At 70.9% G+C, this 113067-nt stretch carries 105 protein-coding genes, 1 tRNA gene and 1 riboswitch (1 of these 107 only partly in view); of the genes, 62 read left to right on the top strand and 44 right to left on the bottom strand.

The genetic code is table 11. From position 1 onward, the window contains the following. The 11 genes from ACIOGX_RS18590 to ACIOGX_RS18540 form a co-directional block, all read left to right on the top strand. Positions 1 to 36, top strand: the final stretch of a protein-coding gene (locus ACIOGX_RS18590; RefSeq protein ID WP_401914405.1) for a helix-turn-helix domain-containing protein. Its footprint begins 807 nt before the window's first position; 36 of the gene's 843 nt are visible here — the last part of the coding sequence; its start codon lies off the left edge, out of view; its stop codon occupies positions 34 to 36. A 119-nt stretch (positions 37 to 155) separates the two neighbouring features. Further along, a complete protein-coding gene (locus tag ACIOGX_RS18585; RefSeq protein WP_401914402.1) occupies positions 156 to 302 on the top strand; it encodes a hypothetical protein in 147 nt (48 codons plus the stop codon). 98 nt (positions 303 to 400) lie between these two features. After that, positions 401 to 1474: a protein-L-isoaspartate(D-aspartate) O-methyltransferase gene (locus tag ACIOGX_RS18580; RefSeq protein WP_401914400.1), complete on the top strand. Its 1074-nt coding sequence runs from the start codon at positions 401 to 403 to the stop codon at positions 1472 to 1474. Between the two features lie 127 nt (positions 1475 to 1601). Further along, positions 1602 to 2867 carry a cytochrome P450 gene (locus ACIOGX_RS18575; protein WP_356512687.1) on the top strand — a complete coding sequence of 422 codons (1266 nt, stop codon included), beginning with the start codon at positions 1602 to 1604 and terminating at the stop codon, positions 2865 to 2867. A gap of 213 nt (positions 2868 to 3080) precedes the next feature. Next, on the top strand, positions 3081 to 4019 hold the full coding sequence (locus ACIOGX_RS18570; RefSeq protein WP_401914397.1) for a transglycosylase family protein: 939 nt from the start codon (positions 3081 to 3083) through the stop codon (positions 4017 to 4019). Positions 4020 to 4283: 264 nt separating this feature from the next. Continuing rightward, positions 4284 to 4460, top strand: a riboswitch (cyclic di-AMP (ydaO/yuaA leader). Positions 4461 to 4469: 9 nt separating this feature from the next. After that, positions 4470 to 5177 carry a transglycosylase family protein gene (locus ACIOGX_RS18565; RefSeq protein WP_401915085.1) on the top strand — a complete coding sequence of 236 codons (708 nt, stop codon included), beginning with the start codon at positions 4470 to 4472 and terminating at the stop codon, positions 5175 to 5177. Positions 5178 to 5601: 424 nt separating this feature from the next. Next, positions 5602 to 6891, top strand: coding sequence for a phosphopyruvate hydratase (gene eno, locus ACIOGX_RS18560; protein ID WP_356512691.1), 1290 nt, complete (start codon positions 5602 to 5604; stop codon positions 6889 to 6891). A gap of 124 nt (positions 6892 to 7015) precedes the next feature. Then, complete coding sequence (locus ACIOGX_RS18555; RefSeq protein ID WP_129769345.1) at positions 7016 to 7489, top strand: septum formation initiator family protein; 474 nt, start codon at positions 7016 to 7018, stop codon at positions 7487 to 7489. 134 nt (positions 7490 to 7623) lie between these two features. Next, positions 7624 to 8187: a DUF501 domain-containing protein gene (locus ACIOGX_RS18550; RefSeq protein WP_401914393.1), complete on the top strand. Its 564-nt coding sequence runs from the start codon at positions 7624 to 7626 to the stop codon at positions 8185 to 8187. Beyond that, the gene (locus tag ACIOGX_RS18545; protein WP_401914390.1) at positions 8184 to 9128 is read left to right on the top strand and encodes an exopolyphosphatase; all 945 of its coding nucleotides are present in this window, start codon (positions 8184 to 8186) and stop codon (positions 9126 to 9128) included. Before ACIOGX_RS18550 ends, ACIOGX_RS18545 begins: the two co-directional genes overlap by 4 nt. A gap of 5 nt (positions 9129 to 9133) precedes the next feature. Beyond that, a complete protein-coding gene (locus ACIOGX_RS18540; RefSeq protein ID WP_401914387.1) occupies positions 9134 to 9481 on the top strand; it encodes a cupin domain-containing protein in 348 nt (115 codons plus the stop codon). On the opposite strand, the gene ACIOGX_RS18535 is transcribed toward ACIOGX_RS18540, so the two are convergent. Then, positions 9454 to 9678, bottom strand: coding sequence for a DUF397 domain-containing protein (locus ACIOGX_RS18535; protein ID WP_401914385.1), 225 nt, complete (start codon positions 9676 to 9678; stop codon positions 9454 to 9456). The genes ACIOGX_RS18540 and ACIOGX_RS18535 overlap by 28 nt on opposite strands. Beyond that, entirely contained in the window at positions 9675 to 10508 is an 834-nt protein-coding gene (locus ACIOGX_RS18530; protein WP_401914382.1) for a Scr1 family TA system antitoxin-like transcriptional regulator, read from the bottom strand. Before ACIOGX_RS18530 ends, ACIOGX_RS18535 begins: the two co-directional genes overlap by 4 nt. Before the next feature lie 185 nt (positions 10509 to 10693). Here ACIOGX_RS18530 and ACIOGX_RS18525 point away from each other — a divergent pair, with 185 nt between their 5' ends. From ACIOGX_RS18525 to ACIOGX_RS18515, 3 genes are read left to right on the top strand one after another with little or no spacing between them, the layout of a single operon-like run. After that, positions 10694 to 10837 carry a hypothetical protein gene (locus ACIOGX_RS18525; protein WP_165371912.1) on the top strand — a complete coding sequence of 48 codons (144 nt, stop codon included), beginning with the start codon at positions 10694 to 10696 and terminating at the stop codon, positions 10835 to 10837. Continuing rightward, the gene (locus ACIOGX_RS18520) at positions 10827 to 11033 is read left to right on the top strand and encodes a hypothetical protein (protein ID WP_356512703.1); all 207 of its coding nucleotides are present in this window, start codon (positions 10827 to 10829) and stop codon (positions 11031 to 11033) included. Before ACIOGX_RS18525 ends, ACIOGX_RS18520 begins: the two co-directional genes overlap by 11 nt. Further along, positions 11030 to 11221: a hypothetical protein gene (locus ACIOGX_RS18515; protein WP_356512705.1), complete on the top strand. Its 192-nt coding sequence runs from the start codon at positions 11030 to 11032 to the stop codon at positions 11219 to 11221. The genes ACIOGX_RS18520 and ACIOGX_RS18515 overlap by 4 nt, the downstream gene beginning before the upstream one ends. Positions 11222 to 11464: 243 nt before the next feature. Here the strand turns inward: ACIOGX_RS18515 and ACIOGX_RS18510 are convergent, their stop codons facing one another. From ACIOGX_RS18510 to ACIOGX_RS18500, 3 genes are all read right to left on the bottom strand, one after another. Next, the gene (locus tag ACIOGX_RS18510; RefSeq protein WP_401914379.1) at positions 11465 to 12589 is read right to left on the bottom strand and encodes an FAD-dependent oxidoreductase; all 1125 of its coding nucleotides are present in this window, start codon (positions 12587 to 12589) and stop codon (positions 11465 to 11467) included. 147 nt (positions 12590 to 12736) lie between these two features. Beyond that, positions 12737 to 13249, bottom strand: coding sequence for an N-acetyltransferase (locus tag ACIOGX_RS18505; RefSeq protein ID WP_356512709.1), 513 nt, complete (start codon positions 13247 to 13249; stop codon positions 12737 to 12739). A gap of 75 nt (positions 13250 to 13324) precedes the next feature. Next, entirely contained in the window at positions 13325 to 13735 is a 411-nt protein-coding gene (locus ACIOGX_RS18500; protein WP_356512711.1) for an SRPBCC family protein, read from the bottom strand. A gap of 519 nt (positions 13736 to 14254) precedes the next feature. On the opposite strand from ACIOGX_RS18500, the gene ACIOGX_RS18495 reads away from it, so the two are divergent. The 3 genes from ACIOGX_RS18495 to ACIOGX_RS18485 all read left to right on the top strand — a co-directional run bounded on the left by ACIOGX_RS18495 (position 14255) and on the right by ACIOGX_RS18485 (position 18925). Next, a complete protein-coding gene (locus ACIOGX_RS18495; RefSeq protein WP_401914375.1) occupies positions 14255 to 15640 on the top strand; it encodes an NAD(P)/FAD-dependent oxidoreductase in 1386 nt (461 codons plus the stop codon). A 380-nt stretch (positions 15641 to 16020) separates the two neighbouring features. Beyond that, entirely contained in the window at positions 16021 to 17346 is a 1326-nt protein-coding gene (locus tag ACIOGX_RS18490) for a class I SAM-dependent methyltransferase (protein WP_401914372.1), read from the top strand. A gap of 205 nt (positions 17347 to 17551) precedes the next feature. Continuing rightward, on the top strand, positions 17552 to 18925 hold the full coding sequence (locus ACIOGX_RS18485) for a phospholipase D-like domain-containing protein (RefSeq protein ID WP_356512715.1): 1374 nt from the start codon (positions 17552 to 17554) through the stop codon (positions 18923 to 18925). A gap of 117 nt (positions 18926 to 19042) precedes the next feature. Here ACIOGX_RS18485 and ACIOGX_RS18480 read toward each other — a convergent pair whose 3' ends face one another. Then, on the bottom strand, positions 19043 to 21586 hold the full coding sequence (locus ACIOGX_RS18480; RefSeq protein WP_401914369.1) for an ABC transporter permease: 2544 nt from the start codon (positions 21584 to 21586) through the stop codon (positions 19043 to 19045). 255 nt (positions 21587 to 21841) lie between these two features. Then, positions 21842 to 22612: an ABC transporter ATP-binding protein gene (locus ACIOGX_RS18475; protein ID WP_356512718.1), complete on the bottom strand. Its 771-nt coding sequence runs from the start codon at positions 22610 to 22612 to the stop codon at positions 21842 to 21844. A gap of 411 nt (positions 22613 to 23023) precedes the next feature. On the opposite strand from ACIOGX_RS18475, the gene ACIOGX_RS18470 reads away from it, so the two are divergent. Continuing rightward, positions 23024 to 23106: transfer RNA gene (locus ACIOGX_RS18470), tRNA-Leu, on the top strand. 255 nt (positions 23107 to 23361) lie between these two features. Further along, the gene (locus ACIOGX_RS18465; RefSeq protein WP_356512720.1) at positions 23362 to 24240 is read left to right on the top strand and encodes a Bax inhibitor-1/YccA family protein; all 879 of its coding nucleotides are present in this window, start codon (positions 23362 to 23364) and stop codon (positions 24238 to 24240) included. A 154-nt stretch (positions 24241 to 24394) separates the two neighbouring features. Here the strand turns inward: ACIOGX_RS18465 and ACIOGX_RS18460 are convergent, their stop codons facing one another. Further along, on the bottom strand, positions 24395 to 24625 hold the full coding sequence (locus ACIOGX_RS18460) for a DUF4287 domain-containing protein (RefSeq protein ID WP_356512722.1): 231 nt from the start codon (positions 24623 to 24625) through the stop codon (positions 24395 to 24397). Between the two features lie 112 nt (positions 24626 to 24737). Here ACIOGX_RS18460 and ACIOGX_RS18455 point away from each other — a divergent pair, with 112 nt between their 5' ends. Then, positions 24738 to 25058 carry a hypothetical protein gene (locus ACIOGX_RS18455; protein ID WP_129769993.1) on the top strand — a complete coding sequence of 107 codons (321 nt, stop codon included), beginning with the start codon at positions 24738 to 24740 and terminating at the stop codon, positions 25056 to 25058. A gap of 39 nt (positions 25059 to 25097) precedes the next feature. On the opposite strand, the gene ACIOGX_RS18450 is transcribed toward ACIOGX_RS18455, so the two are convergent. From ACIOGX_RS18450 to ACIOGX_RS18440, 3 genes are all read right to left on the bottom strand, one after another. Beyond that, positions 25098 to 25955 carry a hypothetical protein gene (locus ACIOGX_RS18450; protein ID WP_356512724.1) on the bottom strand — a complete coding sequence of 286 codons (858 nt, stop codon included), beginning with the start codon at positions 25953 to 25955 and terminating at the stop codon, positions 25098 to 25100. A gap of 280 nt (positions 25956 to 26235) precedes the next feature. After that, a complete protein-coding gene (locus ACIOGX_RS18445; RefSeq protein ID WP_356512726.1) occupies positions 26236 to 27456 on the bottom strand; it encodes an acetyl-CoA C-acetyltransferase in 1221 nt (406 codons plus the stop codon). Between the two features lie 204 nt (positions 27457 to 27660). Continuing rightward, positions 27661 to 28767, bottom strand: a complete 1107-nt coding sequence (locus tag ACIOGX_RS18440) for an SGNH/GDSL hydrolase family protein (protein WP_401915083.1) — start codon at positions 28765 to 28767, stop codon at positions 27661 to 27663. A 156-nt stretch (positions 28768 to 28923) separates the two neighbouring features. Here ACIOGX_RS18440 and ACIOGX_RS18435 point away from each other — a divergent pair, with 156 nt between their 5' ends. After that, positions 28924 to 30318 carry a cystathionine beta-synthase gene (locus ACIOGX_RS18435; RefSeq protein ID WP_356512728.1) on the top strand — a complete coding sequence of 465 codons (1395 nt, stop codon included), beginning with the start codon at positions 28924 to 28926 and terminating at the stop codon, positions 30316 to 30318. A 348-nt stretch (positions 30319 to 30666) separates the two neighbouring features. Here the strand turns inward: ACIOGX_RS18435 and ACIOGX_RS18430 are convergent, their stop codons facing one another. The 5 genes from ACIOGX_RS18430 to ACIOGX_RS18410 all read right to left on the bottom strand — a co-directional run bounded on the left by ACIOGX_RS18430 (position 30667) and on the right by ACIOGX_RS18410 (position 34661). Beyond that, a complete protein-coding gene (locus ACIOGX_RS18430; RefSeq protein ID WP_401914363.1) occupies positions 30667 to 31089 on the bottom strand; it encodes a hypothetical protein in 423 nt (140 codons plus the stop codon). A gap of 42 nt (positions 31090 to 31131) precedes the next feature. Then, positions 31132 to 32085, bottom strand: a complete 954-nt coding sequence (locus ACIOGX_RS18425; protein ID WP_401915080.1) for an ABC transporter substrate-binding protein — start codon at positions 32083 to 32085, stop codon at positions 31132 to 31134. Between the two features lie 84 nt (positions 32086 to 32169). Beyond that, complete coding sequence (locus ACIOGX_RS18420) at positions 32170 to 32835, bottom strand: ABC transporter permease (protein ID WP_356512732.1); 666 nt, start codon at positions 32833 to 32835, stop codon at positions 32170 to 32172. A gap of 6 nt (positions 32836 to 32841) precedes the next feature. Then, positions 32842 to 33522, bottom strand: a complete 681-nt coding sequence (locus ACIOGX_RS18415) for an ABC transporter permease (protein ID WP_384770176.1) — start codon at positions 33520 to 33522, stop codon at positions 32842 to 32844. Beyond that, on the bottom strand, positions 33519 to 34661 hold the full coding sequence (locus tag ACIOGX_RS18410) for an ABC transporter ATP-binding protein (protein ID WP_383961126.1): 1143 nt from the start codon (positions 34659 to 34661) through the stop codon (positions 33519 to 33521). Before ACIOGX_RS18410 ends, ACIOGX_RS18415 begins: the two co-directional genes overlap by 4 nt. A 154-nt stretch (positions 34662 to 34815) precedes the next feature. On the opposite strand from ACIOGX_RS18410, the gene ACIOGX_RS18405 reads away from it, so the two are divergent. Then, positions 34816 to 36420, top strand: a complete 1605-nt coding sequence (locus tag ACIOGX_RS18405) for an aromatic amino acid ammonia-lyase (protein ID WP_356512885.1) — start codon at positions 34816 to 34818, stop codon at positions 36418 to 36420. Then, positions 36417 to 37253, top strand: coding sequence for a MurR/RpiR family transcriptional regulator (locus ACIOGX_RS18400; RefSeq protein ID WP_356512738.1), 837 nt, complete (start codon positions 36417 to 36419; stop codon positions 37251 to 37253). Before ACIOGX_RS18405 ends, ACIOGX_RS18400 begins: the two co-directional genes overlap by 4 nt. 52 nt (positions 37254 to 37305) lie before the next feature. Here the strand turns inward: ACIOGX_RS18400 and ACIOGX_RS18395 are convergent, their stop codons facing one another. After that, on the bottom strand, positions 37306 to 38085 hold the full coding sequence (locus tag ACIOGX_RS18395) for a class I SAM-dependent methyltransferase (protein WP_356512740.1): 780 nt from the start codon (positions 38083 to 38085) through the stop codon (positions 37306 to 37308). A 373-nt stretch (positions 38086 to 38458) separates the two neighbouring features. Here ACIOGX_RS18395 and ACIOGX_RS18390 point away from each other — a divergent pair, with 373 nt between their 5' ends. The 3 genes from ACIOGX_RS18390 to ACIOGX_RS18380 all read left to right on the top strand — a co-directional run bounded on the left by ACIOGX_RS18390 (position 38459) and on the right by ACIOGX_RS18380 (position 41101). Next, the gene (locus tag ACIOGX_RS18390) at positions 38459 to 39751 is read left to right on the top strand and encodes a sensor histidine kinase (RefSeq protein WP_401915077.1); all 1293 of its coding nucleotides are present in this window, start codon (positions 38459 to 38461) and stop codon (positions 39749 to 39751) included. Beyond that, positions 39748 to 40437 (top strand): response regulator, encoded by a 690-nt coding sequence (locus ACIOGX_RS18385; protein WP_401914357.1) that lies wholly within the window; start codon positions 39748 to 39750, stop codon positions 40435 to 40437. Before ACIOGX_RS18390 ends, ACIOGX_RS18385 begins: the two co-directional genes overlap by 4 nt. A 97-nt stretch (positions 40438 to 40534) precedes the next feature. Further along, on the top strand, positions 40535 to 41101 hold the full coding sequence (locus ACIOGX_RS18380) for a hypothetical protein (protein ID WP_401914354.1): 567 nt from the start codon (positions 40535 to 40537) through the stop codon (positions 41099 to 41101). 15 nt (positions 41102 to 41116) lie between these two features. Here the strand turns inward: ACIOGX_RS18380 and ACIOGX_RS18375 are convergent, their stop codons facing one another. The 5 genes from ACIOGX_RS18375 to ACIOGX_RS18355 form a co-directional block, all read right to left on the bottom strand. After that, entirely contained in the window at positions 41117 to 41491 is a 375-nt protein-coding gene (locus ACIOGX_RS18375; protein ID WP_356512746.1) for a hypothetical protein, read from the bottom strand. Between the two features lie 129 nt (positions 41492 to 41620). Then, a complete protein-coding gene (locus tag ACIOGX_RS18370) occupies positions 41621 to 42055 on the bottom strand; it encodes a roadblock/LC7 domain-containing protein (RefSeq protein WP_129769980.1) in 435 nt (144 codons plus the stop codon). Positions 42056 to 42128: 73 nt separating this feature from the next. Continuing rightward, on the bottom strand, positions 42129 to 42872 hold the full coding sequence (locus tag ACIOGX_RS18365; protein ID WP_356512889.1) for a transcriptional regulator: 744 nt from the start codon (positions 42870 to 42872) through the stop codon (positions 42129 to 42131). A gap of 134 nt (positions 42873 to 43006) precedes the next feature. Further along, complete coding sequence (locus tag ACIOGX_RS18360; protein ID WP_356512748.1) at positions 43007 to 43399, bottom strand: hypothetical protein; 393 nt, start codon at positions 43397 to 43399, stop codon at positions 43007 to 43009. A 232-nt stretch (positions 43400 to 43631) separates the two neighbouring features. Next, positions 43632 to 45155, bottom strand: coding sequence for a diaminopimelate decarboxylase (locus ACIOGX_RS18355; protein ID WP_401914350.1), 1524 nt, complete (start codon positions 45153 to 45155; stop codon positions 43632 to 43634). A gap of 136 nt (positions 45156 to 45291) precedes the next feature. Here ACIOGX_RS18355 and hutU point away from each other — a divergent pair, with 136 nt between their 5' ends. From hutU to hutI, 4 genes are all read left to right on the top strand, one after another. Next, positions 45292 to 46950, top strand: a complete 1659-nt coding sequence (gene hutU / locus ACIOGX_RS18350; protein WP_129769978.1) for a urocanate hydratase — start codon at positions 45292 to 45294, stop codon at positions 46948 to 46950. A gap of 77 nt (positions 46951 to 47027) precedes the next feature. Next, positions 47028 to 48236 (top strand): allantoate amidohydrolase, encoded by a 1209-nt coding sequence (locus ACIOGX_RS18345; RefSeq protein ID WP_401915074.1) that lies wholly within the window; start codon positions 47028 to 47030, stop codon positions 48234 to 48236. Further along, the gene (locus ACIOGX_RS18340) at positions 48233 to 49756 is read left to right on the top strand and encodes a formimidoylglutamate deiminase (protein WP_401914347.1); all 1524 of its coding nucleotides are present in this window, start codon (positions 48233 to 48235) and stop codon (positions 49754 to 49756) included. The genes ACIOGX_RS18345 and ACIOGX_RS18340 overlap by 4 nt, the downstream gene beginning before the upstream one ends. A gap of 35 nt (positions 49757 to 49791) precedes the next feature. Further along, a complete protein-coding gene (hutI, locus tag ACIOGX_RS18335; protein WP_356512755.1) occupies positions 49792 to 50982 on the top strand; it encodes an imidazolonepropionase in 1191 nt (396 codons plus the stop codon). Between the two features lie 162 nt (positions 50983 to 51144). Here hutI and ACIOGX_RS18330 read toward each other — a convergent pair whose 3' ends face one another. Further along, on the bottom strand, positions 51145 to 52539 hold the full coding sequence (locus tag ACIOGX_RS18330) for a hypothetical protein (RefSeq protein WP_356512757.1): 1395 nt from the start codon (positions 52537 to 52539) through the stop codon (positions 51145 to 51147). A gap of 188 nt (positions 52540 to 52727) precedes the next feature. Here ACIOGX_RS18330 and ACIOGX_RS18325 point away from each other — a divergent pair, with 188 nt between their 5' ends. After that, positions 52728 to 53060, top strand: a complete 333-nt coding sequence (locus ACIOGX_RS18325) for a DUF6415 family natural product biosynthesis protein (RefSeq protein WP_356512759.1) — start codon at positions 52728 to 52730, stop codon at positions 53058 to 53060. A 126-nt stretch (positions 53061 to 53186) separates the two neighbouring features. Here ACIOGX_RS18325 and ACIOGX_RS18320 read toward each other — a convergent pair whose 3' ends face one another. Continuing rightward, entirely contained in the window at positions 53187 to 54398 is a 1212-nt protein-coding gene (locus tag ACIOGX_RS18320) for a cytochrome P450 (protein ID WP_401915071.1), read from the bottom strand. A 192-nt stretch (positions 54399 to 54590) separates the two neighbouring features. Beyond that, positions 54591 to 55508, bottom strand: a complete 918-nt coding sequence (locus ACIOGX_RS18315; RefSeq protein ID WP_401766815.1) for an RNA polymerase sigma factor SigF — start codon at positions 55506 to 55508, stop codon at positions 54591 to 54593. 286 nt (positions 55509 to 55794) lie between these two features. On the opposite strand from ACIOGX_RS18315, the gene ACIOGX_RS18310 reads away from it, so the two are divergent. Further along, a complete protein-coding gene (locus tag ACIOGX_RS18310) occupies positions 55795 to 56163 on the top strand; it encodes an STAS domain-containing protein (protein WP_356512763.1) in 369 nt (122 codons plus the stop codon). A 204-nt stretch (positions 56164 to 56367) separates the two neighbouring features. After that, positions 56368 to 56856, top strand: coding sequence for an ATP-binding protein (locus ACIOGX_RS18305; protein ID WP_356512765.1), 489 nt, complete (start codon positions 56368 to 56370; stop codon positions 56854 to 56856). Positions 56857 to 56967: 111 nt separating this feature from the next. Here ACIOGX_RS18305 and ACIOGX_RS18300 read toward each other — a convergent pair whose 3' ends face one another. Beyond that, the gene (locus tag ACIOGX_RS18300) at positions 56968 to 58491 is read right to left on the bottom strand and encodes an oligopeptide:H+ symporter (RefSeq protein ID WP_356512767.1); all 1524 of its coding nucleotides are present in this window, start codon (positions 58489 to 58491) and stop codon (positions 56968 to 56970) included. Positions 58492 to 58826: 335 nt separating this feature from the next. Here ACIOGX_RS18300 and ACIOGX_RS18295 point away from each other — a divergent pair, with 335 nt between their 5' ends. Next, the gene (locus ACIOGX_RS18295) at positions 58827 to 59504 is read left to right on the top strand and encodes a response regulator transcription factor (protein WP_129771731.1); all 678 of its coding nucleotides are present in this window, start codon (positions 58827 to 58829) and stop codon (positions 59502 to 59504) included. A 5-nt stretch (positions 59505 to 59509) separates the two neighbouring features. Further along, complete coding sequence (locus ACIOGX_RS18290) at positions 59510 to 60784, top strand: ATP-binding protein (protein ID WP_356512769.1); 1275 nt, start codon at positions 59510 to 59512, stop codon at positions 60782 to 60784. 9 nt (positions 60785 to 60793) lie between these two features. On the opposite strand, the gene ACIOGX_RS18285 is transcribed toward ACIOGX_RS18290, so the two are convergent. After that, a complete protein-coding gene (locus ACIOGX_RS18285) occupies positions 60794 to 61306 on the bottom strand; it encodes a GtrA family protein (protein WP_401914339.1) in 513 nt (170 codons plus the stop codon). Between the two features lie 190 nt (positions 61307 to 61496). Here ACIOGX_RS18285 and ACIOGX_RS18280 point away from each other — a divergent pair, with 190 nt between their 5' ends. The 3 genes from ACIOGX_RS18280 to ACIOGX_RS18270 are packed head-to-tail and all read left to right on the top strand — an operon-like array spanning position 61497 to position 64413. After that, complete coding sequence (locus tag ACIOGX_RS18280; protein WP_356512773.1) at positions 61497 to 62636, top strand: 5-(carboxyamino)imidazole ribonucleotide synthase; 1140 nt, start codon at positions 61497 to 61499, stop codon at positions 62634 to 62636. Beyond that, a complete protein-coding gene (gene purE, locus ACIOGX_RS18275; RefSeq protein WP_356512775.1) occupies positions 62633 to 63208 on the top strand; it encodes a 5-(carboxyamino)imidazole ribonucleotide mutase in 576 nt (191 codons plus the stop codon). Before ACIOGX_RS18280 ends, purE begins: the two co-directional genes overlap by 4 nt. 11 nt (positions 63209 to 63219) lie before the next feature. Beyond that, complete coding sequence (locus ACIOGX_RS18270) at positions 63220 to 64413, top strand: dipeptidase (protein WP_401914335.1); 1194 nt, start codon at positions 63220 to 63222, stop codon at positions 64411 to 64413. 86 nt (positions 64414 to 64499) lie between these two features. Here the strand turns inward: ACIOGX_RS18270 and ACIOGX_RS18265 are convergent, their stop codons facing one another. Then, positions 64500 to 65846, bottom strand: coding sequence for a UDP-glucose dehydrogenase family protein (locus ACIOGX_RS18265; protein WP_401914332.1), 1347 nt, complete (start codon positions 65844 to 65846; stop codon positions 64500 to 64502). Positions 65847 to 66029: 183 nt separating this feature from the next. Here ACIOGX_RS18265 and ACIOGX_RS18260 point away from each other — a divergent pair, with 183 nt between their 5' ends. Beyond that, positions 66030 to 67202 (top strand): acyl-CoA dehydrogenase, encoded by a 1173-nt coding sequence (locus tag ACIOGX_RS18260; RefSeq protein WP_401914329.1) that lies wholly within the window; start codon positions 66030 to 66032, stop codon positions 67200 to 67202. A 179-nt stretch (positions 67203 to 67381) separates the two neighbouring features. On the opposite strand, the gene ACIOGX_RS18255 is transcribed toward ACIOGX_RS18260, so the two are convergent. From ACIOGX_RS18255 to ACIOGX_RS18245, 3 genes are all read right to left on the bottom strand, one after another. Further along, entirely contained in the window at positions 67382 to 67624 is a 243-nt protein-coding gene (locus ACIOGX_RS18255) for a hypothetical protein (RefSeq protein WP_401766798.1), read from the bottom strand. 15 nt (positions 67625 to 67639) lie between these two features. Then, on the bottom strand, positions 67640 to 68143 hold the full coding sequence (locus ACIOGX_RS18250; protein ID WP_356512784.1) for a hypothetical protein: 504 nt from the start codon (positions 68141 to 68143) through the stop codon (positions 67640 to 67642). Positions 68144 to 68223: 80 nt separating this feature from the next. After that, a complete protein-coding gene (locus tag ACIOGX_RS18245; protein WP_356512786.1) occupies positions 68224 to 68463 on the bottom strand; it encodes a hypothetical protein in 240 nt (79 codons plus the stop codon). Between the two features lie 184 nt (positions 68464 to 68647). On the opposite strand from ACIOGX_RS18245, the gene ACIOGX_RS18240 reads away from it, so the two are divergent. From ACIOGX_RS18240 to ACIOGX_RS18225, 4 genes are all read left to right on the top strand, one after another. After that, complete coding sequence (locus ACIOGX_RS18240; RefSeq protein WP_401914325.1) at positions 68648 to 68902, top strand: hypothetical protein; 255 nt, start codon at positions 68648 to 68650, stop codon at positions 68900 to 68902. Further along, a complete protein-coding gene (locus ACIOGX_RS18235; RefSeq protein WP_356512790.1) occupies positions 68874 to 69389 on the top strand; it encodes a DUF6879 family protein in 516 nt (171 codons plus the stop codon). The genes ACIOGX_RS18240 and ACIOGX_RS18235 overlap by 29 nt, the downstream gene beginning before the upstream one ends. A gap of 14 nt (positions 69390 to 69403) precedes the next feature. Continuing rightward, positions 69404 to 70252: a helix-turn-helix transcriptional regulator gene (locus ACIOGX_RS18230; protein WP_356512792.1), complete on the top strand. Its 849-nt coding sequence runs from the start codon at positions 69404 to 69406 to the stop codon at positions 70250 to 70252. 164 nt (positions 70253 to 70416) lie between these two features. Then, on the top strand, positions 70417 to 71061 hold the full coding sequence (locus ACIOGX_RS18225; RefSeq protein ID WP_401914321.1) for a hypothetical protein: 645 nt from the start codon (positions 70417 to 70419) through the stop codon (positions 71059 to 71061). 42 nt (positions 71062 to 71103) lie between these two features. Here the strand turns inward: ACIOGX_RS18225 and ACIOGX_RS18220 are convergent, their stop codons facing one another. Continuing rightward, positions 71104 to 71787 (bottom strand): class I SAM-dependent methyltransferase, encoded by a 684-nt coding sequence (locus ACIOGX_RS18220; protein ID WP_383974913.1) that lies wholly within the window; start codon positions 71785 to 71787, stop codon positions 71104 to 71106. Positions 71788 to 71931: 144 nt separating this feature from the next. Here ACIOGX_RS18220 and ACIOGX_RS18215 point away from each other — a divergent pair, with 144 nt between their 5' ends. Beyond that, positions 71932 to 72594: a DinB family protein gene (locus tag ACIOGX_RS18215; protein ID WP_401914318.1), complete on the top strand. Its 663-nt coding sequence runs from the start codon at positions 71932 to 71934 to the stop codon at positions 72592 to 72594. On the opposite strand, the gene ACIOGX_RS18210 is transcribed toward ACIOGX_RS18215, so the two are convergent. Together ACIOGX_RS18210 and ACIOGX_RS18205 are read right to left on the bottom strand one after the other, a co-directional pair. Beyond that, positions 72591 to 74168 carry a hypothetical protein gene (locus ACIOGX_RS18210; RefSeq protein WP_401914315.1) on the bottom strand — a complete coding sequence of 526 codons (1578 nt, stop codon included), beginning with the start codon at positions 74166 to 74168 and terminating at the stop codon, positions 72591 to 72593. The two genes, ACIOGX_RS18215 and ACIOGX_RS18210, sit on opposite strands and share 4 nt — an antisense overlap. Positions 74169 to 74451: 283 nt before the next feature. After that, positions 74452 to 75726 carry an LCP family protein gene (locus tag ACIOGX_RS18205; protein WP_401914312.1) on the bottom strand — a complete coding sequence of 425 codons (1275 nt, stop codon included), beginning with the start codon at positions 75724 to 75726 and terminating at the stop codon, positions 74452 to 74454. Positions 75727 to 75939: 213 nt separating this feature from the next. On the opposite strand from ACIOGX_RS18205, the gene ACIOGX_RS18200 reads away from it, so the two are divergent. Beyond that, positions 75940 to 76494 carry an acyl-CoA thioesterase gene (locus ACIOGX_RS18200; protein ID WP_356512804.1) on the top strand — a complete coding sequence of 185 codons (555 nt, stop codon included), beginning with the start codon at positions 75940 to 75942 and terminating at the stop codon, positions 76492 to 76494. A gap of 87 nt (positions 76495 to 76581) precedes the next feature. On the opposite strand, the gene ACIOGX_RS18195 is transcribed toward ACIOGX_RS18200, so the two are convergent. Further along, entirely contained in the window at positions 76582 to 78054 is a 1473-nt protein-coding gene (locus ACIOGX_RS18195) for an LCP family protein (RefSeq protein ID WP_401915069.1), read from the bottom strand. A 255-nt stretch (positions 78055 to 78309) separates the two neighbouring features. Between ACIOGX_RS18195 and ACIOGX_RS18190 the strand changes: the two genes are divergently transcribed. After that, positions 78310 to 79344, top strand: coding sequence for a glycosyltransferase family 2 protein (locus ACIOGX_RS18190; protein WP_356512806.1), 1035 nt, complete (start codon positions 78310 to 78312; stop codon positions 79342 to 79344). 148 nt (positions 79345 to 79492) lie between these two features. Here ACIOGX_RS18190 and ACIOGX_RS18185 read toward each other — a convergent pair whose 3' ends face one another. The 4 genes from ACIOGX_RS18185 to ACIOGX_RS18170 all read right to left on the bottom strand — a co-directional run bounded on the left by ACIOGX_RS18185 (position 79493) and on the right by ACIOGX_RS18170 (position 85625). Next, positions 79493 to 81214, bottom strand: coding sequence for an LCP family protein (locus ACIOGX_RS18185; protein ID WP_383974244.1), 1722 nt, complete (start codon positions 81212 to 81214; stop codon positions 79493 to 79495). Between the two features lie 45 nt (positions 81215 to 81259). Further along, the gene (locus ACIOGX_RS18180) at positions 81260 to 83080 is read right to left on the bottom strand and encodes an LCP family protein (protein WP_401914307.1); all 1821 of its coding nucleotides are present in this window, start codon (positions 83078 to 83080) and stop codon (positions 81260 to 81262) included. Positions 83081 to 83301: 221 nt separating this feature from the next. Further along, a complete protein-coding gene (locus tag ACIOGX_RS18175; RefSeq protein ID WP_401914304.1) occupies positions 83302 to 84594 on the bottom strand; it encodes an LCP family protein in 1293 nt (430 codons plus the stop codon). Between the two features lie 278 nt (positions 84595 to 84872). Next, entirely contained in the window at positions 84873 to 85625 is a 753-nt protein-coding gene (locus ACIOGX_RS18170; RefSeq protein ID WP_356512814.1) for a TIGR03089 family protein, read from the bottom strand. 126 nt (positions 85626 to 85751) lie between these two features. Here ACIOGX_RS18170 and ACIOGX_RS18165 point away from each other — a divergent pair, with 126 nt between their 5' ends. The 3 genes from ACIOGX_RS18165 (at position 85752) to ACIOGX_RS18155 (ending at position 89336) form a co-directional block, all read left to right on the top strand. Further along, positions 85752 to 87074, top strand: a complete 1323-nt coding sequence (locus ACIOGX_RS18165) for an N-acetylmuramoyl-L-alanine amidase (RefSeq protein WP_401914301.1) — start codon at positions 85752 to 85754, stop codon at positions 87072 to 87074. A 97-nt stretch (positions 87075 to 87171) separates the two neighbouring features. Then, positions 87172 to 88254 carry a sugar phosphate nucleotidyltransferase gene (locus tag ACIOGX_RS18160; RefSeq protein WP_401914299.1) on the top strand — a complete coding sequence of 361 codons (1083 nt, stop codon included), beginning with the start codon at positions 87172 to 87174 and terminating at the stop codon, positions 88252 to 88254. Positions 88255 to 88349: 95 nt separating this feature from the next. Then, positions 88350 to 89336 carry a DNA-3-methyladenine glycosylase family protein gene (locus ACIOGX_RS18155; RefSeq protein ID WP_383974226.1) on the top strand — a complete coding sequence of 329 codons (987 nt, stop codon included), beginning with the start codon at positions 88350 to 88352 and terminating at the stop codon, positions 89334 to 89336. A 44-nt stretch (positions 89337 to 89380) separates the two neighbouring features. Here ACIOGX_RS18155 and ACIOGX_RS18150 read toward each other — a convergent pair whose 3' ends face one another. The 3 genes from ACIOGX_RS18150 to ACIOGX_RS18140 form a co-directional block, all read right to left on the bottom strand. Beyond that, positions 89381 to 90673: a coenzyme F420-0:L-glutamate ligase gene (locus ACIOGX_RS18150; RefSeq protein ID WP_401914296.1), complete on the bottom strand. Its 1293-nt coding sequence runs from the start codon at positions 90671 to 90673 to the stop codon at positions 89381 to 89383. Then, entirely contained in the window at positions 90670 to 91626 is a 957-nt protein-coding gene (gene cofD, locus ACIOGX_RS18145) for a 2-phospho-L-lactate transferase (RefSeq protein WP_356512822.1), read from the bottom strand. Before cofD ends, ACIOGX_RS18150 begins: the two co-directional genes overlap by 4 nt. A 66-nt stretch (positions 91627 to 91692) precedes the next feature. Continuing rightward, positions 91693 to 92193: a cysteine dioxygenase family protein gene (locus tag ACIOGX_RS18140; RefSeq protein ID WP_356512824.1), complete on the bottom strand. Its 501-nt coding sequence runs from the start codon at positions 92191 to 92193 to the stop codon at positions 91693 to 91695. 710 nt (positions 92194 to 92903) lie between these two features. Here ACIOGX_RS18140 and ACIOGX_RS18135 point away from each other — a divergent pair. The 3 genes from ACIOGX_RS18135 (at position 92904) to ACIOGX_RS18125 (ending at position 98914) form a co-directional block, all read left to right on the top strand. Next, on the top strand, positions 92904 to 93167 hold the full coding sequence (locus tag ACIOGX_RS18135; RefSeq protein ID WP_014046372.1) for a WhiB family transcriptional regulator: 264 nt from the start codon (positions 92904 to 92906) through the stop codon (positions 93165 to 93167). A gap of 240 nt (positions 93168 to 93407) precedes the next feature. Then, positions 93408 to 97367: a glycosyltransferase gene (locus ACIOGX_RS18130; RefSeq protein WP_401914292.1), complete on the top strand. Its 3960-nt coding sequence runs from the start codon at positions 93408 to 93410 to the stop codon at positions 97365 to 97367. After that, positions 97364 to 98914 (top strand): DUF5719 family protein, encoded by a 1551-nt coding sequence (locus ACIOGX_RS18125; RefSeq protein ID WP_401914289.1) that lies wholly within the window; start codon positions 97364 to 97366, stop codon positions 98912 to 98914. Before ACIOGX_RS18130 ends, ACIOGX_RS18125 begins: the two co-directional genes overlap by 4 nt. Before the next feature lie 31 nt (positions 98915 to 98945). On the opposite strand, the gene ACIOGX_RS18120 is transcribed toward ACIOGX_RS18125, so the two are convergent. After that, positions 98946 to 99374: a metallopeptidase family protein gene (locus tag ACIOGX_RS18120; protein ID WP_356512899.1), complete on the bottom strand. Its 429-nt coding sequence runs from the start codon at positions 99372 to 99374 to the stop codon at positions 98946 to 98948. A gap of 274 nt (positions 99375 to 99648) precedes the next feature. Here ACIOGX_RS18120 and ACIOGX_RS18115 point away from each other — a divergent pair, with 274 nt between their 5' ends. From ACIOGX_RS18115 to ACIOGX_RS18075, 9 genes are all read left to right on the top strand, one after another. After that, positions 99649 to 100074 (top strand): DUF3499 domain-containing protein, encoded by a 426-nt coding sequence (locus ACIOGX_RS18115; protein ID WP_356512830.1) that lies wholly within the window; start codon positions 99649 to 99651, stop codon positions 100072 to 100074. A 234-nt stretch (positions 100075 to 100308) separates the two neighbouring features. After that, positions 100309 to 101925 carry an L-lactate permease gene (locus tag ACIOGX_RS18110; protein ID WP_401914287.1) on the top strand — a complete coding sequence of 539 codons (1617 nt, stop codon included), beginning with the start codon at positions 100309 to 100311 and terminating at the stop codon, positions 101923 to 101925. A gap of 180 nt (positions 101926 to 102105) precedes the next feature. After that, the gene (locus ACIOGX_RS18105; protein ID WP_401914284.1) at positions 102106 to 103470 is read left to right on the top strand and encodes a phosphomannomutase/phosphoglucomutase; all 1365 of its coding nucleotides are present in this window, start codon (positions 102106 to 102108) and stop codon (positions 103468 to 103470) included. A gap of 282 nt (positions 103471 to 103752) precedes the next feature. Then, positions 103753 to 103935 (top strand): Trm112 family protein, encoded by a 183-nt coding sequence (locus ACIOGX_RS18100; RefSeq protein ID WP_046508144.1) that lies wholly within the window; start codon positions 103753 to 103755, stop codon positions 103933 to 103935. Between the two features lie 82 nt (positions 103936 to 104017). Beyond that, a complete protein-coding gene (locus tag ACIOGX_RS18095; protein ID WP_401914281.1) occupies positions 104018 to 105235 on the top strand; it encodes an SIS domain-containing protein in 1218 nt (405 codons plus the stop codon). 402 nt (positions 105236 to 105637) lie between these two features. Continuing rightward, positions 105638 to 106807 carry a mannose-6-phosphate isomerase, class I gene (manA, locus tag ACIOGX_RS18090; RefSeq protein ID WP_356512839.1) on the top strand — a complete coding sequence of 390 codons (1170 nt, stop codon included), beginning with the start codon at positions 105638 to 105640 and terminating at the stop codon, positions 106805 to 106807. 88 nt (positions 106808 to 106895) lie between these two features. After that, complete coding sequence (locus tag ACIOGX_RS18085) at positions 106896 to 107879, top strand: cation diffusion facilitator family transporter (RefSeq protein WP_356512841.1); 984 nt, start codon at positions 106896 to 106898, stop codon at positions 107877 to 107879. 316 nt (positions 107880 to 108195) lie between these two features. Then, positions 108196 to 109653 (top strand): adenosylhomocysteinase, encoded by a 1458-nt coding sequence (ahcY, locus tag ACIOGX_RS18080; RefSeq protein WP_356512843.1) that lies wholly within the window; start codon positions 108196 to 108198, stop codon positions 109651 to 109653. Between the two features lie 230 nt (positions 109654 to 109883). Then, a complete protein-coding gene (locus ACIOGX_RS18075) occupies positions 109884 to 110498 on the top strand; it encodes a hypothetical protein (RefSeq protein WP_384770302.1) in 615 nt (204 codons plus the stop codon). 41 nt (positions 110499 to 110539) lie between these two features. On the opposite strand, the gene ACIOGX_RS18070 is transcribed toward ACIOGX_RS18075, so the two are convergent. Next, positions 110540 to 111466: an RDD family protein gene (locus ACIOGX_RS18070; RefSeq protein ID WP_401914278.1), complete on the bottom strand. Its 927-nt coding sequence runs from the start codon at positions 111464 to 111466 to the stop codon at positions 110540 to 110542. Between the two features lie 197 nt (positions 111467 to 111663). On the opposite strand from ACIOGX_RS18070, the gene ACIOGX_RS18065 reads away from it, so the two are divergent. Then, the gene (locus ACIOGX_RS18065; protein WP_401914276.1) at positions 111664 to 112671 is read left to right on the top strand and encodes a stage II sporulation protein M; all 1008 of its coding nucleotides are present in this window, start codon (positions 111664 to 111666) and stop codon (positions 112669 to 112671) included. Positions 112672 to 113067 lie beyond the last annotated feature (396 nt).

Here is a 113067-nt window from a genome sequence, read left to right as displayed (position 1 = left end):
ATCGCTCGCGCCAGGCGGGCGCTCGACACCGCCTGAGAATCCTTCGGAAGATCACCGACTGGCCCGCGAAATCCGGCGAATCAGCCCCGACAGGACCGGACTTCCGGTCCTAGCGTCTCCTCATGGACAGTTCGCACCAACTGAGGAGCGCACTCATGGGTGATCCCAAGCACGGCGGCGGCACCGGATCGGGGCAGGGCGGCAGCCAGCAGGACGACAGCAGCTCCGGCGCCAAGCATGGAGGCGGCGGCTCCGGTGACGGCGATGTGAACCGCGACGACAGCCGGCCCACCGAGCGGTGAGCGAGCGACACGTGACGGAGGCCGGCCCGGAGGGGCTGGCCTCCCGGCTCATGGACATGAAGGTTCTTACGCCTGACTGGCTCCCGGCCTATCGGGCCGTGCCCAGAGAAGCGTTCGTTCCTGACCTGATCTGGCCGGGTGTGACCGACGGCACCGGAGGCGCGGAGGCCATCGACCGCCGCACGGACCCCGCAGCCTGGTTCCGGGCGGTGTACTCGGATGTATCCCTCACCACCCAGTGGGACGACGGGGCGCACACCGGGAGCCGCCGGGGGAAGAACCCGAGCTGTTCCAACTCCCAGCCCTCCATGGTGTTCTCCATGCTGGGGGCGCTGGAAGTGCGCCCGGAGTCCGCCGTCCTGGAGGTGGGAACCGGTACCGGCTGGAACGCGGGTCTGCTGTCCGAGCGGGTCGGTTCCCACAACGTGGTGACGGTGGAGTGCGACCCGCGAAGCGCGCTCACCGCCCACGCTCGGCTGGATGCCGCCGGATACAGCCCGGCGGCCATCGTCGGGGACGGCTCCCTGGGCTGGCCGCCACGTGCTCCGTATGACCGGGTGCTCATCACTGCCTCGCTCCGCGAGATCCCGGCGGAGATCATCGGACAGACCGAGCCCGGCGGGCTCATCGTCTGCCCGTACGCCACGGAGTACGGAGGGGAGGCCGTCGTCCGGCTCACCGTCCGGGAGGACGGCGGCGCCGGCGGTCCGTTCATCGGGCCGTCCGCGTTCATGCGCCTCCGTCGGCAGCGCACGTTCCGGACTGACACGCGGGAGTACCTGCGCGGGCCCTGGCCGGCCGGTGGACGCCGTACGGAGACGGGGCTCTCCCCGGAGGCCGTGGGCGACTGGCTCCCGATGTTCGCCATCGGACTCCAGACACGGGGGATGTTTCCCTGGGCTCAGCATTACGCGGACGGTTCCTACACCCTGTGGCTCCGCGACACGGCCGTGACGTCGTGGGCCACAGTCGACTATGAACCGGGCAGGGACACGTTCGAGGTCTACGAGGGCGGACCGCGTGATCTGTGGAGTGAGCTCACCGCCGCGTACGTCTGGTGGGACGACCAGGGTCGCCCGGGGTTCGAGCGCTTCGGACTGACCCTGGGACCGGACGGCACGCCGTGGGCCTGGCTCGACTCCCCGGAGCATCCGGTCCCCGCCGTCGGATAGCACAGACGCTCGGCCCCGACCCGCCCCGCCGGCCTCGCGCCCTACCGCGGAAGGCGGGCCGGTCCTCCGAGCGGCCGGGGGAACTGGGCGGCGCGGGCCGGGACAGAGGGGCGGTTACTGTCGGGGCATGCAGCACCAGTCCGCCCCCGTCCCCCCGGCCCCGCCCGCTCCCGAGCTGTTCACCTGGGAGTTCGCCACCGATCCGTACCCCGCCTACGCCTGGCTGCGCGAGCACGCGCCCGTGCACAGGACCACGCTGCCCAGTGGGGTCGAGGCATGGCTCGTGACGCGGTACGTGGATGCCCGGCAGGCCCTCGCCGACGCACGGCTCTCCAAGAACCCCACGCATCACGCCGAGCCGGCGCACGCCAAGGGGAAGACGGGCATTCCCGGCGAGCGCAAGGCGGAGCTGATGACACATCTGCTCAATATCGATCCGCCCGATCACACCCGGCTGCGACGGCTCGTGTCCAAGGCGTTCACGCCCCGCCGCGTGGCCGAATTCGCGCCGCGCGTGCAGGAGTTGACCGACCGGCTCATCGACGGCTTCGCCGCGAAGGGCGAGGCGGACCTCATCCATGACTTCGCGTTCCCGCTCCCCATCTACGCGATCTGCGATCTGCTCGGGGTGCCGCGCGAGGACCAGGACGACTTCCGCGACTGGGCGGGCATGATGATCCGGCACGCGGGCGGCCCGCGGGGCGGAGTCGGGCGCTCCGTCAAGAAGATGCGGGGCTATCTCGCCGACCTCATCCACCGCAAGAGGGCGGACCCCGGCGACGATCTGATCTCCGGCCTCATCCGGGCCGGCGACCACGGGGAACATCTCACCGAGAACGAGGCCGCGGCGATGGCCTTCATCATCCTCTTCGCCGGTTTCGAGACGACCGTGAACCTCATCGGCAACGGCATGTTCGCGCTGCTGCGCCACCCCGAGCAGCGCGCGCTGCTCCAGCGCTCGCTCGGAGCGGGGGAGACCGGTCTGCTCGCGACGGGGGTCGAGGAGCTGCTCCGGTACGACGGTCCCGTGGAGCTGGCGACCTGGCGCTTCGCGACCGAGCCGCTGACGCTCGGCGGGCAGCGGATCGCGACGGGCGATCCGGTGCTGGTCGTCCTGGCCGCCGCCGACCGTGACCCCGAGCGCTTCACGGATCCGGACACGCTCGACCTCTCCCGGCGTGACAATCAGCACCTGGGCTACGGACACGGCATCCACTACTGCCTCGGCGCGCCGCTCGCCCGGGTGGAGGGGCAGACGGCGCTCGCCACCCTGCTGACCCGGCTGCCCGATGTGCGGCTTGCGGGAGATCCTGCCGATTTGCGGTGGCGTGGAGGGCTCATCATGCGTGGATTGCGCACGCTTCCGGTGCAGTTCACGCCATTGTCCGACTGAAGGTTTACTGACGACCCGTCAAGACTGTGACTTTCACGTGATCTCCGCTGCATCGACTTGTGACAGCAGTTCGAGTACCGCTACGTTCTCGAAAACTCAGCCGCCACACGCAGTAGTCGAAACATCAGTCACACGGAAGGCAATCGCATGCGCTCCGGGAACGGCCGACACCGTCGACCTCGCCAGGCCCCCGCTCTGATCGTCGCGGCAGGGGTGACCGGCTCCGCGATCGCCATTCCGCTGCTCGGCGCCACGGGTGCCGGCGCGGCGGACGCCTCCACCTGGGACCGCGTCGCCGAGTGCGAGAGCGGCGGCATGTGGAGCGCCGACCTCAAGAACGGCTACTACGGCGGACTCCAGATCTCCCAGGAGACCTGGGACGACTTCGGCGGCGCGGAGTACGCGGCCAGCGCCGACCTCGCCAGCAGATCGCAGCAGATCGCGATAGCCGAGAAGATCCTCGACGCGCAGGGGCCGAAGGCGTGGGCCAGCTGCGCCGCGATCTCGGGGCTGACGGCGGGCAGCGCCGCGCCGGGCGTGGACCCCGGTACGACGCCCGAGGCGGAACGGGGGACGACACCCGAGTCGTCCGGGACCCCCAAGCCCTCCGAGACGTCAGGGAAGACCGAGACGTCCAAGCCGTCCAAGCCTTCCGGGTCCTCCGACGCGTCCGAGACGTCCGGGGCGTCAGGGAAGGCCGGGGACGCCGACGCGCCCTCGGACAGCTCCGCGTCCACCCCGGACGGGACCGCGCCCGACGACGCGACCCCCGCCCCCTCCGAGTCCTCCGGCGCCTCCGGCTCCGCCGATGACGCGGAGGCCGACGACGCCGCCAAGGGCAAGCACCGTGGCGACGCCGCCCCGGAGGATTCCGTACCGGGCAATTCGGGTGAAGAGCGTGAATCCGGCCGACATGCCTCGCGAGGTGACGGATCGGCACGTCACGCGGGCGGCGCGACGGACGGAACGGAAGGCGCGGACGCGGCGGAGGGCGAGTACACCGTCCGCGTGGGCGACTGCCTTTGGCTCATCGCCGACGAGCGCGAGGTGCCCGGCGGGTGGTCCGCGCTCTACGAGGCGAACAAGGACACCGTCGGCGCCGACCCCGACCTGATCCTTCCTGGCCAGACCCTTGATCTCGGCGTGAAGTAGAGGCAGTTAGAGACCCTATGTCCACTTCTGCGAAAGTGAGACAAGGGTCTCTTTGCCGCAACTGGGGTCTTTTGGCCCGCCGGTTGGGCCGCTTCCTCTCCCACCTGCGTAAATGAGATCGCTCCAGGGGGAGGTAAGGGCGATTTTTCCTTGATGTGCATCTTTGAACAACGGGCAGACCTGTGATTACGGTCTGAACCGCTCGCACCGCGGGCCCCGTCGACCGTCACGCCGAATCCTGCCGTCGGTCGGGGGGAGTAACCGACGCGTCAAGCGCCGTAGGCAGGAGCGGGGGACCCAAAGGTTCGCGCCGGGCTCCGGCCGTCGAGAGACGGCCGAGGACCGGCTTGGGGTGAAGCCTTGTGCGCCAGAGCACAAGGCCGGGCAACTCACTTGGCCCGAACCCGACAGCTGACCTCGTAGGCGTCGGTGAGGAGATGTTCCATGCTGCTGCGTTCCAGCAAGGCCAAGCACCGCCGCCCGTCGAAGGCCGTCCGCTACGCCACGCTCGCCGGCGTCACCGGTGCCGCCGTCGCCGCCCCGCTGATCGGTGCGACCTCGGCCACCGCCGCGACCGCCTCCGAGTGGGACAAGGTCGCGCAGTGCGAGTCCGGGGGCAACTGGTCCATCAACACCCAAAACGGCTTCTACGGCGGCCTCCAGTTCACGCCGTCCACCTGGGCCGCCTACGGCGGTACCGCGTACGCCCCCCGCGCCGACCAGGCCAGCAAGTCCCAGCAGATAGCCGTCGCCGAGAAGGTCCTCGCGGGCCAGGGCAAGGGCGCGTGGCCGAACTGCGGCGTGGGCCTGTCCAACGCCGCGTACGACGGCGGCTCGGCCACCGAGAACACCCAGCAGCAGTCGCAGCCGAAGCAGCGGAGCCAGCCGAAGCAGCAGTCGCAGCCGACGCAGCAGTCGCAGCGGGAGACCACGGAGAGCACGCGCGACGCGGCCCAGCCGGCCTCGCGCGGCGAGAGCCGTCCCGCCACGATCAAGAAGGGTGACGGCGAGTACAAGGTCGCGTCCGGCGACACCCTCTCCAAGATCGCCAAGGCCGAGGACGTCAAGGGTGGCTGGAAGAAGCTGTTCGACCTGAACAAGGACATCGTCAGCGACGCCGACGTGATCTACCCGGGCCAGCAGCTCCACCTGAGCTGACCTCCGGGCCCCGGGCCCCGGGCCCTCCGGACCCTCCGGGCCCCCGGGCCCCGGGCCCCGGACCTTCCGGGACCCGGGCCCCGGGCCCCGGACCTTCCGGGACCCGGACCCCGGGCCCCGGACCCCGGGCCCCGGACCTCCGAACCTCCGGACCCCGGGCCCCTGGCCCCACCCGAGACCACCCCGGCCGGGCGCGTAATCCCCCGTACGCGCCGGGCCGGGGTTTCCCGCTGAGGCCCGCCCGCGCGCGGACCGCGGCGGACGCGGCCCCGGCGATGGCGGCCCACGACTCCCGCGGTGCGGGATTCGGGCCTCATTTCGTCTTAGGTGGCGGGCACCGGCCGACCGATGACCCCGCGGCGGTTAGGCTCTTGCCGCAAGGCCAATGAGACCCTGCACTCCAAGCGTCACATCCCAGAAGGAGATGCTCGTGCCGTCCATCGACGTCGTCGTAGCCCGGGAAATCCTCGACTCCCGAGGCAACCCCACGGTCGAGGTCGAGGTCGGCCTCGACGACGGCAGCACGGGTCGTGCTGCTGTCCCCTCCGGTGCCTCCACCGGTGCGTTCGAGGCCCTTGAGCTCCGCGACGGTGACCAGAACCGCTACCAGGGCAAGGGTGTCGAGAAGGCCGTCCTCGCCGTCATCGAGCAGATCGGCCCGGAGCTGGTCGGGTACGACGCCACCGAGCAGCGCCTGATCGACCAGGCCATGTTCGACCTGGACGCCACCCCGGACAAGTCGTCGCTCGGCGCCAACGCCATCCTCGGCGTCTCCCTCGCCGTCGCGCACGCCGCCTCCGAGGCCTCGGACCTCCCGCTCTTCCGCTACCTCGGCGGCCCGAACGCGCACCTGCTGCCCGTTCCGATGATGAACATCCTGAACGGCGGCTCGCACGCCGACTCCAATGTCGACATCCAGGAATTCATGATCGCCCCGATCGGCGCGGAGTCCTTCTCCGAGGCCCTGCGCTGGGGTGCCGAGGTCTACCACACGCTCAAGAAGGTCCTGAAGCAGAAGGGCCTCTCCACCGGCCTCGGCGACGAGGGCGGCTTCGCGCCGAACCTGGAGTCCAACCGCGCCGCGCTCGACCTCATCCTCGAAGCGATCAAGGAGGCCGGTTACGTCCCCGGCCGCGACATCGCGCTCGCGCTCGACGTCGCCGCGTCCGAGTTCTACAAGGACGGTTCGTACGAGTTCGAGGGCAAGTCCCGCTCGGCCGCCGAGCTGACCGAGTACTACGAGGAGCTCGTCGCCGCGTACCCGCTCGTCTCCATCGAGGACCCGCTCTTCGAGGACGACTGGGCCGGCTGGAAGGTCCTCACGGACAAGCTCGGCTCCAAGGTCCAGATCGTCGGCGACGACCTGTTCGTCACCAACCCGGAGCGCCTCGCCCGCGGTATCGAGGAGGGCTCGGCCAACGCCCTGCTCGTCAAGGTCAACCAGATCGGTTCGCTGACCGAGACCCTGGACGCCGTCGAGCTGGCCCAGCGCAACGGCTTCAAGTGCATGATGTCCCACCGCTCCGGTGAGACCGAGGACGTCACCATCGCCGACCTCGCCGTCGCCACCAACTGCGGCCAGATCAAGACCGGCGCCCCGGCCCGCTCCGAGCGCGTCGCCAAGTACAACCAGCTGCTGCGCATCGAGGAGATCCTCGACGACGCGGCGGTGTACGCGGGCCGCAGCGCGTTCCCGCGGTTCCGTTCCGCCTGATCCTGAACCTGTGGATATGAGGGCGAGGGGCGGCTCCGCCCGTCGTCCGTACGTCCCCGGTCGCGGTCCCGTACCGTGTCCGGGGACGTACGTACAACAGGGGACGTAACAGGGGAGGCGAGCCATGGCCGGGAACCGGGACCGGTTCTCCACCGCGACCAGGCTGCGACTGCTCGGCGAGCAGACGGCCGCCCGGGTCTACCGCTCGCAGAACCGCAGGCAGGACCGCCGCTCCCGGCTCACCGGCCGGGCCGCCTTCCTCGCCCTGGTCGTGTGCACACTGGTGGTGGCGCTCGCGTATCCGATGCGGCAGTACGTGTCGCAGCGGAACGAGATCGCCGACCAGGAGCGGCTGGCCCGCGAGGCGAAGCAGCGGGTCGAGGAGCTGCGCGACGAGAAGGCGCGGCTCCAGGACGACGCGTATATCCAGCGGCTGGCCCGGCAGCATCTGCATTACGTGATGCCGGGGGAGACCGGCTACACCGTGATCGACCCGGACGTTCGCGAGCAGCGCCGCGAGGAGCGGGGGGCGACGGACCGCCCCTGGTACTCGAACGTGCTGGACGGCGTGGACAACGCGGACCGCCAGGACAGATAGCCGACGGCGGCCGGGCAGCACAGAACACCGTCAGATCATCCGAGAATCACCCGAGAACCGCGGAACACCCGAGAACCGCGGAACACCCGAGAACCGCGGAACACCCGAGAACCGCAGAACATACATAGGCAGGCATGGACACGCCCCCTCCGCAGACCGCACGCACGGAACCCACCGACGCGGACGTCGCGGCATTCAAAGAACAGCTCGGCCGCCCGCCGCGCGGCCTGCGCGCCATCGCGCACCGCTGCCCCTGCGGTCAGCCGGACGTGGTCGAGACCGCCCCGCGGCTCCCCGACGGCACGCCCTTCCCGACGACGTACTACCTGACCTGCCCGCGCGCGGCCTCGGCCATCGGCACGCTGGAGGCGAACGGCGTCATGAAGGAGATGACCGAGCGCCTCGCGACCGACCCCGAGCTGGCCGCCGCGTACCGCGCGGCCCACGAGGACTACCTCGCGCGCCGCGACGCCATCGAGGTCCTGGAGGGCTTCCCGAGCGCCGGCGGCATGCCGGACCGGGTGAAGTGCCTGCATGTCCTGGTCGGCCACTCGCTGGCGGCCGGGCCCGGGGTGAACCCGCTGGGCGACGAGGCGATCGCGATGCTGCCGGAGTGGTGGGCGAAGGGCCCGTGCGTGACGCCGTGCGGGTCCGACCCCTCCGGCGCCGAGGGGGATGCCGAGGGGGGTACGGAATGACCAGGGTCGCCGCCATCGACTGCGGTACGAACTCGATCCGCCTGCTCGTCGCCGACGCACACCCCGAGACGGGCGAACTGGTCGACCTGGACCGCCGGATGAAGATCGTCCGCCTCGGCCAGGGCGTGGACAGGACGGGCCGGCTCGCCCCCGAGGCGCTGGAACGTACCTTCGCCGCCTGCCGCGAGTACGCCGCCGTCATCAAGGAACACGGCGCCGAGCGCGTCCGCTTCGTCGCCACCTCCGCCTCGCGCGACGCGGAGAACCGCGACGAGTTCGTCGGCGGGGTCCTGGACCTCCTGGGCGTGGAGCCCGAGGTGATCACCGGCGACCAGGAGGCGGCGTACTCCTTCACCGGCGCGACGAAGGAACTGGGCCCGGCGGACGGGGACAGCTACCTGGTCGTGGACATCGGCGGGGGCTCCACCGAGTTCGTCGTCGGCGACGACCAGGTGCGCGCCGCGCGCTCCGTGGACATCGGCTGCGTACGGCTGACCGAACGCCACCTCGTACGGGACGGCGTCGTCAGCGACCCGCCCACGGAGCCGCAGATCACCGCGATCCGCGCCGACATCGAGGCGGCCCTCGACCTGGCCGAACAGACGGTTCCGCTGCGCGAGGCCCGCACTCTGGTCGGACTGGCCGGTTCCGTGACCACGGTCGCCGCGATCGCGCTCGGCCTGACCGAGTACGACTCCGCCGCGATCCACCACTCCGTGATCCGGTACGACCAGGTCCAGGAGATCACCACCCGCCTGCTCCACGCCACGCACGCGCAGCGCGCCGCGATCCCCGTCATGCACCCGGGCCGGGTGGACGTCATCGGCGCGGGCGCCCTCGTACTCCTCGCGATCATGGAACGGACCGGGGCCCAGGAGGTCGTGGTCAGCGAACACGACATCCTGGACGGGATCGCCTGGGCGGCGGCGACCGCCGGATGAAGGCCATGCACGAGTTCCTCGACACAACGGACCTGCCGTGGCGGGACGTTGACGGCCACCCGGGCGTGACGGAACGGGTGCTCAGCGCGGCGCCGGGCGACGGGGGAGAGCTGACTCGTCTCGCGCGCTGGGCGCCGGGGCTGGACACCTCCGAGGCGGGGGTCATCCGGCACGAGTACTTCGAAGAGGTCTACCTCCTCGAAGGCGAACTGCACGACCTGACGCTGGGCGCCACCTTCACGGCGGGCCACTACGCGTCACGCCCGCCGGGAATGCCGCACGGCCCGTACCGGACGGATACGGGCTGCACGATGCTGGAGATCCGCTACCGGCCGACGGTGTCGCCGGTGTGAGTGGTGGCGAAGGCCACGAAGTCGGTCCAGGCGTGGGGGGTGACGGTGAGGTGGGGGAGGTGGGGGGCTTTGCTGTCACGGATGGGGACGAGGTTGTGGGCGTGGGCGTAGGAGGGGGACCACTCGACGCAGTTGCCGCCGTCACCGTTGCTGTAGGTGGACTTGACCCACGCGGTGGGGACGGAGTTGGGGTTCACAGTGTCTCCATCTGATTTCTAATGAAGGCAGCGCTCTCCCGTGCTGAAAGCGCCTCGCTGGTCAAGTCATCGTAGGCGCGTACGGCCGTCCGGACATGTTCAGGATCTTCGTTGATGTCCGCAGTACGGAACGCGTCAACACAGACTACTGTCACATGATTTGGCGCTGTCAGAAACGTGATGGGCCCATCGATAAGCAGATGTGGTTCGGCATCGAGTGGCAGTACTTGAAGGCGAGTGGTCTGGCGTTCTGCTTGGCCCAGGAGCACTGCCAGTTGCTCGCGCATCGCGTCGCGACTCACGATGCGACGCCCGATCACGGACGCACACAGCACTACGCGAACATTCGGTGGAGCGTCGCCCCGTAGAAGCCCCTGACGAGCGAGTCGTGCACGCATCAGTCCTGCGATCTCATCCTCGGTCGCCCGTGGGTTGTTGGCCCGAAACAGTGCGCGGGCGTACTCGGCGGTCTGAAAGAGACCGGGGATGATCGTGGGGGACCACTCCCAGATACCAATGGCCTCCCGCTCCAGGCTCATGCGGCGCCGGTACAGGGCTGGGAAGGATCGCGAAACCACCTCTTCGTACAGCCGCTTGAATTGCCCGTCCGTCTCAAAGATCTGGTCGAACATGGCGGGCAAGTTGCTGGCGATCGGGGGGACTCCGCGTTCGATGCGGCTGATAGTGGATTTCGACGTACGCGCCTTCTTCGCCAGGTCCGACTGCGACAGCCTGCCGGCCGCTCGCAGTTCGCGAGCGTTGCGCAACGCCTCGCCGAATGCCTCCCGGGGACTCCTCACCGGTTCGTCAACATCGCGTCGCTCTGTCATGCGAAACCTCCTTGACCACTGACCTGAGACTCGACGTCACTCGTCGTATCCGTGCAGGTCAAGGCACGTGGAGGCGCGCCAGTGAGACCAATGCGCAGGTCGGACGGTGAACCGCTTCCCAACGTAGCGCGGCACATCGCACTCTGAACACGGTTCGTAACTAATCGTAAGAAGGGTGAGGTCTGGTGGATCCGACCGAAGACGCGACCGAGGACTTCTGGCGGCTCGTGCCGGAGTGGGTACCGCGTGACGGATACGCGACAGCAACCCCCGCGCTCATGCGCGAAGTTGAGGCCGGACTGATGCGGCGGTTGTCCGATGGCGACTAGCGAGGCTCGACGGCTGCTGTCCCTGCTGATCGCCACGTTCGGCGCGGACGGCGCGCTCCTTGTGTGGAAGGACCCGGTCGGCGGGGAGGGTACGGGCGAGACGCCGCCCGGCGACGGGCCTCCTGGTGGGTCGCCGGAAGAACTCAGGGCGCGGGTGGCGGAACGCAACAAGTGGAGCAGCAGGGGTGGATTGTGAGGCGCGCGTGGCGCTGGTTCGCGGGCGCGCTCTCCGTCCCCGTACGGCTCGTGAGCCCACGCCGACGGCGTGCCCACCGGGAGTACAAGCGCTGGGAAGCGCTGTTCGCCTACCGGGAGCCGGACGAAGCGGCTCTGTACGAGCGGATCTTCGGCTATCCGCCGCCGGGGGCGAGGAAGCGCGAATGACGCGCGTCGCCGCCATCGTGGTCACGATCGGCGCGAGCCTCTGGGTGATTGCGGTGGCGGCCATGCTGGGTCGGCTGTGAGCGAGGGGTAGTCGGGGTGGGCCCCACCCGACACCACACCCTCCGGCCCACCCCGGCTACCCCTCGGTCGTGACCCGCAGTCGAAAAGCTTCCCCCACCAGCGGGGCATGAGCCCCAACCGCTCACCCCCCACCCCCACCCCCACCCCCCACCCGCCGACGGCTCATGCAGGCTGCTCGTTCTGGGCGAAGAAGTTGATCATGTCCTCAAGCGTGCCGTGGGCAGAGGTTTCCGCTTCCTCCTCGGCGATCGCCGTACTGCGAGGGAGCATCGCCTGCTCGTATTCCGTGAGAGCGGCCTCGATGTCGCCGGGGTGCGCGGCGAGGGCCGTGCCCAGTTCGGCGCCGTCCAGCATGGCCAGGTTGGCGCCTTCGCCGTTCGGGGGGATGAGGTGGGCGGCGTCGCCGAGCAGGGTTACCCCCGGCACTCGGTCCCACCGGTGCCCGACCGGCAGCGTGTAGTGGGGGCGCAGGACCGGTGCCGTATCGCTGTCGGTGATCAGCGCGGTCAGCTCCGGGGCCCAGCCGTCGAACTCCTGGGCGACCCGTGCGGCGGTCGCGGCGGGATCGGTGAAGTCGATCGCGGCGAACCAGTCCAGCGGCCTGTACAGCATGACGTAGGTGTGGAGGGTCTCGCCCTTCTCCCGGTGAGCCGCGAGCTGCGTCCCACTCGTATCGAGCGCGAACATCGACCCGTCGCCGACCGCCTTCGCGGCGGCGGGGTGCCGGGTGTCGGCGTCGAACAGGTAGGTCTCGACGAACGACATGCCGGAGTACTCGGGGGTGGCGCCGGAGAGCAGCGGCCGGACCCGTGACCACGCGCCGTCCGCGCCGACCAGCAGGTTCGTGACGACGGTGCCGCCGTCGGCGAAGGTCACCTCGTGGTGGCCCTCGCCGAGGGCGCGGACGCCGCTGACCTTGTGGCCCCACCGGACGGTGCCGGGCGGGAGCGAGTCGAGCAGGATCTGCCGCAGGTCGCCGCGCTGCACCTCGGGGCGTCCGCCCGTGCCGTCGTCGGCCTGGTCGAACTGGACTGTCCCGTCCCGGTCGAGGATCCGTATCGCCTCGCGGCCCTCCAGGACGATGCCGCGGAACTCGTCCATCAGGTCGGCCGCCCGGACGGCCAGTTGGCCGTTGTAGTCGTGGATGTCGAGCATCCCGCCCTGCGCGCGCGCCGTCGGTGAGGTCTCCGCCTCGTAGACCGTGGCCGGGATGCCGTGGACGTGCAGGACGCGGGCGAGCGTGAGGCCGCCGAGTCCGGCGCCGATGATCGTGACGCCATTGATCATGTCGATTCCCTGTCTGTCGCACGCCTGCCGGCCGGGTGCCCAGCAGGATCTTCGGCAAGGCTTCAGCCCTCCGCCGACAAACGGCCGACACCGAACCGACATCACCGGCATTTGGCCGACACCGCGCCCCGCACGGCCGGGGGTGCGTCAGATGCCGAACGGTGCGGCGTAGCGGACGGTCCCGCCGGGCAGCGGGTGGTCGGCGTCGAGGGTGAGGGCCATCAGGGCCTCGTCGGGAACGTCGATGCTCAGGCCGATGCCGTGCGCGGAGGCGCGGGTGAAGCCGAACCGGGGGTAGTAGGCCGGGTGTCCCAGGACGACGACGTGGTACTCGCCCCTGTCCTTGGCCGCTTTGAGGGCGGCGATGACGGCCGCGGAGCCGGCGCCGCTCCTCTGCCGCTCGGGCCGGACGGCGCACGGCGCCAGGCACAGGGCAGGGGTGGCGCCGATGTGGCAACGCGTCAGCAGGGCGTGGCCGACGGGGCGGCCGTTCCCGTCCGCGGAGACGAGGGAAAGGCCCTCGATCCACGCGTCGGCGTCGGCACGCAGGGCGTCGACGAGGTCGGCCTCCGCCTCGGTATCGAAGGCGGCCAGGATGATCTCTCGGATGGCGGGGATGTCGGCGCGGGTCTCGGCCCGCGTGATCCAGGTGTCGCTCATGAGTGGATGAGGATCCGTTTCGGAGTGGTGATCGTGTGGGCGCCCCGCGAGCTGACGCTCACGGCGGGGGAGGCGTCAGGCGCGCTCCATCAGCCGCTTGAGCGTGCTGAGGTCGGCGCGTACCGCGTCCGCGTCGCGTCGGAAGTCCTCGTCACTCATCTCCGGCCGTCGGCGGAGAGTGAACACCACCTCGCTCCCGGCGCCGTCGGCGATCACGCGCACCGGGTTGTAGACGGTCTCGCCCGAAGGCAGGGTGACGTCGTGATCGAGTACGCCGAACTCGTTCTCCTGGGCGAAGGCGACCACGACCCGCCCCATGGGCGAGGACTCGGCGGTCCACTGCCCGTCGATCTTGCTGATGGAGCCCCCCAATCCGTGAGCCCACTCGGGCAGGTTGGCGGGGTTCGACGCGTAGTCGTAGACCTCCCTGAGCGGGCGATCGATCTGTGTGCTGATGTGCCGCGAGGCCGAAGCGGTGGTGTCCATGGCCGTGATGGTACGAACCCTCCGCCGACGCGGTCTTGAACGAATCGGCCTTCCGGAGTCGCACCCGTCCCGATGTCTCCGTCCGGGGTCCGGACCCCCGACGTAATCGCCCTCGGCGGACCGGTGCGCGGGGCCTCCCGGCCGGGCTTCGGGGACCCCCTGGAGGGCCGTCGCGACGGCTCCGCGAGAAAGTTCGTGAACTTCTTCACAAGGAAATCGGTCCCGTAGGGTGGCGGGGCTGATCCGGAGGGCGGTCTGTTAGCCCCAAGGGGGCCCCGCGCCCTTATACCGGGCGGTTCCGGGCGCGTTACGCGCGTATGAATGGGGTGCGGCGGTCCACCCTCGATTGAGTGCGGAGGGCCAGCTCACGAGGGGTGGGCAACGACCAAACCCGCGATGTGGTTCCCCCAATGGACCATGACCTCGGTCACGCGGGCCGCGCAGTGTAGCACTAGGGGCCACCTACCTTGTGAAGGGGCTCACGAGCCACCCCCCTGAGAGGGGTGGATACTCGATGGCATGAGCACCACGGAGCGTCCCAGGATCCTCGTTGTAGGCGGTGGGTACGTAGGCCTGTACGCAGCTCGTCGCATTCTGAAGAAGATGCGCTACGGGGAGGCGACCGTCACGGTTGTCGACCCTCGCTCGTACATGACGTACCAGCCCTTCCTCCCCGAAGCCGCCGCTGGCAGCATTTCGCCTCGGCATGTCGTCGTCCCGCTGCGACGCGTGCTGCCCAAGGCTGAGGTGCTCACCGGCCGGGTCACGACCATCGACCAGGACCGCAAGGTCGCCACGGTCGCGCCGCTCGTCGGCGAGGCCTATGAGCTGCCCTTCGACTACCTCGTCATCGCGCTCGGCGCCGTCTCCCGTACCTTCCCGATCCCCGGCCTCGCCGAGCAGGGCATCGGCATGAAGGGCATCGAGGAGGCCATCGGCCTGCGCAACCACGTACTGGAGCAGCTCGACAAGGCCGACTCGACGACCGACGAGGAGGTCCGCCGCAAGGCGCTGACCTTCGTCTTCGTGGGCGGCGGCTTCGCCGGCGCGGAGACCATCGGTGAGGTCGAGGACCTGGCGCGCGACGCGGCCAAGTACTACACGAACGTGAAGCGCGAGGACATGCGCTTCCTCCTCGTCGACGTCGCCGACAAGATCCTTCCCGAGGTCGGCCCGAAGCTGGGCGCCTGGGGCAAGGAGCACCTGGAGAGCCGCGGTGTCGAGGTCTACCTGAAGACCGGCATGGACTCCTGTGTGGACGGCCACGTCGTGCTCAACAACGGCCTTGAGGTCGACTCCAACACCATCGTGTGGACGGCCGGCGTCAAGCCGAACCCGGCGCTCGCCCGCTACGGTCTGCCGCTCGGCCCCCGCGGCCATGTGGACACCAGCGAGAAGCTCCAGGTCCAGGGCACCGACTACATCTGGGCCGCGGGCGACAACGCGCAGGTCCCGGACGTCGTGGGCCGCAAGGCCGGCAACCCGAACGCCTGGTGCCCGCCGAACGCGCAGCACGCGCTGCGGCAGGCCAAGGTCCTCGGCGACAACGTGATCTCCGGTATGCGGGGCTTCCCGCAGAAGGAGTACAGCCACGCCAACAAGGGTGCGGTCGCCGGACTCGGCCTGCACAAGGGCGTCGCGATGATCGTCATGGGCAAGATGAAGATCAAGCTCAAGGGCCGGCTGGCCTGGTACATGCACCGTGGCTACCACGGCGTGGCCATGCCGACCTGGAACCGCAAGATCCGGGTCTTCGCCGACTGGACGCTCGCGATGTTCCTCAAGCGCGAGGTCGTCTCGCTCGGCGCCATGGAGACGCCGCGCGAGGAGTTCTACGAGGCCGCCAAGCCGGCCCCGGCGGCAGCCGCCGCGTCGCCCGCTCCGGAGAAGACGAAGGCGTCCTGACGCCGCCGCGCTGAACCCCGAAAGGGCCGTCCGCCATCCGTGGTGCGGGCGGCCCTTTCGCGTGCCCGCCGCACCGCGGCAGCCGCCGGGCAGGGCCCCCGGCCGCCGCTGGGCGGGGCACCCCGGAAGGCGCCGCGCGCTCCCCGGAAGCCGCCGGATGCGCGCCCCCCGCCCGCCGGTTGCGCGCCCCGAGCCCACCGGTCATGTGCGGGGACCCCGCGCAGGCGCCGGGAGAAAAGCGTGCACATCCACCCTAAAGTGCGTGGTAGATGCAGGTATTTTGCCGTCCCATTGCGCGTCGCCGGGACTGCATCCGCACCCGACCGGTGTTTACGTGGTGTTGAGCATTTCCGGTATTCCTCATCACGGAGGTGTACGCCATGGCCGACGCCGCGCTGCGGCTGACCACTCTTGCCGAAGAGTTGCTGGGGGCCCCGCTCCCGGTCCGTATCCGTGCCTGGGACGGCAGCGAATCCGGTCCCCCGGACGCCCCGGCCCTGATCATCCGTAACCGTCGCGCCCTGCGCCGCCTCCTGTGGAAACCCGGCGAACTGGGGCTCGCGCGCGCCTGGGTGGCCGGTGAGATCGATGTGGAGGGCGATCTCTACGAGACCCTCGGCCTCCTCGCCGGGCTCATCTGGGAGCGCGGCGCCGACGCCAAGGACGAGGTGCACCCCGTACTCGACCCCCGTATGCGGGCCGTCGCGCGCGGGTTCGTACAGATCGCGGGACCCTGGCCGCCGCCCGCCCCGCCCGCCGAGGAGATCCGGCGGCGGCACGGCGCGCTGCACACCAAGCGCCGCGACCGGGCGGCGATCAGCCACCACTACGACGTGGGCAACGACTTCTACGAGCTGGTGCTCGGTCCCTCGATGGTCTACTCGTGCGCCTACTGGGGTAACGGCGACGGCGACGGCGACAGCTACGGCGACGACGGCTTCACCCTTGAGGACGCACAGCGCGACAAGCTCGATCTGATCTGCCGCAAGCTCGCCCTCAAGGAGGGCGACCGGCTGCTCGACGTCGGCTGCGGCTGGGGCTCGATGGCCATCCACGCCGCCCGCGAGTACGGCGCCCGCGTCACCGGCGTCACCCTTTCCCGGGAGCAGGCCGCCTACGCCCGCAAGCGGGTCGCGGAGGAGGGCCTCACCGACCGTATCGAGCTGCGGGTCCAGGACTACCGGGACGTCAGGGACGGCCCGTACGACGCGATCTCGTCCATCGGGATGGCCGAGCACGTGGGCTCGGTCAAGTACCGCGAGTACGCCGACGATCTGTACGCCCTGCTCAAGCCGGGCGGCCGGCTGCTGAACCACCAGATCGCCCGCCGTCCCGAGAAGGACGAGAGCGCATACCGCATCGACGAGTTCATCGACGCGTACGTCTTCCCGGACGGCGAGCTGGCGCCGCTCGGCAGGACGGTCGGCACGCTGGAGGAGGCGGGCTTCGAGGTCCGTGACGTCGAGTCGATCCGGGAGCACTACGCCCTGACCCTGCGCCGCTGGGTGGCCAACCTGGAGGACCACTGGGCCGAGGCCGTACGTGCCACCTCCGCCGGACGCGCCCGCGTCTGGCGCCTCTACATGGCGGCCTCCGCGGTCTCCTTCGAGCGGAACAAGATCGGCGTCAACCAGATCCTGGCCGTGCGGACCCCGGAGAGCGGTGCCTCCGGGATGCCGGCGCGAGCGCGCGTGTGGAGCGGCTGACGCGGGACACCATGCGGGTGACAAAGAGGTGAGCAGGCCCGGACAGTGACGGCGAGTTGGTACGTTCTGCCGTCCGGGCCTGGATGACGGAGCTGCCGGGCACACCCCTGCCCGGCGGCTCCGTCTTCCGCTTTCCGCGGGGTTTCACCAGGTCCGTGCTTCGAGAGTCACGTGCTCCCCGAGCCGAACCGAACAGGAGACCGGTGTGCACCGCCACCACCACCGTCACCACCGTCGCCGTCGCCATGGGCACAGCGGAATCCGGCTGTTGAGCCTGGCCGTCGCCCTGATGTCCGTCATGGCCCTTCCCGGCGCCGCGTGGGCCGACGGGGACGACGGGTCCGAGTTCCGGGCCCCCTCCGAGGCCGAGCCCCCGTCCAGGGGCGAATCCCCGGCGCCTTCGGGGTTACCGGCCGGGGCCTCCGCCGCCCCGGTCACCACCGGCGCGCTCTTCAACGACCCCGCGGGCACCGCCGCCCAGCGGGACAGGATCAGGAACCATGTCGTCTCGCTGATCGACGGCTCCCCGGCGGGCGGCTCGATCAGTCTGTCCCTCTACACCTTCACCGACGACAGCGTCCGCGAGGCCCTGATCGCGGCCAAGGAACGCGGCGTCGCCGTCCGGGCGATCCTCGACTACAAATCGCACGAGACGGTGACCGCCGGAGGTGAGTACGAGAATCTCGCGGCGGGCCTCGGCACCGACCGCACCCGGCCGTCCTGGGTGATGTCCTGCCCGTCGAACCGCTCGTGCGTCGGCAACCGCACCATCGGCAGCCGCGCGATCGACCACAACAAGTTCTTCCTCTTCTCCCGCACGGGAGGCGCGGAGAAGGTCGTCGTGCAGACCTCGGCCAATATGACCGGCACCCAGCGCACCGACCTGTTCAACAACGCCGTGACGATCGCCGACCCGGGTCTCCACGACAACTACGCGGCGTACTTCTCCGACCAGCTGAAGTACGGCGCCTCCGGCCCGGGGCTCGCGACGTACTACCGGACGCCGTCCAGCGCGACCGACCCCGCGTACAAGACGTACTTCTTCCCGCGCCGGGAGACGTCCGGCACGGACTACCGGAAGGACCCGGCCACCGACACGGTCAAGCTCCTCCTCGACAAGGTCGCCTGCTCGCCGACGCGCCGCTCCGAGGTGCGGATGGCGGCGAACCTCTTCTACCGCGACCAGATCGCGAGCAAGCTCGTGGCCATGAAGAAGGCGGGCTGCCTGGTGTATCTCGCGGGCGACGGCAATCCGAACGGCGGGGGCACCGGCGTACCGTCGCTCGGCAGGACCGTCACCTCTCTCGTCTCCGGCAAGCTCACGCAGCGCGTGGAGTGCTGGGAGGACCCGCCCACGAGCGGGGCACCGAAGATCGGGCTGCACTCCAAGTACGTGCTGGTCAAGGGCGTGTACGAGGGTGTCGCCAACAAGAAGATCGTCTGGACCGGAAGCCACAACTACTCGTGGCAGGCGCTGCGTTCCAATGACGAGACCCTGCTGAAGATCGACGACGCCGTGATCCACGACCAGTACAAGGCCAACCACGATCATCTGATGCGCTACTGCGCCGGCACCTGAGGACGCGGGAGAGGGCGGGCCCCCGCGCCGGGGTCCCGCCCTCTCCTCTCGTATCCCGTCCTCTGCCGTCCCTCTCCCGCTCCCCGGCCCCTCTCCCGCTCCTCGGCCGGTTCCGCGCTACTCGGTCTTGATGGCCGTCAGCATGTTCAGCTTCGCGGCGCTGCGCGCCGGCCACAGCGCGGCGAGCACCCCCACCAGACCGGCGAGAACCAGGAAGATCCCGATCCGGTCCCACGGGATGACCAGCGCGTAACCAGGGACTTGGTCCTTGACGGTCTGACCGACCGCCCAGCCCAGGAAGGACCCGAGCCCCACCCCGATCACCGCGCCGAAGAGCGAGATGACGATGGCCTCCAGCCGGATCATCCGCTTGACCTTGGCCCGGTCCAGGCCGATGGCTCGCAGCATGCCGATCTCCTGCTGACGCTCGAAGACGGACATCGCCAGCGTGTTGATGACCCCCAGGATCGCGATGACCAGGGCCATCGCCAGCAGGCCGTACATGATGTTCAGCGCGGTGTTGATGAAGCCGCCGAACTCGTTCCTGATGTCCTGCCGGTCCATCATCGTGATCGCCGGGTTCTTGCCCAGCGAGTCCACCAGCGCCTGCTCGTTCGCGGCGCTCGCGCCGCCGTCCATCTTCACCCACACCTCGGGGATGTACGGCGTGGCCTCGTGCGCGGACGCCAGCTCGGTCGACATCAGCACCGGCGAGAGGAACTCGTTCTTCTTGTAGGTGGCGCCGACCGTCAGCTCGCCCGTCTTCTTGTCGCTGAAGGTGACCTCGACGGTGTCACCGAGCTTCCAGCCGTTGGACTTCGCGGTGTCCTCGGCGACCGCGATCTCGCCCTGGGCGAGCGCGTCCAGTGAGCCGGAGACCGAGGCGATGTTGATGACCTTCTCGATGTCCCCGGGGGTGACCGCGGAGGCGGAGTGGTAGTCGCCCTTGATCTCCAGCCCGGCGGACTGCTGCGGGGAGACCGCGCTCACGCCGGGCGCCTTCTCCAGCGCGGTCAGCACGCTCTGGTCCAGATCGCCGGCGGCAGCCATCGTCACCATGTAGTCGGCCTTGATGTTGTCCGTGGTCATCTTGTCCACGGCCTGGCCGACGGTGACACCGATCACCGTCAGTCCGGTGACCAGCGTGAGCCCGATGGCCAGCGCGGAGGCGGTGGCACCGGTACGCCGCGGATTGCGGACCGCGTTCAGCCCGGCCAGCTTGCCGGACACCCCGAAGACCCCGCGCAGCAGCGGCCGTACCAGCGCGATGACCGGCCGCGACAGCAGCGGGATCAGCACGATCACGCCGATCATCGTCAGGAACGCGCCGCCGCCGATGAGGATCCGGCCGTCGGAACCGGCCGCGGCGCCCGCGACGATCACGGCGGAGCCGAGCAGGGCCAGCGCGCCGCCGATGGAGTTGCGGACGACGAGCGACTTGGTGGTGGCCACGCCGTGCACGCTGTTCATCGCGGCCACCGGCGGGATCTTCGCGGCCCGGCGGGCGGGCAGCCAGGCGGCGAGCAGCGTGATCAGCACCCCGACACCGAAGGCGGCGCCGACGGCGGTCGGCGAGACCACCAGCGCGCCCGCGGGTATCTTCGCGCCCGTCACGCCCATCAGCGAGCGCAGCGCGATGGCGAGCCCGAGACCGAAGAGGAAACCGATCGTGGAGGCGATCACGCCGACCACCGCGGCCTCGGCCAGCACCGAGCGCTTGACCTGGCGGCGGGAGGCGCCGACCGCGCGCAGCAGCGCCAGTTCCCTGGTCCGCTGGGCGACCAGCATGGTGAAGGTGTTGGAGATCAGGAAGACGCCGACGAAGAGCGCGACGGCGGCGGAGCCCAGCAGGATCTGGTTGAGGCTGGAGAGGCTCTTCTCGATCTGGTCGGCCTGCTCCGAGGCGAGCTGCTCGCCGGTCTTCGCCTCGGCGTTCTTCGGCAGCAGGGGCTTGAGCTGGTCCAGGATCCGGCTCTCGGAGGCGCCGGCGGCGGCGGTGATCGTGAGATCGCTGTAGAAGCCGGGCTCCAGATAGAGCTTCTGCGCGACGGCGGTGTCGAAGAGGACGAGACTGCCGCCCGCGTTGACCTGTCCGTCGTCGGTGGTGAAGACACCGGAGAGGGTGTACTCCTTCACCGGCCCGTTGGTGGCGACCCGTACCGGCTCGCCGACCGTGTACTTCCCCTTGGTCGCGGTCGTCTCGTCGAGTGCGATCTCACCGTCCTCGGTGGGACCCGCGCCCTCGGAGAAGGAGTAGGCGGCGTCCTCGCCGTTCTTGCCCGGCGCGAAGTTGGAGCCGCTGTTGGACCAGCCGTCGCCGATCAGCTTGCCGTCGGGGTCGGCGACCCCGGCGAAGCCGCTGACCCGGCCGGTGACGGAGGCGACCCCGTCCAGGGCCTCGATCTTGCCGACGGTCTCCTGGCCGACCCCGGGGGTCGCCTTGGCGGAGTCGGTGTCGCCGGCGTCGCGGCTGTCGTACGCGGTGACGCCGACGGCGACGTCCTTGTAGCTCTTGGACGACTGCTTCTCGAAGGCGTTGCCGAGGGTGTCGGTGAAGACCAGGGTGCCGGAGACGAAGGCGACGCCGAGCATGACGGCGAGGACGGTCATCAGCAGCCTGGCCTTGTGCGCGAGCACGGTGCGCAAGGCGGTACGGAACATGGTGGAAGTCCTGGTGAGGGTGGGCGGAGAGGGCAGGCCGAACAGACGGGCCGACACGACGGACCGGACCGAGGGGAGGAAGTGGGGGCCGACTGCCGGAGCGTCAGCGCGAGGGGGCCGCGTGCGGGTCAACGAGCGCGCACGGACGGAGCACCACGTACGGGTGGAGGTACGTACGGGTGGAGCACCACGTACGGGTCAACGGTCACGTACGGGTCAACGGTCACGTACGGGCGGAACGGAGCCGACGGAGCGTCAGCTCGTACGGCCCTTGGCGTCGAAGGCCTTCATCCGGTCGAGCACCCCGTCGGCGCTCGGGTCCAGCATCTCGTCGACGATCCGGCCGTCCGCGAGGAAGATGACGCGGTCCGCGTAGGAGGCGGCCACCGGGTCGTGCGTCACCATGACGACGGTCTGGCCCAGCTCGCGTACGGAGTTGCGCAGGAAGCCCAGCACCTCGGCGCCGGAGCGCGAGTCCAGGTTTCCGGTCGGCTCGTCGCCGAAGATGATCTCGGGCTGGGAGGCCAGCGCGCGGGCGACGGCCACGCGCTGCTGCTGGCCGCCGGAGAGCTGGGTGGGCCGGTGGCCGAGCCGGTCGGCGAGACCGATCATCGAGATCACCTGGTCCAGCCACTGCTTGTCGGGCTTGCGGCCCGCGATGTCCATCGGGAGGGTGATGTTCTCCAGGGCCGTCAGGGTCGGCAGCAGGTTGAACGCCTGGAAGATGAAGCCGATCTTGTCCCGGCGCAACTGCGTGAGCTGCTTGTCCTTGAGGGTCGACAGCTCGGTCTCGCCGAGCCGTACGGAGCCGCTGCTGAAGCTGTCGAGGCCGGCCACGCAGTGCATCAGCGTGGACTTGCCGGAGCCGGACGGGCCCATGATCGCGGTGAACTCTCCCTGCCGGAAGTCCACGGAGACCCGGTCGAGGGCCACCACCTGGGTCTCGCCCAGGCCGTAGACCTTCGACAGATCGGAGGCGCGGGCGGCCACGGCGGTCGCGCGGGGGGCGAACTGGGTGGTGGTCACGGGAGAACACTCCTGTCGGTGGTGCGCTGTGAGGACACCTCCATCCTTACGGCGGGGGGAGCGCGAGTCGTCCGCCGCGGTAACCGTTCCCGGGGCCGTCTTGGGTCTGACCGCCGTGCCGCGCCCTCCTCCTCGGGGATGACTCGACTCCTGGGACAGGTCCTCCGCAGGTCGCCTCAAGACCGCGTGGACGCGGCGACGATGCCACATGCGTGACCGGGCGGCGACTTTTCGTCATTCCTGCACGCCCCGGTCGGGGATGACCACCCGGGCCCGGCATGTGTCGATGGCCCGGTACGTGCGCTGACGCACCCTCAGAAGTCAATAAAATAAGACAACATCGGGTAGGCGCTCGGCTGTTCGAGTGGCCTGCCCCGATAGGCTCCTGTGCCAACGCGCCGTTGCGCGCTTGCCCGGATGGTGGAATGCAGACACGGCGAGCTTAAACCTCGCTGCCCCTCGGGGGCGTGCCGGTTCAAGTCCGGCTCCGGGCACATCACCGGTGATGGACAGGACGGCCGGCGCCGGTGGGTGCGCCGGTCCGATCCGGGAGCGCTCCGGTGTGGCGCTCCGGTGTGACCCTTCGATGTCGCTCCGGTGTGACCCCCCGAGGTGACGCTCCGATGTGACGAGACGCACCCGCCGGGCGTCACGATCCTGGAAAGATCCTCCCCGAGCACTAGGGCGTACGCTTTGCTGCCCCATTACTCTTGTCGCAAGGCCGCGCAGGGCGGCCATGGAGGAGTGAGATGAGGAGCAGTAACCCGGTCTTCTCGCGACGGGGCTTCAGCCGCGACAACGGCCACGCGGGCTTCAACGCGGCGCCGCAGGCCGGGGGCCCCGCTGTAGCGACGAACCCGTACGCGACCAACCCGTACGCCACCAACCCCTACGCCCCGCAGCAGGGCACCCAGCTCGGCGGCCCGCAGGCGCCCGCGCGCGCCGACGTCATGACGATCGACGACGTCGTGAGCCGTACCGGCATGACGCTGGGCACGGTCGTGCTCACCGCCGTCCTGTCGTGGGTCCTGCTGCCGGTGGACCCCGCCAACCTCGGCAAGTCGTACGGCATCGCGATCGGTGCCGCGCTGGTGGCGATGGTCCTGTCGCTGGTCCAGTCCTTCAAGCGCAAGCCGACGCCCGCGCTGATCCTGGCGTACGCCGCCTTCGAGGGTGTCTTCCTCGGTGTGATCAGCTCCGCGGTGAGCACCTACCTCGCGCCCGGTGTGGTCGTCCAGGCGGTCATGGGCACGATGGCGGTCTTCGCCGGTGTGCTGTTCGCCTACAAGATGCGCTGGATCCGGGTCACCCGGCGCTTCTACGGTTTCGTGATGGCCGCCGCCATGGGCTTCGTGCTCCTGATGGTCGCCAACCTGCTCTTCAGCGTCTTCGGCGGCGGTGACGGCCTCGGCTTCCGCAGCGGCGGTCTGGGCATCATCTTCGGCATCGTCGGGATCATCCTCGGCGCCTGCTTCCTCGCGCTCGACTTCAAGCAGGTCGAGGACGGCGTCGCGTACGGCGCTCCGCGCGAGGAGTCCTGGCTCGCGGCCTTCGGTCTCACGCTGACGCTGGTGTGGATCTACCTGGAGATGCTGCGGCTCTTCTCGATCCTGCAAGGCAACGACTGACGCCACACGGCTCAGTAGCAGGAGCACGAATCAGTAGCAGGAGCACGAAGGGGTCCGCGGGCATGGTGCCCGCGGACCCCTTCCGCTGTGTCCGGCTCCGAGCCGTCGGACTCCGCGGAGCCGACGGCTCGGGTGCCGGGTGTCGGGTGCCGGGTCAGAGCAGGCGGCGGGCCGCCCGCCGCAGGTCGTATTCGTGGATGATCGCCTTCGCGTGGCCGTACGCGAGGTTGTGCTCGCTCCTCAGCCAGCTGACCTTCTCCTCGAAGCGGAGGAGGGCCGGACCTTCCTCGACCGTGCGGAGCCAGTCGGAGATCTCTCTGCCGGTGCGGTGAGGGATGCGGGAGAGCATGTTGCGATGGGTCTCTTCGGAGAAGACAAGGGACATCGGCGCCTCCGGACGTTGTGCGCGTACTGGTCCTTCACGCCACCGTGCCTGAGCGTTGGTCTGTTGGCAACAGTCCCGTAGGCGCCGTTGTCCGGTCGCGTAAGGTCGCGGCGTGCTCGATACAACGCCGCTGACGGCCGCAGTGGACCGATTCGCCGACCGCCTGCGGGCCGCCCCGCAGAGCCGGCTCCAACGCGGAGCCGCCGCCGAGGCACTGGCGCTGGCCAGGGAACTCTCCGTACGGGCCCAGCGGCTCGACGCCCCCGGCGAGGAGCCGCGGATCATGCCGGACTCCGGCGTCTTCGTGGTCGCGGACCAGCTCACGGTCGCGGCCGGGGATCTGGCCGAAGCATTGCGAACGGCCCCGTCCGTGAGGGAGCTGGACGAGGCCGTGAGATCGGTGGAGAAGGCGGCGGCGCGGGCCGCGCTCTGAGCGCCCGCGGCGGGCGGGGTTCCAGAGAGACCAGAGGGACTAGAGGGACGCGATGACGCGGTCCGCGAGGATGTAGACGTGCTCGCCGCCGCACGAGAACGTCAGGGCGTACGCGCCGGAGACGCCGGAGCCGCCCAGCAGGACCGGGGCCTCGCCCTCCCGCAGCGCACCAGCGAGCCGCTCGGCGGTCTCGCGGTGGCCCGGGGTCATGCAGAGTGTCGTGCCGTCGGCGAAGACATAGACGTCGAGGGTGCCCAGCGGGCCGGGACGGACGTCCGCGAGCGCCGTACCGGTCTCGGCGAGCGCGTCGAGCCGCGACACCGTGCGCTCGTGGTCGGTGACGACCGGGGCCTGCACCGGTACGAAGTCCGGGTGCGAGGGGTGCCGGCGACGGGCGGCGGCCAGCTCGGCGGAGTCCTCCGCGAACTCACCGGCCTCACCCATCCCGCTCACCTCGCTGACCTCGGTCAGCTCCGGGTAGTCGGCGAGGTCGTCGAGTCCGTCGGCGGCGTCGAGGTCCAGCGCCTCCAGCCCGGCGAAGTCCACCTGGCGGGGCACGTAGTACGGGCTCTCCTCGGTACCGAATCCGGGCAGCCCGCCCAGCAGCGACGGGGTGTCGGCGGCGTCACGGGCCTCCTGGGCGGCCCAGAAGGCACGGGCCTCGGCCAGCTCGCGCTCGCGCTCCTCGGCGAGGGCCTCGGCGACGGCGGTCCGTATGTCGTCGGCGTGGGTGGCGCTTCTGGCCTGGGGTACGGCCGCGGTGAGGTCGCCCGGGACCGACGCGGCCAGCTCACCGCGCAGCGCGCTGACCTGCCTGCGCAGCCCGTGGGCGGCGTGCAGGGCGGCGACGCCCACGGCCGTGGCGGCGGCTGTGGTCAGCAGCAGGGCAAGAGACATGGCGCTCACTGACTACTCCCGATTCCGATCGATACCCCCGACTTCCTACCTCAGCTTGTCGAAGGCGAGAGCCGTCCGTCAGTGCATTACGTCACGAATTGGACAGGTCTTTGGGCCTTATATCTCCCCTGAACGCGGCTCTGACCTGGGCAAAGGAATCTCCCCCGGGCGTAGGTCACATCCTGGGGGAGATTCAGTCACAACTGAGGATCGAGGGGGTTGAGGTGCGCTTATCCGACTCGCGCGACTACTCTCCGCTAAGAATCCGGTCCGGTGCGGTTCAGCTCATGCGCTCGATGACCATGGCCATGCCCTGGCCGCCGCCTACGCACATCGTCTCCAGACCGAACTGCTTGTCGTGGAACTGGAGGCTGTTGATCAGCGTGCCCGTGATCCGCGCGCCGGTCATGCCGAAGGGGTGGCCGACGGCGATGGCGCCGCCGTTGACGTTCAGCTTCTCCAGCGGGACGCCCAGGTCCCGGTAGGACGGGATGACCTGCGCGGCGAACGCCTCGTTGATCTCGACCAGATCGATGTCGTCGATGGTCAGCCCGGCACGGGAGAGCGCCTGCCGGGACGCCTCGACCGGGCCGTAGCCCATGATCTCGGGCGACAGGCCGGTGACGCCGGTGGAGACGATCCGGGCCAGCGGGGTCAGGCCCAGCTCGCGCGCCTTGGTGTCGGACATGATCACGAGCGCGGCGGCGCCGTCGTTGAGCGGACAGCAGTTGCCGGCCGTCACCAGGCCGTCGGGGCGGAAGGCGGGCTTGAGGCCCTGGACACCCTCCAGCGTGACGCCCGCGCGCGGGCCGTCGTCCTTCGCCACGACCGTGCCGTCCGGGGTCGTCACGGGCGTGATCTCGCGCTCCCAGAAGCCGTTCTTGATCGCTTCCTCGGCGAGGTTCTGGGACCGTACGCCGAACTCGTCCATGTCCTGGCGGGTGATGCCCTTGAGGCGGGCGAGGTTCTCGGCGGTCTGGCCCATCGCGATATAGGCGTCGGGGACCAGGCCGTCCTCGCGCGGGTCGTGCCATCCGGCGCCCGTGCTCTGCGCGACCTCGGCGGTGCGGGCCTCGGCGTCCGCGAAGACCGGGTTGTGCGTGCCCGGCATACCGTCCGAGGAGCCGTTCACCGAGCGCGAGACCATCTCGACCCCGGCCGAGATGAAGACATCGCCCTCGCCCGCCTTGATGGCGTGCAGCGCCATCCGGGAGGTCTGGAGGGACGAGGAGCAGTAGCGGGTGATGGTGCAGCCGGGGAGGTGGTCCATGCCCAGCTGTACGGCGACGATCCGGCCGAGGTTGTGGCCCTGCTCGCCGCCGGGCAGGCCGCAGCCGAGCATCAGGTCGTCGATGTCGCGCGGGTCGAGCTGGGGGACCTTGGCCAGCGCGGCCTCGATGATCGTGGCGGTCAGGTCGTCGGGCCGCAGTTCCTTCAGTGAGCCTTTGAAGGCCCGGCCGATGGGGGAACGGGCGGCAGAGACGATCACGGCTTCGGGCATCACGGCTCCATGAGGACGGAAGTGGACGGGTGAGGGCTGACGCGACGGGTGGGAGAGGGCGGGTCGGTGAGAGGGCAGGTCTGTCTGGGAAGTTACCCGCCCGTAGTGCCGGGGGCACCGGGCGGGACATGTGATGCGGACCTCTTTTCTAAGCGCTTGCTCACGCGGCGGTGACCGGGGCGGGAACCTGGCCGGGAGCCGCTGTCATGCCTCCCGGCCCACCTGCCAGGTCTCCTCGGCGTCCGGCGGCACGTCAGGCGGCACGTCAGGCGGCGTCGCTCCCGGCCGGACCGCTCCGGGCGGGACGGCCTCCGACGTCGGGACGGCCTCCGTTGGGACGGCCTCCGCCGGGGTCGCCTCGGCCGTGGTCGGCAGATGACGGCGGCGACGGTGCTTCAGCAGCGCCCACGGGGCACGCGCGCCGGTGACCTCGGTGCCCGCCTGGGACGCCGCGGCCGAGGCCGCCTTCGCCACCGGCAGCATGTCCTCGTCGCGGCTCGCGTCGAGACGGTCCGTCTCCGGCCACAGGTTGAGCACCGCGCACAGCGTGGGCAGGACGGCCATCGCGGCCGTCGCGTACCCCTCGGCGGACGGGTGGTAGTTGTCCGGGCCGAACAGCTCCCGCGGATTCGCGGCGAACTCCGGGCCCAGCAGATCGCCCAGCGAGACCGTACGGGCGCCCTGCTCGACCGCCACGATCGTCTGGGCGGCGGCCAGCTGCCGGCTCACCCGGCGCGCCAGCCAGCGCAGCGGCTGGTACACCGGCTCGATCGTGCCGAGATCCGGGCAGGTGCCGACGACCACCTCCGCCCCGGCGGTACGCAGCCGCCGTACCGCCGCCGCCAGACACCGCACCGACTGTGTCGCCGGCAGCCGGTGCGTGACGTCATTCGCGCCGATCATGATCACGCAGACGTCCGGGACCCGGGCCGGATCCGACAGCAGCAGGGTCACCTGCCGGTCCAGATCGTCCGACCTCGCTCCCGGCAGCGCCACGTTCCACAGATCCACGGGCCGCTCGGCGACCGCGGCGAGCCCCGACGCCAGCAGCGCCCCCGGGGTCTGCCCCGCCCGCCGTACGCCCTGTCCCGCGGCCGTGGAATCGCCGAGCATGCCCATGCGCAGCGGTTGTGTGTGCCCGAAGGCCAGTCCGTACCATCCGTCGCCGCTGGGCGGTACGGGGGCGCTCCCGCCGCCCACCGACCGCTTCGCCAGCTGGACCTCCGCCAGCAGCACTCCGACGCCCGCCGCTCCCAGCAGCCCGATGCCGCCGCCGCCGTAGGCCGCGCCCGCGGCGATCCGCCGCGCCACCCTCGCCCTCGACACAGTCCGTGCCACCTCCTCCAAGCCGCCGTACGCACGAGTACGCGCGTGTACATCAGCTAACTGCCCCGTAAGGACTGTCGCCCAATCTCACGCGTATGCGCATACGCTGGCCGGACCATCACGGAGACCCCGGAGACAACGGTGCAATTCCACGACTCGATGATCAGCCTGGTCGGCAATACCCCGCTGCTGAAGCTGACCAGCGTGACCGAAGGCATCCAGGCGACAGTCCTGGCCAAGGTCGAATACTTCAACCCCGGCGGTTCGGTGAAGGACCGCATCGCCCTGCGCATGATCGAGGCAGCCGAGGAGAGCGGGGAGCTCGAGCCCGGCGGCACGATCGTCGAACCGACGAGCGGCAACACCGGCGTCGGCCTCGCCATCGTGGCCCAGCGCAAGGGCTACAAGTGCATTTTCGTCTGCCCGGACAAGGTTTCCACGGACAAGATCAATGTGCTCCGGGCCTACGGCGCCGAGGTCGTCGTCTGCCCGACGGCCGTCGATCCCGAGCACCCCGACTCGTACTACAACGTCTCCGACCGGCTGGTCAGCGAGACGCCGGGGGCCTGGAAGCCGGACCAGTACAGCAACCCGAACAACCCGCGCTCGCACTACGAGACGACCGGTCCCGAGCTGTGGAAGCAGACGGACGGGAAGATCACCCACTTCGTCGCGGGCGTCGGCACCGGCGGCACCATCTCCGGGACCGGCCGCTTCCTCAAGGAGGCCAGCGACGGGCGGGTGCGGATCGTGGGCGCCGACCCGGAGGGTTCGGTCTACTCGGGCGGCTCCGGCCGGCCCTATCTGGTCGAGGGCGTCGGTGAGGACTTCTGGCCGACGGCGTACGACAGCACGGTCACGGACGAGATCGTCGCCGTGTCCGACAAGGACTCCTTCCAGATGACCCGGCGCCTCGCCAAGGAGGAGGGCCTGCTCGTCGGCGGTTCCTGCGGCATGGCGGTGGTGGCGGCGCTGAAGGTCGCCGAGGGGCTCGGCCCGGACGATGTCGTGGTCGTTCTGCTGCCGGACAGCGGCCGGGGCTACCTCAGCAAGATCTTCAACGACGAGTGGATGAACGACTACGGCTTCCTGGAGCAGGGCGGCGACGCGGTGAGCGTCGGCGATGTCCTGCGGCACAAGGAGGGCGCCATCCCGACCCTCGTCCATATGCACCCGGAGGAGACGGTCGGCGAGGCCATCGAGGTCCTGCGGGAGTACGGCGTCTCGCAGATGCCGATCGTGAAGCCGGGCGCCGGCCACCCGGACGTGATGGCCGCGGAGGTCATCGGTTCGGTGGTGGAGCGGGAGCTGCTCGACGCGCTCTTCACCCAGCGCGCCTCGCTCGGTGACCCGCTGGAGAAGCACATGTCCTCCCCGCTGCCGCAGGTGGGATCCGGCGAGCCGGTGGCCGATCTGATGGCGGCGCTGAGCGGTTCGAACGGCGCCGACGCCGCGATCGTGCTGGTGGAGGGCAAGCCGACAGGCGTCGTGAGCAGGCAGGATCTGCTGGCGTACCTCTCGAAGGACGTGAAGTAGCGCCGGTGACCGCCCGGCCGGAGCCGCGAAGGCGCGGGTTCGCGAAAGTGGTACGAGCGCGACACGTCAGCGCAGCACCGGCTTAACACGCGTCCGGCACATTGGTGGTTGTCGGCGTCAAGGACCTCCGGAGCGGCTCCCGGACTCCATGGACGCCCGGACACGAGACCCGGCCCTGACCCGGAACGTGTCCCTCGCGGGGACCGTCGTCGTCCCGCCCCCCGGCAACGGGGGTGCGGCGGTCCCCGCGACTACTTCTTCCGAGTGATCCTTCAGCCCGCGCGAACCGTCGGCCGACGGCACGCGGGACCACCCGTTCCAGTGCGCGGCGAGCGCCCCGGGTCCCGGTCACCCCTCCCAGTCGGATTCCTCGCGCCGCTCGCGGTCCGCCCAGGGCCAGCCACGGGCGGCATGCACCGCGTTCACCGCGACGATGCCCAGCCAGCAGACGACCAGGCCCTTGAAGCCGGTGTTCACCGCGGCTATCGCGGTCAGCGGAATGGCGAGGACCAGCGAGACGACGCCGAACCCGAAGCGCCCGCCGAACCCGGTCGAGGCGCTCGGCGGGCGGGGGCCGCCGCCCCGGGCTGCGGCCATCTGCTGCTCGGCGAGCCGCCGCCGGACATGACGGTCGGTCATCCCGTCCATGCGCTGCTCCACCTTTTCGAGGAACGATTCGATCAGTGCGGGCTCGTAGTCCGCCCCCAGCTCGTTACGGGCCTGAAGGGTGGCGTCGAGCTCCTTCTTGAGCTCAGGGTCGCGGGCTTCCATGACGGCCACGGTACGAAGCGGGACGTCCCCCGCGCAGTGGGGCTAGCCCCCGTTCTTCCCTGCGGGATTCCTCAGGCCGTGGTCCGCCGCCCAGGCGTTCGCGACGTCCTCCGGGTCCTTCTTGTCCTTGTCCACCTGGCGGTTCAGCTCCGTCAGGGCCTCGGTCGTCAGGGCGTTGCCCAGCCGGGCCAGTGCCTTGCGCACGGTGGAGTCGGCCTTGCGGTCGGCGATCAGCGGGACGATGTGCTGGCCGGGGACGAGGTTCTTGGGGTCGGTGAGGACCACCCAGCCCTCGGCGGCGATGTCCGTGTCCGTGGTGAAGAGATTGGCGACGTCCACATCGCCCTTCTTCAACGCGCCCTTGACCAGCGGTCCCGAGGAGTCCAGCGACTTGAACTCCTTGAACTCCACGCCGTACACCTCCTTGAGCCCGACGACGCCCACGACCCGCTTCTTCACCTCGGGCGCCGCGCCGATGACCAGCTTGCCGTTCTGCTTCGCCAGATCCGCCAGCGTCCTGAGGCCGAACCTGTCGGCGGTCTCACGGGTGACGGCGAAGGCGTCGGAGTCCTCGGCCTTCCCGTACGGGAGGATCTGGAGGCCCGCGGGGAGGGCGACGGCGAGGGCGTTCTGCATCTCGCCCTCCTCGGTGGCGGTCGCCTTGGGGTCCAGGTAGTGCAGCAGCGCGCCCTGGTACTCGGGGAGCAGATCGATGTCGCCGCCCTTGAGCGCCGGGATGAGGATCTCGCGGGTGCCGAGGTTGGCGCGGACGGTCGTCTTCACCCCCGCGGCGCCGAGGACGGCCGCGTAGAGGTGGCCGAGGATCTGGTTCTCGGTGAAGTTGGCGGTGCCGATGGTGATGCCGTCCGCGCTGGAACCGCCGCCCCCGCCGCCGCTGCCCTGCCCGTCGAGGGAGGTGATCCCGCTGCTGCACGCGGCGAGCGCGGGGACGGAGGCCGCGGCGAACAGGCCGCCGAGGAGCCTGCGCCGGTTCATCGGTGCGTTCGGGTGCGCGTGCGCGTTCGGGTGCGCGTTCGTGTTCGCGTTCATGGGTGAGTCCGAGGTCACGGGAGTGGTCTCCTAGGCGGCGGTGCGGTGGCGGAAGAGGACGCGCTGAAGCCCTGACAGCGCCAGATCGAGGACCACGGCGACGACCGCGACCAGCACGGCTCCACCCAGTACCTGGACCAGGTCGCGCTGGGCCAGGCCGTCGAAGACGTACCGGCCGAGCCCGCCGAAACTGACGTACGCGGCGATGGTCGCCGTCGCCACCACCTGGATCAGCGCGAGCCGCAGCCCGGTCATGATCAGCGGCAGCGCGAGCGGGATCTCGACCTGGAGCAGCACCTGACGGCCGCGCATGCCCTGGCCCTTCGCCGCGTCCTTCACCTCCGGGTCGACCGCGGTCATCCCCGCGTACGTGTTGGTCACGATCGACGGGACGGCGAGGGCCACCAGCGCCACGTACACGGGGGTCATGGACAGCCCGCTGGCCAGGAAGACCAGCACGACGAGCCCGACCGTGGGCAGCGCCCGGCCGAACGAGGCGAGGTTGATGGCGAGGAACGCGCCCCGTCCTGTGTGCCCGATGAGCAGCCCGACCGGCAGCGCGATCAGCGCGGCGACGACGGTCGCGATCAGCGAGTACTGGAGGTGCTCGGCGAGGCGGTGCCCGATGCCGTCCGGGCCCGTCCACTGCTCGCTCGACACCAGCCAGGAGCCGAGGTCCTTGAAGAGTTCGTACATGTCGGGTCAGACCTTCCCGCTCTTCGGGTGCCACTGCCGGCGCGGCTGCCTCGGCTGCCTCGTCCAGGGCGTGAGCACGTACTGCACGGCCACCAGCAGCGCGTCCGCGACCAGGGCGAGCAGCAGGGTCAGGACGACGCCGACGACCACGGGGGTCGGGAAATTGCGCTGGAAGCCGTCGGTGAAGAGCTGGCCGAGGCCGCCGTCGCCGATATAGGTCGCGACGCTGACCAGCGAGATCGACATGACGGTGGCGATCCGCACGCCCGCCATGATCACGGGGAGCGCGAGGGGCAGCTCGACGGTGAGGAGCGTACGCAGCGGGCGCGTGCCCATGGCGACGGCGGCCTCACGCGCCTTGGCGGGGACGGACTCCAGTCCCTCGACGGTGTTCCGCAGCAGGACGACCAGCGTGTAGATCGTCAGGCCGATGACGGTGGTGGTCCTGGTCAGCCCGGAGACGGGCAGCAGCAGGACGAAGACCGCGATGGACGGGATCGTGAACAGCACGTTGGAGAGCCCGAGGAGGAAGCCGCGCAGCGGCCGGACGCGGTGGGCGAGTACGGCCAGCGGGAGCGAGATCAGCAGCCCGAGGAGCACGGCGGTCAGGGCGGCCTGGAGGTGGGAGAGGGTGAGGGTGGTGAGATCGCCCGCGTGGTCGGATATCCACGCCCACTCGATGGTCATGCGGCCCCGCCCGGGGTCTTCGACAGGGCCTTCGCCTCGGTGAGACCTTCGGCCGCCCGCGCCGCCTCCTGGTGCCTGCGGCCCGCGTGCTCGTGGATCGCCTCGCGCGAGGTGACCCCGGTCAGCACGCCGTCGGCGTCGACCCGGGCTATCAGACCGGCCGGGGAGGCGATCGACTCGTTCAGCGCGGCGAGCAGCGAGTCGGTGTCGCGCAGTGGCCGTACGGGCGTGAGCGGGGCGGCGGGAGAGGCGGCGTCCGCGCGGTCCGGGTCGCGCCAGCCCAGCGGCTCGTTCCGCGCGGAGACGACCAGACACGGCCCGGAGCCGGCCGGGGGCGCGGGCGCGTCCTCCCGTACCGTCGTGGCCCGCTGGAGCGGCACCTCCGCGAGCGTCGTCAGCGAGAGCAGCTTCAGCTCGCGCTCCGCGCCGAGGAAGCCGGCGACGAAGTCGTCCGCCGGGCGGGCCAGCAGCTCGGCGGGGGCGGCGCACTGGACGAGGTGGCCGCCGGTGCGGAAGACGGCGATCCGGTCGCCGAGCCGTACCGCCTCGTCGATGTCGTGGGTGACGAACGCGATGGTCTTGTTCAGGTCGCGCTGGAGTCGGATCAGCTCGTCCTGGAGCTGGGTCCGCACGACCGGGTCGACCGCGCCGAACGGCTCGTCCATCAGCAGCACCGGCGGATCGGCCGCGAGCGCCCTGGCCACCCCGACGCGCTGCTGCTGGCCGCCGGAGAGCTGGTGCGGGTAGCGCTTGCCCGCCTCGGCGGTCAGCCCGACCGTCTCCAGCAGCTCGGCCGCCCGCGCACGGGCCTTCCTGCGGCCCCAGCCGAGCAGCAGCGGCACGGTCGCGATGTTGTCGAGGACCGTACGGTGTGGGAAGAGGCCCGACTGCTGGATGACATAGCCGATACCGCGCCGCAGCTCGGCGGCGTCCTGTTCGAGCACGTTCCGGCCGCCGAGCCGGATGGTCCCGGACGTCGGGTCGACCATCCGGTTGATCATGCGGAGGGTGGTGGTCTTGCCGCAGCCCGAGGAGCCGACCAGGACGGTGATCCCGCCCTCCGGCATCTCCAGCGTGAGGTCGTGAACCGCCGTGGTGCCGTTGGGGAAGCGTTTGTTCACCGCGTCGAATTTGATCATCAGTCGTCCCTTGCCCCGCGTCCCTTGCCCGGCTGCATATAGTCATGCAGAGTTCTCGTTGTCTGAATAGATTGTCAATGCCCCCGGGTAAATCACTGGTTACGGATGGCCGCAGGGCAAGACATAGCGTCCGATAAGGAGGCGTTCGCGCATGATGTCGTCCCACATGATGGACCCGTCGGCTTCGCGCACCACCCCGAGCACGGCCATCGTCGTACTGGACGGACAGAGCCTCCCGGTGACCGATGTCGTGCGCCTGGCGGACGGCGCCGCTCGTCCGGTACCCGGAACCGACGCGATGAAGCGTGTCGAACAGAGCTGGCATCTCGCGCGCGAGCTGGCCGCCTCCGGCCGGGTGTACGGACGGTCCACCGGCGTCGGCGCCAACCGCACCGAGGCCGTGCCCACCGAGGCCGCCGCCGATCACGGACTGCGGCTGCTGCGCAGCCACGCCGGTGCCATCGGCGACCCCCTGCCCGCCCGCGAGGTCCGCGCCATGCTCGCCATACGGGCCAACCAGCTCCTCGCGGGCGGCGCCGGACTGCGGCCCACCGTCGTCACCGCCCTCTGCGAGGCGCTGGAGTCCGGCGCGTACCCCGTGGTGAACGAGTTCGGCTCGGTCGGCACGGGCGACATCGCGGCCCTCGCCCAGATGGGGCTGGCCCTCGCCGGTGAACATCCCTGGCGGGGCGGCCCGGCGCCCGACGCGCAGCCCCTCGACAACAACGACGCCCTCGCCCTGATCAGCAGCAACGCCCTCACCCTCGGCCAGTCCGCGCTCGCCCTCCACGAACTGCGCCGGCTCACCACCGCCACCGAACTGGTCGCCGCGCTCTCCCTGCTCGCCGTCGACGGCTCGTACGAGGCGTACGCGGAACCCGTGCACGCCGCCCGCCCGCACCCCGGCTCGTACGCCGTCGCCGCCGACATGCGGGCGATCCTCGGCGCCCCCGAACGGCCGGGACCGCCCCTCGGCCGGATCCAGGACCCGTACGGCTTCCGCTGTGTCCCGCAGATCCACGGCCCGGCGCGTGACGCCGCCGACGCGCTGGAGAACGCCCTCGCCGTCGAGATCAACGCCGCCGCCGAGAACCCGCTGATCCGCCCCGGCACGGAGGCGGACCCGATCCCCGCCGCGTACCACCACGGCGGCTTCTATCTGGCCCAGGTCGCGCTGGCGCTCGACCACTTCAGGCTCTCGCTCGTGCAGACGGCGCGGCTCTCCACCTCCCGGCTCTCCGCGCTCAACGAGCCCGCCTTCACCCGGCTGCGGCCCTTCCTCGCCGACGCCGAGCCCGCCAGCTCCGGGGTGATGATCCTGGAGTACGCGGCCGGGGCGGCCCTCGGCGATCTGCGGGCGTTCTCCGCGCCGGCCTCGCTCGGCCACGCGGTACTGTCCCGTGGCGTGGAGGAGCAGGCGAGCTTCGCCTCGCTCGCCGCACGCCAGACCCTGCGCCTGGGGAGCGCGTACCGGCTGGTCGTCGGCTGCGAACTGGTCGCCGCCGTACGGGCCCTGCGCCAGCGCGGACTGCGGCCGGATCCGGGGCTTCCGGTCGGCCGGGCCTTCGGACTGGCCGAGACCGTACTCCAGGACGAGGCCGCCGACCGGCCGTTGACCGATGATGTGACAGCCGCCGCCGCGCTGCTCGACCGGTTCACGGACCTGGTCACGGACCTCGTGACGTATCCGGTGAACGATCCGGCCACGGCGGGCGGGACCATGGCCGAACCGACCGAACAGACAAGGGGGATCGCATGAGCGACAGCCCTGCCGCCCGACTCCAGCAGCTCTTCGAGGGCCACCGGCTGACCCCCACTCAGCGGCGTATCGCGCACAGCATGGTGCGGCGGCCCGCGGACGCGCCCTTCCTGTCGAGCGTCGAGCTGGCGGACCTGGCGGGAGTCAGCCAGCCGTCCGTCACCCGCTTCGCGGTCGCGCTCGGCTTCGACGGGTATCCGGCGCTGCGCCGGCATCTGCGCGATGTCGCGCCCGCCGGCCCGGAGGAGAGCGAGTCCACGTACAACGAGTACCAGCAGGCCGTACGCGGCGAGATCGAGAACCTCCGCCAGCTGGCCGAACTGCTCGCCGATCCCGGCCCGGTCGAACAGGCCGGGCGGCTGCTCGCCGCCTCCCGCCCGCTGCCGGTCCTGGGCCTGCGCGCCGCCTCCTCACAGGCACGCGGCTTCGCCTACTTCGCGGCCAAGGTCCATCCGGACGTACGGCTGCTGGACGAGGGCGGCACGATGCTCGCCGACCGGATCGACGCCGCCAGGACCGCGGGCGCCACCGCGCTGCTCTGCTTCGCGCTGCCGCGCCACCCGAAGGAGGTCGTGGACGCGCTGGCGTACGCGCGGTCGGCCGGGCTGACGGTGGTGACGGTCGCCGACTCGGCGTTCGCGCCGGTCGCGGGCCACAGCGACCTGCTGATCCCGGCGGCGGTCGGTACCGGGCTCGCCTTCGACACGGCGTGCGCGCCGATGCTGCTGGGGCGGGTGCTGCTGGAGGCGATGTGCGACGGACTGCCGGACGCGCAGGCGCGGCTGGAGGAATTCGACGCGCGGGCGGCGGCGCGGGGGCTGTTCGTGGAGTGAGTGACCTCCTGTCGGAGGCCCGCTTCCCAGGGGCCCTTCGGTCAGGGGGCCTTCAGGACGGGCCGTGGGTGACGCGGATCTTGGACTGGCCGTGCGGCAGCTCCTCCCAGTCGGCCATGAAGCGGGCCGCCAGACCGTGCTTCTCGGCCAGGGCGATCAGCGTCTCGGTGCGGTAGTAGAAGTCCTCCCGCAGCACCTGGTGCTCCGTCCCCTCGGTGCGGTCGAAGGTGAAGTCGAACCAGCCGCCGGGGGCCATCACCCGGCCGACGTTGGCGAAGCACTCCTCGATGACCGTGAGCGGGGAGTGCGAGAAGACGCTGTGCGCGTGCACCACGTCGAAGTGCGCCTCGGGCAGGAAGCGCAGGGTCAGATCGCGGACCGGGGTCAGCGTGGGCAGCCGGTTCTGCAGATGCTCGCGCACCATCGTGTCCTGCGCGGCGGCGAGGATGTCGGGGGAGATGTCGATGCCGTAGTAGTGCCCCGGCTCCAGGTGCCTGATGAACCGCCAGCCCGCCCGCAGATTGCCGCACCCGATCTCCAGCATCCGGTGCTCGGGACGCAGACCGTGGGCGAGCAGATAGTCGAACTGCATCGCACCCAGCGCCAGCCACCGCTCGCGGCTGCGGCTGCCGACCGCCGCGTCCGGGTCGGCGCGGGTGTCGGACCGCATCACCGCGCGGTAGTACGCGACGTGGTCCGGCCAGCGGTACCGCAGCCACGCGTCCCGGGCCGCGCGGACCAGATGGCGCGGCACGCGGTCGGGATGGCGCAGCGCATAGGAGACGCGGTGCCCGAGGGCGGCGCGGTTGACGGTGACGTTCTTGGTGGTCACGGGGGCACTTCCTCCTCGTACGGTGCGGACGCGGCGGCCGTGCCGGACCGGACCGGACAGGGCCTGGCTTCGCCTCGCGGGTTTTCTCGGTACCAGCCTGGGTGCGCGAGCGCGCGCCGGACGCGGCTGACCGGCCCTCCCACGCGGTCGGTCCGGAGGACGCGGGTGTCAGCCGATTGGAGGTTGCGGTGCCGCGTCGGGCACGCTATGGCCGAGAGGAGCACGGGAGACCCCGAGCGATGAGGAGGCCGGCGGTGCGGCACCGTACGGAGTCATGCCGGACGTGCGGCCCGTGACGGCGGATGACGGGAGCCCCGCCCAGGGAAAGGGCGCGCGGGCCGATACGGAGGGCGGACGGGCCGATACGACGGGCATGCGGGCCGATCCGGAGGGCGTGCGGGCCGATCCGGACGGGCGGTGGCTGACAGCGGTCATGCACGCCGCGTTCTTCCTGCTGCTCGGCTCCTCGCTCGTCCGCTTCCTGACGCGGGATCAGGGCGACGCGCGTACGTCGTCGTGGATCGTCGCGCTGTTCGCCGTCTTCTGGCTGCTCTACGTCCTCGGACAGCTGCTGGCGCCCGCGCCGCGCCCCGGCGCCCGGCCCACCGCACGGCATCTGGCCTGGCTGGGCGCGGTGTCGGCCGTCTGGCTCGTGCTGCTCGTCCTCGCGCCGAGCGCCACCTGGTGCGCCATGCCGCTGCTCTTCGCCGGACTGCACACGCTGCCCGCGCGGATCGCGGTGCCGGTGGTGGCCGTCCTCACCGCGCTGGTCGTCGCTTCCCAGATACGGGTGTCGGAAGGCACGCTCAACCCGAACATGGTCATCGCCCCGCCGGCCGTCGCGGCGGTCGCCACCGCCGTCCTGGTCCATCTGCAACGCCAGGCGGCCCGGCAGCGCACACTGATCGACGACCTGGTCCGTACCCGCCGCGACCTCGCCGCCACCGAGCGCCGGGCGGGCGTCCTGGCGGAGCGGCAGCGGCTGTCCTCGGAGATCCACGACACCCTCGCACAGAGCCTGTCCAGCCAGCGGATGCTGCTCCAGGCCGCCGAGCGCGTCTGGCGGACGGAGCCGGACGTGGCCCGCGGACATATCAGGGACGCGGCCGAGATCACCTCGCGCGGCCTCGCCGAGGCCCGCCGGTTCGTCCATGACCTGGCCCCGGCCGACCTCGCCGAGTTCACCCTGCCCGAGGCGCTGAGCGCGCTCGCCGCGCGCGAGAGCGGTCCGGGCCTGACGGTGGCCGTCCGGCTCGACGGCACCCCGGGCCCGCTGCCGGCGCGGGTCGAGGCGGCGCTGCTGCGCATCGCCCAGGGCGCGCTGGCCAATGTGCGGGAGCACGCCACCGCGACGCGCGCCGTGCTGACCCTGACCTGGCTGGACGACCAGATCTCGCTGGACGTCGCCGACGACGGACGGGGCTTCGACCCGGACGGCGCGCCCGCCCACGGTGAGGGGCGCGGGCACGGGCTGCCCGCGATGCGTATCAGGGCGCGGCAGGCGGGCGGCGCGCTCACCGTGGAATCCACGCCGGGCGAGGGCACGGTGGTGTCGGTCGCCGTGCCCCTCGTCCCCGTAGCCCCCGGCCCGCCCGATCTGCCCGACCCGCTCAACCCGCCCGACCCGCTCAACCCGCCCGATCCGCCGAGGGAGACCGCATCGTGAACCCGCTGGAGTCCTCCCCGCCGATCCGGCTGCTGCTCTGCGACGACCACGCCGTGGTGCGTGCCGGGCTGCGCGCGCTGCTGGCCAGTACCGACGGCATCGAGGTGGTCGGCGAGGCGGGCAGCGGCGAGGAGGCCCTCGCCCTGGCCGCCCGCGTACGCCCCGATGTCGTACTGATGGACCTTCAGCTCGGTGGTGGCATGGACGGCGTGACGGCCACCCGGCGGCTGACGTCGGCCCCGGCATCGGCTCTGACGCCGGGTGGTGCGGAGGGGGCCGGCACGCCGGGCCCGCGCGTGCTGGTGCTCACCATGTTCGACACCGACGCCGACATCACCCGCGCCATCGAGGCGGGCGCCACCGGCTATCTGCTGAAGGCCGAGCGACCGGAGGAACTGTTCGCGGCGATCCGCGACGCGGCGGCGGGCCGTACCGCGCTGTCGGCCCCGGTCGCGGACCGGGTGCTGGCCCAGATGCGCAGCCCGCGCCCCGTGCTGTCCGAGCGCGAGCGCGACATCCTCCGGCACCTGGCGCTGGGCCTGGGCAACCGGGAGATCGCACGGGCCCTGTTCATCAGCGAGACCACGGTCAAGACCCATCTGGGACGGATCTACGGAAAGCTGGGCGTGGACACCCGGGCGGCGGCGGTGGCCGTCGCGGGCGAGCGGCGGCTGCTGCTGCCCTGACGGCGGCCGCTGCCGCCCCGGGGGCGCCGCTTCTCAGGAAACGTTCAGAGAACCTCATTAGTCTGCGCGCCACAACACAGGCTTGAGGAGGCGGATCGTGGGGCGTGGAGGGCAGTCTCTGGCACGGGTGGCCGTGATCGTACGGGCCGGTGCCGTCCCGCTGTGGTGGCTGGGGGTCCTCGCCACCGGGATCGGTGTCCTGCTCCCCGGACTGACCGGGCGCAGGATCGGCGGCTACACCGGCGCGGTGCTGTTCGTGGTGTGCGCCGGGGTGGTCGCGCTCGTACGCCGGCGCCGGTACACGGAATGGGCGGACCGGGCCGACCGGGCCGGGAAGTTCGACTTCCTCCAGGACCGCGCCGTGACGCTGCGGAACTGGCGCCGGGCGAACCGCTGGTGGCTGCTGGGCGCCTTCCTCGTCGCGGTGGGGAGTTCGTTCGCGCTGCCCGGCGCCGGGGGCCCGGCCCTGGCGGGCGTGGGCGTCGGGCTGTGGCTCAAGGCGGCCTGGCTGGGGCGCCGGGAGCGCCGGGACGACGCGCTGCTGTGGGTACGTACCGACTGGGCCGGCGCCGGGCATCCCGTGGGCAAGAAGGTCAAGGGCTACCGGACCACGGGGACCGCGGCCGGTGACGCCGTGCCGGGCGGGGCACGGCGCCGTCACTGAGCGGCCGTACGGCCGTCAGACCTCCAGGTCGGCCTCGATTCTCATCAGCTGGTGGCGGGCCATCGCCAGATTCGCCCGTGACTTGTCCAGCGCCAGATAGAGGAACAGACCGTTGTTGCCGCGTCCCTTGAGCAGCCGTATCAGGTGGTACTGGCCGCCGAGGGTGATCAGGATGTCCTCGATCTCGTCCTGTAGCCCGAGCAGTTCCATGGTGCGGACCTTGGCCCGGACCACATCGGTGTTGCCTGCCGCGGCCACTGTCAGATCGAGGTCCTTGCCGCCGCCGACCGTGCCGAGGGCCATGCCGCTGGAGTAGTCGACGAGGGCGGCTCCCAGGGCGCCGTCGATGACGGTGGTGGCCTGCTTGAGGGCGGCTTCGGTGTTGGCCATGGATGTCGCACTTCCTTTCCGTCCGGTGCGGGCGGTCCGGGAGGTCCCCGGGGCCCGGGTGGCGCGTGTTCCGCGTGTTCCACGTGGATTGGGGGTGGGGTCGGCGGTGGGGGTGTGGGCGGTCATCGGTCAGGCGTTCTCCAGCCGTTCCAGGGCCCCGTCGACCAGTTCACCGATCCGGGTACTGGACCGCCGGGCCTCCAGATGGAGCCGGCCCACATTGATCCGGGGTTCCGCGAGGACCGTCAGCACCGCGGAGGCGCCCGCCGCGTACGTCGCGACGTACCCCAGCTCGCCCCGGATCAGCAGCTCCCGGAACCCGCCCTGTCCCGTGGTGTCCGTGAGGCGCAGGGCGACGCCCAGCGCGGCGGCGGTGAGCGCGGCCACCCCCTCCGCCTCCACGTCGGCCGTGTCCTGGGCCAGCACCAGACCGTCGGTACTGGCCGCGAGCGCGCCGGTGAGCTGGGGGAGGCGGGCCCGCAGGCGCCTCAGCTCGCCCAGTACCTCGGCTTCCGCCGTCATCAGCTGTCTCCTCTCGGCACGTGCCCGCAGCGCGCGCCTCATGACGGCGTGGCGCGGTCCGGCACGACGTCGGACACGGCGGGTCCTGTCCGGGCCCGGTGGATGGAACGGGGAGTCACAGGCTTGCCTCCAGGGCGTCGCGGAGCCGGCGTAACAGGGCGATGTCCGGATCGGCCGAGACCGTCGCGACCCAGGAGGGGACCGCCGCGGGCGTGGCCGCCGCCGGTTCGGCGGGCGTCTCGACCAGCCCGGCCGCGGCCAGCCGGCGGATGTCCAGCAGGGTGTGGAACGCGGGCCTGCCCAGCGCCCAGGCGATGGCCAGTGGTGTCCGCACCCCGTCCGCCAGCTCCAGCAGCACGCGTTGGCGGCGGGTGACCGCCTGGCCCGGCGCCGGTTCGCGCGCCCGCACGGGCGCGGTGTCCACGGCCGCGTACGGCCAGACCTGGTCGAGGAGTTCGCGTCTTCGCCGGGTCTCGCGCTCGACGGCGGACGCGGCGACGGGCCGTACGGGACCGATCCAGTGCGCGACGCCGTAGCGGAAGCGCGTGGGGCCGCTGCCGGGCGCGAGAGCGAAGTAGGCGGCGTCGAACAGCGCGCCCAGATGGCAGATCTCCAGCTCGCCGCCGCCGATCCTGCCGCTGTCGACCAGGAACCGGCCGACCTCGCGGCGGGCGCCCGCCCGGTCGACCGCCTCCTCCCAGCCCGCGCGCGGCAGCCGGCCGCCGGCGGTGAGCAGGACGTCGATCCCGGGAGCGGCGGGGCTCTCCGCGTGTACGACGCGGCCGTCGGCGAGATAGAGCGTGCCGTGGTCGCGCAGGAGCGCTCCGGTGGCGCGCTCGCCGGCCAGCCGGACGAGCATCGGGGAGACCGGGGAGACCGGGGAGACGGCCGGGGCGGTTGGGGCGGCCGGAGAGGCCGCGGTGTGCGCGGAGTCCGGTGTGTGCGAGGAGCCGGGGGTGTGCGAGGACTCAGGGGTGTGCGCGGACGCCGCCGTCATCCCAGCACCAGCCGTTCGGCGAGCTGTCCCAGCCGTAATCGGGCCAGGGCGAGGTTTCCGGTGTCGCGGTCGAGCCAGAGATGGAGGAAGACGCTGCTGTCGAACGTCGTCTCGACGAAGCTCAGGAGGTGGTAGCCGGTATGGGTGGTGACGATGAGGTCCTCGACGGGCGGGCCCTTGTGGCCGGCCGTGAGGGCGGGCGCGAACGCGGTGTACTCCGCGGCGGCTCTGGCCAGTTCGGCCGTCTCGGCGGCGGTCGCCTCATGGTCGCCGTTGGGCGATTCGCCCGCCGTGCCGAGCGCGAGACCGCTCGTCCAGTCCACGATCGCCGCTCCGCGCGCTCCCGGCAGCTCCATGGCCTCTTGTAGGCACGCGTCGATTCCGGGCACGCGGACTCCCCTCCCAGCCGGGCGTGCGGGCGCACTGTTGTGCGGCAGTGACCGCGAGATTACGCAACGTTCGTGCGGGGGGAGGAGGTTCTGGCATTTTCCATCGGAACATGCGTGCCGGGCCGCCGGGGACCGGCCACTTCCGGCCGTCCCGGGCCGCCGGCCGCCCGTACCGCTCCGCCGGGCCCGCCCCGGGCGGTCTGCCGGCCGTCCCGGTCGGCCGGCCGTCGTCCTAGCCGGCCGGCAGGAGCGCGTCGGCGTATTCCCCGCCCGACTCGGTGACGATCTCCGCGACCGTCTGCGCGGCCCGTACGGTCGCGAAGCGCACCCCGCCGCCGGCCGTGTCCGGCGCCGTCACGAAGCCGTGGACACCCGGCCTGGCCAGGCTGTTGTACGCGTAGTGGTTGGAGAAGTAGTACGCGCCGGTGTCGAGGGCGGCCACCAGATCGCCCTGTTCCAGCAGCGGCACGGGCCGGTTCTCGGCGAGCAGATCGCCCGCGAAACAGGCCGGGCCCGCGATGTCCTGGGCCACGGCGGGGCCCGTCTTGGGCCGTCCCCCGGCGTCGTACGCGGCGATGCGCAGCGGCCAGGAGGCGGGGTCGTAGACGGTACGGGTGGCGACCTGCGCGCCCGCGTGGGTCACCGCGATCGGGCGGCCACCGGCGGACTTGGCGTATTCGACGCGCGCGAGGACCGTGCCGTGCTTGGCGAGCAGAGAACGGCCGAATTCGGTGACCAGTCCGTAGCGGCCGTCCAGCAGTCCGGGGACGGTCTCCCTCAGCAGCCGGGCGTAGGCCGCGTACGTCGGTGTCTCCTCGTCCGAGCCGAAATTGACCGGGAGACCGCCGCCGATGTCGAGGGTGTCGATCTGGCGGCGGCCGGCCGCCGCGTTGATCTCCTCGGCCAGTTCGTACACCGTCCGTACGCCCTCGGTCATCCGCTCCAGCGGCACGCCCTGCGAGCCGGAGTGGGTGTGCAGCCGGGTGAGCCAGGGGCGGTCCAGAAACGCCCGGATAACCCAGGCGCGGGCGCCCTCGTCGCGCAGTGCGATCCCGAACTTGGAGGTGGCGGTCGCGGTGGAGAGGGCGCCGATGGAACCGCCGCCGACCTGCGCGTTGATCCGCAGCCCGAGCGGGGAGGCGACCGGTCCTGTGCCGGAAGCCGGTCCGGAGCCGATGAGGGCCGGTCCGGAGCCGATGAGGGCGTCGAGCCGGTCCAGTTCCTGCGGGTTGTCCGCGTTGACCGCGATGCCGAGCGCGAGGGCCTCGCGCAGCTCGGCGGTGGTCTTGGCGGGGGAGTCGAGGACGGTGTGCTCGGGCCGTACGCCCGCCGCGCGGGCGAGGGCCAGCTCACCCGGGCTGGCGACCTCGGCGCCGATGCCCTCTTCGCCGAGCAGGCGCACCACGGCCACCAGGGGCGCCGCCTTCACCGCGAAGGCGTGCAGAACGGCGGTGCCGGGGGCGGTGATCTCGTCGAAGGCGGTACGGAGCGCGGCGGCGGAGGCGCGGATCCCGGCCACGTCGAGCAGGGCGACGACGGGCTCGGTCTCGCTGATCAGCCCCTGCGCCACGGCGGCCCGTACGGCGAGGTCCCGGCGGGCCGCCGCACCGGGGGCCGCGCTCGTACCTCCGTCCGCGGAGCCGTTCGAGCCGTTCGAGTCGTCCGGGCTGTGCGGGCCGTGCGGGGGAGTGCCGCCGCCGTCACCGCTGTCTCCGTCACCGTTGTCGCCGTCACCCTTGTGCTGAACCGAAGCCATGCGTGCCAGCCAATCACCCGCCGACCGGCCACGCAGCTGTTGACTACAAGTATTCATCCGGCGAGGATGTGAATAGATTGGCCAACAGGCCGGTCGGCAGGCCAGTCGGCAGATCCACCACGAAGGAGGCATCGCCATGTCAGGACCGCGACCCGTACGGGCGCCGCGCGGTACGGAACTGAGCGCCCTGGGATGGCAGCAGGAAGCCGCCCTCCGCATGCTCCAGAACAACCTGGACCCCGAGGTCGCCGAACACCCGGACAAGCTGGTCGTCTACGGCGGCACCGGCAAGGCCGCCCGCGACTGGCGCTCCTTCGACGCGATGGTGCGTACGCTCCGCACCCTCAAGCAGGACGAGACGATGCTCGTCCAGTCCGGCCGTCCGGTCGGGGTGATGCAGACCCACGAGTGGGCGCCGCGCGTGCTGCTCGCCAACTCCAATCTGGTCGGCGACTGGGCGAACTGGGAGGAGTTCCGGCGCCTGGAGGCCCTCGGGCTCACCATGTACGGGCAGATGACGGCCGGGTCCTGGATCTACATCGGCACACAGGGCATCCTCCAGGGCACGTACGAGACGTTCGCCGCCGTCGCCGCCAAGAAGTTCGACGGCACCCTCGCCGGGACGATCACCCTCACCGCCGGTCTGGGCGGCATGGGCGGCGCCCAGCCGCTGGCCGTCACCATGAACGACGGCGTCGCGATCTGTATCGACTGCGACCCGCGCGCCATCGAGCGCCGGATCGAGCACCGCTATCTCGACGTACGGGCCGACAGCCTGGAGCACGCGCTCCAGCTGGCGACCGAGGCGCGGGACGCGCGCCGGCCGCTCTCCATCGGCCTGCTCGGCAACGCGGCGGAACTGCTGCCCCGGATGCTCGCCGAGGGCGCCCCCATCGACATCGTCACGGACCAGACCTCCGCCCACGACCCGCTGGCCTATCTGCCGCTCGGCGTCGACTTCGACGAGATGGCCTCGTACGCCGCCGAGAAGCCCGCCGACTTCACCCAGCGCGCCCGGGAGTCCATGGCCCGGCACGTCGAGGCGATGGTCGGCTTCATGGACGCGGGCGCCGAGGTGTTCGACTACGGCAACTCCATCCGCGGCGAAGCCCAACTGGCCGGATACGACAGGGCCTTCGCCTTCCCCGGCTTCGTGCCCGCCTATATCCGGCCGCTCTTCTGCGAGGGCAAGGGCCCGTTCCGCTGGGCCGCGCTCTCCGGTGAGGCGTCCGACATCCACAAGACGGACAAGGCGATCCTCGACCTCTTCCCGGAGAACGAATCCCTGCACCGCTGGATCAAGATGGCCGGCGAACGTGTCCACTTCCAGGGCCTGCCGGCCCGGATCTGCTGGCTCGGCTACGGCGAGCGCGACAAGGCGGGCGAGCGGTTCAACGACATGGTGGCCTCCGGTGAGCTGGCCGCGCCGCTGGTCATCGGGCGCGACCACCTGGACTGCGGCTCGGTCGCCTCCCCGTACCGCGAGACCGAGGCCATGCTCGACGGCTCCGACGCCATCGCCGACTGGCCGCTCCTCAACGCCATGGTCAATGTCGCCTCCGGCGCCTCCTGGGTCTCCCTGCACCACGGCGGCGGCGTCGGCATGGGCCGCTCCATCCACGCCGGGCAGGTCTCGGTGGCCGACGGCACGAAGCTCGCGGGCGAGAAGATCCGCCGCGTCCTGACCAACGACCCGGGCATGGGCGTCATCCGCCATGTCGACGCGGGCTACGACCTCGCGGAAGCGGTCGCCGACGAGCGCGACGTCCGCGTCCCGATGCGGGAGGGCGAGTGACCGCGTCACCGCCTCCCGCGCCGGAGCACGCCGAGGGCACCCCGGGCGGCGCCCGCCGACCCCCCTCCTTCCAGGAGATGTGGCGTGAACTCGCCCCGCTCGGCCGCGACTCCGGCAGCGGCGGCTACCGGCGGTACGCCTGGACCGCCGCCGACGCCGACTGCCGCGCCTGGTTCCGCGCGCAGGCCGAGGCCCGCGGGCTGGCCTACGAACTCGACCGCAACGGCAACCAGTGGGCCTGGCTCGGCGATCCGTTCGCCGGGGACGCCGTCGTGACGGGGTCGCATCTGGACTCCGTACCGGACGGCGGCGCCTTCGACGGCCCGCTCGGTGTCGTCTCCTCCTTCGCCGCACTCGACGAACTCCGGGGCAGGGGCGCGCGGTTCAGCCGCCCCCTGGCCATCACCAACTTCGGTGACGAGGAAGGCGCCCGCTTCGGTCTCGCCTGTGTCGGCTCCCGGCTCACCGCGGGCCGGCTCACCGCCGAGCAGGCCCGTGACCTGCGCGACGGGGACGGCGTCACGCTGCCCGGGGCGATGGAGGCGGCTGGCCACGACCCGTCCACGCTGGGCCCCGACCCCGAACGCCTCGCGCGGATCGGCGCGTTCATCGAACTGCACGTCGAGCAGGGCCGCGCCCTCGACCTGTCCGGTGACCCCGTCGGTATCGCGTCGGCGATCTGGCCGCACGGCCGCTGGCGCTTCGACTTCCGGGGAGAGGCCAACCACGCGGGCACCACCCGCCTCGCCGACCGCCGGGACCCGATGCTGCCGTACGCGGAGACCGTGCTCGCCGCCCGCCGCGAGGCCGAACTCGCCGGAGCCCTCGCCACCTTCGGCAAGATCTCCGTCGAACCCAACGGCGTCAACGCCATCCCCTCCCTCGTCCGTGGCTGGCTGGATTCCCGCGCCGCCGACCAGTCCGCCCTGGACACCGTGGTCGCCGGTATCGAGGCAGCCGCCCGCGCGTCCGCGGACCGGGCCGGGATCGACCTGTCCGTCGTACGGGAGTCCTTCACCCCCGTGGTCGAGTTCGAGCACGCCCTGCGGGACGAACTGGGCAAGATCCTCGGGCAGCGCTCCGGCGGCGGCGCTCCCGTACCCGTCCTCGGCACCGGCGCCGGGCACGACGCGGGTATTTTGTCCGGCTCCATCCCCACCGCCATGCTGTTCGTACGCAACCCCACCGGGGTCTCGCACTCCCCGGCCGAATCCGCGGCCGAGGACGACTGCGTGGCCGGGGTCCTGGCACTGGCCGACGTACTGGAAGGACTCGCGTGCGCATGACGCACCCCACAGCGGCACCGGGCAGGACGCGGGTCACGGACGACGGGACGGCCACCAGAAGCGGGCAGACCACCACGCCCGGGGCGGCCACCGGGACCGAGGCCGCCACCGCGCCGGGCCCCGCCCCCTCGCCCGGCCCCGCCGTCCCGGCCGGGCCCGCCGGTCCCGTCTACTGGCTGGAACACGCCTGGCTCGGCACCCACGTCGAGCCGGGCGTCGCCGTCGCCGTCACGGACGGCCGGATCACCGACGTCCGCACCGGCGTCAGGACCCCGCCGCCCGGAGCGGTGGTCCTGCGCGGACTGACCCTCCCCGGGCTGGCCAACGCCCACTCCCACGCCTTCCACCGCGCCCTGCGCGGCACCGTCCAGGTCGGCTCCGGCACCTTCTGGACCTGGCGCGAGATCATGTACGGAATCGCCGCCAAGCTCACCCCCGACTCGTACTACGCCCTCGCCCGCGCCGTCTACGCGGAGATGGCGCTCGCCGGTATCACCGCCGTCGGGGAGTTCCACTACCTCCACCACACCCCGGACGGCGCCCCGTACGACCGGCCGAACGCGATGGGGGAGGCGCTGATCGCGGCGGCGGCCGAGGCCGGGATCCGGATCACGCTCCTGGACACCGCCTATCTCTCGTCCGGCATCACGAAGCGGCGCGGCGGCGCGCCCCCCGACCGCCATCAGATCCGCTTCTCCGACGGAACGGCCGCCGCCTGGGCCGAGCGCGCCGCCGACCTCGCCTCGGCCCACGAGGACAGCGCCCACGCCCGGATCGGCGCGGCGATCCACTCCGTGCGCGCCGTACCCGCCGAGCAGCTCTCCACCGTCGCCGAGTGGGCCGAGGCCCACCGGGCACCGCTGCATGTGCATCTCTCCGAGCAGACCGCGGAGAACGACGCCTGCCTCGACGTGCACGGCCGCACCCCCACGCGTCTGCTCGCCGATCACGGCGTACTCGGCGCCCGTACCACCGGCGTGCACAACACGCATCTCACCGACGAGGACATCGCCCTGCTGGGCGCCGCCAGGACCGGCACCTGTATGTGCCCCACGACGGAACGCGATCTGGCCGACGGCATCGGCCCCGCCGCCCGGCTCCAGCGGGCGGGCTCGCCGCTCTCGCTCGGCAGCGACAGCCACGCCGTCATCGACATCCTCGAAGAGGCCCGCGCGATGGAACTCGACGAACGGCTGCGCACCCGCAGCCGCGGTCACTGGACGGCCGCCGCCCTCCTGCACGCGGCGACCTCGACCGGCCACGCGGCCCTCGGCTGGCACGAGGCGGGCAGGATCGAGCGCGGCGCGCTCGCCGATCTCGCCACCATCGCCCTGGACTCGGTCAGAACAGCGGGCACGCTCACCCGGCTCGGAGCGGAGACAGCCGTATTCGCCGCCTCCGCGGCGGATGTGCGCCACACCGTCGTCGCGGGCCGCCAGATCGTCCGGGACGGTGTGCACGCCCTCGTCCCCGACGTGCCCAAGGCCCTCGCCGAGTCGATCGCAGCCCTGCGCGGCTGACGCCGCGGACGCCGCCGAAGGAGAAGACCGTCACGATGACGACCACCACCACGGCGGGAACCACCGCCCTCACCAACATCGCCAGTCTGGTCACCAACGACCCCTCCCTCGGTGACGGAACCCCCATCGGTCTGATCCAGGACGCGGCCGTCGTCATCGACGGCGACCGCGTGGTCTGGGTCGGTGAGTCAAGCAAAGCACCCGCCACTGACAACGCCGTCGACGCCGGTGGCCGGGCCGTGATCCCGGGCTTCGTGGACTCCCATTCCCATCTCGTCTTCGCGGGCGACCGCACCCAGGAGTTCAACGCCCGGATGTCCGGCCGCGCCTACTCCGCCGGCGGCATCCGCACCACCGTCGCCGCGACCCGCGCCGCCACCGACACCGAACTCGGCGCCAACGTCGCCCGCTATCTGGCCGAGGCGCTCCGCCAGGGCACCACCACCCAGGAGACCAAGTCCGGTTACGGCCTGACCGTCGAGGACGAGGCCCGCGCCCTCCGTATCGCCGGCGCGCACACCGACGAGGTCACCTACCTCGGCGCGCACATCGTCCCGCCCGACCACGCCGGTGACCCGGCCGCGTACGTCGCCCTCGTCACCGGCGAGATGCTCGACGCCTGTGCCCCGTACGCCCGTTGGATCGATGTCTTCTGCGAGAAGGGCGCCTTCGACGGGGACCAGGCCCGCGCGATCCTCACCGCGGGAGCCGCGAAGGGCCTGCACCCGCGCGTCCACGCCAACCAGCTCTCGTACGGTCCCGGCGTCCAGCTCGCCGTCGAACTCGACGCCGCGTCCGCCGACCACTGCACACATCTGACCGACGCGGATGTGGACGCCCTCGCCCACAGCGCGACCGTGGCCACCCTGCTCCCCGGCGCGGAGTTCTCCACCCGCGCCGTCTGGCCGGACGCCCGCCGCCTCCTCGACGCGGGCGCGACCGTCGCGCTCTCCACGGACTGCAACCCCGGCTCGTCCTTCACCTCGTCCATGCCGTTCTGCATCGCGCTCGCCGTACGCGACATGGGCATGACCCCGGACGAGGCGGTCTGGTCGGCCACGGCGGGCGGCGCGGCGGCTCTGCGCCGCCAGGACATCGGCCGCCTCACCCCGGGCGCCCGCGCCGACCTCGCCCTCCTCGACGCCCCGAGCCATGTGCATCTGGCGTACCGCCCGGGAGTCCCCCTGGTCACGGCGGTCTGGCGGGCCGGCGAGCGGGTGCGCTGAGGCCGGGCCGACCGACCGGGGCCGACCGCGTCCAGGCCGGGGAGCGGCGCTCCGCTGCCCCCGGTCCGCTGCCCCCGGTCTATGGCCCTCCACGACGCTCCGCCGCCCGGCGCGGGGTCCGCCGCCCCCCGGTCCATGGACCCCCCGCCGCCCGGCGCGCCCTCACCCCTTCAGTACGGCCACCTCATCGATCTTCGCCCGCAGCCTCCGCACGGCCTGCGTCTTCGCGTACGGCTTCAGCCTGCGCTGCATCGTCTCGAAGTGCTCGTCACCCCGCGCCGACGAGACATGCTCGTAGTCCTCCAGGAACTGCCACCAGCTCGCGCACGCGGCCTCCAGATGCCCCAGCTCCAGCTGACGCTGCGCCAGCACCGCGAGGAAGTGGACCCTGCCCTGCCGTTCGTTCTTCTGCTGCGCCTTCAGGGACTGCTGGAGCGCGGATATCGAGCCCGGCAGATCCTTGAACTCGTACAGCACATGGGACGTGTGGAACAGATACGCGGTCGCGTCGTAACCGCCCACGGACTCACGCCGGTTGTCGGCCTTCGTCAGCGCCGTCTCGGTCTCCCGGAGCCGGGCGAACGCCTGCCGTTTGTCGCCGACCATCGCCGCGGAGTGGGCCTGCTGCCCCGAGAGGAAGGCCCGCAACCGCGGTCCGGCCTTCGGGGACGCCTCGGCGGCCGAGTCGGCGAGCTCCAGCGCGCGCTTGCCGTAGCCGAGATTGGACGCCTGGAGGGACATGCCGCGCAGCGTCCGGCAGTACGTCGTGTGGTCCTCGGCGGCGCCGGCCAGCTCCAGGGCCCTGAGGTAGTACCGCTGGCCGAGCCCGTGCGCCCGCTCGTACATCGCCATCCATCCGGTCAGATAGACCAGGTCGGACGCCGCGGACAGCATGTCGCTCCGTACGCCTTCCGGAGCCTCGGCCTTGAGCCAGGGCATGACCGTGTTGACGAGAAACGCGGCGGCCATCGGGCGGGCGTGCCCTCCGCCGAGTTCATCGAGAATGTCCGCTATTCGATCGGTCATCGTACGTACGGCCTGTACTTGCGGCGCGCCGATCCGGGCCGTCCGTTTGCCGGGGGGCGCGGTCGCCGAGGTGGCGGCATGTGCCAGATCCGGGAACAGCGGTACCACAATCGCGGCGGAGAACAGTCCTGCGGCTATCAAACTGCGACGCGACGGGTCCATATCGGCCCTTCCCATGTCGACCAGTTCTTCGAACGTGTTGACGCCGGAAGCGACGGAGGAGCCGGGTACGCCGGAGCCCGCCGGGACGTGCGCGGAGGCCGCGGCCGGCAGACCGGCCTCGGCATGGGTGACCGGGCGCCTGAGCTTGCGCGCGAACGCCTCCACGATCAGTGGTCTGACCTGCTCCTTCGGGGTGGTGCCCGCGACCCAGTGGGAGACCGCGGACTGGTCGTAGCGCAGCTGGAGCCCGGCTTCCGCGCCGATGCGATTGATGATCTGTGCGAACTGCGCACGGGACCACTTCGCCTGCTCCAGCAGAGAGGCCAGCCCGGCATTGGGTGTGCGTGAGTGACGTGAGTTACTCGCCATGCCTTTAACTCCCCCAAGCGTTCATGGCTTTCATTCTCGGACCTGCCCTCCACGGTACCCGGGGAGGGTAATAACGCGGTTTTCTCTTCAAGTAGACGCCGAACACACGAAGAGAGCGGGGGGCCAAGGTGACCACAGTGACAGACCGCAGAGCCGGAGGCACAGAGGAAAACGCACACGGGAAGGCATTGGCATATGACGATATCGCCTTCGATGTCATAGCCCTGAACATCGACCGCGCGCTCGCCCCGCATCGCATGATGCCGCCGCCGGTGGAGATCGCCGATCTCACCAACCGGCTGATCGACCATGGGGCGTTGCTCGTCGGATGCGTCGAACGGATCCCCGAGACCGAGCACACGGTCCGGGCGAAGGGCGCGCTGAAGGACTGGTACGACCTGACCGGCAGCGGGCCCGGCGGCGGCGCCATGGCGAACTGGGTGCACATGCGTGCCCTGGCCCGCATGAGCCGCACGTTCATGGACTACCTGCACGAACGTGAAGGGCGGCACCGGACATGACTCCTGAAGCGAAGCATCAGGCGTGGTTCGTGGTCGCGGTCTGCACGCTGGGGCTCACCATCGCCCTGGCAGTCGGGCTGCGCCTGTAGGGCCTCCGGTGCCGATCACAGCTGCGGCGGGCCTCACCTAACGAAGTACCACCGGCAGTTCCCGCACGCTGTTGCCCACAAAGCTCCGATGGCGCGGAAGTTCCTCGTCCGGGACCGTGACCCGCAGGTCCGGGAAGCGTGTGAACAACCGCCGCAGCGCGATCGTCGTCTCCATCCTCGCCAGAGGTGCGCCCAGGCAGAAGTGCGCGCCGTGGCCCAGTGAGAGATGCCGGGTGGTGGAGCGCGTACGTCGCGTGATGTCGAAGCGGTCCGCGTCGGGGCCGTGGGCGGCGGGATCACGGCCGGCGGCCGAGAAGCCCGCCAGCACCGGGGTGCCCGCGGGGATCAGCGTGCCGTCCACCGTCAGGTCCCGGGTCGGATAACGGAACGGGAAGAAACTGACCGGGCTGTCCCAGCGCAGCGTCTCCTCGACCGCGTCCGCCCAGTCCGCGCCACCGGCCCTGATCAGCTCCAGCTGGTCCCGGTGGGCGCAGAGCGCACGCACCGCGTTGGTGATCAGATTGAGCGTGGTCTCATGACCGGCGATGATCATCACGATCATCGTGCCGATGAGTTCGGCCTCGCCGAGCCGGTCGCCGCCCTCCTCGCGCGCGGCGATCAGGGCGCTGGTGAGGTCCTCGCCGGGACGGTCCTTACGGGAAGCCGCGACCGCCGTGAGCACCGCCACCATCTCCCGGTTCGCGGCCACGGCCTCCTCGGGCGCGATGTCGGTCGCCACCACCTGGTTCGACAGTATGTGCAGCCGCTCCCGGAACTCCTCGTCCACGCCGAGCAGTTCACTGATGACGCTCATGGGCAGCGGCAGCGCGAAGCGCGCCCGCAGATCCACCACGCCGTCATCCGCTCGGGCCGCCGCGGTCTCCGTACCGTCCAGCAGTTCGTCGGTCAGCCGCTCGATGCCGGGCCGCAGCGCCTCCACGCGCCGCGCCGTGAACGCCGTGCTCACCAGCGACCGCAGCCGCCGGTGATCGTCTCCGTCCGAGGTGACCATGCCCTGTACGGTCGCGAAGGTCCGCAGCGGCCAGCCGTCCGGAATTCGCCCCTCGCGCAGCGCGGTGAAGTGCCGCGCGTTCTTGGCGACATCCGGGTGGCCGATGAATTCCTTGAGCGCCTCGTGCCCGAGCACCGCCGCCGCCGGCACGTCCCCGGGGAGCAGGACCTCGGCCGCGGCACCCTTCGCCAGCAGCGCGGCGTTGGCGGCGTGCGGGCAGCCGCCGGAGGAGTCCATCCGGTGGGGCACATATGACGCCGTCAATGGACTCTCCCTCCCGGCAAGCCTGATACAGGGGCGCTCCCGATCCTATGAGGGACAGGGCGGCGCGGCACAGGAGCGGTTCCGGCCTCTTCCAGGCCGGTTCCGGCTGACGCCCGGCGTGCTCTGCCGCCGGGCAGCCCTCCCCGCGGGCCGCCACGCGGCCCGTCACTCCTCCAGCGTCAGACCCTTTCTGAGCTTCTTCAGGGTGCGGGAGAGCAGCCGGGACACATGCATCTGCGAGATGTTCAGCTCCTCGCCGATCTCCGACTGCGTCATATTGGCGACGAAGCGCAGGGAGAGGATCTTCCGGTCCCGCGTGGGCAGGCTCGCGATCAGCGGCTTCAGGGACTCCACGTACTCGATGCCCTCGAGCCCGTGGTCCTCGTAACCGATCCGGTCCGCGAGCGCGCCCTCGGTGTCGTCGTCCTCGGGCTGGGCGTCCAGCGAGCTGGCGGTGTACGCGTTGCTCGCCGCCATGCCCTCGACGACCTCGTCGTTGGTGATGCCGAGGCGGTGGGCGAGTTCACCGACGGTGGGCGCCCGGTCGAGCTGCTGGGCCAGTTCGTCGCCCGCCTTGGCGAGGTCGAGGCGGAGTTCCTGGAGCCGGCGCGGTACCCGTACCGACCAGGACGTGTCACGGAAGAAACGCTTGATCTCACCGACGATGGTCGGCATCGCGAAGGTCGGGAACTCGACGCCGCGGCTCAGCTCGAAGCGGTCGATCGCCTTGATCAGACCGATCGTGCCGACCTGCACGATGTCCTCCATCGGCTCGCTGCGGGAGCGGAACCGGGCGGCCGCGAACTTCACCAGGGCGAGATTGAGCTCGACCAGGGTGTTGCGGACGTACGCGTGCTCGTGCGTGCCCTCTTCAAGGGCTTCCAGCCGGGCGAAGAGCGTCTTCGACAGGGCTCGGGCATCCACCGCGCCCACCTCGTCGAAGGGCGGGATCTCGGGCAGGTCGTCAAGGCCCTCGGTCGGGCCCTCGAAGCCGGCCGGCAGTGTGATGTCGGTCTCGGACGGTGCGGGCGGAGTTGCCGACGGCGCGTGCTGGGTACGCGAGTCGTCGAGCCGGGGTGACATGGGTCTCCTCCATACGTTCTCGGCATATGGCTGCCGATGCCAATACGCGCTGCTGCGGTGTGCGGCGCCTCCAAAGCCGGCCGTGGTCGGATGTGTCCCTACAAGCCCTACCCGCTAGGCACGGACAGTTGCAAGTGTTAATTGTTTCATATGTCCTTATTGTGGGGGAGTTTGGGTACCGGTCGGCGTGCGAAAGGCGTAATGTTCGATGGGCGTCATCGGGATGTGATGACGATGAGACGACACCATCTGACGACGGCGCACGACACGGCGAAGAGGGACGGCCATGGACCGCCAGACGGTCGGCAGCACGAACCGGGGCCGGCTTCGGGTCGAAGTTCGGACCGAGGGCCGGAGCGAGGTAGTGACAGCGGCGGGTGAGTTGGATCACCACACCGCCGACCTGTTGCGGACGCCTCTGGACGAAGCACTCGAACAGGGGCGGTCACGCCTCGTGATCGACTGTTCGCAACTGGAATTCTGCGATTCCACCGGACTCAATGTCCTGCTGGGCGCCCGCCTGAAGGCGGATGCCGCCGGCGGCGGGGTCCATCTCGCGGCGATGCTGCCCGTTGTGGCGCGGGTCTTCGAGATCACCGGCGCGGACGCGGTCTTCACCGTCCACGGTTCCCTCGAAGAAGCCCTGGCCGACTGAGCCGGCCCGCTACTCTGCACCCCGGGTTCCGCCCCCGGACGCGCACCCCTGTCCCGTCTTGTTGCCCCCGTCACGATTTCCGGATCGATGAGTGGGTGTTGTCACGATTCGGGCGGGCAGAAGATCCCCGGCGGACCGAGCAGGACCCCGCACTCTCTGTACGCAAGCACTGGCTAATTGGTGAATCGGTGAGGTGAAGCGCTGATGAGCACCACCCGGCAGCCTCCGCCGGGCGAACTCGGCCCCGAGCCGGACGGCGCGGGCACCGCTGCCACGACGTCCGACGCCCGGGTACGGTCGCTCGTCCTGGCCGGCGCCAGCGGTGTCGTACCGCTCGCGCGAGACTTCACCCGCCAGGCGCTCTACGACTGGGGCTGGCTCCCCGCCGCGACCGCCGACCGGCGCGCGGCGGCGGAGGACGTCCTGCTGGTCGTCTCCGAACTGGTCACCAACGCGTGTCTGCACGCCGAGGGCCCCGAGGGCCTGCGGGTCGCGCAGACCGCCAAAGTGCTGCGTCTCGAGGTCACGGACCGGGGTACGGGCCAGCCGGCCCCCCGTACGCCGCACCGCGCGGGACGCCCCGGCGGTCACGGCATGTTCATCGTGCAGCGGCTCTGCCTGGACTGGGGAGTCGTACGGACGCCCGGCGCGGCCGGCAAGACGGTCTGGGCGGAGCTGGCCGCTCCGTCGTGACGCGCGTAGCCCGCACGAAGGCGCGCGGCCCGCACGAAGAGGGCCGCCGCACCCTTACCCGGTGCGGCGGCCCTCTTCGTGCGGGCTCGCTAGGGCCTGTCCGGACAGGCCCTAGCGAATGTCGCCCATCAGCGCCCGCACCTTCCTGCGGTACATGAAGACCGCGAAGCCGGCGAGGCACGCCAGCAGCGCCTCCAGGGCCACCACGCCCGTCTTCCCCAGATCGACGCCGCCGATGGAGAGCAGACCGGTCACGGAGTCGCCCGCGGTGACCGCCAGGAACCAGACCCCCATCATCTGGCTCGCGTACTTCCCCGGCGCCATCTTCGTCGTCACCGACAGACCCACCGGGGAGACGCACAGCTCGCCCACGGTCTGGATCAGATAGATGCCCACCAGCCACATCGGGCTGACCAGCGTGCCGTCCGCCGCCATCGCCAGCGGGATCAGGAAGAAGAAGAACGAGACGCCGACGAGGAACAGCCCGGCGGCGAACTTCACGACCGTGCTCGGCTCCTGCCCCCGGCGGCTCAGCCAGAGCCAGAACCAGGCGAAGACCGGCGCGAGCGCCATGATGAACACGGGGTTCAGCGACTGGTACCAGGACGACGGGAAGCCCAGCCCGAACAGCTCGCCGGCGGCCTTCGTCGTACCGAACGCCTGGACCGTGGAGCCGCCCTGGTCGTAGATCATCCAGAACACGGCCGCGGCGACGAAGAACCAGATGTACCCGGACATCCTGGTCTGCTCGGCCGCCGACAGGTCCTTGTCGCGCTTGATCCGGATCAGCACGGCGGCCGGGATCGCGATGCCCGCGAGCGTCAGCGGGACCATCGCCCAGTTGAGGGTGAAGTTGCCGCTCAGGCCGACGACGCCGTAGAAGACGGCGGCGATCAGCAGCCATGTCATGCCCTTGCGCAGCCAGGTGACGCGCTCCTCGCGGGAGAGCGGGGTCGGGACGCGGCTGCTCTCCGGGCTCAGATGCTTCGTGCCGAGCAGGAACATGACCAGGCCGATACCCATGCCGACGGCGGCGAGGGCGAAGCCGAGGTGCCAGTTGTAGGTCTCGCCGACGGTGCCGATGATCAGCGGGGCGAAGAAGGCACCGATGTTGATGCCCATGTAGAAGATGGTGAACCCGCCGTCGCGGCGCGGGTCGTTGGGGCCGTCGTAGAGATGGCCGACCATCGTGGAGATATTGGCCTTCAGCAGACCCGAGCCCAGCGCCACCAGCGCCAGTCCGGCGAAGAAGCTTCCGGTGCCCGGCAGGGCCAGGGTGAGATGGCCCAGCATGATCGTGCAGGCCGCGATCGTGACGGTCTTGCGCGGGCCCCAGACTCTGTCCCCCAGCCAGCCGCCGGGCATCGCCAGCAGATAGACCATGGACAGATAGATGGAGTAGACGGCCGTGGTGGTGGCCAGATCCATTCCGAGGCCGCCGCCCTGAAGCCCCTTCGAGGCGTCGGGACCACCGGAGATCAGGTAGATCGTGAGCAGGGCCCTCATGCCGTAGAAGCTGAAGCGCTCCCACATCTCGGTCATGAAGAGCGTGGCCAGTCCGCGGGGGTGGCCGAAGAAGGTCTTCTCGGGTCCGGCGGGGGCGCTGGGCGAGTCCTTCATCAGGCTGGACGCCATGGGTCGATCCTTGCTTGCTCGGGACGCGCCGCTGGGTCAGCGGTGACGCGCCCGGTGTGGGGGGCGGGCCGGAGCGGTACATGCCGTCTCCGGCGCGGGGACGCAGAGAGGAGACCCTTGGCACTCAGCAGGCCAAAGGTCTCCTAGTGGTACTACAGGCGTCTCGACACCATACGACACGACAGAGTCGTACAAGGAAGGACTTGAGAGATGGATCACAGGTTTTAATGGAACCAGACTCTTATATTCGAAGGTAGATCATCTGATCGCACGTGATCCTGAAGGCGTCGCCGAGCAGGGCCCAAGCGCCGCCCTCTGCGGTCTACCATCACCCCATGACCCGTGTACTGCTCGCCGAGGACGACGCTTCCATCTCGGAGCCGCTGGCCCGCGCCCTGCGTCGGGAGGGTTACGAGGTCGAGGTCCGCGAAGACGGTCCGACCGCGCTGGACGCCGGACTCCAGGGCGGTGTCGACCTGGTCGTGCTCGACCTGGGCCTGCCCGGGATGGACGGCCTCGAAGTCGCCCGCCGGCTGCGCGCCGAAGGCCATGCCGTGCCGATCCTGGTGCTGACCGCCCGCGCCGACGAGGTGGACACCGTGGTCGGCCTGGACGCCGGCGCCGACGACTACGTGACCAAGCCCTTCCGGCTCGCGGAGCTGCTGGCACGGGTACGGGCGCTGCTCCGGCGCGGCGCCTCGGACCCCGCGCCCGCCCCCGCCACCCATGGCGTACGGATCGATGTCGAGTCGCACCGCGCCTGGATGGGCGACGAGGAACTCCAGCTCACCGCCAAGGAGTTCGACCTGCTGCGGGTCCTCGTCCGGGACGCGGGCCGGGTCGTCACCCGCGACCAGCTGATGCGCGAGGTCTGGGACACCACCTGGTGGTCGTCGACCAAGACCCTCGACATGCATATCTCCTGGCTGCGCAAGAAGCTCGGGGACGACGCCGCCAACCCGCGCTATATCGCCACCGTGCGGGGCGTCGGCTTCCGGTTCGAGAAGAGCTAGGCACCTTGCGCCGTCGTCTGATCAACTCCACGCTCGCCGTGGTGCTGGTCGTCATCGCCGTCTTCGGGGTCTCGCTCGTCATCGTCGAGACCCGCACGATCAGCAGCAGCGCGCAGGAGAGCGTGGACTCCGAGGCGGTGCGGCTGGTGAGCATCGTCGACGGCCGCCTCCTCGGCGGCGACAACGTCACCGCCAAGGTGCTGGCCGAGCAGATCGACCGGACGCGGTACGCCCGGATCGAGATCCCGGGCCGGCCCGTCGTACAGATCGGCGAGCGGCCGACCGGCAGCGTCATCCGGGGCAAGGCGAAGGGCGAGGAGGGCGAGACCGTCATCGTCGAGGAGCCCCGCTCCTCCGTGACCCGTGAGGTCGGGCGCACGCTGCTGATCATCGGCGCGGTGGCCCTGCTCGCGGTCATCGCCGCCGTCCTGCTCGCCGTACGCCAGGCCAACAAGCTCGCCTCCCCGCTCACCGATCTCGCGGAGACCGCGGAGCGCCTCGGGTCCGGCGACCCGCGCCCCCGGCACAAGCGGTACGCGGTGCCCGAGCTGGACCGGGTCGCCGATGTCCTCGACTCCAGCGCCGAGCGCATCGCCCGGATGCTCACCGCCGAGCGGCGGCTCGCCGCGGACGCCTCGCACCAGCTCCGCACGCCGCTGACCGCCCTGTCCATGCGGCTGGAGGAGATCTCCGCCACCGATGACCTGGACACGGTGAAGGAGGAGGCGATGGTCGCGCTGGCGCAGGTCGAGCGGCTGACCGATGTGGTGGAACGGCTGCTCACCAACGCGCGCGACCCGCGTACCGGTTCCGCCGTCGCCTTCGATCTCGACGAGGTCGTGAAACAGCAGATCGAGGAGTGGCGCCCGGCCTACCGCAGTGCGGGGCGGGCCGTCGTCTGCTCGGGCCGGCAGGGGATGCGGGCCGTCGGTACGCCCGGCGCGGTCGCCCAGGTGCTGGCGGCGCTGATCGAGAACTCCCTCATGCACGGCGGCGGTACGGTCGCCCTGCGCACCCGCGTCACCGGAAATCAGTCCGTCATCGAGGTGACCGACGAGGGTCCGGGCGTCCCGGCGGACCTCGGGGCGCGGATCTTCGAGCGCACCATCAGCGGCCGCAACTCCACCGGGATCGGCCTCGCCGTCGCCCGCGATCTGGCCGAGGCGGACGGCGGCCGGCTGGAACTGCTCCAGCAGCAGCCGCCGGTCTTCGCGCTCTTCCTCAGCCGCGAGGCCGGTACGCGCAAGACGCCGAAGTCCCCGGAGCCGCCGGTCCGCTGACCGGGCTTGTCAGCCGCGGACGCGGTCGGAGCGCGGCGGCTTCCGCTCCAGGAACGATTCGTCGGGCAGATCCACGGCCGCCGCCGCCGCGGGCTGGGCGCGGAACACCCAGGTGCGGTACGACCAGAAGCGGAAGAGCGTCGCGATCCCGATGCCGAGGAACTTGAACACATTGCTCTGGAGCGGGCTGTCCCAGCCGAAGCCGTACGTCGCCGCGTAGAGCACACCGTTCTCGATGACCAGGCCGACCACGCTGAACAGCAGGAAGAGCGTCAGCTCCTTCGTGCGGCGGCTCTTGTCCCGGTCCCGGTAGGTGAAGTAGCGGAAGCCCACGTAGTTGAAGGCGATCGCGACGACGGTGGCCAGGATGCTGGCCCGGACCACGGGGAGCGTGGTGGTGTGCCGCACGAGATTGAAGACCAGCAGGTTGACCAGCAGCCCCGCGCCGCCCACCGCGCCGAACTTGACCACCTCGCGGACGAGCCGGTCCAGTCGCACGCGGAGTGCGCCCCGTTCGCTCATATGCCCGTTCAGCCCCGTCCGGTCGGCGTCAGTTCCGAACCATGCTAACCAGCGGCCCCTTCGGCCGCCTGGGCGACCGTACGTCACACTCGGTCACGGTGGGTGGCGCCCGTACGGGGGACGCCCGTGCGGGACGGGGGCGCGGCCGTGCGCGGGTCCGGGTCCGCCGGGCGGCGGATACCCTGGGGGCGTGACGTTCCCGGTAGTCGGCATGGTCGGCGGCGGTCAGCTCGCCCGTATGACCCACGAGGCGGGCATCCCCCTCGGCCTGAGATTCAAGCTCCTCAGTGACACCCCGCAGGACTCGGCTGCCCAGGTGGTGAGCGAGGTCGTCGTCGGCGACTACCGCGACCTGGACACGCTGCGTGACTTCGCGCGCGGGTGCGATGTGATCACGTTCGATCATGAGCATGTACCGATCGAGCATCTACGCGCCCTGGAGGCGGACGGCATCCGCGTCAGGCCGGGTCCGGACGCGCTGGTGCACGCCCAGGACAAGGGCGTGATGCGGGCCAGGCTGACCGAGCTGGGCGCCCCCTGTCCGCGCCACCGCATCGTCACAGGACCGGCCGACGCGGCCGCCTTCGCCGCCGAGGTGGGCGGCTTCCCGGTCATCCTCAAGACGGTGCGCGGCGGCTACGACGGCAAGGGCGTCTGGTTCGTACGGTCCGAGGAGGAGGCCGGGCAGCCCTTCCTGGCCGGGGTCCCCGTGCTCGCCGAGGAGAAGGTCGACTTCGTACGCGAGCTGGCCGCGAACATCGTCCGCTCCCCGCACGGCCAGGCCGTGGCGTACCCCGTGGTCGAGTCCCGGCAGGTCGACGGCGTCTGCGACACTGTCATCGCCCCGGCGCCCGGACTGCCGGACGAGCTGGCGGGCGAGGCCCAGCTGCTCGCCCTGCGGATAGCCGCCGAACTGGGGGTCGTGGGCCATCTCGCGGTGGAGCTCTTCGAGACCCGCGACGGCAGGATCCTCGTCAACGAGCTGGCGATGCGCCCGCACAACTCCGGGCACTGGACCCAGGACGGCGCGATCACCTCGCAGTTCGCCAACCATGTGCGCGCCGTACTCGATCTGCCGCTCGGCGACCCGCGCCCGCGTGCGCCCTGGACGGTCATGTGCAATGTGCTGGGCGGCGACTATCCGGACATGTACGCGGCCTATCTGCACTGCATGGCCCGGGACCCGCAGCTGAAGATCCATATGTATGGCAAGGACGTGAAACCCGGCCGCAAGGTAGGGCATGTCAACACCTACGGCGACGACCTGGACGACGTGCTGGAGCGCGCCCGCCACGCCGCCGGCTACCTCCGAGGAACGATCACCGAATGACAGCCCACCCGTCACCCGGCCACCGCCCCTCATCGGGCGCCGACGCGCGCACCACACCCCTGGTCGGCGTCGTCATGGGCTCGGACTCCGACTGGCCCGTCATGGAGGCCGCCACGAAGGCCCTCCACGAGTTCGAGATCCCGTACGAGGTGGATGTCGTCTCCGCGCACCGCATGCCGCGCGAGATGATCGCGTACGGCGAGGAGGCCGCCGGGCGCGGCCTCAAGGCGATCATCGCGGGCGCGGGCGGCGCGGCGCACCTGCCGGGCATGCTCGCGTCGGTGACCCCGCTGCCGGTGATCGGCGTCCCCGTACCGCTGAAGTACCTCGACGGCATGGACTCGCTGCTGTCCATCGTCCAGATGCCGGCCGGTGTGCCGGTCGCCACGGTCTCGGTCGGCGGCGCCCGGAACGCGGGGCTGCTGGCCGCCCGTATCCTCGCCGCCCACGACCCCGAACTCCAGGCCAGGATGCGGGAGTTCCAGCAGGAGCTGAACGACCAGGCGAAGGTGAAGGGCAAGCGGCTGCGCGCGAAGGCCGAAGGCGCGGATCACTTCGGATTCGGAAAGTGACGGTCTCGGCGATGGACTCCACGCCGTTCCTGGACGAGGCCCGAGCCCTGCTGGCCGACTTCCCGGTGGTCGACGGACACAACGACCTGCCCTGGGCGCTGCGCGAGCATGTGCGCTACGACCTGGACCGGCTCGACATCGCGGACGACCTGTCGGGCACGCTGCACACGGACATCCCCCGGCTGCGGCGCGGCGGCGTCGGCGCGCAGTTCTGGTCCGTGTACGTCCGGGCCGACATGGCCGGTGACGACGCGGTCAGCGCGACGCTGGAGCAGATCGACGTGGTCGGCCGGCTGCTGGCCCGCTACCCGGGCGACCTGTCCCGCGCCCTGACGGCGGACGACATGGAGACGGCGCGGCGGCACGGCAGGATCGCCTCGCTGATGGGGGCCGAGGGCGGCCACTCCATCAACAACTCCCTCGCCACGCTGCGGGCCCTCCATACCCTGGGTGTCCGCTATATGACGCTCACCCATAACGACAATCTCGCGTGGGCGGACTCGGCGACCGATGTGCCGGGCGTGGGCGGGCTCTCGGCCTTCGGCCGCGAGGTGGTCCGCGAGATGAACCGGACCGGCATGCTGGTCGACCTCTCGCATGTGGCCGCCACGACGATGCGCGACGCGCTCGCCACGAGCGGGGCGCCGGTGATCTTCTCGCACTCGTCGGCACGGGCGATCTGCGACCACCCCCGCAACATCCCGGACGATGTGCTGGAGAAGCTGCCCGCGAACGGCGGTGTGGCGATGGCCACGTTCGTACCGAAGTTCATCCTCCCCGCGGCGGTGGCCTGGACCCAGGCGGCAGACGAGAACATGCGGGCCCACGGTCTGCACCCGCTCGACACCACCGGGCGCGCGATGGAGATCCACCAGGCGTTCGAGGCGTCCCGCCCCCGCCCGAACGCCACGGCGGCGACGGTCGCGGACCATCTGGACCATATGCGCGAGACCGCCGGCATCGACCACATCGGCATCGGCGGCGACTTCGACGGCACGGCCTTCACCCCGGCCGGCCTGGACGATGTCGCGGGCTACCCGAACCTGATCGCGGAACTCCTCGCCCGTAAGTGGTCCACGGCGGACCTGGCGAAGCTGACGTGGCAGAACGCGGTACGGGTGCTGCGCGCGGCGGAGGACGTGGCGCGGGGCCTGCGGGACGAGCGCGGTCCGTCGCTGGCGACGATCGGGGAACTGGACGGCTGACCGTCCGTGCCGGTCACCGGGGCGCGCGAGGACGGCGCCCCGGGGGCCGGCTGCTCGGGCTTGTCGCTCCGGCGCTCGGCGCGGGCTCAGGCGCGCGGGCGCCCCATCGCGCGGTACGTCCAGCCCGCCGCGCGCCACCGCGCCGGGTCCAGCGCGTTACGTCCGTCCAGGATCAGCCGGCGCGACGCCGCCTGGCCCAGGGCGGCCGGGTCCAGCTCACGGAACTCGCTCCACTCCGTCAGATGCAGGACGACATCGGCGCCGCGCACCGCGTCCAGCGCGGACGGCGCGTACCTCAGCGTCGGGAAGAGCCGCTTGGCGTTGTCCATGCCCTTGGGGTCGTAGACCGTCACCTGGCCGCCCTGGAGATGGATCTGCCCCGCGACATTGAGCGCGGGGGAGTCCCGTACGTCGTCCGAGTCCGGCTTGAAGGTGGCGCCCAGCACCGCGACCCGCTTCCCCAGGAACGACGAGTCGCCGCCCACGGCCTCGCGCGCCAGCTCCACCATGTGACCGCGCCGCCGCATATTGATCGAGTCGACCTCACGCAGGAACGTCAGCGCCTGGTCGGCGCCCAGCTCGCCCGCCCGCGCCATGAACGCCCGGATGTCCTTCGGCAGACACCCGCCGCCGAAGCCGATCCCGGCACGCAGGAACTTCTTGCCGATCCGCTCGTCGTACCCGAGCGCCTCCGCCAGCTTCACCACATCCCCGCCGGCCGCCTCGCACACCTCCGCCATCGCGTTGATGAACGAGATCTTCGTGGCCAGGAAGGAGTTCGCGGAGGTCTTCACCAGCTCGGCGGTCGGGAAGTCCGTCACCACGAACGGCGCCCCCTCGCCCACCGGCGTCGCGTACACCTCGCGCAGCACCCGCTCGGCGTGCTCGCTGCGCACGCCCACCACGATCCGGTCGGGGTGCAGCGTGTCCTGTACGGCGAAGCCCTCGCGCAGGAACTCCGGGTTCCAGGCCAGCTCCACCTCGCCGCCCGCGGGCGCCAGCTCGACGATGCGGGCCGCGAGCCGCTCCGCGCTGCCCACGGGCACCGTCGACTTGCCGACGACCAGGGCCGGCCGGCCCAGATGCTTGGCGAGGCTCTCGATCGCGGAGTCGACGTACGACATGTCGCAGGCGTACTCGCCGTGCTTCTGCGGGGTGTTCACGCAGACGAAGTGCACATCGCCGAACTCCGCGATCTCGGCCCAGTCCATGGTGAACCGCAGCCGCCCGGTCGATCCCTCGATCCCCGCGACATGTTTGCGCAGCAGTTCCTCGAGGCCGGGCTCGTACATCGGGACCCGGCCCGCGGAGAGCAGTGCGATCTTCTCGGGCACCACGTCGAGGCCGAGGACCTCGAAGCCCAGCTCCGCCATGGCCGCGGCGTGCGTGGCGCCGAGATAGCCGGTGCCGATCACAGTGATCTTGAGGGCCATGTGAGTGCTCCAGGGGGAGGCGGGCAGGTGCGGGGCCGAGCATAGCCGCGCGTAGCGGGGGCTTCGCAGGGGCACTTCTCCTGTACGGAGCGGCTGTCGGCAAACTCACCTATGCCTGCGGTGCCTCGGCCCCCTAAAATTGTGTTACTTAACGGTAGTTAGCATCCTGGGGAGTGAAAGACCGTGGCCGGATCGGCTGATTTCGACCTGTACCGCCCGTCCGAAGAGCACGACATGCTCCGCGAGACCGTGCGCGCGCTCGCGGAGGCGAAGATCGCCCCGTTCGCCGCGGCGGTGGACGAGGAGGCGCGCTTCCCGCAGGAGGCCCTGGACGCGCTGGTGGCCTCCGATCTGCACGCGGTCCATGTACCGGAGGAGTACGGCGGGGCCGGTGCCGACGCCCTCGCCACGGTGATCGTCATCGAGGAGATCGCCCGGGTCTGCGCCTCGTCCTCCCTGATCCCGGCCGTGAACAAGCTCGGCTCGCTGCCGGTGATCCTCTCCGGCTCCGAGAACCTGAAGAAGACGTACCTGGGCCCGCTGGCCAAGGGCGACGCGATGTTCTCGTACTGCCTCTCCGAGCCGGACGCGGGCTCCGACGCGGGCGGGATGAAGACCAAGGCGGTACGGGACGGCGACCACTACGTCCTCAACGGCGTGAAGCGCTGGATCACCAACGCGGGCGTCTCCGAGTACTACACGGTCATGGCCGTCACCGACCCGGACAAGCGCACCAAGGGCATCAGCGCGTTCGTGGTCGAGAAGGGCGACGAGGGCGTCTCCTTCGGCGCCCCGGAGAAGAAGCTGGGCATCAAGGGCTCGCCGACCCGCGAGGTCTACCTCGACAACGTGCGCATCCCCGCGGACCGGCTGATCGGCGAGGAGGGCACCGGCTTCGCCACCGCCATGAAGACCCTGGACCACACCCGCATCACGATCGCGGCCCAGGCACTCGGCATCGCGCAGGGCGCGCTGGACTACGCGAAGGGCTACGTCCAGGAGCGCAAGCAGTTCGGCAAGCCGATCGCCGACTTCCAGGGCGTGCAGTTCATGCTCGCCGACATGGCCATGAAGCTGGAAGCGGCCCGCCAGCTCACCTACGCCGCCGCGGCCAGGTCGGAGCGCGTCTCCGCGGGCAGCGCCAAGGAGGACCTCACCTTCTTCGGCGCGGCGGCCAAGTGCTTCGCGTCCGACGCGGCCATGGAGATCACCACGGACGCGGTCCAGCTCCTCGGCGGCTACGGCTACACACGCGACTACCCGGTCGAGCGCATGATGCGCGACGCCAAGATCACGCAGATCTACGAGGGCACGAACCAGGTCCAGCGCATCGTGATGGCGAGGAACCTGCCGTAGCGGGGTTTCACAGGTCAGCGTGCATGCGGAGTGGCACGTGAGCCGTGATCCGCTCCCGGGCCGTTCGGTCCTGCTCCGGGCCGATCACGGGCGGGCAGCGGGCTCTGGACCGCTCGAACAAGCCCATGAGCGCCCCCGCCGATGACGGCAGGGGCGTTCATGGGCACGCGAGCAGGTGGTCACTCGTCCTTGGGCGGGACGACGAACCCGCGCGTCGGCCCGGACCCCGTTTTCCCGTCGGGGAACTCGCGTGCCAGGGACGCCAGCGCTTCAGCGGTCACGTCCTGGCGAGTGATGGGATCGGCCGTGTCGTACACGCGCCATCCCCCCGCCGTGTTCTCCGGGTCCTCCGGCGCGACCACACCGGAGATGCCCAACCGCCTCAGCACCGCATCGACTTGCCGGGCCTGTTCAGCGTCCACGCTTCCGCCTTCCGTTTACTGGCCGCCGGCCTGGCCATCGTCCCCGCTGGAGCAGTGCGAAGCGCAATTGCCCGGATTGATCGGGCCACACCCACCGGGCACGGGCGTGTGGGAGCAGTTGGCCGCCACCGGGACCAGAGCCTTGGCCGGGCCCGTCCACAACTCACTGTCCACGGTGTGGCCGGCCTTTTCGATGACGGTCGCCGTGCGGGTGAGCGCGTGCTCGTCATGGCGCTCGGCGTCGGGACGCTCGGGCCAGTGGTGCACGAACCGCCCCAGGCGGTGGCACAGCTTCTCGTACAGGTTCGTGTGCAGGATCAGGGCATGCCACCCTTCGTCCACGACGTTGGACGGTGTGATCTTGGCGGTGGGGAACTGCGCGGCGGCGTCCACGAATTTGAGCGCTTCTGTGACGATCCGCTCCGCCGTAGCCCTTTTCATGTCGGGGTTGTTGTCGATGACTGTCGCGACGACGCCGCCGAACGCGGCAGGGGTGAGTAATGCGCGTACATCGTGCATATGCGTTCCTCTCTTCTGTGGCACTTCACAGCCCGCCCCGGAAGCTCGACTGTCCAGGTTCCGCCGCCGGAGTGATGGCCCTACTCGGCGCGGACCACCATCACGGGGCACTGGGGACCGCCGCACTGGCATGTCGGCCACTTCATGCCGTCGCCCGGAGGCAGATCCCCGCCCTCGGGGCCGCCCTCGTCGGCTTCGGCCACGAGCACCGCCCCGCCGACACCGAAGGCTCCCGTGGGCCGGGGCGGGAACCGTCTGCCTTCGCCGCTGCTCATGCGGCCGGCCGGTCCGATGCCGTACCTCTCGTTCCCGCTCACCATGCCCGCCCCTCCCGAGCGATTCCGCGTCGATGTGGCGACCGTAGGGAGCGGGATATGCCGGGCTCCACGAACTTGCATAAGCTTGCACGCCAATTGGCTTGGCTCAATGCGGTATTGACGCTCTCTTCCCAGCTCAAAGATGCTGGTGCAAGCCCAAGCAAGTACCTGGACCAGGGAGCCTGCCATGGCCGTGAAGTTCGTTGGGATCGACCCCGACACCGACCGGGACCACTGCCCCACCGTGTGGGCGGACGCGGAAGCACAGGAGATCCTGTTGCAGGGGTGGAAGCCGACCCCCGAGACTCAGGCGGACTGCCAGGCGAGCAGTCCCGCGAACGGTTCGGTACCCGACAGCGAGGCCTTCGTCAGGATTCCGGCCCGGATGATTCCGATGATCAGGGAGGCATGCGATGCCATCGAGCGTGCCCGGATTCGCTGAGCTGCTCGGCCAGTGCGAGCGGTCCGCCGTCCACCTGGAGTTGCGCGACTCCTACGCCCCCACGGACCGGTTCGAGGCGTGGAAGCGCGGGGAGCGGATCAACTGGAAGGATCGCGAGTCCTGGTGGCATCCCTACGACCAGTTGATCGCTGACACCGTGGCCAGGGGCGTGGTGATCCGAAGGGCGCGGGTGGTCTCCGAGCCGGTGTCGGAATACATCCGCTGGGAGCACTACGTAGCCCGAGCCAACGTCACGGCGGGGGAGCAAGTCCGCTGGCTGCCCCGGCGGCGAGCCACGGCCATCCCCCTGCCCGGCAACGACTTCTGGCTGTTTGATGACGCGCTGCTTCGGGTGCACCACTTCTCAGGTGACGGCGCGGTGGTGGAGGACGAGATCACGGCCGATCCGGAAGCTGTGAAGCTGTGCTCCGCCGCCTTCGAAGCGGTATGGGAGCGAGCGGTCCCGCACCACCAGTACACGGTCTGACGAAAGCCGGCTTCATGCCCCCGCGCCCCTCTTCACGCGTTCAGAAGGCCCGCGAAGCCCTGGCCGGCCGTCTGCGCGAGATCCGGAAGGACGCGGGGATCAGCGGGCGGGAGCTGGCCGTCCGGTGCGGTTGGTCCGAGTCGAAGTCGTCCCGGATCGAGAACGCCAAGACACCTCCGTCCGATGCCGATATCCGGGCGTGGTGCCGGGCATGTTCCGCTGAGGGCCAGGCCCCGGACCTGATCGCGGCCAACCGGCAGTCCGCCGAAGCCCATGTGGAGTGGAAGCGACTCCAACGGACCGGCCTCCGGAGACTCCAGGAGAGCACCGGCGACCTGTACCAACAAACCCGGTCCTTCCGGGTCTACGTATCCGACGTGATCCCTGGGTTCCTACAGACAGCGGGGTATGCCTCCGCGCTGCTGTCCTCCATCGCGGACTTCCGAGGAACCCCGGACGACGTACGCGAGGCCGTGGCAGCCCGGATACGGCGTAACGAGGTGCTCGAACAGGGCGGGAGCCGGTTCTCCTTCGTGCTGGAGGAGTCGGTGTTGCGGTACCGGCTGTGCAGCGCCGAAACCATGGCGGCACAACTCGGCCACCTACTCGGGATCATGGACCGTCAGAACGTCGCCGTGGGCATCGTCCCGTTCGCGGGACAACGGGCCGTGTGGCCCATGCCCACCTTCACGGTCTTCGACGACAGCAGGGTGCACGCCGACACCCTGGATGCCGCCTCCACGCTCACACAGCCCAGCCAGGTCGAGTTGTACGCCCGCGCCTTTGAACGTCTCTCGCACCAAGCCGCACGCGGGGCGGCGGCCCGCTCCCTCGTCGCGGACGCTGTGGCATCCCTGGGCTGACCAGCGACGGCGACACCCACCCACGCCCCCAACCGACCGTCCTCGGGCGTCAGTTCGTCACGGCCGGGGCGCGGCAGGCCCACCATCGAGTCAATCTCCCGGTGGGCAGTGGCGGCTCCGGTGCAATTCTCCTGTCGTCGTTCGCGAACACGCAGGAGGAACCCTTGCTGTCCCCCCGACCGGTCCGGGCGCTCGTGGCCTGTGCCGCCGCCGTGGTCCTCAGCGCACTGCCCGCCGCCGCTGCCGCTCCCGCGCCCGGCGCGCCCGGCTCCGCTCGGAGCGCCGTCCGCTCGCTCCCGCTGCCGCCGATCGGCGCCGAGATCCTCTCCTCGATGCTCGCGACCCACAGCCTCTTCGAATACGGGGGCACCTCGTACACCGTCGACTTCAGGGGCGGCATCGGACAGCGGGTCGACGTCGACCCCGACGACCCGGTCAACAGCGTGCGGTTGCGTACCGTCGGGTTCCGTATCAGCGCCGAACTCCCCGGCGGGGGCCGTGTCACCCTGGAGCAGAGCGACTTCGACGTCGACCCGAAGAGCGTCCTGCGGCTCGCCTCGCGCGTCCCGCCCGCGTTCGACGAGAACGACGTCATCCCCGTCAGCGCGACCGTCGAACTCCCCGGTCGGGAACCGGCCGTACTCACCGGCGTCGAGCCGCTGCGGCTGAGCGTCACCGGCCTGAGCCGGTACCCCGCCAAGGGCGACCCCTATCTGATGGACCGGGTCCTCGACTTCGCGCACCCCGACCGGCCCGGAACCCACGCGGCCCGGCTGGTCACCTTCGACTCCGAGCGCGACGCCCTGTAAGTCACGCCGCGCACCCCACGCCGGGGGCCGGGGGGCTTCCGCTCACGCGCGCCGGGCCCAGAGATAGAGACCGGTCTCGGGCTGCCCCTCGGATCCCTGCTCGGGACAGATCTCCAACTCGTCCACCCACAGCCCCGCTTGGCGGGCCCAGTCGGCGAGGTCCTCACGCCGGCACAGGGCAGGCCGATAGGTCGTGTCCATGAACCGCACCTCGTCGTCGGTACGCCGCTCCGACACGGCGACCAGCAGCGTGCCGCCGGTGACCGTGAGGTCCCGCAGTCTCTCCAGCGCGGCGATGAACGCGTCCGCCGTCAGGTCGACGAGGGCGTAGAAGCTCACGACAGCGTCGAACGATCCGATATCCGCTCTCCGGTCGAAGAGATCGGCCTTGACGAAGCGTGCTCCCGGAACCTGGCGGCGGGCGTGGGCGAGCAGCCCCTCGGAGACATCGATCCCGGTGACGTCCATGCCGCCCTCGCTCAGCTGCCCGGCGGTCGGCAGCCCCGTACCGCACCCCGCGTCCAGCACCCGGGCACCGGGGTCCAGCCGGCTCATCAGACGCTCGGCCGCCCGGATCTGGGAGGTCTTCCTGCCCTCGAAGGCTCGCTGGTAGCCAAGGCCCAGGGAGTCGAAGTACGCCGCCGTCTCCGCCGCCCGCGGCGCCGGCCCGACCATGTCCCCGGAACCCGCGGTGTCCTCGGAACCTCTGTCCTGCGTGCGCTCCACAGTCCCCACCTCTCACCGGCCGGCCGACGCTCCTGCTCTACCCCGGCTCCCCGGCGGTTCTCCGGTCCGGGCGGCACGATCACCCGAACGAGGCCGGCGCCCGACCGGGACCGGCTGTCAGTGCCGGATGGGAGACTCCCCGGCATGATCGAATCGGAAGCCAAAACGGACCTTCTCCGCTACCTGCGGACCGCCCGCGAAGCACTGCTCTGGAAGCTGGACGGGCTCACGGAGTACGACATCCGTCGTCCGCTGACGCCGACCGGCACGAATCTGCTGGGCCTGGTCAAACACGTCGCCGCAGTCGAGTTGGGGTACTTCGGCGATACGTTCGGGCGACCGTTCTTCGACGAGCCGCCGGCCTGGTACGGGGTGGGCGCCGAACCGGGCGCGGACATGTGGGCCACCGAGGACGAGTCCCGCGAGTGGATCGTCGGGCTCTACCAGCGGGCATGGCAGCACTCGGACACCACGATCGCCACGCTGCCGCTCGACGCGATCGGTCACGTCTCCTGGTGGCCGGAGGAGCGGAGAGAGGTGACACTGCACCACGTCCTGGTCCGGGTGCTCGCCGAAACGCACCGGCACGCCGGCCACGCCGACATCGTCCGGGAGCTGATCGACGGGGCCGTGGGAATGTCGGAGGGCAACGACAACATTCCGCCCGGCGATCAGTCGTGGTGGGAGACCTACCGAAGCGGGCTGGAGCGCGCGGCGGGGGCCTTCCGTACGCCCAGTGCGCCCAGTGCGCCCAGTGCGCCCGGTGCACCCAATGCGCCGCGTACGCCCCGTACGACGGGTTCCTAGCGCACGTCGACGTAGTCCTCGCGGCCGTTCGACGCGTAGTGCGTCTTCACCGTGTCGACGTAGCGCATCGGCCAGGTACCGTCCCGCAGCGCCGTGAACCGCTTGCTGAACGTGCCGTTGGAGAGGGTCCTGGCGCTGCCCAGTTCCGTCCAGACCGCGCCCCGCGTGGCCGCCTTGAAGTAGACGCGCACCTTCTGGCCGGCGTACGCCTTCCAGGCGGAGCCGGACTTCTGCATGAGCGTGCCCTTGGCCGTGAGCTTCGTGCCCTTCCGTACGCCCTCGGGGGTGACGTCGTCGCTCCGGAGCTCGGTGTACTGGCGGCCGAGCTTGTGGACGCGGCTCTCCACGCCCGTGGCACCCAGGTGGCGCAGGCGCCAGTAGCTGCCGGCCGAGCCCTTCAGAGGAGCCGCCTGGGTGAACGCCGCTCCGTACGTGGCCGTGAACTGGCCCGCGCTCGTCCAGTTCTGGCCGTCCGGCGAGTGGTCGATGGAGACCCGCCCCGTCGTCCCGGCGGGGTACGAGCCCGAGGTGACGCCCAGTCTGCCGCTGAAGGTGACCTTCCGGTTCTTGTCGACACCGGCTTCGACCGCCGAGAACGTGCTCGTGGCGGCCGTCTTGACCTGGAAGTCGTACGGGGACGCGGCCTTCTCGAACCACGGCTCCTGCCCGAGTTCCAGGCGCGCGGCGCCGTTCCTCGTGGCCGGGAAGGAGCCCGAGAAGGTGCCGTCGGCCCTGGTGCTCGTGATGTGCCGCCCGTCGACCAGGACGCCGACGCCGCCCGCGGCCTTCTCCGTGCCGTCGTCGGCCGTACGGGTCACCTTCCCGCGCGCGGGGACGTCGCTCCCGTACGGGGCCGTCACCGAGCGGGCGGGGGTGCTCACCGTCAGGTTCAGGGGCTGCTTGCGGACCGTCACCGGGAACGACACCAGGTTCTCCTGGAACCACACGTCGAGCCGCGCGGCGGTCTCGTACCCGGTGAAGTCGAAGGGCAGGGAGAAGCGGCCCGCCTTGTCGACGGTCGTCGTCACGAAGTCCTGGGCCTTGTAGCGGGCGTAGACGCCGGCCCCTTCGAACGGCTTCACCTCATGCGTGTTCGGGTCCCGCGCGACGAGAGTGCCGTCCACCGTGACGACGCGGTGGTCGTACGACACCCGCTGACGGTCGGCGGTGGCGATCAGCTCCGGATCGAGGCCGTAGTTGAGCTCACCGTTGTCGCGGTCGACGACCTCGTCCGCCGTGCCGGCCCTGACCACGAGATCGACGGTGTACACGCCCAGCGCGGGCAGTTCGACGGGGTCGGTCGAGAACTGCTGCTCCTCGCAGTCGGACGCGGTGGCGCAGCGCCCGGCGTCTTCGAGGCCCAGCGTGGCGAGTACGGCGTCATCGCCCTTCGCGCGGACCCGGAGAGTGACATCGGACGGAAGCGAGTTCCGGTCCCAGTGCTCGTAGAGCACATGGATCCTGCCGTTCTCCTCGGCGCTCCACGTGAACGATCGGAGGCTGACCTCGGCCGCCCGCGCGGTGGGCGCGGCGATCAGTGTGGACGCGGAGAGCGCGACGGCCGTGGTCGCCACGGCCATGATCCTTTTCAAGGGTCCTCCATCGGACGTGCACGCGTTCATCTACGGCACGTTCGACCTCTCGGCCGGGAGGAAGGTTGTACGCGATGTCCGCCGGTGAGGGGCTGGAGGCGGTTCTGCGGTGATCCAGCCTGTTCCGCCCGGGTACGCCCCGCTCGTCCGGTCCGCCAGTCCGCCCCGCCCGCCTGCCCGGTCCGGCCGGACGCGGCTCCCCGGCCCGGAGCGCGGAGGTCCGTACGTACGGACCTCCGCCGCCGCCTCGGTCGGCTCCCGGGCGTCAGTTGCCGGAGACCGTGACCTTCTCGTCGTTGTTCAGCTGGTTCACCAGCTCCTTGACCTTGGCCTTGTCCCAGAGCAGGTTGCCGCCCACGCTGCCCGAGATCGGCATGTTCATGGACGTGCCGTCGCCGCCCGTGACGCCCTTCATCGCGAAGAACATCTGGCCCAGGGACCACAGCGACATGTCCTTGTCCACGATCAGCGTGTCCAGCCCCGCGCCCATGGTCGGGTAGAACGCGAACGGGTTGAGGATCGTGCCGGGCGTCGCCGTCTGCGCGGCCAGGGCCGCGAGGAACTTCTGCTGGTTCTTCGTACGGTCCAGGTCGCTGTTGGCGAAGGCGTACCGCGTCCGTACGAAGGCGAGCGCCTGCTCGCCGTCCAGGGTCTGCGTGCCCGCCTGGAAGTCGGCGCCCGACTTCTTGTCCTTGAACGCCTTCGGGATGTCCAGCTCCACCCCGCCGATCGCGTCCACGATGTTGGCGAAGCCCGCGAAGCCGATCTCGACGTAGTGGTCGATGTGCAGACCGGTGTTGAACTCGACGGTACGGACGAGCAGTTCGGGGCCGTCCTCGGCGTACGCCGCGTTGAGCTTGGTCTGCCGGCCCGTGCTCGGGAACGTCTTGCCGGACTCCGAGCCGACGAACGACGGGATCGTCACGTTCGAGTCGCGCGGCAGCGAGATCAGCGTCGGACCGTTCGACCCGTCGTGCAGGATCATCATCGAGTCGGTGCGCTTGCCCTCGGCCGAGCCCGTGTGGAGCTTCTTCTTCTCCTCGGCGGACATGCCCTCGCGGCTGTCCGAGCCCACGATCAGATAGTTCGTGCCGTCGCCTGACTCCGGCCGCTCGATGACCTTGGAGAGATCGACCTCGCGCTTGAGCTTCCCGTCCGCCCAGAAGTACGTGCCGATGGAGACGGCGAGGATCACCACGACCAGCGTCAGCGCGCCGACCTTGATGCGGCGGCGCCAGTCGGGCGCCTGCCCCGGCCCCCGGGGGGCGCCGGGCGGCGGACCGCCGTAGCCGTCGCGACCGCCGTAGCCGTCACGACCGCCGCCGCCGGCGGGCGAGCCGTAGACCTGGCCCGTGTTGTACCCGCTGTCGTACCCGGGCTCATGGCCCCGGTCGTACCCCTGGGACTGCTGAGGGACACCGCGGGGCTGCACATGCGGCATCGCGCGCGCGCCCTCGGGCTGCGCGCCCGCGCTGCCGCGCCCGTAACGGTTGCTCCGCTCGCGGCGGTCGCCGGTCCATCCATCGGGCCAATCATTCATGCGGACCAGTGTGCCGGGCCGGGACGTGCGCCAGACAGGGGAGGTGGGAAATCGGGTCGGGGCTGTTGCCAAGCTGATGCAATGCGGACCACGCCGGGGCACCGGCGTCGCCCGGGTCGTCACCCACGGCGACCCCGGAGGGGCCGGGGGAGCCCCCGGGGCCCGGCGGGAGCCGCCCGGGGCCGTGTGGGAGCCCCGCATAGGGTGGAGAACATGACAGCTCAGGTCCCCTCCGCGGAAAGCGATCTCCCGGGCAAGCCCACCTCCGCCTCACGCACCACGCTCAGCCACATCATGACCGTCAGCGACACCAACCTCCTCGGTACGGTGCACGGCGGCGTGATCATGAAGCTGGTGGACGACGCGGCGGGCGCCGTCGCCGGACGCCACTCCGGCGGGCCCGCGGTCACCGCCTCTATGGACGAGATGGTCTTCCTCGTGCCGGTACGGGTCGGGGACCTCGTCCATGTCCGCGCCCAGGTCAACTGGACCGGGCGGTCCTCGATGGAGGTCGGCGTCCGGGTCATGGCCGAGCGCTGGAACGAGTCCACCCCGGCGACCCAGGTCGGCAGCGCCTATCTGGTCTTCGCCGCCGTGGACGCGGAGGGCAGGCCCCGCCCGGTACCCCCGGTGATCCCCGAGTCGGAGCGGGACAAGCGGCGCTACCAGGAAGCGCAGATCCGGCGTACGCACCGGCTCGCCCGGCGCCGGGCGATCAAGGAGCTACGGGCGAAGCGCGCGGCGGAGGGCATCGACGACCACCGCTGACCGGCGGCGCACCAGGCTCCCGGCGTACCCGGCTCCACGGCGTACCCAGCTCCCCGGCGCGTCCGGCTTCCCGGTGTGCCGTGGTGGCTACGGACAGACGACCTGGTCGCCGGTCTTCGCCCCGAACCGGCCCTTGGGGGCCTCCCGCGGTCGTACCGGCGTCACCGCCGTGAAGTCCGCCCCCGCCACCACCTTGAGCGTCGCGCCCTGCTGCTTCACCGCGCGCAGTTCGCTGCCCGGCAGCGCCGCCGCCAGGGACTTGGCCGAGCGGTCCCAGCGCGGGTCGTACATCACGACCGTGTGCCGCTGGTCCGGCCCGTCGGAGTTGAGCGGGGCACGGGTCGTGTGGAAGCCGGTGGCGTGCAGCGCGTCGTCGAGCCGCTTGCCGAGTCCGTCCATACGCGTCCCGTTGTAGACCTGCACCCGGATGTCCTGCGGCTTCACATCGACCGGGCTGGCAGACCCGGCGGGCTCGGCCGGCTCCCCCTGCTTCACGGGATCCCCCTGCTTCGCCGATTCCCGACCCGGGCCCGGCTCCTGCCCCGGGCCCGGCTCACCGGCCGGGTGTGAGGCCGCGGGTCCGTGCCGCGTGGTCAGCGGTCGGTCCTCGCGCAGCGCGCGGAACAGTTCCTTCGACTTCACCGGATCCCACTTCACCGTGGAACCGACCCCCTTGACCGAGACGCTGTCACCGGCCAGCGGCACCGACGTGAACTCCGACGAGGAAGGGGAGAAGCCGCGCATCGCCTCGTTGAGGGCGAGCAGCTGCTCCGTACCGAAGCCCGCGTCGGCCCGTACCGAGGCGAGCATCGTCGAGGAGACCTCCTTGAACCGCACCGGGTTCAGCAGCACTCCGCTGTTCGTGGCCCGGTCGATCAGAGCGGCCAGGAAGCGCTGCTGGCGCTCCATCCGGCCGAGGTCGGCCGCGCCGTCGATATGCCGGGACCGTACGTACTGGAGTGCCCGGCCGCCGTTCATGCTGTGCGTGCCCGGGGCCAGATCGAGTCCGGTGTACGCGTCCTTCAGCGCCCGGGGGGTACAGATCTCGACGCCGCCCAGGGCGTCCACCGTCTTCATGAAGCTGGTGAAGTCGACCTCCAGATAGTGGCTGATCTTCACCCCCGTCATGCGTTCGACGGTGCTGACCGTCAGATGCGGCCCGCCCTCCGCGTACGCCGCGTTGAGCTTCACCGGGTGCGGCTCATGACGTTTGCCGGTGGCCGCGTCGGTGTGCTCGGGAAGCTCCGCGTAACTGTCGCGCGGCACGCTCACGACGCTCGCGCGCTCACCGTCCGCCGAGAGATGCACCAGCATGATCGTGTCGGTGCAGCGGCAGGGGTGGCCGCCGAGCCGGTACTTCTGCCGCTCCTCCTCCGTGATCTTGTCGCGGCCGTCCGTGCCGACGAGCAGGAGGTTGAGACCGTGGCCCGCGGAGGGGCGGTTCTTCATGTCCTTGAACGGATCGACCCGGCCGATGCCGGTGTCGAGGCTGGTGATCACCGCGTGGCCGATCCCGCCCGCCCCCAGCACCAGCACGGAGAGCGTCGTCGCCATCCGCATTCCCCAGCGCGGCCGTTGCGGCTCCCCCGGCCGCCGGGACGGGGCCGGGCGGTGGGTGGTGCGGGGCGGCGTGGGCACGGGGAACACCTCCGCGTGAACAGGGATCGTGCGCGAACAGGGTGGTGAGGGGCCGTGTGTACGGTAGGCCCATACGATCAGTGACACCGGTCCGCAACCGGGCGGCGCGCGTCGCTGTCCCCCGTTCGCGGTAACGTGGGCGGCCATACCGCCGCCGAAGGACCCTTGAAGGACCACATGCCTGCCCTGCCGCCCGCGGTCTCCGTGATCATGCCGGTGCTCAATGAGGAACGCCATCTGAGGAACTCCGTCCGGCACATCCTGGAGCAGGAGTACGACGGCGAGATGGAGGTGGTGATCGCCCTCGGCCCGTCCACGGACCGTACGGACGAGATCGCCGCGGAGCTGGTACGGGAGACCGCGTCCCACGAGCGCGCCCGCGTCACGACCGTACCCAACCCGACCGGCCGCACCCCGGCCGCGCTGAACGCCGCGATCAAGGCGTCCAGGCATCCCGTCGTGGTCCGCGTCGACGGGCACGGGATGCTCTCGCCGAACTACATCGCGACCGCCGTCCGGCTCCTGGAGGAGACGGGCGCGCAGAACGTCGGCGGCATCATGCACGCCGAGGGCGAGAACGACTGGGAGAACGCGGTCGCCGCCGCCATGACCTCGAAGATCGGCGTGGGCAACGCCGCCTTCCACACCGGAGGCGAGGCCGGACCCGCCGAAACCGTGTATCTGGGTGTCTTCCGGCGCGAGGCGCTGGAGCGGCAGGGCGGCTACAACGAGGAGTTCATCCGCGCCCAGGACTGGGAGCTGAACTTCCGTATCCGCGAGTCGGGCGGCGCCATCTGGTTCTCGCCCGAGCTGCGCGTCCAGTACCGGCCGCGGCCCTCGGTCCGGGCGCTCGCCAAGCAGTACAAGGACTACGGCCGCTGGCGCCATGTCGTCGCCCGCTACCACTCGGGCTCGATCAATCTGCGCTACCTCGCCCCGCCGACGGCCGTCTGCGCCATCGCCGCGGGCATCGTGGTGGGCGCCGTGCTGACGCCCTGGGGGCTGGTCGTACCGGCCGGCTATCTCGCCGCGATCGCCGCGGGCTCCGTCCCGGCGGGCAAGGGGCTGTCGCTGAAGGCCCGGCTCCAGATTCCGGTGGCGCTGGCCACCATGCACATGTCGTGGGGCTACGGCTTCCTGACCAGCCCGCGGTCGCTGGCGAAGAAGGTCATCGCGAGCCGCCGCCCGGCGGCGGAGCCTGTCGAGGCGTAACCCGGGAACTCCAGGAACGCCGGGAACGTCGGGAACTCCCGGAACCCCTGGCCCCACTCCCCGACACAGAAGCGAGCGCCGTCCGGTGGACCACCGGACGGCGCTCGCTTCTCTGTGTCAGCTCGCTTCTGCGTGCCAGAAGCAGGTCCTAGAAGCGGTACGGCGCGTAGACGTCCATGCAGGCGTCCTTCTTCGCGCCGTTGAGCGCGTCCGCCGTGTCCGGTACGCCGCCCGCCTCCGGTTCGGCCTCCTTCGGGAAGGACGAGCCGCTGCGCCAGTCGGCGCCCACGACCAGCGTGACCCCCGAGACGTCCGTCGACTTCTTGACCGACGTCAGCGGAATGCCGAGGGCCTTGGCCACCGCCTGGGCGTCCCCCTCCAGGTCCGCGCTCGGATAGCTGACCGTGCTCGTCTCCTGCGGGCTCTGCTGCGAGTCGGCCTTGGCCAGCGTGAAGCCCTTGCCGTTGAGCGTGCTCGCGATCTCGGCCGCGCGGCGCGGCACCGGGCTCTGCGCGCCGCCGGTGCCGTTGCGTACGATCACGCCGGTGTCGCCGGGCTCCGCCGACGGGTCCTTCGTGGCCGAGTCGGCCGGCTTCTTCTTGCCGCTCTCCGCCTTGTCGCCGTTGCTGTCGAAGGCCACGTCGTCGCGGAGCATCGCCCACATCTTGCGGGAGTCCGCCTCCGCCGCGATCAGATGGTTCACGTCCTGCGGATCCTGCACGGTCGGCATCGTCGTCATGGTGAGGCGGTTCGTCGGCACGCTCTTGAGCTGCATGGCCAGTTCGAACAGCTTCTTGACCGTGCTGATCTCCTCGGAGACCTCCAGCGAGTCCGTGGCCGCCTCCGCGAGACCGGTCAGCCGGGGAGTGTCGGTGAAGACGCTCTGCGACTTGAGCCCGCGGATCATCGAGTTCATGTACATGTGCTGGGCCTTGGCACGGCCGAGGTCGCTCTCGAAGGCGTGCCGGGTGCGCAGCCACTGGAGCGCCTGCTTGCCCTGGATCTGGTGCGTGCCCTTCGTGAGCTTCAGCCCCGAGCCTCCCGGGACGCCGGGCAGCGGCCGGTCCCAGACGTTGTCCTTGACGCAGACACCGACGCCGCCTATCGCGTCGGCCATCTTCACGACGCCCGCGAAGTCGATCGTCATCCAGTGGTCGATATAGACGCCGGTCAGCTTCTCCCAGGTGGAGAGGGTACAGCCGGGGCCGCCGCGGGCCAGCGTCTCGTTGATGATGGCGTTGGTCGCAGGAAACGTTTCTCCGGTCTTGGCATCCTTGCACTCGGGGATGTCGACGCGGGTGTCGCGCGGGATGCTCACGACCGACGCGTTCTTCCGGTCGGCGGAGACATGGACGAGCATCTGCACATCGCCGAGCGGCGGGTTGCCCGCGGTGTCCTTGCTGCCGCCCAGTTTGACGTTCTCGGGGTCGGCCCGGCTGTCCGAGCCGATCAGCAGGATGTTCAGCGGGGTCTGCCCCGCCGAGTTGGCCACGGGCTTGTCCAGGCCGCTGGCGCCGTTGCTGCGCTCGCCGCTGCGGATATTGCCGTTGAGATGGCGGTAGTAGAGATAGCCGGCGCCGGCCGTCGCGAGCAGCAGCAGTGACAGCCCCGCGGCGACCCAGCGAAGTATTCGCCAGGGGCCGCGTTTCGCGCGTCCGCGCCCCGTGCCACCGCGCCCGCCCTTGCCACGCCCGTTCTGACGACGGCCCTTGTCGTCGCCACCGTCACCACCACCGTCGCCGGTGCCGTCGCCGTTTCCGCCGTCCGGCCGTGGCCCTTCACCGTCGTACAGGCTGTCGTCCCAGCCCAACTCTCTGGCATGCGGGACGCCTTGGCGCGCCCCCTCCCGTCGTACGCTGCTCTGACCCATCCAGACTCCCTCTTCAGGCCGTCCGTATGGGCCGGCGCTCCGGCGTTACTTGGCGCAGACCTGCTTGTCCGCTTCCACTTTCTGCACACCTTCCGGCGCCTTCGCCGGTCCGGTGATGGGCACCCCCGCGCCCTTGAAGTCCTTTCCGAGGGTCATCGTCATCGCCTCGAGCCCCTCGGCGTCCTCGGTGCCCGGCTTCATCGCCGTGGCGGGCAGCCCCATCATCTCCGCGAGCGCCCGCGCCTGGTCGGCCTGGTTGGGCGCGTACTCCAGAGTCGTCTTGGCCACATCCGCCGGAGCGTTGCCCTTGTTGGTGGACTTCAGCACGCCCTCGGTGTTCTGGAGCCAGCTCAGGGTCTCCTGCGCGGAGCCCTGCGGACCGCCACCGTTGAACACATCGACGCGTACGTCGGACGGGTCCGCCTTGGTCCCCTTGAGGAGTGCTTCCTGCTTGGCCTTGGCGGCCTTCTCGTCCGCCTTCTCCTTCTCCTGCACCTCGGTCAGGGAGACATCGTTCTGCATCATCGAGAACAGCGGCTTGGCCTGGGAATCGTTGACCACGACCGTGGCCTTGACGACCTCCGCCGGGTTGTCGAGCACCGGCAGCGTCGTGAAGGTGATGTTCTTCGGATTGACCTTCGCCAGCTCCGTGGCCAGATCGCTGAGCTTGTCGATGCTGCCGATCCCGCTGTCGACCGTGAGCGCGTTGGTCGCGGCCTCCGCCAGCTTGAACAGCTTGCTGGGGCTGGTGAGCGTGTCGCCCGACTTCATCTTCCGGATCATCGAGCTGAGGAACTGCTGCTGGGTCTCGATCCGGCTCAGGTCGCTCTCGTTGCCGAAGGCGTGCCGGGTACGGACGAAGGCGAGCGCCTGCTCACCCTGGATGGTGTGTGTGCCCTTGCTCAGCTTGAGATGCGACTTCGGGTCGTCGACGTCCTTGGCCACACACACTTCCACACCGCCCACCGCGGTCGACATCGTCTTGACCGCGTCGAAGTCGGCCATCATGAAGTGGTCGACCGTGAGCCCGGTGAGGTCCTTGACCGTACGCATCGTGCAGCCGGGGTCCCGCTCGCTCTGGCCGAGGCTGGTGTTGAAGCGCACCTGCGAGGTGCCGGGGATGACCTTCGTACCGTCGGCGGTCTTGGTCTCGCAGTCGGGGATGTCGGTGATCAGGTCACGCGGGATGGAGAGCACCGTCGCGTTCGTACGGTCCTTGGAGACATGGAACAGCAGGGTCGTGTCGGCGTGGCCGACACTCCCCGCGTCGCCGTACCCCTCGTTGCCCGCGCCGGTCCGCTTGTCCGTGCCGATCAGCAGGATGTTGATGGGCTCGTCCTTCTTGAAGCCACCACTGCCCGCGCCCTGGACGTCGATCGTGTCGATGTTGCCGTTGAAGTGCTGGTAGACGAAGTACCCGGTGACGGAGAGGCCCACGAGGAGGAACGCCATCACACCGCCGGTCCACACCAGCGCCTTCTTCTTGCGCGAGTTCTGGGGCTTGCGCTTGCGGCGGCCGACGGCGGTCGCCGGCTCGGCCTGGGCCTTCCCCGCGCGGCGGCTGCGCTGGCCGGGCACGTCGGCACGCGTCCCACCGCGGCCACGGCTTCCGGAACGGGATTCCGCGCGCGATTCCGTCCGGGATTCCGCGCGTGCTTCGCCTCGCGTCCGCGCTTCCTCGTCGGACGGGGGGCTCACGGGCGCCTTTCGCGGAGCGTTCGCTCTTCTGGCGCCGCGCGGCTGGGGGGAGGGCGACTGCCCTGTGGAGTGGTCCAGTCGCAGTTCGTAGTTACCGGTCTGCGGGTTGAGGACCCACTGGTCGGCGGGGTCGATTTCGTCCGCCTGTCCACGGCTTTGCGCATCCACGGTTGCTTGAATCCTCCGTCGGTGCCACGCGAGGCGTCTTCCCCGAAGACGCTCGGTCTTTCGATCCAGTAGTGCGCGACCTCACGGCCGGATGCACCGGATCGCGTCACACTATCCGCCCCGTTCGGCGTCCAGCGACGCTGGTGACACATTCCTCATCGCTTACAAGCGGGCAATCTGCCCAATCTTCATGGACTGAAGAGATGTCTTTGGGTCCGGCTTTACCCGCACATGCCCGCCGCGGCATTTGTCCCCTCGAAAGTGGGGGCCGGGGAAGGGCTCCCCGTCGCCCGGGAGCCGCTGCCGCCGTCGCTGCCGTTCCCCGAACGTTTCACGGAGTCGTCACTCTTTCCGTCACTCTTTCCGCCGTTCTCGCCGCCCTGCTCGTCCTTCCCGTCCGCCGAGACCGATACGGGGTCGTCCTCGCGCAGCCGCTCGAAGAGGCTCTTCGCCTCGGACTCGATGAGTTCGTCGCGATTGGGGTCCTGGCTGTACGGCTGGCGCGGCACGGTCAGGAATTGCACCTTTTCCGTCGGTACGCTCCGCATGGACCGTGCCAGTTCGTAAAGGTCGCTGAGAGAGTCCAGCCCCGAGTCGGTGGTGAGGGACTTCGTCGCCGCGTCCAGCACCGGATAGAGCCGGGCCGGATTGAGCAGCACCCCGTTGCTCTGCACCTTCTTGAAGAGCGCCCCCAGGAATCGCTGCTGGCGGTCCATACGCTGGGTGTCGCTGCCGTCACCGATGCCATGGCGGGCGCGTACGAAGCCGAGGGCCTGCTCGCCGTCGAGGGTCTGCCGGCCCGCGGGCAGTTCGAGTCGCGCCTGGACGTCCTTGACCGGCTCGTCGATGCAGACCTCGACACCGTCCACCGCGTTCACGACGTCCGTGAAGCCGCTGAAGTCGATCACCATGTGGTGGTCGACGCGGATGTCCGTGAGCTTCTCGACGGTACGGATCGTGCAGGCGGCGCCGCCGGCCTCGAAAGCCCAGTTGAACTGCGCGAACCGGGCCCGGCTGCGAGTGCCGTCCGGCGTGGCGCAACTGGGTATCTCCACCATCAGGTCGCGGGGTATCGACATGGCCGTCGCGCTCTTCCGGTCCGCCGCGAGGTGCAGCAGGATCGTGGTGTCGGAGCGCTGCGAACCGCCGTCGTCCCGCCCGTACTTGCTGTTTCCCTCGCCGGAGCGGCTGTCCGAGCCGATGAGCAGGATGTTCTGCGCGTCGAGGGCGACCGGGGTGGGGCGTTCCTTCTCGTACGTGTGCAACTCGGTGGCGGCGGTGGTGTCGGTGGTGATGTTCCCGTCGAGCTTCTGGTAGAACCACCAGCCGGCTCCGGCGGTGGCCAGGATGACGACGGAGGTGCCCAGCGCGGCCCAACGCAGCCAGTGGCGACGGGGGTTGGCGGGCGTGGCGGCGGGCTCGGCATCGATGTCGTCGGGCCCAGGCGCTCCGGTCGACGGCTCACTGCCGGACGTGGTGTCCGGTTCGGTCGCCGTGCCAGCTCTGTCGGTCACGTCTGCGTCCATCCTTCAAGGCGTCGGCGACGCACTGGGCCGCCGGTTGCAGGGGTAGACGGGCGAGCGCCGCGCTTGGTTGTGCTGCGGGTCGCAGGTATCGCCGATCACGTAACGAGGTTGGGCGACGGCCTTGAGGGCGGGGTCCGTTATGTACGGGAAAGCGTGTTTTGTGAGGCCGATTTCTCAGCGGATTCTCAGGTGGAGGACGGCTACTTCAGGCGAGCGGCGAGGGCGGGCGAGTATGGCCGGTAGCGGTCTTGCCCGCCCGCCGCGCGTCACATCGCCCTGTCGGTCACGCGTTCGCTCTCCACACGCTGTTCGAGCGCCTCCGCCGACAGTTTCCCGAGGTTGCGGCAGAGCACGACGGACCCGCCCGCCGCGAGCGGTGCGTACAACCCCGCCGAGAGCCCGTCCCAGTTGTCGTACGCCAGCCCCGACAGCAGCCGTGAGCCGGGCGCGAGACCGCGCTCCGCGGCGTCCGCGCCCGCGCGCGCCACGAGTTGGGCCGCGGACAGCTCCCTGCCGTCCACGACCAGCGCGGACTCGTCCGGGTCCACCGGCGCGAACGGCGCGAACCGGTCGCCCTGGCCCGGCACCTCGACCGCGTAGTCCATGAAGCCCTCGGGCGGCTGCGGGAAACGGCCGCCCAGCGGGCGCAGCGCCAGTGCCACCCGCTCACCGCCGCACGCGCGCGCCGCGTCGAGTGTGTCCGGCCCGCTGACCACCAGATCCGCCCCGGCCGGGTCACCACCGATCTCGACCGTCACACCGACCGACGAACAGGCGAGCAGCCACACCGCGCTCTGCCAGTGCGCGGGAAGCAGCAGCGCGAGCCGGTCGCCGGGCGCCGCGGCCAGCTCGCCCTGCAACAGATTCGCGGTCTTGGACACCCAATTGGCGAAGGTGGCCACGGACAATTCCACACGCTCACCGGTGGCATCGTCGTAGAACGTGACCAAGGGGCGGGCCGGGTCCGTGGCGAGAGCGGATCGCAGCAGGTCGGCGGGGGTACGGTCGCTGGAGTTCACCCGGGAAAGGGTACGCCGCGGAGCCGGAACGCCACCGCCGTACCGGTGACGGGGTACACCGGTTGGACCGACGGGCCGTCAGTTTTCCGGCGGGCGCGGTGGTCGTGCCGCACCCAGGATCGGTACATGCGTGCCTCACTTGTAACCTCGATCGGCGTCGCGTGCACCGCCGCCCTGGTCCTCCCGCTGTCCCCGTCGGGCGCGAGTGCCGTCCCACAAGTCCCACAGGCCACACAGCACACGGGTTCGGCCGACGTACCGGGCTCCACGCAGTCGCTCCCCCTGAGCGCACCCGGCACGGACCGGTCCTCGGGCGGCGCCACGGAACAGGGCGTGACCCGGCGCGACGTCAGGCCCTTCTCGCTGCTCGGTGTCGTATGGGACGACGCCGACGCCGAACTCCACGGCACGGTCCAGGTCCGCACCCGCACGGCCGGTTCACCCTTCTGGTCCGACTGGCAGGACCTGGAGACGCACAACCAGGAACACGGCGCCGACCCCGGCACGACGGAACGCGACTCGGGACACACCCGCGGCTCCACCGCCCCGCTCTGGGTCGGTGGCTCGGACGGCGTGGAACTGCGCGTACAGGCCGCCGAGGAGGACGAGAACGGCCCGGCGTACGCGCCGCTGCCACGGGGGCTCCGGCTCGAACTGATCGACCCGGGAAACGATCCGCGGGACGCTCCGGACGAGGGCGCCGAACCGGAGGACGACAGCGAGCCCGGACCCGACACCGCCATCTCCCCCGAGGACAGCGGCGATTGGCCCCTCCCCGAGGACCTGCCGCCGACCCTGCCCAGGGCCGGTGAACCGGCCGTCCGCCCCGACTCCGCGCGGGCGTACGCCGCACCGCGCCCGCGCATCATCACGCGCAAGGGCTGGGGCGCGGACGAGAGACTCCGCGAGAAGCGGCTCGGCTACTCCAAGACCCTCAAGGCGGCCTTCGTCCACCACAGCGCCACGGGGAACAACTACAGCTGCCGGCAGGCGCCCTCCGTCCTGCGCAGTATCTACCGCTACCACGTCAAGAGCAGCGGCTGGCGCGACATCGGCTACAACTTCGCCATCGACAAGTGCGGAAACATCTACGAAGGCCGCGCCGGGGGAGTGACCAGGCCCGTACTGGGCGCCCACACACTCGGTTTCAACACCAACAGCGTGGGCATCGCCGTCCTCGGAACGTACGGCGGAACGAATCCGCGTGCCGCCGCGACGACCGCCGTCGCCAAGCTCACCGCGTGGAAGCTCGCCCTGCACGGCGTCAACGCACGGGGGAAGGTCACACTGACCTCCGCGGGCAGCGGAAAGTACGGCAAGGGCAGAAAGGTCAGGCTCAACGCCATCTCCGGGCACCGGGACGGATTCTCCACCGACTGCCCGGGAAGCCGGCTCTACGGGAAGCTCAGCGCGGTGCGGAAGGCGGCGGGCGGATACCAGCGCCGCTGACGCGAGCGGTCGCGAACACTGGTCGGTTCTGTGTACGCGTACGTGTATGCATGTACGGACGGAAGCGCCGACCCCAGCAGGAAGCGGAGACGACACGGTGACAGAAGCGATCCTCCTGGTCGGCGGCAAGGGCACCCGGCTGCGGCCGCTCACCGCCCGCACCCCCAAACCGATGGTGCCGGCGGCCGGCGTCCCGTTCCTCACGCACCAGCTGGCGCGGGCGCGCGCGGCGGGCGTCGAGCACATCGTCCTCGCCACGTCCTACCTCGCCGAGGTCTTCGAGCCGTACTTCGGCGACGGTTCGTCCCTCGGGCTGAGCCTGGAGTACGTGACCGAGCGGGATCCGCTCGGTACGGGAGGCGCCATCCGGAACGTCGCCTCCCGGCTGGACTCCGGGCCCGGCGACCCGGTGCTGATCTTCAACGGCGACATCCTGACGGGCCTCGACATCCGGGCGCTCGTCCGGACCCACGCGTCGTCCGGCGCCGACGTCTCGCTGCATCTGACCCGGGTCGAGGACCCGCGCGCCTACGGTCTGGTGCCGACCGACGCGAACGGACGGGTGACGGCCTTCCTGGAGAAGCCGCAGACACCGGAGGAGATCGTCACCGACCAGATCAACGCGGGCGCGTACGTGTTCCGGCGCTCGGTGATCGACTCCATCCCGGAGGGCCGGCCGGTCTCGGTGGAACGCGAGACCTTCCCCGACCTGCTGGCCGCCGGCGCGCATCTCCAGGGCATGGTCGACTCCACGTACTGGCTGGACCTGGGCACCCCCCAGGCCTTCGTGCGCGGCTCGGCGGACCTCGTCCTCGGCCGCGCCCCGTCCCCGGCGGTCCCGGGCCAGTGCGGCGAACGCCTGATCCTGCCCACGGCCACGGTCGCCCCCGACGCGAAACTCACGGGCGGCACGGTGATCGGCGCGGCAGCCCTGATCGGCGAGGGCGCGCGCATCGCGGGCAGCGCGGTCCTGGACGGCGCGATCGTGGAACCGGGCGCGGTGATCACGGACTCGCTGATAGGCGCGGGGGCACGGGTGGGAGCGCGTGCGGTGCTGTCGGACGTGGTGGTGGGGGACGGAGCGGTGGTGGGACCGGACAACGAGCTGCGCCAGGGGGTACGGGTGTGGTGCGACGCGGTACTGCCGGCGGGGGCGGTGCGGTTCTCTTCCGACGTGTAAGGGAAGGTGCGGGCCCGTACCCACGCCCCCGCGCCGGAGACGGATCGCGTACCGCTTAGCCTCGGAGGTGACCCCGACCCCCGAGGACCTCAACCGTGGCAGGCCGCTTCGCACAACGACCGGTGCCCCGTCCGCGCCCCGCGGACCGCGCGGACCCTGCGGACCGCGCCGTCGGCCTACGCCGGCAGTGGACGCCCCCCGAGCCCTACGACCTCGGGCTCGTCCTCGGTCCGCTTCGGCGCGGGCCCGCCGATCCGACGTTCCGCGCGTACCCGGACGGTTCCGTATGGCGGGCCTCCCGGACGCCCGCCGGGCCCGGCACGCTGCGGGTCGTGCGGCGCGGCGGGGCCGTGGAGGCGGAGGCGTGGGGCGCCGGCGCCGCGTGGATGCTGGAGCAGCTCCCGGAGCTGCTCGGCGCGGGCGACGACCCGGACGCGTTCGTCCCCCGGCACCGCCTGGTCGTCGAGGCGCAGCGGCGACGGCCGGGCCTGCGGCTCTGCCGTACCGGACTGGTGCTGGAGTCGCTGATCCCGTCCGTGCTGGAGCAGAAGGTCACCACCGTCGAGGCGTACCGCGCCTGGCGGATCCTGGTGCGTACACACGGTGAGCCCGCGCCCGGACCCGCGCACGGCGAGCGGCTGTACGTCATGCCCGACGCCCGGACCTGGGCGCTGATCCCCTCCTGGGAGTGGCACAAGGCCGGCGTCGACGCCAAGCGCTCCTCGACGATCCTGCGTGCCGTCCGGGTCGCGCGCCGGATGGAGGAGGCCGCGGCGATGGAGCCGGAGCGTGCGGCCGCCCGGCTGGAGCTGATCCCGGGGATCGGCCCGTGGACCGCCGCCGAGGTCGTGCAGCGCTCCAACGGCGCCCCCGACGCCGTCACCGTCGGCGATCTGCATCTTCCCGGCATCATCGGCCACGCGCTCGCGGGCGACCGGGACGCCGACGACGCGGCGATGCTCGAACTCCTCGCCCCGTACGCCGGGCAGCGGCACCGCGCCACCCGGCTGATCCTGCTCAGCGGCCGGACCCCGGCCCGCCGGGCGCCCCGGATGGAGGTCCGGAACATCGCCCGGCTGTGAGGGCACCCGGCGTGGCTGCCGGACCGTTTCCCGGCGTGGCGTGGCTACCGGACCGTGAGGAAGGACTCCGGCGAGCGCGCCGGGCGGTCCTTCGGCGGGGCCGCCGCGTGGCCCACCGCCACCGCGCCCATCGGGTCCCAGTCCCCGGGCAGGTCCAGCACGTCCCGTACGACATCCCGGCAGAACATCGTCGAGGAGACCCACGCGGAGCCGAGCCGCTCGCCCGCCAGCGCCACCAGGAAGTTCTGCACGCCCGCGCCCATGGCGACCACGAACATCTCGCGCTCCGCGCCGTCGCGACGGGGGTCGCCGTAGGTGTGCGAGCCGTCCATCACCAGGCACGGCACCACCAGATACGGCGCCGCGCGCAGCAGATCGCCGCGGCGTACACGCTTGGCGATGGACTCCTCCGGCTTGCCGTCGCGGCGCAGGTCCGCGATCCAGGCGTCGCGCATGGCGTCGAGGAGACGGAGCCGCGACTCGGGGGACTCCAGGAGGACGAACCGCCACGGTGTGGTGTGATGCGGCGCCGGAGCGGTGACGGCGGCCGTGACCGCGCGCCGGACCGCGCCCGGGTCGACCGGCTCGTCCGTGAACTCCCTGACCGTACGGCGCTGGGTGACCGCTTCCCGTACCGCCTCGGACGTGCCGAGCCGGAACATGTCGTCCGCGGCGACCCGCACCATGGCCCGCGCGTCCTCGTCCGTGTCGCCGACGAGGTGGCCGAGGCCGCTCACGACGGCGACCGGCAGCCCCTCGGTCTTGCCCTTCACCAGGTCACCGGCGGCGGCCAGTTCGTCGGCGAGGGCGATGACGGTCGCGTGCAGCGGGTTGCCCTGGACGTCGGTCCCGCCGCGCAGGTCCTCCAGGACGCGGACGCCCGCGGCGCCGATCGCCACATCGGTGAGGCCGTTGCGCCAGGGCCGCCCGAAGGTGTCGGTGACGATCACCCCGACGTCCACACCGAGCGCGTCCCGCAGCCCCTCCCGTATCGTCCGGGCCGAGGCGTCGGAGTCCTCGGGCAGCAACAGCACTGTCCCGGCGGCGGTGTTGGAGGCGTCGACCCCGGCCGCCGCCATGACCAGACCCTGCTTGTTCTCGACGATACGGAGGGGCCCGCGCCGCGCGACGACCCGTACGGTCTCCGCGTCGATCGCCGCCTCGCGGTCCGTGGCCGTGAGGATCCGGCCCTCGGCCTTGGAGACGATCTTCGAGGTGACCAGCAGGACATCGCCGTCGGCGAGCCCGGGACCGGCGGCCACGATCAGTTTGGCGAGGTCGTCGCCCGCACGGACCTCCGGCAGTCCGGGCAGGGCGCGGACGCGGTACGAGGTCATGCCTGTACCTCCTCGGCCAGCGCCAGCGCCTCACGGGCCATCGCGGCGGTCGCGTCCAGGTCGGTCATCATCAGCGGGACGGCGCGGCTGCGGATCCCCGCGGCCTCGATCCCGCCCACGGCCGCCGCGTCCACGGTGTCGACCAGCCAGCCGTCGAGGAGCCCGGAGCCGTAGTGCAGGGCGACGGCCTGGGCCGTCGACTCGACGCCGATCGCGGCGAGCACCTTGTCGGCCATCCCGCGCACCGGCGCGTTCCCGACGATGGGGGAGAGGCCGACGACCGGGACGCCCGCCTCGGCGATGGCCTCCCGGATACCGGGTACGGCCAGGATCGTCCCGATGCTGACCACGGGGTTGGACGGCGGGAAGAGGATGACATCGGCCGCGGCGATCGCCTCCAGCACCCCGGGCGCAGGCTTGGCCTGGTCGGCGCCGACCGGGACGACCGCCTGCGCGTCCACGGACGCCCGCATCTTCACCCAGTACTCCTGGAAGTGCACGGCCCTGCGCTCGCCGTCCACGTCGACGGCGACATGCGTCTCGACGCGGTCGTCCGACATGGGCAGCAGCCGTACGCCGGGCTTCCAGCGGGCACAGAGCGCCTCGGTGACGGCGCTCAGCGGATAGCCCGCGCCGAGCATCTGCGTACGGACGATATGGGTGGCGAAGTCGCGGTCGCCGAGGCCGAACCACTCGGGCCCCACGCCGTAGGCCGCCAGCTCCGTCTTGACCTGGAACGTCTCGTCCGTACGCCCCCAGCCCTGCTCTTCATTGATGCCACCGCCGAGGGTGTACATCACCGTGTCGAGGTCGGGGCAGACCTTCAGCCCGAACAGATGGATGTCGTCACCGGTGTTGCCGATCACCGTGACGTCCGCGTCCGGCGCGGCCTGCTTGAGGCCGCGGAGGAAGCGGGCGCCGCCGATACCGCCGGCCAGAACCACAATGCGCATAAAGAACAGTCTGTCAGCCGCAGGCTGATCGTTGAGGGGCGGTGGTCGGGTGACGGGTGGGCGATGTCAGGCCGGTACGACATCCTGGATCGCCGGGGCGCAGCGCGCGGAGTGCATGGGCATCTCCGTCAGCCCCGGGTAGTAGATGTGCAGGCTCACGGCCGGTTCGATCGCGTCGTTGACCACCTCGTGGACATAGCCCGGCGCGAAGACCCGCTGCGCGCCCGGCGCGAGAGCGCGGCTCCCGCTCTCCGAACGCTCCGTCAGCTCACCGGCGAGCACGGTCAGTACGCCCGAGGAGCGGCCGTGGTCATGCGATCCGCTGCTCTGGCCGGGCACCCAGGAGAGCAGCCACACCTCATAGCCGGGTCCGGTGCGCAGCCGGTGGTACCAGCGGCTGGTGGCGTCGTACTGGACGAGCGGGGCCCACTGCGCGCGGTCGGCGGCGAGGGCGCGCGCGAGGCCCGCGAACTCGGCCACCGTCGCCGGGTGCTCCCGGGCGGGCTGGAGAAGGTGCGGGACCTCAAGGAGGTCGCCGGCGATCTGGATGTCGCTGTCGCTGTTCATGGGGGAGGTGGTTCCTCGGCGGAGAGCGTGTGCGGCGGTGCCGCGACGGGTGCGTGGAATCGCGGGGGAGTCGCGAGGGAAACGCGGGGAAGACGCGAAAGTGATCACGAAGGAGTGATCAGGAGGAGCGAGGGGGCCGGCCGGAGCCCGGAGGCGTCAACAGCAGGCGGGGGTGCAACAGCGACAGCGGGCCCGGAGAGCGCTGCGGAGTCCACGGAGGTGGGTCGCGGTGGGCGCGGGGTTCGCTGGCATGGAATCCAAGGTTGCGAATCCGGTGATGGATGTCAACTCAATGGCCGATTTGGCCGCAATGTTTCACCTCATCCGGTTGATCCGGTCGCAGAGCGGTTTGGGTGAGGGTGGGTGCGGACACATGGGGCAGCGACCGTGCTCGTAAACGCCTTCACGCCCTTGTGATCAGACTGTGATCCGGATCGCTTCCCGGGGGTGATCTGCAACAAGGTTGCGGTTCTCGGCGTCTCTCTGGTCGAGAAGGAGGTGGATGCGAACAGGCCAGTGGCATGTGTCAGATTTTTGGTGATTTGAACACTTTCCGCATAGCCTTGGTTCCGCAGAGTGAATACCGGGCCCAATAGCAGATCTCGGCTTGACCTGGCCGGAGCACCGCACTTGTAATTTCACTCGTGTCGTTCGGCCGAAATCGATAGCGGCCACATCACGGGGACGCAAAAGACAGACGAGGGGCGCACATGACCGAGCTGTTCCAGCAACTGCTGGTCGAGGACGCGGACGAGGAACTCGGCTGGCAGGAGCGCGCCTTGTGCGCCCAGACAGATCCCGAGTCCTTCTTCCCCGAGAAGGGCGGTTCGACGCGTGAGGCCAAGAAGGTCTGTCTGGCCTGTGAGGTCCGATCCGAATGCCTTGAGTATGCCCTCGCCAATGACGAGCGATTCGGTATCTGGGGCGGTTTGTCGGAGCGTGAACGGCGCCGGCTGAAGAAGGCCGCGATCTGACCGCCGTCCGGCCCGCCCGGCCGCGGTGGCCGGGACCGGCGACCGGCCGGTCGCCCGGAACGACAGGCACCACTCCCTACGTATGGCACGGTCCGCAGTCTGCACCTCCCCGCAGACGGCGGACCGTTGTGTTTCCCGCCCGTCCGCCGCCCCTCCCCCCTACCGTTAGTGTGGGGCCCCGTCCGAGACGCTCCCACGCCCCTACGGGGCGACCCCCCGGCCGGAGGGCCCGCTACCTCAATGTCCCCCACCACCGCCGCGTTCGTTTCCGCCACCGCCACCGCCCCCGAGTTCCCCCGGCACGTCGTGACCGCGGTGCTCGTCGCCCACGACGGCGCGCGCTGGCTGCCCGACGCCCTCGCCGGGCTGCTGGGCCAGGAACGACCCGTACAGAACGTCATGGCAGCCGACACCGGCAGCGCCGACGACTCCGCCCGGCTGCTCACCGAAGCACTCGGCGCGGAACGCGTCCTGCATCTCGCGCGCCGGTCCGGGTTCGGTACGGCCGTGGAGGAGGCGGTACGCACCGCCGGGGTGCTCACGCCCGACGATCTGCCGTATCTGAAGCGGCCGAGCGGCTGGGACCCGGTGACCCGGAGCTGGCGCGACGACACGTACGACATGCCCGAACTGCCGCACGGCGAACCGGTGCAGTGGCTCTGGCTCCTCCACGACGACTGCGCGCCCGACCCCGACGCGCTCGCCGAACTGCTGCGCGTCGCCGACTCCGACCAGTACGCGGCGGTCGTCGGGCCCAAACTGCGCGGCTGGTACGACCGCAAGCAGCTCCTCGAAGTCGGCGTCTCCATCGCCAACAGCGGACGCCGCTGGACCGGACTCGACCGGCGCGAACAGGACCAGGGCCAGCACGACCAGGTCCGTACCGTCCTCTCCGTCTCCAGCGCCGGCATGCTCATCCGGCGCGACGTCTGGGACGAACTCGGCGGCTTCGACCGCCGGCTCCCGCTGATGCGCGACGACGTGGACCTGTGCTGGCGCGCGCACGCCGCCGGCCACCGGGTGCTCGTCGCCCCCGACGCCGTACTGCGGCACGCCGAGGCCGCCGCCCGGGAGCGCCGTACGGTCGACTGCGCGGGCCGCTCCGTCGTCAACCCGCACCGCGTCGACAAGGCCGGCGCCGTCTACACCATGCTCGTCAACGCGCGGGCCGCCGTCCTTCCCTACGTACTGCTCCGCCTTGTCGTCGGCACCCTGCTGCGCACCCTCGCCTATCTCGTCGGCAAGGCGCCGGGCCAGGCCGTCGACGAGGTGATGGGACTCTCCGGCACCCTGCTGCGGCCCGGCAGGATCATCAGCGCCCGGCGGCAGCGCGGCAAGGGCGTCGTCGAGGCGGCCGAGCTGCGCCCGCTCTTCCCGCCGCCCGGCGCCACCGTCCGGGCCACGGTCGAGCAGATCGCCGGCAGCCTCGGCGGCGACTCGGACGCCGACGCGGGCGGCTCACGGCACGGCGCCGTCGAGTCGGGACCCGGCGGTGACGACGCCGACTTCATGGAGATCGAGCAGTTCGCCCGGCTGAAGAAGCTCGCGCACAAGCCCGGACCCGTCCTCTTCGGGATCCTGCTGCTCGTCTCGCTCGTCGCCTGCCGCGGGCTCTTCGGCGGCGGCGCGCTCGCGGGCGGTGCCCTGCTGCCCGCGCCCGCCGATGTCTCCGACCTCTGGTCGCGGTACGCCGACGGCTGGCATCCCGTCGGCACCGGCGTCACCGAGACCGCGCCCCCCTATCTCGCCGTACTCGCCGCGCTCTCCGCGCTGTTCCTCGGCTCCACCGGCTTCGCGCTGACCCTGCTCCTCGTCTGCTCGGTCCCGCTCGCCGGGGTCACCGCCTACTTCGCCTCGCGCCCGCTGGTCGAATCGCGCCTGCTGCGGGCCTGGGCGAGCGTCGCGTACGCCTTCCTGCCCGCCGCGACCGGCGCGCTGGCCACCGGGCGGCTCGGTACGGCCGTCCTCGCCGTCCTGCTGCCGCTGATCGCCCGCGCCGCCGTCGCCGCCTACGGAATGCGCGGCGGGGCGGGCGGCGCCGCGAGCGGGGAGAGCCGCGGCAGCTGGCGCGCCACCTGGGCGTACGCCTTCCTGCTGACGTTCGCGATGGCCTTCACCCCGGTCGTCTGGCCGGTGGCGCTGCTGCTCGGCCTCGGCGTCCTGGCACTGCGCCGCGACGACCTCGCCGCCTACGGACCGCGGGTGCTCGCCGCGCTCGGCACCCCTCTGCTGCTGCTGGCGCCCTGGTCGCTCTCGCTGCTGACCTCGCCGTCCGCCTTCCTGCGGGAGGCGGGGCTGGAGTTCGGCACGGGAACGGCCTCCGCGCTCGATCTGCTCGGCATCAGCCCCGGCGGCCCCAAGGCGGCCGGCGGCATCCTGCTGATCGGGATCGTGCTGGCCGCGCTGGCGGCGCTGCTGCGCGGTGAGCGGCAGTTCGCGATCCGCTCGGCCTGGGTCGTCGCGATCCTCGCGCTGGTCTTCGCCGTCCTCACCAACAACTCCGGCTGGGCCGGACCCGCCACCCTGCTCTACGGACTCGCGCTGATCGCGGCGGCCGTGCTCGGCGCGGACGGCGCCCGGGAGCGCGTCGCGGCGGAGAGCTTCGGCTGGCGCCAGCCCGTCGCCGTACTCATCGCCGTGGCGGCGGGACTCGCCCCGCTGCTGGCCGCGTTCGGCTGGATGATCAGCGGCGCGGCCGGACCGCTGGAGCGCCGCGATCCGGTGCAGGTCCCCGCGTTCGTCGCGGAGGAAAGCATCACCCGCGACCAGCCGCGCACGCTCGTCCTCGGCGGTACGTCGGCGGCCGAGGTCTCGTACTCGCTGGTCCGCGGTTCGGGCGGCCGGCTCGGTGACGCCGAGCTGACCGCGTCGGGCGGCGGCGATCCACGGCTCGACAAGGTCGTCGCCAATCTCGTCGCGGGCTCCGGCGCCGACCAGACCGACCAGCTCAGCGGCTTCGCGATCCGCTACGTACTCGTACGGGACGGGGTGCCGCGGCAGACCGGCCGGGTCCTGGACGCCACCCCGGGGCTGACCCGGCTGAGCCAGCTGGACGGCAGCGCGCTCTGGCGCGTCGACCGGCAGATCTCGCGGGCCACGATCGTCGACGGCAAGGGCGAGGGCGAGCCGCTGGCCGTCGCGTCCGCGCAGGTCGAGGCGCACACGAAGATCCCGGCGGGGGCCTCCGGGCGCGTGCTGCGGATCGCGGACCGGGCCGCCGAGGGCTGGCAGGCCACGCTCGACGGCACGGTCCTCACCAAGAAGACCGTCGACGGCTGGGCCCAGGGCTTCGAACTGCCCGCCGAGGGCGGCCGTCTGGACCTCACGTACGAGGACCCGATCACGCACACCGCGTGGATCTGGGCCCAGGGCGCGCTCACCGTCGTCCTGCTGGTGCTCGCCCTGCCGGGGCGCCGCCGGGAGATCGACGACGACCTGCCCGACGAGGACATCGAGATCCCGGCGCAGCCGGTGGCGGGCGAGGGCCGGCGCGCGCGCAGGCTGCGCGCGGCGGCGGAGGCCGAGGGACTGGAGAAGAGCGAGACGGACGGAACGGACGTGACGGACGGGACGGGGGAGTACGCGACCGCGCAGCAGCCGGCCGTTCCGCCGGCGCCCTCCGTCCCTCCGTCCCCTCCCGTCTCGCCTGCCTCGCCTGCCTCTCCCGCCGTGCCCGCGGCGCCCGTTGAGGAGCCGTACGGCGCCGGGCGGGACCATGTCGGGGACGGGGAGCAGCAGTCGGCGTACGGGGCGGTGCCCCAGCAGCCGCCGTACGGCGAGTGGGACGCCAACACGTACGCGGGCGCGGACTACACGCAGGCCCAGTACCCGAACGAGCAGCAGTACGGCGGACAGTACGGTGAGGGCCAGTACCAGCAGCAGCCATACCAGCAGTACCCGGCGGACCCGTACCAGGAAGGCCAGTACCCCGCGGGCGGCCAGTACCAGGAGGGGCAGTACCAGGCCGGCCAGTACCAGGGAGAGGGCCAGTACCAGGGAGAAGGCCAGTACCAGGAAGGCCAGTACGGGGAAGGGCAGTACGACCCGTCGCAGTACGACCCGTACGGCTACGGCCAGCAGGCTCAGTCCCAGCAGGCCCAGTCCCAGCAGGCCCAGCAACCACCGCAGCCTCAACAGCCCTACGCCGACGGCACGGAGAACGACCAGCGCCGGCGCCCCGACGGGAGCAGTGACCAGTGAACCGTTCGACCCTCTCCCTCATCGCGGCCGCCACCGCCCTCGCCGCCGTCACCGGCTTCGCCGCCCTCACCGCGCCCGACACGGCCGGTACGGCGGCGGCCCAGAGCCCGGCCCGGCTGCCCGTGGAGCGCACCAGCCAGCTCTGCCCGGCGCCGAGCGTCTCGGACGTCGCGGAGACGACGTACACCTCCGTCACACCGGCGGGCACCGCCGACGGCGCGGCGGACGGCTCGGCCGAACTGACGGAGTCCGTCGTCACCTTGGTGGATGCCGCCGAGGAGGGCGCGTCCGACGACAAGGCGAAGGACGGGGCGGGGGACACGAAGAAGGATCCGGCGAAGGACAAGCCGTTCCTCACGCTGAAGGAACCCGGCAAGCCCGTCTCCGTCGAGGCGAGCGGCGCCGAGGCCCCCGCCCTCGTCGGCACGGCCACCGGCCGGCTGGCGCCCGGCTGGACCACCCAGCAGACCACCACGGTCGGCGTCGGCGACGCGCGCGGTGTGCTCGGCCTGAGCTGCACCGTCCCCGACACGGACTTCTGGTTCCCCGGCGCGAGCACCGAGAGGTCGCGCCAGGACTACGTCCATCTCACCAACCCCGACGACACGGCGGCCGTCGCCGACATCGAGCTGTACGGGAAGGACGGCGCGGTCAAGTCGGAGGTGGGCGAGGGCATTCCGGTGCCGGCCAGGTCCAGCGTGCCGGTGCTGCTCTCCACGCTGACCACCTCCGCCGAGGCCGATGTGACCGTCCATGTCACCACCCGCTCCGGCCGGGTCGGCGCGGCGGTGCGCGTGGCGGACAACGCGGGGGGCAGCGACTGGCTGGCCTCCGCGGCGGATCCGGCGTCGCGGCTGGTGCTGCCCGGGATCCCGGCGGACGCGACCGACGTACGGCTGGTGGCGTTCGCGACGGGTTCCGACGACGCCGATCTGAAGGTGCAACTGGCGGGCGCCGACGGCACGATCACCCCGGCGGGCAGCGAGAGCGTGCACATCAAGTCGCGGATGACGGCCACCCTCGAACTGGCGGACATCACCAAGGGGCAGGCGGGTTCGCTGGTCCTCACCCCGGATGGCGGGCACGCGGCCCCCGTGGTCGCGGCGCTGCGCGTGGTGCGCGGCAAGGGCGAGAAGCGGGAGATCGCGTTCATCCCGGCGACCGCGCCGATCGCGTCGCGGTCGACCGTCGCGGACAACCGCGCCAAGGGCTCGACGCTCTCGCTGACCGCCCCGGGCGCGACCGCGAAGGTCAAGGTCACGGCCTCGGCGGGGACCGGAGGCGGCGAGCCGGCCGAGAAGACGTACACGGTCAAGGGCGGTACCACCCTGGCGGTCACCCCGCCGGTGCCCGGTGGCCTGAAGGGCTCGTACGCGCTGACGGTCGAGCCGCAGCCGGGCGGCGGTCCGGTCCACGCGGCGCGCACGCTGGCGCTGCCGGAGGACGGTATCCCGATGTTCACGGTCCAGACGCTGCCGGACGACCGGGGGACCGTGTCCGTACCGAAGGCCGAGGAAGACCTGTCGATCCTGGACGACGGCAGCTAGGCGAGGGGATGAGGGCCCAGGCCCTGGGCCCTCATTCCTGTCCGTACCGGGGATCGACGGACTCGGGCGCCAGCCCCAGCAGTTCCGCGACCTGCTCGACCACGACCTCGTGCACCAGCAGCGCGCGGTCGTCGCGGTTCTTGGTACGGATCTCCACGGGCCGCCGGTAGACCAGGATGCGCGCCGGGTGGTCCTTGCCCGCCGGGACCGAGCTGCCGAGCGGAACGGTGTCGTCCTGCGGGCTCGGTACCTCCATGACCAGGAAATCCACCTCGGCCAGCTGGGGCCAGCGCCGTTCCAGCCGGTCCACGGAGTCCCGCACGAGATCGCGGAAGGACTCGGAGCGGCTGGTCGAGAGCGGCACCTGGGGCGGGGCGACGGGCCCACGCATACCGCGGCCGTGACGGTCGCGGCGGCGCGGCCGTGGTTCGGTCGGGCGGGGCGGTACAGGACTGTCCATCACTGACGCAGGGTAGCCCTCCCGGCCCCGCCGGCATCGCGACTGCCGCCCCCTCGTACGGCATGTCGCATATTGAGCATTCAGGCCAAGCTTGGGCTCGATTCCAGGCGTCCGCACGATCACCGCTCTCGCCGCCCTTGACGGCTTTTGCCCCAAGTCGTGACCACGTAACGGAGTGTCGCCGTTCGATCACTCTTCTTCCCGTGCAGGTCAGGGCAGTTACTTCCGGCCAAGTTGAGTGGGATATCACGCCGCGACACGGGGGAGTGACCTGGTGGGGAGTCGTCGCAGCCCGCTCAAGAGTGCGGTACCGTCCAACATCGTGAGCCCTGTACGTCGCTGTTCGCGCACCGCGTGCGGCCGCCCTGCTGTCGCGACACTGACGTACGTCTATGCCGACTCGACCGCGGTCCTCGGCCCGCTCGCCACCTATGCCGAGCCTCACTGCTACGACCTGTGTGCGGAACACAGCGAGCGGCTGACCGCTCCGCGCGGCTGGGAGGTCGTCCGCCTGACGGACGGCTCCGCTCCGGCGCGCCCGAGCGGTGACGATCTGGAGGCGCTCGCCAACGCCGTACGTGAAGCCGCGCGCCCGCAGGAGCGGGCGGCCGGGGGCGGCGGCAACGGCGCGCGCGGGGCGGATCCGACGGAGGCCGGGCGCCGGGGGCATCTGCGGGTGCTGCGCTCTCCTGAGCCGTAAGCCCGGAGTCGTAACCCTGAGCCGTAAGCACTGAGTCGTAACCCCGAGCCGTAAGCCCTGAGCTTGTAGGCCCTGAGCTGTGCGCCCCTACAGTCCCTGCGCCTCTGATTGGCGTTCTTTCGGGCTTTCCGGTGCGGATCCTGTACGGGCCATTGACCTCACCTTGGCGCGGACACGACCATTCCTCCACTCGTGAGAGATCAATTTCCGTATCGCGGAATCCGGAGGACTGTCGTGTACGTACAGCAACTGGAACCCGTCGCCGACTCGCTCGCCCTCTCCGCCCTTGTCGCCGCCCTGCCGCTGGCCACCGTACTGATCCTGCTCGGTGCCCTCCGTATGAAAGCCCACCGCGCGGGCGTCATCGGTCTCGCCGTCGCCGTGCTGGTCGGCTGGCTCGTCTTCGGCATGCCCCTCGGCCAGACCCTCTCGGCAGGCGTCCAGGGAGCGCTCTTCGGGCTCTTCCCGATCATGTGGATCGTCGTCAACGCCCTCTGGGTGTACCGGATGACGGTCCGTACCCACCATTTCGACATCCTGCGCCGCTCCTTCGGGCGGCTCTCCGACGACCCCCGCATCCAGGCGCTCGTCATCGCCTTCTGCTTCGGCGCGCTGCTCGAAGCGCTCGCGGGCTTCGGAGCGCCGGTGGCCATCTGCTCGGTGATGCTGGTGGCGCTCGGCTTCTCCCCGGTCAAGGCCGCCGTCGTCTCGCTCGTCGCCAACACCGCGCCCGTGGCGTTCGGCGCGATGGGCACCCCCGTGGTGACGCTCGCGCAGGTCACCGATCTGCCGCTGGACACCGTCGCCTCCGTCGTCGGCAGGCAGACCCCGCTGCTCGCGCTCGTCGTACCGCTCGTGCTGGTCTGGCTCGTCGACGGCCGGCGAGGGCTGCGCGAGACCTGGCTGCCCGCGCTGGCGTGCGGAGTCGCCTTCGCCGCCGCGCAGTTCCTCGCCGCCAACTACGTCTCCGCCCAACTCGCCGACATCGGCGCCGCGCTGGCCGGAGCGGCGGCGCTGGTGGCCGTACCCTCCGCCCGCAGGCCCGCGTCGGAACCGGTACGCGCCTCCGTCCTCACGGGCGTACGGAGCGAGGACCTGGACCGCGAGGACCCGCGCCCCGAAGTGCTGCGCGCCTACGCCCCGTACGCACTGATCGTGGTGATCTTCTCCATCGCCCAGATCCCGCCGGTCAAGGAGGCGCTGGCCAAGGCGACGCGGGTGTTCGACTGGCCGTTGCTCGATGTCGCCGACCCGGACGGGAACCGCGTCGGCGCCAATGTCTTCTCGCTGCCCCTCGTCGCGACCGGCGGCACGCTCGTGCTGCTCGCGGGCCTCTTCACGGCCGTCGTCCTCGGCGTACGCGCGAAGGACGCGGCGCGGGAGTGGGCGGCGACCGTGTACGAACTGCGGTACGCGATCCTCACCGTCACCTCCGTACTGGCCCTCGCGTACGTCATGAACCTGTCCGGACAGGCGGGCACCATCGGCCACTTCGTCGCCGCGGCGGGCGCGGGACTCGCGTTCCTCTCGCCGATCCTGGGATGGTTCGGCGTCGCGGTCTCGGGCTCGGACACCTCGGCCAACGCACTCTTCGGCGCGCTCCAGGTGACGGCGGCGGCCCAGTCCGGCCTGTCGCCCGAACTGCTGGCGGCGGCGAACAGCTCCGGGGGAGTGCTCGGCAAGATGATCTCCCCGCAGAACCTGACGATCGCGTGCGCGGCGGTCGGACTCGCGGGCAAGGAAGGGGATCTGCTGCGCAAGGTACTGCCCTGGAGCCTGGGCCTGTTGCTGGTGATGTGTCTCATCGTGCTGGGGCAGAGCACCGCCGTGCTCGGGTGGATGCTTCCCTGACGTTGCCGGACGCGCTGCCCAGGCGTCGCCGAGGACTAGGGACTTACGGCTGGCCGCCGGACCGTCGACAGGTGTCCGGCGGGTAGTTTGAAGCGACCGCAGCGGATCGCAACGGACGGTGCGGATCGCAACAGACCGAGCAGACCGTGCAGACCGCGGTGACAGGAACCTCTGGAGGCGTTGGCCGTGGCCGATTTGTCGCAGATCGTGAAGGCGTACGACGTGCGAGGGGTGTACCCGGATCAACTGGACGACCGGCTCGCCGAACTCTTCGGCGCCGCCTTCGTCGAGGTCACCGGCGCCGAGGCGATCGTGATCGGCCATGACATGCGGCCCTCCTCGCCTGGTCTGGCGTCGAGCTTCGCGCGGGGCGCCGTCGCGCGCGGAGCCGACGCCACGATCATCGGACTGTGCTCCACCGACCAGCTGTACTACGCGTCGGGGGACATGGACCTGCCCGGCGCGATGTTCACCGCGTCCCACAACCCGGCCCAGTACAACGGCATCAAGATGTGCCGGGCCGGTGCGGCGCCGGTCGGCCAGGACACCGGGCTGGCGGAGATCCGCGCGCTGGCCGAGGGCTGGCTGACGGACGGCGCTCCGGCCTCGGTCACCAAGCCCGGCCACCTCAGGCAGCGGGACACCCTCACGGACTACGCCGCGTATCTGCTGTCCCTCGTCGACGTCTCGGCGATCCGCCCGCTGAAGGTCGTCGTGGACGCGGGCAACGGGATGGGCGGGCACACCGTACCGACGGTCTTCGCGGACCTGCCGCTCGACGTGGTGCCGATGTACTTCGAGCTGGACGGCACGTTCCCGAACCACGAGGCCAACCCGCTGGACCCGAAGAACATCGTGGACCTCCAGGCCCGCGTCCTGGCCGAGGGCGCCGATCTGGGACTCGCCTTCGACGGGGACGCCGACCGCTGCTTCGTCGTCGACGAGCGGGGCGCGGGCGTCTCGCCGTCGGCGATCACCGCCCTGGTCGCGGCGCGTGAGCTGGCCAAGTACCCGGGCGGGACGATCATCCACAACCTGATTACCTCCTGGTCGGTCCCCGAGGTCGTCAGGGAACACGGAGGCACGCCCGTACGCACCCGCGTCGGGCACTCCTTCATCAAGCAGGAGATGGCCCGTACCGGAGCGGTCTTCGGCGGCGAGCACTCCGCGCACTACTACTTCCGCGACTTCTGGAACGCCGACACGGGCATGCTCGCCGCGCTCCACGTCCTGGCGGCGCTCGGTGGCCAGCGGGGACCGCTGTCCGAGCTGGTCGCCTCGTACGACCGCTACGCGGGCTCCGGAGAGATCAACTCCACGGTCGACGACCAGCGCGCCCGCACGGCGGCGGTACGCGCGGCCTTCGCCGCCCGTGAGGGCGTCACGTTCGACGAACTGGACGGGCTGACGGTGACGGCGGCGGACTGGTGGTTCAACCTCCGTCCCTCCAACACGGAGCCGCTGCTGCGCCTGAACGTCGAGGCGCGCGACGAGGCGACGATGGAGCGGGTCAGGGACGAGACGCTGGCGCTGATCCGCGCGTAGCCCGGCGCGCGGCCGTGTGCCGTCAGGGCGTGTCCCGGCGGGTCAGGGCGGGTCAGGGCGTGTCCGGGCGGCATACGGCGGGCGGCAGACGGCGACGGCAGACGGCGGACCGTACGGCGACCGGCCGGGTCCGGCCGGCGGCGACTGGACCCGCCCGGTCCGTCGGGCCCGCAGTGACCGGAACCGCCCGGTCCGGCCCGGGGCGGCCGGCGGTCCCCGGCGGACAGTGCCCGGCGGTACGCTGACATGGCCCGATCCACCCGCACGAAGGGACCCCATCCCATGCCGCTCGAAGCCGGTCTTCTGGAGATCCTCGCCTGTCCGGCCTGCCACGCGCCGCTCAGCGACCGCACCGCGGCCGACACCCCCGAGCTGATCTGCACCGGCGAGGACTGCGGTCTGGCCTATCCGGTACGGGACGACATCCCGGTCCTTCTCGTCGACGAGGCACGCCGCCCCGCCTGACCACGCAAGCGCTGCCCACAACGCCCCGCGTCAACGCCCCGTGCCCGCGAGGCCCGCGCCCGGCGATCGGAGGCCCAACCCCATGCTCGACGAGTCGTTGCTCGACGCTCCCGACGCTCTGGCCCTCGCCGACCACACCGGTCTGCTGCGTGGCGCCGCGGAGGCCGGAGCGAGAGTGCGCACCGCCCTCCGGCACACCGCGGAGGCCGGTATCACCGGACTCGCGCCGGAAGGCCGTCCACGCGCCGTACTGATCGCCGGTTCCGGCGCCGCCGCGACCGGCGTCGCCGACCTGATCGCCGCGCTCACCACGAGCGCCGCGCCCGTCACCCGGCTCCGCCCCACGGGCGTCGCCGCCGCGGCGGGCGCGCTCCGCTGGACGCTCCCGGGCTGGGCGGGCCCCGTGGATCTGCTGCTGATCGCCACCACGGAGGGCAGCGAGCCCGGCCTCGCGCTCCTCGCCGAACAGGCGTACCGCCGCGGCTGCACGGTCGTCGCCGTCGCCCCGCGTCAGTCGCCGCTGAGCGAGGTCGTCGGCGGGACGCACGGACTGATGGTCCCGATGGCGACGGCACCGAACGGCCAGAACAGCACCCCGTACGGCCAGAACGGCCCGTACGGACAGGCCGGCGAACCGGGCAGGTCCGGCCTCGACGAGTGGTACGAGCCCGAGGAGACACCGGCGGCCGGCCCCGGCGCGCTCTGGGCCCTGCTCGTCCCGCTGCTCGCGCTCCTGGACCGCGTCGGGCTGCTCACCGCGCCGGCCGAGACCCTCCAACTCGTCGCCGACCGACTGGACCGCACCGCCGAACGCTGCGGCCCGGCCGTCGCGACCTACAGCAACCCGGCCAAGACCCTCGCCGCCGAGCTGGCCGACAGCCTCCCGCTGATCTGGACGGAGGGCCAGGCCGCCGCCCCGGCGGGGCGGCGCTTCGCCGCCGTACTGGCCGAACTGACCGGCCGCCCGGCCCTCGCCGCCGAACTGCCCGAAGCCCTCCCGGCACACAGCGCGCTGCTCGCCGGACACTTCGCGGGCGGCGCCGCCGACCCCGACGACTTCTTCCGCGACCGGGTCGAGGAGCCGCAGGCGTGGCGCGCCCGTGTCGTCCTGCTCCGGGACCGCCCGGCGGGCGGACTGACCGCGGCCCCCGCCGCCCGCGAACTCGCGCTCGGCCACGACACGGCCATCAGCGAGCTGGAGCCCGAAGAGGGCAGCGAGCTGGAGGCCCTCGCCGAGCTGGTCGCCGTCACCGACTTCGCCACGGTCTATCTGGCCCTCGCGGGGGCCGCCCCCGCGTAGGCCGAACCCGGCCCCGGCGGCCGTGAGCCGGACCAGGCCGTGGTGGTCGTAGCCGGACCAGGCCGCGATTGTCGTGAGCCGCCCCCGGCCCTCGTCGTCGCGCGAGCCGGACCCCGGCCGCGCATGACCCGTGAGCCGGCCCGGCTCGTACAACCCGGCCGCGCGACTCGGCCCGTACGACGCGACTGGACCCCACCCGTACAACGCGATTCGACCCGTACAACCGTCCCGCGCGACTCGGCCCCGAGCCCTCCGACCGACAGCCCCGAATCCATCAATCCCCGAATCCCCGAATCCCCGTCCTCACCTCACCTCCAACCCTCACCACACCTTCACCCTCGCCACATCCGTGCCGCCACCGCACGCCGCCGTTCCGTCACCCCGTACGAGAAAGCTCACTCCATGGACCGCCTCGCCAACACCGTGCGCCCCTACGCCTGGGGCTCGACCACCGCCATCCCGGAGCTGCTCGGCACCGCTCCCACGGGTGAGCCCCAGGCCGAGATGTGGATGGGCGCCCACCCGGGAGCCCCGTCCCGTCTCGACCGGGGCCATGTCTCCGGCGAACAGGCGCTCTCCACCGTCATCGACGCGGACCCCGAGGCGGAACTCGGCGCCGCCGCGGTCCGGAAGTTCGGCCCCCGTCTGCCGTTCCTCCTCAAGCTCCTCGCCGCCGGTTCCCCGCTCTCCCTCCAGGTCCACCCCGACCTCGCCCAGGCGAAGGAGGGGTACGAGGAGGAGGAGCGGCGCGGTGTCCCGATCGACGCGCCCCACCGCAACTACAAGGACGCCAACCACAAGCCCGAACTGATCTGCGCGCTCACCCCCTTCGACGGCCTGTGCGGCTTCCGCGCCCCGGAGGCGACCGCCGAACTGCTCGCGCGGCTCGACGTCGACTCGCTCAAGCCGTACGTCGATCTCCTGCGTGCCCACCCCGAAGAGGCCGCGCTGCGGGAGGTGCTGACCGCCGTCCTCACCGCCGATCCGGACGAGATGGCCGCCACCGTCACCGCGGCCGCCGCGGCGGCGGAGCGGCTCGGCGGGGACTACGCGCCGTACGTGTCGATCGCCCACCACTACCCCGGCGACCCGGGTGTCATCGCCGCCATGCTGCTCAACTACGTACAACTCCAGCCGGGCGAGGCGCTCTTCCTCGGCGCGGGCGTCCCGCACGCCTATCTCAACGGCCTCGGCGTCGAGATCATGGCCAACTCGGACAACGTCCTGCGCTGCGGGCTCACCCCCAAGCACGTGGACGTGCCCGAGCTCCTCCGTATCGTCCGCTTCGAGGCGACCGAGCCCGGTGTCCTGCGCCCGGAGGCGTCGCCCACGGGCGAGGAGCTGTACGAGACGCCCATCGACGAGTTCAGGCTCTCCCGCTACGCCCTCGCGCCCGGCGCCGAGCCGCGCGACCTCACCGCCGCGACGCCCCAGATCCTGCTCTGCACGGCGGGCGCACCGCTGGCGAACGACATCGAGCTGGCCCCGGGCGGCTCGGTCTTCGTCGCGGCGGGCGAGAAGGCCGAACTGTCCGGTACGGGCACCGTGTTCCGGGCCACAGTGGTGGTCTGATGCGCCGGCCGCCCCGGCGGCTGCAACAATGTCCCGCCGTACCGCGGCGCCAGGGCCGCAGCACCGATGAAGGGACACCTCGCACCCAATGAGCGCGTCAGGCGGAACCAAGGCGATCGTGGCGGCGCTGAGCGCCAACCTCGCGATCGCAGTAGCCAAGTTCGTGGCGTTCCTCTTCAGTGGTTCGTCGTCCATGCTCGCGGAGAGCGTGCACTCCCTCGCCGACTCCGGCAACCAGGGGCTGCTGCTTCTCGGCGGCAAGAAGGCGAAGCGCGAGGCGACCCCGCAGCACCCCTTCGGCTACGGCCGTGAGCGCTACATCTATGCCTTCCTCGTCTCGATCGTGCTGTTCTCCGTCGGTGGCATGTTCGCCGTCTACGAGGGCTACGAGAAGATCAAGCACCCCCACGAGATCGAGGCCTGGTACTGGCCGGTCGGTGTGCTCGTCTTCGCGATCATCGCGGAGGCGTTCTCGTTCCGTACGGCCATCAAGGAGTCGAACGTCACGCGCGGCTCGCTCTCCTGGACGGAGTTCGTCCGCCGCGCCAAGGCCCCCGAACTCCCCGTCGTGCTCCTGGAGGACCTCGGCGCGCTCGTCGGTCTCGTGCTCGCCCTGGCGGGTGTCGGGCTGGCCCTGGGGACCGGCAACGGCATCTGGGACGGCATCGGCACCCTCTGCATCGGCATCCTCCTCATCCTGATCGCGGTGGTACTGGCCGCCGAGACGAAGTCCCTCCTCCTCGGCGAGGCCGCCGGCACCGAGGACGTGGAGAAGATCAAGACCGCGCTCGTCGACGGCGATGTGGTGACCGGCATCATCCACATGCGTACGCTCCACCTCGGCCCCGAGGAACTGCTGGTCGCCGCCAAGATCGCGGTCGAGCACAACGACACGGCCGGTGAGGTCGCCCAGGCCATCAACGCCGCCGAGTCCCGGATCCGCGAGGCGGTCCCGATCGCCCGCGTGATCTATCTGGAGCCGGACATCTACAGCGAGTCGGCCGCCGCCGCGGGCACCAACCCCGGTAAGGACCAGGCCAGTCCGGCCCCCAGCGGTACCACCGAGTCCTGAACCCTCCCGGCTCCACTCCGGCGCCCTCCCCGGCTCCACCTCCGGCTCCACTCCGTGATCCCCATGGTGCATCCGTGCTCACTTCATGATCCGTTTTCCGTTCGGCTGTGGGGCCGTGGGCCGGTCGGTGTAGATTCGTCTGCAGAGCCAGACGTCGCTGCTGATGGCGGTCGGGCGGCCCGCAGTCGCGGACCGGCCGAGGGAGAGAGGGCCTCCGACGGACTGTGCCGCGGGGGTCCGGGCATTCGTATGCCCGCCGCCGCAGAGCCAGCCGCACGTACCCACCCTCGACCCGATTTACGAGGAGCAGCTCGTTATGACGACTGTCGCCAACCGACAGGACTTCAAGGTCGCCGATCTCTCGCTCGCCGAGTTCGGCCGCAAGGAGATCACCCTCGCCGAGCACGAGATGCCCGGTCTGATGTCGATCCGCAAGGAGTACGCGGCCACGCAGCCGCTGGCCGGCGCGCGTGTCACCGGCTCCCTGCACATGACGGTGCAGACCGCGGTCCTCATCGAGACCCTGACGGCCCTCGGTGCCGAGGTCCGCTGGGCGTCCTGCAACATCTTCTCCACCCAGGACCACGCCGCGGCCGCCATCGCGGTCGGTCCCGATGGCACCCCCGACAACCCCCAGGGTGTCCCGGTCTTCGCCTGGAAGGGCGAGACGCTGGAGGAGTACTGGTGGTGCACGGAGCAGGCCCTGACGTGGCCGAACTCGCCCACCGGCGGCCCGAACATGATCCTCGACGACGGTGGTGACGCCACCCTCCTGGTGCACAAGGGCGTCGAGTTCGAGAAGGCCGGCGCGGCCCCCGACCCGGCCACCGCGGACAGCGAGGAGTACGGCTACATCCTCCGTCTGCTGAACCGCACCCTCACCGAGAACCCGCAGAAGTGGACCCGCCTGGCGTCCGAGATCCGCGGTGTCACCGAAGAGACCACCACCGGCGTGCACCGTCTGTACGAGATGAACCGCGACGGAAGCCTCCTCTTCCCGGCGATCAACGTCAATGACGCGGTCACCAAGTCCAAGTTCGACAACAAGTACGGCTGCCGCCACTCCCTGATCGACGGCATCAACCGCGCCACCGACGTCCTCATCGGCGGCAAGGTCGCGGTCGTCTTCGGCTACGGCGACGTCGGCAAGGGCTGCGCGGAGTCGCTGCGCGGCCAGGGCGCCCGCGTGATCATCACGGAGATCGACCCGATCTGCGCCCTCCAGGCAGCGATGGACGGCTACCAGGTCTCGACGCTCGACGATGTCGTCGGTATCGCCGACATCTTCGTGACGACCACGGGCAACAAGGACATCATCATGGCCTCGGACATGGCCAAGATGAAGCACCAGGCGATCATCGGGAACATCGGTCACTTCGACAACGAGATCGACATGGCCGGTCTCGCCAAGATCGACGGCATCGTCAAGGACGAGGTCAAGCCGCAGGTCCACACCTGGACCTTCCCGGACGGGAAGACGCTCATCGTCCTGTCCGAGGGCCGCCTGCTGAACCTGGGCAACGCGACCGGCCACCCGTCCTTCGTGATGTCCAACTCGTTCTCGGACCAGACCCTGGCCCAGATCGAGCTGTTCACCAAGCCGGAGGAGTACCCGACCGACGTCTACGTGCTCCCGAAGCACCTGGACGAGAAGGTCGCCCGTCTCCACCTCGATGCGCTCGGTGTGAAGCTGACGACGCTCCGTCCCGAGCAGGCCGACTACATCGGCGTCAAGGTCGACGGTCCGTACAAGCCCGACCACTACCGCTACTGACACACCCTCTGAGGTACGGGCGGTCCGGCTGTACACCCGCCGCACGGCGATACAGCCGGGCAGCTCGTAGCCGGACAGCCCCGTACCTCGGTCCTCAGTAGGTATCCCGTTGCTCCGTGGGTACCCCCGCGGTACCGGACAGGCCCCCGCACCCCCGTGTCGGGGGCCTGTCCCGTGCGCGGCGAGGAAAGGTGTCAGACGCCGAGGCCCCGAAGGACCCGAAAGACCCCATGCCCCGCGGCCGTTATTCGCTCCATGATCCGCACGATCACGCTCCTCTCGGTGACGAACACTTCCACTGCGCGCCCGGCCCCTCCGGCTGGCGCTATGTCTCGCAGATCACCACCCCCTCCGGCGACCACTCCGGCTCCGTCGATCTGGCCCTCGACGAGCTCGGCCGCCCCATCCGTCTTCAACTCCACGCCGCGAGCTGGCAGATCCGTGGTGCCGCACTCGACGGCGTCACCTGGGTCCGTACCGACCCCACCGGCACCCATGCCGCCGAAGGCAACGTCCGTGCCCATGCCTTCACCGGCACCTCCCCCGCGTTCCTCGTCGCGACCGCGCGACTGCTGCGTCTCACCCCCGGCTCGCCCGCGACCCGCGTACGCCTCGTCGCCTTCACGGATCCCGTCCTCGCTCCCCGTACTCTCGATCAGTCCTGGGCGCTGGTGAACAGTGAAGCGCACGGCACTGACAACGGACCCCTGACCGTGGACGAGTACCAGGTCAGCGCCCTGGACACAGGCGAACAGCACACGGTTCACCTCGCCGGCGACGTGGTGCTCTCGGCCCCGGGCATCGAGCTCGAAGACCTGGAATCCCCGCCGTCGGTCCTGCCCTGACGCCGTGATGCCCCGACGCGTGTCCTGCCCGGCCCCGATGTCTACGCCGGTGGGGCGAACCCGGTGGCCGGGGGCGATCCCGCTTCGGACGGCGCGGGCGCGGTGGACGGAAGCGGTGCGGGAGCCGGAGTCCGGAAGGGACCTGGAGCGGCGGCCTGAGCCGGAAACGCGCCCTGAGCGGAGCCCGGGGCCGGGTTGGGCACAGACATCGGGCCACGGGAGGCACCGAAGGACCGTCGAACGTCCCGGGCCTGCCGCTCGTGCACGACGGCGGCCAGATAGGCGCCCGAGGGGATCCCCTGCGGCGCGGGCGCCCCGGTCCGTGCCGCCAGCTCACCCGCGAGCCGCTCGGCCATCGACCAGCTCACCCCGGCGTCGAGCTGCCCCATCCGCGTCAGGTACTGGCGTATCGCGAGCCACAGATCATCCGGCACGGCGGACAGGTCCAGCTCGGCGAACCGCCCCGCGAGCCAGGGCGGGGGCGGCGGGACCATGGCCGTATGCGTCACCGGCACCCGCTCCCGTACGACCAGGGTCCCCGCGAAGACATCCCCGATCCGCCGGCCCCGCGCCGAGACCAGCGACGCGATGCACGCGATGACCCCGAACGACAGCAGGATCTCCACGACCCCGATCGCCCCGCGCACAAGCGCCTGCCGGAACCGGATGGGCCCGCCGTCGTCCCGTACCACCCGCAGTCCGCACGCCATCTTCCCCAGCGACCGTCCATGGCCAAGGGTCTCCACGGCGATCGGACCGCCCACCAGGACCAGCAGAAACGAGGCGACGGACAGGGCCATGACCGCCGCCTCGTCGAGGGAGCCCGTCGACAGAGCGATGCCGACCGACACCATCAGATAAGCCGTCCAGGCGACCACCAGATCGATCGCGACCGCCAGCGCCCGGCTCGGCAGCCTCGCCGGGCGCAGCCCGAGTACCACCGCGTCGCCCGTCACAAGCTCATTCACCGGTGCCCCACCCATCGCCGGACCTTCCCTGCCCCTGAACTCCTCAGTCTGCCAAGCTGGCCCGCAGCGCGTCGCGGCAGTGGCAGTGGCAGTGGCAGTGGCAGTGGCAGTGGCAGTGCCGGTGGCAATGGCAGCGGTGCGCTGGCCGCGCAGTAGTACGGACCGTACGCACCCAGTGCCTGGAGCAGCAGCCGACCATGGACCTCGATGTCTTCGTGACAGCCCACCGCGCAGAGTGGGACCGCCTGGACCAGCTCCTGCTCCGCGGGCGCCGCCTCACCGGAGCCGAGGCCGACGAACTCGTCGCTCTCTACCAGCGCACGGCCACCCATCTCTCACTGATCCAGTCCACCGCCCCGGACCCGGCGCTCACGACGCGCCTCACCCAGCTCGTGGCCCGAGCCCGTGCCACGGTCACCGGAGCCCGCCGGGCCACCTGGCGCGACGCCACCCGGTTCCTGACAGCCGGCTTTCCCGCTGCTGTCTACCGCTCCCGGCGCTGGTGGATCCCGACGGCGATCCTCTCCACCCTTTTGGCCGCCGTCATCGGCTGGTGGATCGGAGCCCACCCCGAGATCCAGTCGGCGATCGCGGCCCCGGACGAACTGCGCCGGATGACCAGGCCCGGCGGTGAGTACGAGACGTACTACTCGAGCCATCCGGCGGCGTCCTTCGCGGCCCAGGTCTGGACGAACAATGCACGGGCCGCCGCCATGTGCCTCGTCCTGGGCGCGTTTCTCTGCCTCCCGGTGGTCTGGATCCTCTTCGTCAATGTGCTCAACCTGGGAGTCGGCATCGGTCTGATGTCCTCGGCCGGCCGCCTCGACATCTTCCTGGGGCTGATACTCCCGCACGGCCTGCTCGAACTGACAGCGGTCTTCGTCGCCGCGGGTACGGGACTCCGCCTCGGATGGACCCTGATCGACCCGGGTCCGTTCAGCCGCCGCACTGCCATGGCCCAGCAGGGCCGCGCCGCGCTCGGCATGGCCATCGGCCTGGCGCTCGTTCTCTTCGTATCGGGCCTGATAGAAGGCTTCGTGACGCCGTCCGGCCTGCCCACATGGGCACGGATCGCCATTGGCGTAGCAGCTGAGGCGGCCTTCCTCTGCTACGTCTACATCCTCGGCGGAAGGGCCGTACGGGCGGGCGAGACGGGAGACGTGGACGCCGCCGACCGCAGCGCCGAACTCCCGGTCGCCGCTTGATGTGCGTACCGCGCCCGACACCTGTTAGTCTCCTCTTCGCCCCACAACGACCGTTGACACGGTTGATGTGGGGAGGTAGATTTGAACGGTTGCCTCGAAGTAGGACATACTGCGAGAGCGATCGATCATTTCTATGCGGCTCGCGACGGGAATCGAATTTCCATGCGGCCCCTTCGATTCGACATCCAGACCCACCAAGGCCGATCAATCGGCCCGAATGCTTCTGCTAAAGTCGGATCAGCCGAAAGGCAAGACCAATCCGAAGGTCATCGGAATTCACGAGGCGGAACACGCCGAATGAATCTGATAGAGTCGGAATCGCCGGAAAGGGAAACGCGAAAGCGGAAAACTGGAAGGCGGCCCCGCTCCGACGGGGAATCGGACACGAAAGAGTCT

It is taken from the genome of Streptomyces sp. NPDC088147, from assembly GCF_044741565.1.
Classification (GTDB): Bacteria; Actinomycetota; Actinomycetes; order Streptomycetales; family Streptomycetaceae; genus Streptomyces.
This window is presented reverse-complemented; position numbering and strand designations above follow the sequence as displayed.

Excerpts from the sequence above, each read along its gene's own strand:
- manA (WP_356512839.1), top strand. The coding sequence starts at position 105,638 with ATGGACCGCCTCGCCAACACCGTGCGCCCCTACGCCTGGGGCTCGACC.
- ACIOGX_RS18075 (WP_384770302.1), top strand. The coding sequence starts at position 109,884 with ATGCCCCGCGGCCGTTATTCGCTCCATGATCCGCACGATCACGCTCCT.
- ACIOGX_RS18465 (WP_356512720.1), top strand. The coding sequence starts at position 23,362 with ATGAGGAGCAGTAACCCGGTCTTCTCGCGACGGGGCTTCAGCCGCGAC.
- ACIOGX_RS18150 (WP_401914296.1), bottom strand. The coding sequence starts at position 90,673 with ATGACCTCGTACCGCGTCCGCGCCCTGCCCGGACTGCCGGAGGTCCGT.
- ACIOGX_RS18375 (WP_356512746.1), bottom strand. The coding sequence starts at position 41,491 with ATGGCCAACACCGAAGCCGCCCTCAAGCAGGCCACCACCGTCATCGAC.
- ACIOGX_RS18545 (WP_401914390.1), top strand. The coding sequence starts at position 8,184 with ATGACCAGGGTCGCCGCCATCGACTGCGGTACGAACTCGATCCGCCTG.
- ACIOGX_RS18340 (WP_401914347.1), top strand. The coding sequence starts at position 48,233 with ATGACGCACCCCACAGCGGCACCGGGCAGGACGCGGGTCACGGACGAC.
- ACIOGX_RS18215 (WP_401914318.1), top strand. The coding sequence starts at position 71,932 with ATGATCGAATCGGAAGCCAAAACGGACCTTCTCCGCTACCTGCGGACC.
- ACIOGX_RS18575 (WP_356512687.1), top strand. The coding sequence starts at position 1,602 with ATGCAGCACCAGTCCGCCCCCGTCCCCCCGGCCCCGCCCGCTCCCGAG.
- ACIOGX_RS18495 (WP_401914375.1), top strand. The coding sequence starts at position 14,255 with ATGAGCACCACGGAGCGTCCCAGGATCCTCGTTGTAGGCGGTGGGTAC.
- ACIOGX_RS18240 (WP_401914325.1), top strand. The coding sequence starts at position 68,648 with ATGGCCGTGAAGTTCGTTGGGATCGACCCCGACACCGACCGGGACCAC.
- ACIOGX_RS18550 (WP_401914393.1), top strand. The coding sequence starts at position 7,624 with ATGGACACGCCCCCTCCGCAGACCGCACGCACGGAACCCACCGACGCG.
- ACIOGX_RS18295 (WP_129771731.1), top strand. The coding sequence starts at position 58,827 with ATGACCCGTGTACTGCTCGCCGAGGACGACGCTTCCATCTCGGAGCCG.
- ACIOGX_RS18585 (WP_401914402.1), top strand. The coding sequence starts at position 156 with ATGGGTGATCCCAAGCACGGCGGCGGCACCGGATCGGGGCAGGGCGGC.
- ACIOGX_RS18400 (WP_356512738.1), top strand. The coding sequence starts at position 36,417 with ATGAGCGACAGCCCTGCCGCCCGACTCCAGCAGCTCTTCGAGGGCCAC.
- ACIOGX_RS18445 (WP_356512726.1), bottom strand. The coding sequence starts at position 27,456 with ATGCCCGAAGCCGTGATCGTCTCTGCCGCCCGTTCCCCCATCGGCCGG.
- ACIOGX_RS18500 (WP_356512711.1), bottom strand. The coding sequence starts at position 13,735 with ATGGACACCACCGCTTCGGCCTCGCGGCACATCAGCACACAGATCGAT.
- ACIOGX_RS18250 (WP_356512784.1), bottom strand. The coding sequence starts at position 68,143 with ATGCACGATGTACGCGCATTACTCACCCCTGCCGCGTTCGGCGGCGTC.
- ACIOGX_RS18310 (WP_356512763.1), top strand. The coding sequence starts at position 55,795 with ATGGACCGCCAGACGGTCGGCAGCACGAACCGGGGCCGGCTTCGGGTC.
- ACIOGX_RS18305 (WP_356512765.1), top strand. The coding sequence starts at position 56,368 with ATGAGCACCACCCGGCAGCCTCCGCCGGGCGAACTCGGCCCCGAGCCG.
- ACIOGX_RS18415 (WP_384770176.1), bottom strand. The coding sequence starts at position 33,522 with ATGACCATCGAGTGGGCGTGGATATCCGACCACGCGGGCGATCTCACC.
- ACIOGX_RS18420 (WP_356512732.1), bottom strand. The coding sequence starts at position 32,835 with ATGTACGAACTCTTCAAGGACCTCGGCTCCTGGCTGGTGTCGAGCGAG.
- ACIOGX_RS18365 (WP_356512889.1), bottom strand. The coding sequence starts at position 42,872 with ATGCTCGTCCGGCTGGCCGGCGAGCGCGCCACCGGAGCGCTCCTGCGC.
- ACIOGX_RS18490 (WP_401914372.1), top strand. The coding sequence starts at position 16,021 with ATGGCCGACGCCGCGCTGCGGCTGACCACTCTTGCCGAAGAGTTGCTG.
- ACIOGX_RS18345 (WP_401915074.1), top strand. The coding sequence starts at position 47,028 with ATGTGGCGTGAACTCGCCCCGCTCGGCCGCGACTCCGGCAGCGGCGGC.
- ACIOGX_RS18100 (WP_046508144.1), top strand. The coding sequence starts at position 103,753 with ATGCCGCTCGAAGCCGGTCTTCTGGAGATCCTCGCCTGTCCGGCCTGC.
- ACIOGX_RS18165 (WP_401914301.1), top strand. The coding sequence starts at position 85,752 with ATGCGTGCCTCACTTGTAACCTCGATCGGCGTCGCGTGCACCGCCGCC.
- hutI (WP_356512755.1), top strand. The coding sequence starts at position 49,792 with ATGACGACCACCACCACGGCGGGAACCACCGCCCTCACCAACATCGCC.
- ACIOGX_RS18285 (WP_401914339.1), bottom strand. The coding sequence starts at position 61,306 with ATGAGCGAACGGGGCGCACTCCGCGTGCGACTGGACCGGCTCGTCCGC.
- ACIOGX_RS18120 (WP_356512899.1), bottom strand. The coding sequence starts at position 99,374 with ATGGACAGTCCTGTACCGCCCCGCCCGACCGAACCACGGCCGCGCCGC.
- ahcY (WP_356512843.1), top strand. The coding sequence starts at position 108,196 with ATGACGACTGTCGCCAACCGACAGGACTTCAAGGTCGCCGATCTCTCG.
- ACIOGX_RS18205 (WP_401914312.1), bottom strand. The coding sequence starts at position 75,726 with ATGAATGATTGGCCCGATGGATGGACCGGCGACCGCCGCGAGCGGAGC.
- ACIOGX_RS18520 (WP_356512703.1), top strand. The coding sequence starts at position 10,827 with ATGGCGACTAGCGAGGCTCGACGGCTGCTGTCCCTGCTGATCGCCACG.
- hutU (WP_129769978.1), top strand. The coding sequence starts at position 45,292 with ATGTCAGGACCGCGACCCGTACGGGCGCCGCGCGGTACGGAACTGAGC.
- ACIOGX_RS18235 (WP_356512790.1), top strand. The coding sequence starts at position 68,874 with ATGCCATCGAGCGTGCCCGGATTCGCTGAGCTGCTCGGCCAGTGCGAG.
- ACIOGX_RS18130 (WP_401914292.1), top strand. The coding sequence starts at position 93,408 with ATGTCCCCCACCACCGCCGCGTTCGTTTCCGCCACCGCCACCGCCCCC.
- ACIOGX_RS18085 (WP_356512841.1), top strand. The coding sequence starts at position 106,896 with ATGAGCGCGTCAGGCGGAACCAAGGCGATCGTGGCGGCGCTGAGCGCC.
- ACIOGX_RS18065 (WP_401914276.1), top strand. The coding sequence starts at position 111,664 with ATGGACCTCGATGTCTTCGTGACAGCCCACCGCGCAGAGTGGGACCGC.
- ACIOGX_RS18405 (WP_356512885.1), top strand. The coding sequence starts at position 34,816 with ATGTCGTCCCACATGATGGACCCGTCGGCTTCGCGCACCACCCCGAGC.
- ACIOGX_RS18510 (WP_401914379.1), bottom strand. The coding sequence starts at position 12,589 with ATGATCAATGGCGTCACGATCATCGGCGCCGGACTCGGCGGCCTCACG.
- ACIOGX_RS18245 (WP_356512786.1), bottom strand. The coding sequence starts at position 68,463 with ATGGTGAGCGGGAACGAGAGGTACGGCATCGGACCGGCCGGCCGCATG.
- ACIOGX_RS18320 (WP_401915071.1), bottom strand. The coding sequence starts at position 54,398 with ATGGACTCCTCCGGCGGCTGCCCGCACGCCGCCAACGCCGCGCTGCTG.
- eno (WP_356512691.1), top strand. The coding sequence starts at position 5,602 with ATGCTCGTGCCGTCCATCGACGTCGTCGTAGCCCGGGAAATCCTCGAC.
- ACIOGX_RS18135 (WP_014046372.1), top strand. The coding sequence starts at position 92,904 with ATGACCGAGCTGTTCCAGCAACTGCTGGTCGAGGACGCGGACGAGGAA.
- ACIOGX_RS18185 (WP_383974244.1), bottom strand. The coding sequence starts at position 81,214 with ATGGGTCAGAGCAGCGTACGACGGGAGGGGGCGCGCCAAGGCGTCCCG.
- ACIOGX_RS18265 (WP_401914332.1), bottom strand. The coding sequence starts at position 65,846 with ATGGCCCTCAAGATCACTGTGATCGGCACCGGCTATCTCGGCGCCACG.
- ACIOGX_RS18330 (WP_356512757.1), bottom strand. The coding sequence starts at position 52,539 with ATGGCGAGTAACTCACGTCACTCACGCACACCCAATGCCGGGCTGGCC.
- ACIOGX_RS18410 (WP_383961126.1), bottom strand. The coding sequence starts at position 34,661 with ATGATCAAATTCGACGCGGTGAACAAACGCTTCCCCAACGGCACCACG.
- ACIOGX_RS18530 (WP_401914382.1), bottom strand. The coding sequence starts at position 10,508 with ATGACAGAGCGACGCGATGTTGACGAACCGGTGAGGAGTCCCCGGGAG.
- ACIOGX_RS18370 (WP_129769980.1), bottom strand. The coding sequence starts at position 42,055 with ATGAGGCGCGCGCTGCGGGCACGTGCCGAGAGGAGACAGCTGATGACG.
- ACIOGX_RS18480 (WP_401914369.1), bottom strand. The coding sequence starts at position 21,586 with ATGTTCCGTACCGCCTTGCGCACCGTGCTCGCGCACAAGGCCAGGCTG.
- ACIOGX_RS18555 (WP_129769345.1), top strand. The coding sequence starts at position 7,016 with ATGGCCGGGAACCGGGACCGGTTCTCCACCGCGACCAGGCTGCGACTG.
- ACIOGX_RS18230 (WP_356512792.1), top strand. The coding sequence starts at position 69,404 with ATGCCCCCGCGCCCCTCTTCACGCGTTCAGAAGGCCCGCGAAGCCCTG.
- ACIOGX_RS18355 (WP_401914350.1), bottom strand. The coding sequence starts at position 45,155 with ATGGCTTCGGTTCAGCACAAGGGTGACGGCGACAACGGTGACGGAGAC.
- ACIOGX_RS18315 (WP_401766815.1), bottom strand. The coding sequence starts at position 55,508 with ATGTCACCCCGGCTCGACGACTCGCGTACCCAGCACGCGCCGTCGGCA.
- ACIOGX_RS18300 (WP_356512767.1), bottom strand. The coding sequence starts at position 58,491 with ATGGCGTCCAGCCTGATGAAGGACTCGCCCAGCGCCCCCGCCGGACCC.
- ACIOGX_RS18425 (WP_401915080.1), bottom strand. The coding sequence starts at position 32,085 with ATGAACCGGCGCAGGCTCCTCGGCGGCCTGTTCGCCGCGGCCTCCGTC.
- ACIOGX_RS18450 (WP_356512724.1), bottom strand. The coding sequence starts at position 25,955 with ATGTCTCTTGCCCTGCTGCTGACCACAGCCGCCGCCACGGCCGTGGGC.
- ACIOGX_RS18540 (WP_401914387.1), top strand. The coding sequence starts at position 9,134 with ATGCACGAGTTCCTCGACACAACGGACCTGCCGTGGCGGGACGTTGAC.
- purE (WP_356512775.1), top strand. The coding sequence starts at position 62,633 with ATGACAGCCCACCCGTCACCCGGCCACCGCCCCTCATCGGGCGCCGAC.
- cofD (WP_356512822.1), bottom strand. The coding sequence starts at position 91,626 with ATGCGCATTGTGGTTCTGGCCGGCGGTATCGGCGGCGCCCGCTTCCTC.
- ACIOGX_RS18460 (WP_356512722.1), bottom strand. The coding sequence starts at position 24,625 with ATGTCCCTTGTCTTCTCCGAAGAGACCCATCGCAACATGCTCTCCCGC.
- ACIOGX_RS18095 (WP_401914281.1), top strand. The coding sequence starts at position 104,018 with ATGCTCGACGAGTCGTTGCTCGACGCTCCCGACGCTCTGGCCCTCGCC.
- ACIOGX_RS18200 (WP_356512804.1), top strand. The coding sequence starts at position 75,940 with ATGACAGCTCAGGTCCCCTCCGCGGAAAGCGATCTCCCGGGCAAGCCC.
- ACIOGX_RS18190 (WP_356512806.1), top strand. The coding sequence starts at position 78,310 with ATGCCTGCCCTGCCGCCCGCGGTCTCCGTGATCATGCCGGTGCTCAAT.
- ACIOGX_RS18140 (WP_356512824.1), bottom strand. The coding sequence starts at position 92,193 with ATGAACAGCGACAGCGACATCCAGATCGCCGGCGACCTCCTTGAGGTC.
- ACIOGX_RS18270 (WP_401914335.1), top strand. The coding sequence starts at position 63,220 with ATGGACTCCACGCCGTTCCTGGACGAGGCCCGAGCCCTGCTGGCCGAC.
- ACIOGX_RS18195 (WP_401915069.1), bottom strand. The coding sequence starts at position 78,054 with ATGCGGATGGCGACGACGCTCTCCGTGCTGGTGCTGGGGGCGGGCGGG.
- ACIOGX_RS18390 (WP_401915077.1), top strand. The coding sequence starts at position 38,459 with ATGCGGGCCGATCCGGAGGGCGTGCGGGCCGATCCGGACGGGCGGTGG.
- ACIOGX_RS18430 (WP_401914363.1), bottom strand. The coding sequence starts at position 31,089 with ATGGAAGCCCGCGACCCTGAGCTCAAGAAGGAGCTCGACGCCACCCTT.
- ACIOGX_RS18505 (WP_356512709.1), bottom strand. The coding sequence starts at position 13,249 with ATGAGCGACACCTGGATCACGCGGGCCGAGACCCGCGCCGACATCCCC.